Below are 115,343 nucleotides of genomic sequence, written 5' to 3' on the forward strand. Positions count from 1 at the left end.
GTGCTCATGGACCTCCAGCTCGGCCCGGGCATCGACGGCGTCGAGGCCACCCGCGAGATCGCCGGCACCGGCGTGCACGTCCTGGTGCTCACCACCTACGACACGGACGCCGACATCACCCGGGCAATCGAGGCCGGGGCGACCGGGTATCTGTTGAAGGCGGAGCGGCCGGAGGAGCTGTTCGCCGCGATCCACGCGGCCGCCGAGGGCCGCACCACGCTCTCGCCGCCGGTCGCCAGCCGCGTGATGGCGCGGATGCGCAGCCCCCGGCCGTCGCTCACCGACCGCGAGCTGGACATCCTCGCCCAGCTCGCCCAGGGCCTCGGCAACCGTGACATCGCCCGCGCCCTGTTCATCAGCGAGGCCACCGTGAAGACCCATCTCGGCCGTATCTACGACAAGCTCGGCGTCGACACCCGCGCCGGCGCGGTCGCCGTGGCGAAGGAACAGCGCCTGCTGTCCTGACGTCCGTCGTCCTGACGCCCGCCGTCCTGACCTACGTCCACCGTCCCGACGTACGTCCGCCGTCCTGACGTCCCACTGTCCTGATCGCCGCGCTCCCCGCACGAGTCGGGAGCCCGCGCCCACCGTGGGACCATCGCTGACGTGCTCGACATCGGCTACGCCCTCTCCAACCGCTTCCCCGACCCCCCGCAGACCGACTACCGGCAGGCGGACGTACGGGCGCTGCGGCACGACCTGTTCTGCGGGGACGTGTATCTGGCCGACACGAAGGCGGACCAGGAACTGTCCACAGCCTGGGGATGGGTTCCGGTGCTCGACTTCGCCTGGGCGCTGTGCGACATCGTCGAGCGGCTCGACCGTGATCCGCTCGGCAGCCGCGCCTCCCGTCCGCAGCACGCCGAACTCGACTTCACCGAGTCGGCGGACCGGATGCTGTTCACCCGGCGCTTCGGCTGGGTCGACATCGAGGCGGACTGGATGCCCGCCGACGAGGCGCCGCTCGCCTTCGCCCACTCCGAACTACGGCGCGAGGCCCGGGACTTCCTGCACGACCTGGTCGACGACCTGACCGACCTGCACGACGACCTCGGGGACAACCCCGCCCTGTGGACCCTCAAGGCCCGCTTCCCCCGCGCCTGACCCGCGGTCGGCGCCACCGGCTCACCCCGCCTCCACCCGCACCCCCAACTGCGCCGCGAACGCCGGTGCCAGGTCCATCAGTTGGGTGGGCGTCACCACCGCCCCGGCCAGCCTCTCCACCCCGCGCACGATGTCGATCCGCGCCGCGTACCGCAGATCGACGTCACTGAGCCGGACGCCGGAGAGATCGGCTCCGGCGATCGTGCAGTCCGGGAACTCGACGCGCTCCAGGCTCGCGCCGCCGAAATCCGGTTCGGAGAGCACACAGCCCTCGAAGACGACGTCCTTCAACTTGGCCGCGCGCAGGTTGAGATAGTCGATCTTCCCGCCGCGGATCACCACCCGTTCGAGCACCGCCCCGTGCAGCTGGACGCCGCCCAGGCGCGCGTCGATGACCTCCACGTCCCGCAGCGCGGCGCCCGACAGATCGGTGCCGACCCCGCGGACGCCGGACAGCCTGGAGTCGATCAGGCGCGCATGGCCCAGATCCGCCTCGTCGAGCGAACAGCCCTCCAGTACGCAGTCCAGGAAGCGGGCCCCGGGGCCGTGCGCTCCCGCGAGGTCCGTCCCGGCGAACTCCCGTCCGTCGTAGTCCCCGTCCGGCTCGAGCCCGCCCTCGTGTCGAGACAACGGCGGAAGCCTCAACTCCGGCCGCCGCGCCCGCCGCACCGTCCTGCCCGCAGCTCCTCCGGATCCCCCTGAACGTCCCCCGGACGCCGCGCCGCCACCTCGGCGCCGCCCCGTCTCCCCGCTTCCCGCCTGCCCTCGCGTCACCATGCACCCATCCTCGACGACACCACTGACAGTGCGGCCTGCCGTGCGGCTTGCGGACCTGCTGGGCGCGGGTCCGCCCCGGCCGCCGACCACCGCTTCGACCCACCGCCGACACCGCAGACCGCACACCGCACCGACACCGACACCGCCCCCCGACGATCCACGGCCCGCCGCCACAAGCCCACCACCGGGAGCCCGCACCCCACCCCGTGTCACATCCCCGCACCCCCGGCCCGTCACATCTCCGTACGCCATCGAGCGACCCGCGAGGAGCGCAGAATGCACCGCATCACCGTCATCGGCGGCGGTTTCGCCGGGCTCACGGCGGCCGTCACGGCAGCCGAAGCAGGCGCCCGGGTCACCCTCTACGAGAGCCACCACACCCTCGGCGGCCGCGGCCGCACCACACAGTCGGGCCCGTACCGCACCAACGAGGGTCCGCACGCCCTGTACAACGGCGGTCCGCACTGGGCCTGGCTGAGGAAGCGCGACCTGATCGGCCCGCTGGCGCCGATCCCGCCGCTCGAGGGCGCCCGGCTGCGCCTGCACCACGGCGGCAGACTGCGGCGCACACCTCCGTTCGCGATGCTGCGGCTGCTGCGGCACAGATCCCACCCCGCGCCCGTCGACCAGGATTTCCACAGCTGGGCGTCCGCACTGGTCGGAGAGGACGGGGCCAGGGCGGCGGCGCACTACGTGGCGGTCGCCGTGTTCCACCACGATCCGGGGTCGTTGTCCGCGGCCTTCGTACAGGAGCGGCTGCGCCGGACCACCAAGCTGCCGCCGGAGGCGCACTACCCGCGCGGGGGCTGGAGTTCGTTCCTTGAGCGCATCGCGGACCGTGCCTGGACGCTCGGTGTGCAGGTGGAGACGTCGGCGCGGGTCGACCGGCTCCCGCAGGACGGACCGGTCGTCGTGGCCACCCACCTGGAGTCCGCCCGCCGCCTCCTGGACGACGACACGCTGCGCTGGACCAGCGGCCGCACCGCGCTCCTGGATCTGGCGCTGCAGACGCGCGGCGGAGACGCCTTCGCCGTCTCCGACCTGGACGCACCGGGCTGGATCGAACGCTTCAGCGCCGGCGACCGCACCCTCGCACCGGCCGGCGAGCAGCTGCTCCAGGGCCAGATCCCGGTCGCACCCGACGCGACCAAGGCGGACGGGATCCGTCGCGCCGAGACCCTCCTCGACCTGGGCTTCCCCGGCTGGCGCGAGCGCACCACCTGGCGCCGTGACGCACTCGCCGCCGGCCGCACCGGCGCGGTCGACCCGCCGGGAACGACCTGGCGCGACCGCCCGGCCATCGACCGCGGAGACGGCGTCTACCTCGCCGGAGACCAGGTCGCGGCCCCGGGCGTGCTGTCCGAGGTCTCCTTCACCAGCGCCCTGCAGGCGGCCGAACTGGCCCTGGCCGCGGCGACACGCGAGGTGAGGACGAGCCGGCCCGCACCGCGGCAGCCGCTTCCGTACCTCGACCCGAGAACCCCTTGACCTCAAGTCCACTTGAGGTATGAGGCTCGGTGGTGACGGCAGGCCGCCCGGGCCCGCCCACCTCTCCGAGGAGCCATCGTGTACGCCATCCGTCTCCACTCGTACGGGCCGGCCGAGAACCTGCGCCACGAACAGGTCGGGGACCCGTCACCGGGCCCCGGGCAGGTACGCATCGCCGTCGAGGCCGCCGGCGTGCACCTGCTCGACGCCGCTCTGCGCGAAGGCATGCAGGGCCCCGCGCCGGAGCCGACGCCGCTGCCCACGATCCCCGGACGCGAGGTCGCGGGCACCGTCGAGTCGCTCGGCGAGGGCACCGATCCGGCCTGGCTCGGGCTCCGCGTCGTCGCCCACATCGGCTTCAACCCCGGCGGCTACGCCGAACTCGCCGTCACCGACGCGACCCGGCTGCACGAGATCCCCGGGTCGCTGGACGCGGCGGAGGCCGTCGCGCTGATCGGCACGGGGCGTACGGCGATGGGGATCGTGCAGTTCAGCGACCTCACCGCGCACTCGGTCGTCCTGGTACCCGCCGCGGCCGGCGGTATCGGCACGCTGCTCGTGCAGTACGCGAAGCACGCCGGCGCCACCGTCGTCGGGCTCGCGGGCGGTCCCGAGAAGGTGGCCGTGGTGAACGCCGGGGGCGCCGATCTGGCCGTCGACTACACGCGGCCCGACTGGCCGGACGAGGTACGCGCCTTCCTCGGCGAACGGCACGCCACCGTCCTCTTCGACGGAGTCGGCGGCGACGTCACGTACGCCGCCCTCGATCTGCTCGGACCGGGCGGCGAGCACGTGATCTTCGGTTGGTCGGGCCAGGGCCTGAGCAGCGGCGAAGCCCCGCTGCTCACGCAGGACGAGCGCGACCGCCGCAAGATCACACAGGTGGAGGTGCTCGGCCCGCCGATGATGGCGAAGGCGGGCGGCGACAACCCCATCCGTACCCTCGAAGTCGCCGCTCTGAACCGAGCAGCCGAAGGCGTCCTGCACCCCGCCGTCCAGCGCTACCCCCTCTCCGAGGCCGCCACCGCACACCGCGCCCTGGAGAACCGCGGCACGATCGGCAAGGTGGTCCTGGAGCCCTGAACCGTGACCGGGCGACCGAGGCGCCGCGCTCAGCGCCCGAACAGACGGACCGGCACTGCTACTTGGCGGTTGCCAGTGACACCAGTGCCTCGTCCGTCAGCCGGTACACCTGCCACTCGTCCTGCGGCCGGGCTCCGAGGGACTCGTAGAAGGCGATCGACGGGGCGAGCCACTTCAGTACGGACCACTCGAGGCGCTGATAGCCGCGCTCCGTACAGATCCCGGCGAGCTCGGCGAGCAGCGCCTTCCCGTGGCCTCCGCCGCGCCGCTCGGGCCGCACGTAGAGGTCCTCCAGGTAGATGCCGTGCACTCCGCGCCAGGTCGAGAAGGTGAGGAACCACAGGGCGAAGCCGACGGTCTCGCCGGTCCGGTCGTCCTCGGCGATGTGCGCGTACGCGGCCGGCCGCTCGCCGAAGAGCGCCTCGGTCAGCTGGGCGGGCGTGGCCCTGACCTCGTCCGACGCTTTCTCGTAGGCGGCCAGTTCACGAATCATGGCGAGAATCTCGGGGACGTCGGCGGGGCGCGCGGCACGGATCATGCGAGAAGGCTATGCAGGCGGCCACCGCGCCCCGCCACCCGCCCGCCCACTCCGCCGATACGTTCACGCGCCCGGGCGGCGCTCGTCGTCCGGTTCCCGTGCGTCGCAGGACGTGGTACCGCCGTACGCCGCCGCCGCGAGGCGGGCGCCGCGGCTCTCGGCCACGCGCAGGACCTCCCGCAGCGACTCGGTCAGCCTGGCCGAGAGGAAGCGCAGCTCGCCGCGTGCGGCCTCGGGGTCGTCGAGCAGGGCCTCCGCGTGCCCTACGAGATCGGCGCCCATGCCGAGTTGGACGGACTCGACGGTATCGGCGAGCCGGGAGAGAGCGCCGGGAACACGGCTGTCGGTGACGAGATACGCCGGCTTCCCTCCGAAGCCGGCCCAGGGCAACAGCCGAGGCGCCGAACCGTACGAGAAGCAGGGACCGTTCACGGATTCCGCGCTGGGGTGCGACACGTCTGCCTGCTTCCGTCGGTGGGTCAAGTGCACATGACCTTGCCTGGACCAGCAGCGCAAACCCATCCCAACTACCTATAGGACCGCCCTATATTGGAACCATGGGGGACTTTGCCACGGATGCGAACCTCTGGTCGCACCCACGACTCGTCACCGCCGTCACCGAACAGGCGTGGGGCGACGTGTTCCGGGCGTACCGCCGTCTGTCAGGCACGAGCCAGACGAAGCTCGGCGAGCTGGTCGGGCTCGCCCAGTCCGACGTGTCCGATATCGAGCGGGGCAGACGACGGGTCACCTCGGTCGAGGTACGGCAGCGGATCGTCGCCGGACTCGGCGTGCCCCCTGGCTTGTTGAGCGAGGCACCACCTCCGGACCCGTGCCCGGTGCCGGGACTCTCCACTCCGGTTGCGATCCCGGACGGAGACCTGCTGTCACGCGTCACGACGGCGACCCGAGGCGGGCGGCCGGTGGACGCGGCCACACTGGACTGGCTGGACCGTCTGCTGGCGGAGCACCGACGCGCGGAGGACTTCATCGGCTCCAGGCCACTGATGGACGTCATGGGCCGGCAACTTCAAACGGTCGTCGACCTGTACGGAGGCGCGCGCGGTCCGTTGACCGGCCGCGTGATCCGTCTCGCCGCCGAACACGCGCAGTTTCTGGCCTGGATGTCCCAGGACCAGGGGCGAACAGCCGGCGCACTCGGCTGGTACGACCGTTCCCACGAGTGGGCCATGGAGGCCGGGGACGTGAACATGGCGGCCACGACGCTGAGCATGAAGGCCCACCTGGCCTGGTCGGGCGGCAGCGGGGAGCGCTGCGTGCGCCTGGCCGAGGCTGCGCGATGGTCGGCCCCGGGGGCATCCCTGGGGGTGCGGGGCATGGCGGCCCAGATGGAGGCACGCGGCCATGCGCTCGCCGGGGACGGGGATCAGGCGAGGCGCCGATTCGACGAGGCGCAGGTGCTGATCGGCCGTGCTGCCGAGCACCCGGAGGACGAGCCTCCCTGGATGTACTTCTACGACGAGACGTGGTTCACGCTGCAGCGGGGCATGGCCGCGTTGCACTTCCGGGACTGGCAGGCGGCTGCGCACGACATCTCGCTCGGCCTCGCCTCGTTGCCGTCCAACTACCGCCGCGACAGGGCTTGGTACGGCGCGTGCCTCGCACACGCTCTGGCCGGTGCCGGCGATCCCGAACAGTCCCTCTCCGTAGCTCTGTCGGTCGCACCGGACGCCTCGGCCGTGGGCCGTCCGCACGCCTGGGACGAACTGCACACGACGGCCGCGGTCTTGATGCGGTCAGGCGCCGGCGAAGGTCGTCCACTGGGTGACGCACTGACCGAGTTGGATTGAGAGAGGCCGCCCCACCGCAAGGTGTGGGCGCCCCCTCACTGGCAGAGCCCTGTCGGTCCCGCCAACCTCAAATCCGCGGCTCCCACCGGAACTTCTTCATCGCGAGTCGGGCGAACAGGGCCGTCCACACCAGTGTGACGACCAGCTTCGCCAGTGCGTCGGCCGCTCCCACGTCGCCGGTCCAGCCCGACCTGACGAGGTCGATGACGCCGGTCAGCGGGAGGTACTCCAGGACCGTCTGCAGGCCGTCGGGCAGGAAATCGAGCGGGAAGTAGATGCCGGTGACCATCGGCAGGATGAACATGACCGGCATCGGAAGGATGCCCGCGCTCTCCACCGTGCGGCAGAGCGCCGCCGTCGCCGCGCCCATGGCGAGCATCAGCAGGATCCCGGCCAGCAGTCCGATCAGCGCCAGATGGGGTGCGACCGGCGCGGCGCCGGTCATCACGGAGACGATGGCGGTGACGACCACGATCTGCACCAGGGTGACCGTGACGTACACCGAGGCGCCGCCGGCCAGGATCGAGACGTCCGAGACCTCGCCGGTCCGCAGCCGCTTCATCACGAGTTCTTCGCGACGGGCGACGTAGAGGCCGACGATCGCGGTGTAGAGCGAGTAGATGAGGAACAGGCCGGTGACCGTGGCGATCATCATCGGGCCGAGGTCGAACCCCGCGGTCACCTCGTCCAGCTGCGACTTGATGAGGTCCTGTACGAACTTGAGGCCGACCACCATGACGATCGGCATGAAGAGGACGAAGAAGTAGTTCGTCTTGACGCGGTTGAACAGCTTCCACTCGATGCGGTACAGCGTCACCAGGTGCTTGGTGTTCATGCCGTCCTCCCCGTGTTCGCGCCGGCGGTGGCCATGGCGTCCTGGGCCTGGCCGGTCGTATCCACGGCGGCGTCGTCGTCCTCATCGGCGCTCGCGCCGCCCGCGATGGAGATGAAGGCCTCCTCGAGGGAGGCGGGGCGGGCGGTGAAGCGGGCCAGTCGCAGTCCGGCGCCCCCGGCCCAGGCGAGGACGGCCGCGGCGTCGGTCTGCAGGTCGTCGGTGGTGACCGTCGTCGTACCGCGTTCCGTCGACACCTGCCCGACGAGGGGTGGCAGGTCGGACGCCGTCCAGGGTTCGGGCAGTCCGAAGGCGAGCGTGGCGGGGTGGTCGGCGACGATCTGCTCGACCGTGCCGGACGCGGCGATCCGGCCGCGGTGCATGATCGCCAGGTGGTCGGCCAGCTCCTGAGCCTCTTCCAGGTAGTGCGTGGTCAGCAGGATCGTGGTGCCGGCCTCGCGCAGCCCGCCGATCAACTTCCAGGTGGCGTGGCGGCCTTCGGCGTCCATGCCGGCGGTGGGCTCGTCGAGGAAGAGGATCTCGGGAGTGGTCAGGGTGGCGGTGGCCAGGTCGAGGCGGCGCTTCTCGCCTCCCGAGAGGTTCTTGACCATGACGTCGGCGCGGTGCGCGAGGCCGGTCAACTCCAGCGCGTCGTCGACCGGACGGGGCCGGGTGCTGAGGTCGGCCCACATCTGGACGGACTCGGCGACCGTCAACTGGCTGATGAATCCGCCCTCTTGGAGCATCACCCCGGTCCGGCTGCGGATCCGCTCCCGGTCCTTGACGGGGTCCAGGTCGCCGAAGAGGCGGATGGTTCCCTCGCGCGGTGCCGCCAGTCCTTCGAGGAGCTCGACGGTCGAGGTCTTGCCCGCACCATTGGTGCCGAGCAGGGCGAACAGTTCGCCTGGCTGGACGGTGAAGCTGACACCGCGTACGGCGTCGAAGGCGTCCTTGCCCCTGCCGTAGCGGCGCCACACGCCCTCCACGTGCAGGTGGCTGCCTTGCGCGGCCTTGCCGGGCATGTCTCTCCTTTCCCCGGGAGCGGCACCCACTCCCCGGCGTACACCACTGGTCAGGTGGGGCCGCCGCCGTTTCGGCATGCGTAACGTCTCGCGCGGCGAAATCCCTGTGTGCGATACGGGCGTGCGATACCGAGGTCGACCGGCACCGGTGACCGCCGCACTCGCGAGTCGGCCCCGCCCTCTCGACGGTCAACTTTCGAGGGCGACGCAGAGTTCCGTACGCGTACCGGATAAATGGCCCCGGTACAGGTCGTCCGCCAGTACTCGACTTGCGACTCCACAGGGATAGTTGCACAGCCCGGGCCTGCATTACACCCCTGGAATGCAACCTCTTTTCCGTGAATCGGTACCCGGAGTACCGCCGCCCTCGGTACCCGGGAAGGTAAAGGCGGTACCCGGGTGCCGATTCGGCCGCGGATGCACCAGGACCATGAATCAGACCCACGCTCGTTGGGTCCTACACGTAAATTTTCCCCGGGGCGCACTCACACAATTCACACAGAAAACATGTCCGGCTATACGGCACATGAGAGCGAGAGCGCGAGAGAAGCGGACAGACTCCCCGATACACCGAAAACTCTCCACTCAGCCCCGAGTCGCCGGCCACCACTCGTCCGCGCCCCCGACGGGCAGGCACACACCCCTCACCTGCATATACGTTCCGCCGCCAGCGCGGGTGCCACCGCATCCCGGCACCACATCCAGTGGCATGACCACGCCATAAAAGTCCATCGCACGAATAATCCGTGTGCAGAATGCAGCACAAACGGAGGGCGACGCTCCGAACCGAACCCAGGGAAACCTCAGGGAAACCTCAAATAGTCGATGGATTCCTGAATGTGACCTACATCACACCCGCTTTACCTTGAAATTGCCAATCCTTGGTGACTACGTTCTCAATCCTGCAAGGCAGCACAGAAACACCAGTGCGACGACGGGGGTCGGTGTCTGTGGAATTGAGCAGCCGGCGGTACGACGGTTTTCCGCCGCCCAGGAAAGCTCACACACCCTTGTATTCCCGTTATCTCTTTCCTTGCATTCTTGCGTCCCATTGACGCGCGTTCACATCTGTCGAATTGAACGCGACAGGTGCGACCGCGTGTCAATCGGCACCCGGCAAAGCAGAAACGGAGAAGTTCATGCTTCTTGAGAAGGTCAACGAGAACGAGGCGCTCGCCGGCGAGCTCACCGCTGACGGCCCTGTGGCGTACAACGTCCCGGTCATGGCCACCCCGGCCCTGATCGCGACCCCGGTCATCGCCAAGGCCGCGGGCGCCGTTGTCGGCGCCGGCGCCGTCGGCGGTGCCGCGTACGGCGCCTACCGCGCGGTCGTCAACTAAACCTGACTCCCGCGCGCTCCGGCCCAGGCATCAGCACCGGGCCGGGCGACATTGCCGTACGGGCTGCGCGAGCAGAACTCCGGAGTGCGCCCCGGAACAGCCCGTGGGTGCTCCTGGAGCTACAAGACCCCCCTGGGTGGCGGGCGGATGAAGCGCCCGCCACCCAAGGCGGTCACGTCCGCTTTATCAGTACAGAAGGGAACATGCAATGTCGATCATGCTGGAGAGGATCAACGCCGGAGAGGGCGAGATGACCGAGCAGAGCATCGCGCCGGTCATGGCCACCCCCGCCGCCTTCGTCGCCGGTGCTGTCGCCGGCGCCAAGGTCTCGGGCGCGCTGGTCGCCGCCGCCGCCGGCGGTGCCGCTGTCGGCGCCGCGGTCAAGAAGTAACACCGGGCGTCACTCGCACAGTTAGGGCCAACAAAATCAATGTGGTCTCGCATCCGCAGATCCGTTGAGTTGGCATGTGCCCAGCCGCTCGGCACCGCCGAGCGGCTGAGCGCAGCCACTCATCTGCTCTCCAGCCTCGAATACATGGCGCGCAAGGTCGATCGGGAGCCGGGCGGCCTCAACGACTGGACGTACCTGCGCTCACAGGTCCCCAGCAAGTACAAGGTCATCACCAAGCTCAAGGACTGGGCCGCCAAGGAGTCCGTGACCCAGACCCTGCACGCCTCACGCGCCGTCGCCGCCGCCGTCGTCATCTCCCCCACGCGCAACAACAACGTGCGCATGGCGTGCGACGCGTACCTGGCGGCCACTCAGATCCTGCTCTACCCGCGCCACTTCTTCGGCACCGACGGGTCCGACCAGGTCTCCTTCCTCGTCCAGACTTCCGCCGCCCTCGGCCGCGCCGGCGGCACCGACGCCACACGCAAGGCCGCGGTCCAGTTCATCGGCGCGCAGATCGTCCTGTCGTACGGCGCCTCCGGCTGGGCCAAGCTGCCCGGCCAGCCCTGGCAGAACGGCGACGCGCTGGTGAAGATCATGCGCACCGAGACGTACGGCGACAAGTGGCTCTTCGAGCTGCTGTCCGAGTACCCGGCGGCCTCCCGCGCGCTGTGCCACCTGGTGCTCGCCATGGAATGCGGATTCCCCCTGCTGCTGCTCAAGAAGGGGAAGTACCTCGACCTCGGCCTGATCGCCATGGCCGGCTTCCACCTCGCGAACGCGCGGTTCATGGGACTGTCCCGGTTCGCCTGGGCCTTCATCGCGACCTATCCGTCGGTGCGCGCGCTGGCCAAGGGAGGGGACGCATGAGGGCGTTCACGTTCCCGAAGATCACCGGAGCCGCGCTGGCGGCGACGGCCGTCGCCGGGGTGACCCACCAGATCTATTCGTCACTCACGTCGCAGTTCTACCGCCCGCCGGGCTTCGAGCAGCACCGTCACACCTGCTCGTCCGGCAACATCATCACGTACTACCGGCGCGACGGCCTGCCCGGCGGCCCCACGGTGGTCTTCGAGTCCGGCCTGATGCACACCTCGGTGGCCTGGCTGCTGCTGTGCGAGCACCTGGATCCGGCGATCTCCGTGGTGGTCTACGACCGCGCCGGATACCGGAAGTCGCTGCGGCGCTGCAACGTCGAGTACAACCTCGCCGAGTCCGTCGGCGACCTCCTCGACATCATCGCCCGCGGCACGGACGGCGGGCCGACCTACGTCGTCGGGCACTCCCTGGGCGGTTATCTCGCCCACCGGGCCGCGGAACGGGCAGCGACCGAGGAGAAGGACGGCGGGCGCCGGGCGATCGACGGCATCGTCCTCATCGACCCGACGCATCCCCAGGAACTGGTGGTCTCCCAGAGTCAGCGCGAGGGCGCACGGGGCACCAACGCCGCCATGAAGCTCGGACCGGTCACCGCCCTGTTCGGCGGCGGACTCCTGGTGGAGAAGGGGCCGCTCTTCGAGTACTGCGAAGGCAGCCCGTACTACCGGCAGTTGCGCCGCGAGGCGTCGAGTCACGCCGGCTGGGTCGCGTCCAAGCGCGAGTGGGGCTACTCGTACCGGCTGATGCTCGACGGCGGCCGGCCGCTGGCCCGCCTGTCCGTCCCGGTCTCGGTGATCGCCGCCGAGAAGACCGTGCTCGACCTGCCCGAGCAGCAGAAGCTGTACGACGAGTACGTCGCCTCCGGCGCCGGCGGCGGCAGCTGCCGCACGATTCCCGGATCGGCGCACCTGTCGATCACCGGCGGGGTCGAGCATGCCCCGCTCACCGCCGCCGCCGTGCAGGAACAGGTCACCGTGTGGGCCGAGTCCGCCGTCGGCACCGGCACCGGCACCGACAGAACTCCGGAGGTGCAGGCCCGATGAGTCTCGCCAAGACCGGCCGCAACGTCCTCGGCGTCGCCGTACCCGCGCTGTTCGCGGGCTGGTTCGTCACCACGGTGCTCTCCCAGCACCCGGACCGCGGCTACGACAAGCTGCGGTCGCTCGACAAGACCGGCACCGGCATCCTGATCCCCAACTGGCGCTTCTTCGCGCCCGTTCCGGCGATGGACGACCAGCACTTCCTCTACCGCCTGGCCAACGAGGACCGCACGGAGCACACGCCGTGGCGGGCGGTCAACGAGATCCCGCCGCGCAAGACCATCCACGCGTTCTGGTTCCCCGGCCGGCGGGAGGACAAGGCGATCTTCGACGTCGCCTCGACCCTGATGTCGAACGCGGCGTCCATGAACCCGCTGACGATCGAGGCCAAGCAGGCCGCGTACGACCTGATCTCGCACTTCGTGCGCTCGCGCATCACTCCCGACCCCGACTACCCGCTGTTCCAGGTCATGCTGGTCCGCTACCCGGGCTACGACCACAGCGAAGACCCCAAATACGACATGGTGTTCGAGTACCAACAGGTGGAAGAGCCCGCATGAGTACCCAAGGTGTGCAGTACGGACCAGAGGTCGCCTCGGTCTACGACACGATGATCGGCGCCGCGATGCCCACCGAGAGCACGGTGGAGATCCTGCGGCCGGTCGTCACCGGCAAGGACGTGCTCGAGGTCGGTGTGGGGACCGGGCGGATCGCCGGTCCGGTCGCCCCGTTGACCCGCTCGTTCACCGGCATCGACAACTCGCCCGACATGCTCGCCGTGCTGCGGAGCAAGAACCTCGGCGCCGACCATGTCACCTTCCTCCAGGCCGACTTCCGCTCCCCCTTCGCCACCGACCGCAGCTTCGACGTCGCGTACTCGACGATGGGTTCGCTGGCCTGCGTCGGCAGCCGGGCGGAGCTGGTGACCGCCCTCGAGCACATCGCGGAGCGACTGCGGCCGGGATCCCCGCTCTGGCTCGAGTACTACGCCCGCGACATCTACCTGAACCTCGCGGCGGCCGGGCAGTTCTCCGCGGCCGATCCGGAGGGCCGCGAGGTCGAGTTCACGGTGCGCCTCGACGAGGCCACCGAGGTGCTCACCATGGGCACGAGGCTCGCCTCCGAACCCGGCCGGCAGGTCGAGTTCGACGAGAGCGTGCTGCTGCTGCCCGTCGAGGACGTCGAGAAGTGCCTGGCCGAGGCCGGGTTCACCGAGGTCCGCTTCCTGAGCGGTCAGGGCATGCCCTACGACTGGTTCACCGCACAGAGGCCGTGACGATGATGACCGACAGCCGAATCGCCTGGTTCCTCGGCGTCTTCCTGCTCTCGCTGCCCCTGCTGCTCGCGGCGTTCAAGGGGGAGGGCCGGATCACCCGGCACGTACTGGCCCGCAGCCTGGGCACGGCGGCAGCCATCGGAGTGGCCAACGCGCTGCTGTGGGGGCACGCCTAGCGAGGTCGTTGCCCGCTGATCCGACGCAGACCCGCCGACCCCGTCGGCCCGACCAGGTCAAATCGAGGACGGAATGAACATTCGCGCCATCGTGTCCCGGCACCGAGTGCTGCTCGGCGTAGGCATCGCCCTGGGCCTGGTCGGGACCGCCACCACACTCGCCCAGCCCCTGCTGATCGGCGAACTCATCGAGGCCGTCGCGCTCGACGAGTCGCTGGTGTGGCCGATCGCGCTCATCGCCGGGCTGTTCGTCGCCGACGCGTTCCTGGGCGCGACGCACTTCTATCTGATCGGCCGCGCGGGCGAGAACATCGTCCTGGACATGCGCACCACGCTCACCGGCCGGCTGCTGCACTCGAAGGTCCAGGAGTTCCACCGGCTCGAGCACGGTGACGTGTTCACCCGCACCGTGGCGGACACCTCGCTCGCCCGGATCGCGCTGTCCTCGTCGGTGGCGCAGCTGGTGACGTCGAGCTTCATGGTGGTCGGCTGCGTCGTGGCGATGGCGTGGATCGACTGGCGGCTGCTGCTCATCACGTTCGTCTGCCTCGGTGTCGCGTCGACCGGCGCGCTGATGCTGGCCCGCGCGGTGCGCGCGGCCGCCGTGACGAACCGGGAGGACACCTCCAACTTCGGTTCGGCACTGGCCCGCATCCTGAGCTCGCTGACCACGGTCAAGGCGTCGCGCGCCGAGGACCGCGAGGCGGAGCTGGTGCACGTCGTCGCCAAGGACGCCTGCGCGAGCGGCATCAAGGTCACCAAGATCTCCGCGATGCTGATGCCCTCGATGAACGTGGGTACCCAGGTCTCCCTCGCCGTGGTGATCGCCTGGGGCATGGCCCGTACGGCCACGGGTGACCTTCCGGTCGAGGATCTGACGGCGTTCATCATGTACCTCTTCTATCTGGTGTCGCCGCTGGTGATGCTCTTCATGTCGCTCGGCGAACTGCAGCAGGGCAGGGCGGCGATCGACCGGGTGAAGGAGCTGGCCGAGATCGGTCAGGAGAACGACCCCGCGGACACGGCGGCGGCGCGGGCGATGTACGTGGGTGACGGATACCCGGGCGCGGCCGTGGAGTTCAACCAGGTGACGTTCGGCTACTCGCCGGAGGCCGGACCGGCGCTCAACGAGGTGTCGTTCGGTCTGCCGGCCACCGGCGTGACCGCGATCGTCGGGCCGTCCGGTGCGGGCAAGACCACGCTCTTCCAGCTGATCGAGCGCTTCTACACGCCGGACCAGGGCGTCGTACGCGTCGCCGGCCGGCCGACCACGCACTGGCCGCTCGAACAACTCCGGGCCAGGATCGGCCTGGTGGAGCAGGACAGCCCGCTGCTGCGCGGCACGCTCCGGGAGAACCTGACGTACGCCAGTCCCGACGCGTCCTACGAACGCATCGCGACGGCGCTGCAGATGGCACACCTCAGCGATGTCGTCGCCGGCCTCCCGCACGGTCTGGACACCGAGCTGGGCGAGGGCGGCGTCGGACTCTCCGGCGGGCAGCGGCAGCGGCTCGCGATCGCCCGCGCCCTGCTCACCCAGCCCGAGGTGCTGCTGCTCGACGAGGCGACCTCGCACCTCGACTCGGACTCCGAGGCGGCGCTGCGCCAGGCGATCACCACCATCGGCAGGAGCTGCCAGGTCCTGACGATCGCGCACCGCATCTCCACCGTCAGGGACGCGGACATGATCATCGTTCTGGAGAACGGCAGCATCCGGGCCTGGGGCGACCACGACTATCTGATGGCGTCGGACGAGACCTACCACCGTCTCGCCACGCACCAGCTGTCCGCCTCGATGGTCTCCGCACCCGCCGAGGTGCCGGGATGAGCCGGCCGGACGCCGCGGTCGTCGGCACCGGGCCGAACGGACTCGCCGCCGCCGTCACGCTGGCCAGGGCGGGGCTGCGGGTGGAGCTCCACGAGCAGGCCGACACCATCGGCGGAGGTCTGCGGACCCGGGCGCTCTTCGACTCCGACGTCGTGCACGACATCTGCGCCGCCGTGCATCCGATGGCCGCGGCCTCCGCGTTCTTCCGGGAGTTCGACCTGTCCGCGCGCGGCGTGCGGCTGCTGCAGCCGCCCGTCGCGTACGCCCACCCGCTGCCCGGGGGCCGCGCCGCCGCCGCGTACACCGATCTCGCGCGCACCGCGGCGGGACTCGGCCGCGACGAGCAGCGCTGGCTGCGCCTGATAGCTCCGCTGGTCGAGCACAGTTCGGGAGTCGTCGACCTGATCCTGTCCGGGCAGCGGGCGCTGCCGCCCGACCCGGTGGCCGCCCTGCGGCTCGCGCCCCGCGTCCTCGCGTACGCGGGCGGCAGGTCCCCGCTGGTCACCGAGGAGGCCGCGGCGCTGCTCACGGGCGTGGCCGCGCACGGGGTCGGCAAGCTGCCCTCGCTCGCGTCCGCCGCGGTGGGCCTGCTGCTCGGGCATCTGGCGCACTCCACCGGCTGGCCGCTGCCGCAAGGCGGCAGTGCCCGGATCGCCGAGGCGATGGCCGACGACATCCGGGCGCACGGCGGCGTCCTGCACACCGGCAGCCGGATCGACTCGCTGGCGGAACTGGACGGCGTGCCGCTGGTGTTCTGCGACACCAGCGCCAAGGGGCTGCTCGCCCTGGGCGGCGACCGGCTGCCCGCCGGCTACCGGCGTGCCCTCGGACGCTTCCGGTACGGGCCGGGCGCGGCCAAGGCCGACTTCCTGGTGAACGCCCCGATCCCGTGGACCAACCCGGTGGTCGGTGAGGCCGGAACCGTCCATCTCGGCGGCACCCAGGACGAGATGCGCCGCACCGAGACCGCGAACGCCCGCGGCGTCGCCTCCGACCGCCCGTTCGTGCTTCTCGTGGACCCGGCCGTGACCGACCCGGCTCGCGCCACGGCCGACGGCAAACGGCCGGTGTGGGCGTACGCGCACGTGCCGGCCGGCGACACCCGCGATCCGCTGGACATGATCCGGCGGCAGATCGAGCGGTACGCACCCGGCTTCACGGACACCATCGTCGCCCAACGGGCCATCCCGGCAGCCGAGTTGGAGACGTACAACCCCAACTACGTGGGCGGTGACATCGGCGCGGGGGCCATGACGGTGCGGCAGTCGCTGCTGCGGCCCGTGCCGCGCTGGAACCCGTACCGCACGCCGCTGCCCGGGGTCTATCTCTGTTCGGCGTCCACACCGCCGGGCCCCAGCGTGCACGGCATGTCCGGCTATCTGGCGGCCTGTTCGGCGCTGCGTGCGCGGCACGGGCTCACCCCGCCCTTACTCGCGCCCGAAAGATCCACCAGCAAGGCATGAGCCCGTTACGGGCGACCAAGACTCTGGTCGGCGGAATGTCCGCCGACCAGCAGCCGCCCGGAATTCCACCGGGCGGTGCACTGCAGCACAGCGGAAGGAGCACATCGTGGCCAGCATCGACAGCAACGAACTCGACGAGGTTCTCGCGACCACGTTCAAGGAACTCAAGACGGCCGTCAACAACTACAACAAGGACTCCATCGCGCTCTACAGCCAAGCGCTGAGCGCGCTGGTCGGTCTCAGGCAGCAGGTCGACGCGCAGGACCGCGCGAAGGCCTGACGGGCCTGAGCGCGTCGGCGGCCCTCCCGTCCCCCGGCGCGCGGTGAGGTGACCGGAGCCGTGCGGCAGCGGTCGGCAACGACCGTGGATCTCCCCCTCCGTACGGCTCCGGCATCCCCTCCCAGCACTCCACCCGACGACGGCACGTGGTGCCTCGGCGACGACGACTACCGGCACAGGGCGCTCTGTCGCGCCGGTGAGAAGGCAGGGACGAGTGACCGATCAAGCCGCCGGGCCGCGCTCCGCACCGGCCGACTCCCCCGTTCCCGGCCGCCGCACCGCGCTCGGGATCCGCAGCACGGCCTGGTACCTGCCGGAGCGTGTGCTCCCGGTCGACCGGGTGCGTACGCGTGACGAGAGCGAACGGACCACCCGGGACGGGCTCGGCATCGACACGGTGCGCGCCGACGACGCCGCGAGCGCGGTGGACCTGGCGGAGCGGGCCGCCCGCCGGGCTCTCGACCGGGCGGGCCTGGCGGCCCGTGACCTGGACGCGCTGATCATGATCGAGTCGCGTGCCACCGAGACGCTCCTCAGCTCGGAGACGACCCTGCTCCAGGAACGGCTCGGCGCCGACGACGCCACCGTGTTCTCGGTCGGCGGCCTCGGCTGCGTCTCCGTGACGCCGGCCCTGCTCGCCGCGCGTGGACTCCTGGCCTCCGACCCGGACATGAACCGGATCCTGATCGTGCACGGCAGCAAGCCGGCCGCAGCGGTCCGCTACCGCCATCCCGTCACGGTGAACGGCGACGGCGGACAGGCCCTCCTCGTCACCCGCGAGGCACCGGTACGGGTCACCGACATCGTCCAGCGGACCAACGGCCGGTACTGGGACCTCTTCCACGTCGACTACCGCGACCGGCCCACCTCCCAGTGGCGCGAGACCTGCACGGACCCCGGCGTCTACTCCTTCCGCCTGGCGATGGAGACCCGCAGCCGTCTGACGAAGCTGCTCGACGAGCTCCTCGACCGCAACGGCCTCGCCCGGACGGACATCGACGGATACGTCAGCCAGAACCTGTCCACCGGCAGCTTCACCTTCACCCAGGACGTCCTGGACGTCGACCTGCTGCCGGTCTGCCGGGACAACCTCCGGCGGTACGGGCACCTCGGCCCCAACGACGTCTTCCTGAACCTCTACTCCGCCCTCGCACAGGGACAACTCCCGCCGGGCGGCCGCGCCGTACTGATCAATGTGAGCCCCGTCGCCGCCTGGAGTCTGCTGCTGGTCGAGACGGACCCGGACGGGGACCGGCAGACCGCAGCACTGGAGGACGTGTCGTGAACGGAACCACCCCAGACCTCGGCAGCACCGGAACCGGCACCGCCGGCGCCCTGCCGGACCCCGAGCTGATCACCGAACGGATCACCGGATTCCTGACCGCGTCGCTGCGCGTCAGCGTCGGGCCCGACGACGACTACTTCGCCCAAGGCCTCGCGAACTCGCTGTTCTCGCTGGAGCTGGTGACCTTCGTCGAGGACACCTTCGGCCTGACGGTCGAGGTCGAGGACCTGAACCTGGACAGCTTCCGCACCGCACGCCGCGTCACGGACTTCGTGCTCAGCAAGGCCGGACCCGGCACGGGAGAAGCTCATGCCGACGCGGTCTGACGAGGCGACCGACGGCGCCGCGGGCACCGAACTGGTCTCAGCAGCACAGGAGTTGGCGCACGAGTCGCGCACCGCGGCCGCCGGCTGGGACCGGGACGGCGCCTTACCCGGGCACGTACGCAAGCAGCTGGCCGCGGCCGGTCTCCTCGCGCCCGACCTGCCGCCCGCCTACGGCGGCACCGGTATCGGCCCGCCGGCGGTCGGTGAGATCGCCGCGGCACTCGGCGGCGTGTGCAGTGCGCTGCGCGGGCTGTTCACCGTGCAGGGCATGGTGGCGGCCGCCCTGGCCCGCTGGGGCACCCCCGAACAACGGGCGACCTGGCTACCGCAGTTGGCCGCCGGCGAACTGACCGCCGCCTTCGCCGCGACCGAGGCGGACGCGGGCAGCGCGCTCGGCTCGGTGGAGACCCGGATCGAACCGGCGGACGACGGACTGGTCACGGTCGACGGACGCAAACGCTGGGTCACCTTCGGCGCGGACGCCGGCCTGCTCCTGGTCCTCGGCACCACCGGCGGCAGACCGTCCGCGGTACTGGTGGAGAGCGACCGGCCCGGCATCACCCGCGAAGAGGTGCACGGCCAGCTCGGCATGCGGGCCGCACACATCGCCCATCTGACACTGGACGGCGTACGGGTGCCGCGCAGCCACCTGGTGGCGCCCGCCGGAGCCGGACTCTCGCACGTCGCGGGCACCGCGCTCGACCACGGGCGGTTCACCGTCGCCTGGGGCTGCGTCGGGATGGCCGAGGCCTGCGTCGAGGACGCCGCCACACATGCCGCACGCCGGCGCCAGGGCGAAGTCGTCCTGGGCGACCACCAGTTGGTGCGGTCGCTCCTCGCGACCTCTGCGGTCGCCGCCGCCGGTGCGCGCGAACTCGCCCGCAGCGCCGCCGCGGCCAGGGCCCCCGGGCCCGGACGCGGGGTGTCGCAGACCCTCGTCGCCAAGTACGCCGCCGCCGCAGCGGCCGCGTCGGCGAGCCGGGACGCCGTACAGGTCCTCGGGTCGGCCGGGATCGACCCCGACAGCAGGGCAGGGCGCCACTTCCGGGACGCCAAGGTCATGGAGATCATCGAAGGAGCTCAGCAAGTGTCCGAACTGCACATAGCCGAGCGGCTGTTGCGCCGCTTCACCGCACCGGCCGCGGACACGGCACGAGTCACGGGGCAGTCGTCGTGACGGGCGCCGCGAACGCTCCGACCGTCAAGTGCCTGGTGTGGGACCTGGACGACACCCTGTGGGACGGAGTGGTCCTCGAGGGCGACTCCCCCGAGCCGTTCCCCGGCGCCGTGGCCACCCTGCGGACCCTGGACCGGCGAGGCATCCTGCACGCCGCCGCCAGCCGCGGCGAGCACTCCGTCACCGGCCGGCACCTCGACGAACACGGCCTCGCCGACTGGTTCTGCGCCGTGCGGATCGGCTGGGGCGCCAAGTCGGAGTCGGTACGACGGATCGCCGAGACCCTCAACATCGGCCTCGACACCATCGCGTTCATCGACAACGACCCGGTGGAACGCGCCCAGGTCGCCGGCGAACTGCCGATGGTGCGCTGCTACCCGGCTAAAGAGGCCCACCGGCTGCCCGAGCTCACCGAGTTCACGCCCGAGCACATCACCCCCGAGGCCAGGGGGCGCCGCGACCTGTACCGGGCGGAATGGCGGCGGCAGCAGGCCGAGGAGGAGTTCCCGGCGAGCCGGCAGGCCTTCCTCGACTCCCTCGAACTGGTCATGACCCTGCTCCCTGCGACCGAGGACGACCTGGCCAGAGCCAGTGAACTGACCGTCCGCACCCATCAGTTGAACAGCACGGGCCTCACCTACGACATCGACGAGCTCCGCCGGCTCAGCCGCTCGCCCGACCACCGGGTGCAGGTCGCCCGCCTGCGCGACCGGTTCGGCGACTACGGCATCATCGGCCTCGCACTGTCCGAACTGGACGGCAAGGACTCGGTACTGCGCCTGATGCTGATGTCCTGCCGGGTGGTGTCCCGCGGAACCGGCGGCGTACTGCTGCATCAGCTCGTCCAGGAGGCGCTGGCCGACGGCCGCCGCCCGGTCGCGCACTTCGTGCCGACCGAGGTCAACCGGAGCATGCTGGTCACGCTGCGGTTCGCGGGCTTCCGGCCGGTCACGGACGCCTCCGGCACCGGCGGCGCGGAGCAGGAGCCCCTGGTGCTCGCCCTGGACCCGGACGCGCAGCTCCCGGACCCGCCCGGCCACACCCGCGTCGTCACCACCACGGAGCGTCCGACGTGACCACCCCATCGCCCGAGCAGGCACCCCTGAGCACCGTGACCGTCGGCGCCGCACCCCACGTCCTGGCCGCGTTCCTGGAGCAGGTCGAGCGCGTCCCCGACACCACCGCCCTGATCGTCGGCGGTCAGCGGCTGACGTACCGCGAACTGGCCGACGCCTCCGCCGGGTTGGCCGGAATCCTTCAGACCCGCGGCGCCGGCCCCGGCAAGGTCGTCTGCGTACGCCTCGACCCGTGCGCCCTGGCCGTGGTCACCATGCTGGCGACCCTGCGCACCGGCGCCGCCTGGTGCGTCCTGGAACCGCAGCTGCCGCGCACCCGCCTCGAAGCCCTGTGCCGGGACACCCACTGCGTCGCCGTACTCACCGACGACGAACTGCCCGACCTCGCCTCGGACGCCGCACCGCCCCACCAACTGCGCACCGCAGACCTCGAGTTGCCGAAGCTCATCGCCCTCGGCGCCGGCGCCGGCGGACCCACCGGCGCATCGGTTCCGGGCCCCACCACGGCATACGTGATCTACACCTCCGGCTCCACCGGGACCCCCAAGGGCGTGATGGTCAGCCGCGACTCGATCGCGGTGTCCGTCGCCGACCGCTGCGCGGCCTTCGACGACGAGCCCTCGGTGTTCCTGATGGCGATGCGGCTGTCCTTCGACGGTGTCCTCATCGGCATCTTCGGAGCGCTCACCCGCGGCCACACGCTGCTTCTGCCGGACGTCCAGGAGCTGCTGCGGGTACCGGACTTCGGGCGGCTCGCACGGGAGAACGGGGCGACCCACCTCGTCGCCGTGCCGTCCTACTACCGGGCGCTCCTCGAGGAGCGCGGCCTGCTGCCGTCCAGCCTGCGGTGCGTGATCGTCGCGGGCGAGGTGTGCACACCCGAGCTGGTCGCCACCCACCTCGACCGTCTGCCGGGCGCCCAGCTGGTCAACGAGTACGGCCCCACCGAAGCCACCATCACCGCCACCGCACAGCCCGATCCGGACCCCACCCTCGATCACGTCCCGATCGGGCGCCCCTGGCCGAACATCCGGATCCGGGTGCTGGACGAGCGGCTGCAGCCGGCGCCGCCCGGGGCACGGGGCGATCTGTACATCGGCGGCCCGTTCGTGGCGCTCGGGTACGCGAGCCAACCGGCCCTGACCGCCGAGCGCTTCGTCGCCGACCCGTACGGGGTGGCCGGATCCCGCCTGTACCGGACCGGTGACATCGCGTCCGTCGACGAGGAGGGTGTCGTCCACTTCCACGGGCGGTCGGACGACCAGGTCAAGATCCGTGGCTCGCGCATCGAGATCGGCGAGGTCGAGACCGTGCTCGAGAGCCATCCCGGTCTCGGGCAGGCCGTCGTGGTCCACCACCTGACGGAGGGGACCGGTCAGCCGCGGCTGACCGCGTTCGTCCTGCCTGCCGCACCGGACCTGCCGGTGCCCGACGCGGCGGAGCTGCGCCGGCACTGCCGCGGCCGGCTGGTGGAGCCGGCGGTGCCGTCGGCCTTCGTGCCGGTGGACCGGATCCCGCTCAACACCAGCAGCAAGGCGGACCGTCCCGCGCTCCTGCGGCTCGCCGTGGACCGGCAGGCCGCCGCGGGCGACGCCGCACGGCCGCGGGAGACGGCGGCCGGAGTGCTGCTCGCGGTGGCCGGGATCTGGGCCCGGGTGCTGCAGCACCCGGACTCCGGTCCCGACGACAACTTCTTCGCGGTGGGCGGTAGTTCGCTGCGCATCATCACCCTGCACCAGCACCTCGAAGAGCGCTGGCCCGGAGTGCTGCGGGTCGGTGAACTGTTCGACCTGATCACCATCTCCGACCAGGCGTCGACGATCGCGGAGCGGCTGGCCGCGCCGGACGTTCGGTCGCGCACGGAGGCCGGGTCCCAGGCGGACGCCGGGCCCGGGCCCGGCGTAGGGGGGCGGTCCGCCACCCGCGCCGAGAGTGAGCGCACCACCGCCGGAGCCGTCCCGGCGGACCGCGCCGCCGCGCCCCGCGTCAGCGAGGCGATGGCCGCAGGCCCGCAGGACGTCTACGAGCTCTGACCGCGCGGCTCCCGCGTCCGGGGGCCACGGCGCCGGGCACGACCGCCCCGGCGGACACATCACCGAGCACCCACACCACCCGAGCACACCGAGAACGGGGTACCTCATGCACGGAGACGGAGCGGCCACATGAGCGCAACGGGAAACACCCGGGCCTCAGCGGCCATCGCGGTGATCGGCGTAGCCACCCGGTTCCCGCAGGCGGACTCTCCGGAGGCGTTCCGCAGGAACCTGCGCGCGGGCACCGATTCCGTACGCCCGATCCCCCGCGAGCGGATCGAGTCGACCGCGCTCGACCCCGGCCAGAACTATCCCGAACTGGGGTACCTGGACCGGATCGACCTGTTCGACCACGCCTTCTTCGGACTCTCCCGGCGCGAGGCCGAACTGATCGACCCGCAGCACCGGCTCGCGCTCCAACTGACCCAGGAAGTCCTGGAGAACGCGGGATACCCGCCGGTCCGACTGCGGGACAGCAATACGGCGGTGGTGTTCAGCTCGCCGAGCAACGGCTATCTGCCCCTGGTCCGTGAGCCCGGCACCCTCAGCATGCTCGGCAACATCCCGTGCGCGTTGCCGACCCGTATCTCGCATCTCTTCGGCTTCACCGGTCCGTCCTACGGCGTGGACACCGGCTGCAACGGTTCGCTCGTCGCCGTCCACCAGGCCTGCCGCGAACTGGCCGACGGCGAGGCCGATCACGCGGTGGTCGGCGGGGTGAGCCTGCGGCACATCGTGGCGCCCGCCGCGGCGCTCGCCGGCTTCCCCGGCATCCAGTCGCCGACCGCCAGGTCCCGGGCCTTCGACTCCCGTGCCGACGGCGCCGGGAACGGCGAGGGCGGCGGGGCGCTGCTGCTGACCACGCTGGAACGGGCCGAGGCCGAGGGCGCGTTCGTGCACGCGGTGATCCGCGGCACCGCGATGGCGCACAACGGCCGCCACGCGGCGACCATCAGCACCCCGAGCGCCCGATCGCAGGCGCAGGTGATCGCCAAGGCGTGGCAGCGCGCCGGCCTGGACATCGGTACGGCCGGCTACGTCGAGACGCACGGTTCGGGCACCCGGCTCGGCGACGCCGTCGAGGCGGAGGGCCTTGCGCTGGCCCGTCCCGGGGAGCGCCGCGGGCTGCGGGTCGGCTCGGTCAAGACCAACCTCGGGCATCTGGACCACGCGGCTGGTATCGCCGGCCTGATCAAGACGATCCTCAGCGTCCGCCACGGCGAGCTGTACCCGTCCCTGCACTTCGAGCGGGCTGCCGACGAGGTGGACCTGGAGGGCGCGCGGCTCGAGGTGGTGACCGGGCTGCGGCCGTGGCCGGCGGGGATCCGGCGGGCAGGCGTCAGCTCGTTCAGCCTCGGCGGGGTGAACGCCCACTGTGTGGTCGAGCAGGCGCCGGCCGAGCCGCCCACACCCGCCGCCCGGCCCCAGGGACCGACGGACCGGGCCGTCGCGGTGTCCGCGCGCAGCGCCGCCGACCTGCTCACCCTCTGCGAGCGCCTGTCCGTCGAACTCCGCTCCAGCAGAGCCGCGTTGAAGGACGTGGCCCGCACGCTCAACGAGGGCCGCACCCACCATCCGCACCGTACGGCCGTGGTGGCCCGCGACACCGAGGACCTGGCGGTACGCCTCGCCGCCGCGGCCGTCTGGCGCCGCGGCGAGGACGGCCCGCGACCGGTCGGCACCGGTGGTGACCAGCTTCCGCGCCTCATCCTGCTGCTGTCCGCCGACGCCGAGTCCCCGCCGGCGCGACGGGCGACCGACCCGGCCCTGCCGTCCCGGCTCCCGATGCCGGCGGACGCCGCGGCGACCGCGCTCGCCCAGCTCACCGCGCACCATCGCCTCACGGCCGCCGGAATTCGCGCCGACGGGATGATGACCTCGGGGATCGCCCGGTACACCGTGCGCGAGCTGCGCGGGACGCTGCAGGAGGCCGACACCGAGGCCTTGCGCGCCGCCGGCAGCGGCCACGATCCGGAGGTGTCCGGCAAACCGCTGGACACCCAGGCGCTGCACGCCGCGGCCGACGCACAACTGCGGTCGGGCCCGGTGGTGTTCCTCGAGTTGGCCCGCCGCGGCGAGTTGAGCGACCGGCTGCGGGAGTACGCCGAGGGGCGCGACGGCGTCCGGGTCCTCACCCTGGGCTCGGGGCCCGACGGCGAACTCGGCGTGCTCGCCGAGCTGTACGAGCTGGGATTCCAGCCGGACTGGAGTGCGCTGCGGGGTGCGGACGGGGCGCGGCTCGTGCCGTTGCCGGGCCATCCGTTCACCGGAGTTCCGTGCTGGGCACACCCGTTGGACGAGCCGCTGTCGTTCGACGGGCTGCTCGGCCTGGTGGCCGGTACGGACTCCGCGAAGAGTGACCGGTCCGGGCCCGGGCGGTCGGATGCTCCCGAACCTCCGCCGCCGCCCACGGCTCCGGTCGCTGCCGCGCCACCGGTCGCGGCCCCACCCGCTCCGGTCACCGTTCCGGCCCCGGAGCCCGTCGCCGCACCGGAGCCCGTCGCCGCACCGGACCAGCCCCGTGAGGCCGTACAGCCCTGGCTCGGCCGCACCCTCGCCGATCTGCTGCACGCGGACGAAGTGACTCCCGAAGCGGACTACTTCTCCATCGGCGGGAACTCCGTGATCGCGATGCAGCTGATCGAGCGCGTCCACGAGCAGTACGGCGTCCGCCTGAAGATGATCGACATCTACGACCATCCGCGCGTCGGCTCACTGGCCGACTCCATCGGCGACCGGCTGCCCGAGCCCACGGCCCCCGCAATCGCGCCCTCGCCCGTACCCGCGCCCGTACGCGAGGAGCCGGCCCCCGAGGACGCCGAGAGCACCCTGCCGCCCATCACCACCGGCGGCGAGTTGATGCTGTCGTACGGGCAGGAACGGATGTGGTTCCACCACCAGCTCGACCCGACCACCACGCTCTACAACCTGCCCGCCGCCTCCCGGCACCGGGGCCCCCTCGACGTCGGCACGCTCCGCCTCGCCTGGGAGGACCTCGCCCAGCGGCACTCGACGCTGCGCTCCAACTTCGTCGAGGTGGACGGCAGGCCGGAGCTGGTGCTCCGGCCGCAGCTCGGCGACTTCCTCACCTACGAGGACGTCTCCGCCGAGCCGGACCCGGAGGCCGCCGCTCGGGCCCTGGTGAAGTCCGCCACCTCCTACGTCTTCGACGTCGCCGAGGACTCGCTGGTACGGGCCACCGTGGTGCGGGTGGCCGAGGAGGAGTACATCTTCGGCTGGTGCATGCACCACGCGGTCAACGACGGCTGGGCCCCGCAGATCCAGATGAAGGAACTGCTCGAGTACTACCTGGCCAGAACCGAGGGCCGCAGCCCCGACCTCCCGCCGCTCCCGGTGCAGTACTCCGACTACGCCCGCTGGCAGCGGGAGTTGATGGCCGGAAACGGACTGGACCACGAACTCGCCTACTGGCGCCGCACGTTGGCCGAACCTCCGGTCCTCACGCTGCCCACCGACCGCCCCCGTCCCGCCCGGATGGACTTCGCCGGCGCGGCCCACGGCTTCGTGATCCCCGCCGATCTCACTCGCCGGCTGCGGGAGTTGGGCAGCGAGGAGACCTCGACCCTCTTCATGGTGCTGCTGACCGGCCTGAGCACGGTGCTCGCACGCTGGTCCGGCCAGCAGGACATCGTCGTCGGCACGCCCACGATCGGGCGCAGCAGGCCCGAACTCTGGGGACTGCTGGGCTTCTTCAACAACACGGTCGCGCTCCGCTCCGACCTCACCGGCCGGCCGTCGTTCCGGGAACTGCTGCGCCAGGTGCGGGCGACGGTGCTCGGCGCCCTCGACCACCAGGAGATCCCGTTCGACACCGTCGTGCGCGAGGTGGCTCCGGACCGCGATCCCGGCCGCAACCCGGTCTTCGACGTGATGTACGTCCACCAGACGCTGCCGCCGGACTTCGCCTTCGGCGAGAACCTGTTCGGACCGCAGAGCGACGAGGAGACCGGGCCGTACTTCCCCGGACTCCCGCCCGGCACCGCCAAGTTCGACCTCTCCATCGTGGTCGGCGAGCGCGCGAACGACGACGAGCTCGACGTGGTCCTCGAGTACGCCACCCAGCTCTTCGACTCCAGCACGGTCGCCGCGCTCTGCGACGACCTGGTCGGACTCCTGCGCGCGGTCGTCGCGGACCGTGCGGGACCGGACCGCCCCTGCCTGGAGCTGTCCGCCGGACCTCCCGCGCAGGCACGGCCGGGACGTCCGGACGGGACGGTCGGCGGGCTCGCCCTGCCGGCGCGCTCCGGCGGCTCACCGTCCGATCTCGCCTACTGGCGTACGGCGTTGGCCGGCCTGGACGCCTTCGTACTGCCGGCCGACCGGGCACGCCCGGTCGGCGGGGACGGCGCCACCGGCCGCCACACGTTCCGGCTCCCGGCCCCGCTCGCCCACAGCCTGGCCCGTCCTGGCGGCCACGGCGTACGCCACGGGGTCACGGCCGCGATCGCCGCGCTCCTGGCCCGCCGCGCCGAGTCCGACGAGGTGGTTATCGGGTGGACGGGGGCCGGTGGCGCCGGCCTGCCGCTGCGCCTCGGCCTGCGCGAGGAGCGGGACTTCGCCGGTCTGGTCGCACGGGTGGCACGGACCGTCGAGGAGGCGGAACGCCACGGCACGCCGACCGCGGACGAGCTCGCGGACGCGGCCGGCCTGCGCGCGGAACCGGGCCGCCACCCGCTGTTCGACATCGTCTGCACGCACCTGCGCGTCCCGGCGGGCACCCGCGCCGACGACCTGCCCGTCCCGTCGGGACCGACCGACGCAAGCACCCCCGACCTGCGGTGGACGGTCCTGGAGGGCCCGGCCCCGGACGAGGTGCTGCTGCTCGTCGACCACCGCGAGGACCTGTTCGAGACCGCGACCGTACGACTGCTCGCGGAGGAACTGATCAGCGTCCTGCGCGCCGGACTCGGCACCCCCACCGCACCCCTGCCCACCCTGCGGCACGCCGCCGCGCTCGCCGGCTGACCGCCGGACGACGGAACCGAAGGAGCTGCAACCGTGGGCAACCACAAGGACATCGACCGGGCTTCGACGGCCGCCGTGCCGGTGGGCGTGGTCGGCGCCGGAGTCATGGGCGTCGGCGTGGCCCAGTGCTTCGCCGACGCCGGACACCCGGTGGTGGTCGTGGATCCCCGTCCGCAGGCGCTGGAGGCCGGACCGGCCCGGCTGCGGGACGGCATCCGCACCGCTCGGCTGCTGCGCCCGAAGAACGCGCCCGCCGGCCCCGGAACCGGCATCGACGCACTGCCCGGAACACCGGAACGGGTGCGCTGGTCAGCCGAGTTGAGTGCGCTCGGCGACGCTCTCCTCGTCGTGGAGTGCGCCCGCGAGGACGAGCCGCTGAAGAAGGAGATCCTCGGCGAGCTCGACCGGGTGTGCCCGGCCGAGGCCGTGTTCGCCTCCAACACCTCGTGCATCCCGATCGCCGTGCTCGGCTCGTACACCGGCCGCCCGGACCGCGTGATCGGGACGCACTTCATGAACCCGGCGCCGCTGAAGCACTCGGTGGAGGTCGTCCGCGCCCCCACCACGAGCGAACGGACCCTCCGGCTCACCGAGGGCTTCCTGGCCGAGATCGGCAAGCAGGCCATCGTCGTCGGCGACGCTCCCGGCTTCGTCACCAACCGCGTCCTGATGCTGACCCTCAACGAGGCGGCCGCGGTGTACGGCGAGGGAACCGCGGACGCGGAGACCGTCGACCGCATCTTCCAGGACTGCTTCGGGCACCCCATGGGCCCGCTGCGCACCGCCGACCTGATCGGACTCGACACGATCGCGGACTCCCTCGAGGTGCTCCGGCAGCACACCGGCGAGGAGCGCTTCCGGCCCTGCCCCGAACTCGCCCGCCTGGTCGCCGAAGGCCGGCTCGGCCGCAAGTCGGGCAGCGGCTTCCACCAGTACGCGCAGCTCACGCAGCACACCCAGCAGAACCAGACCGCACGGGGAGGAGTCAGCCGTGGCTGACGTACGAAACGCAGAGGCCGTCGGGCCGGTCGGGCCCGCGCCCGACTCCGGCCACACCGCCGAGGTCGTGGAACTGACCGGCCCACTCGACACCGGCGCGCTGCGGCGCGCGGTGGCCCAGGTGGCGCGGGAGACGGACGTCCTGCGCCCGCTCGCGGACGCCGAGGAGCCGCTGCCCGTCGTGGACCTCGGCGCGGAGCCCGACCCGGCCGCCGCCGCGCACGCCTGGGTGCGCGCACACACGGAGGCCGGCCGTGCGCCGGAACCGGTCTGGGCACTGCTGCGTCTCGCACCGGACCTCCACCACTGGTTCCACCGGCACGACCGCGCGTCGGTGGACGCCTACGGCTGCTCGCTGATCAGCCGGCGCGTGGCCGAGGTGTACGGCGCGCTCACCGAGGGCCCGTCCGATCGGGCGACCGACGGCCGGCTGACCGACCACGCTCCCCGCGTGGACCCCGCCGTGCGCGCCGCGGACCGCGCCCACTGGAGCCTGCGCCTGAAGGACCGCCCCGAGCCGGTGACCCTCGCCCGCGCGGACGGTGCCGGTCCCGGCGGGGGCGCTCCGGTACGTTCCGGTGCGGTACCGCTGGGCGCGGCCGGCACCCACGCCGTGCGGGCAGCGGCCCGGTACGCGGGTGTGCCCGTGCGCACGGTCCTGTCCGCGGCCGTCGCCGCCTACGTCCACCGGGTCACCGGTGCCACCGATCTGGTCCTCGGCCTGCCTGTCGACGGCCGTACGGAACGCGCACAGCTGCGCTCCCCCGCGGCGGCCGGGCACACGGTGCCGCTGCGGCTGACCGTACGTCCGGGGACGCGCTTCGCGGACCTGGTGGAGCAGGTGGCCGAGGAGTCCCGGGCCGCGCGGGCCCATCAGCGGTCCGGGCACGCCGAGTTGTGTGCGGCGCTCGGACTGCCGCACGACCACCCGCCGCTGTACGGGCCGGTGGTCGACGTCCGGGTACCGGGTGCCGAGCTGCGTTTCGGCGCGCTCGCGGCGACCGTCCGCCGGGTCGGCCCCGAGCCGGTCGAGGACCTGCGCATCGTGCTCGACGAGGATCCCGCGGACCGCGGTCTCCTGGTCGTCCTGCACGGCGCGTCCGACCGTTACTCCACGGCCGAACTCGACGGGCACGCCGCCCGCTTCGGCCGGCTCCTCGTCGCGGCCGGCGCCGCACCGGGCCACCCCCTCGCCTCCTACGAACTGCTCGACGCGGCACAGACGTCGGCGCTGTCGTACGGGGCCGTCCCGCGGCAGGACACCACCGCGCACACCCTGACCGATCTGCTGCAGGACGCCGCGGACGCGCATGCCGACGCGGTCGCCGTCCGCGACCGTGACACCCGGCTCACCTACCGCGAACTCCACGAGCGCGCCGACAGGTTGGCGCATTTCCTGATCGCACGCGGAGTGGGGCCCGAGCAGGTCGTGGGGCTGCTCCTCGGCCGGTCGGCGCAGACCGTGGTGGCGATGCTCGCGGTCCTGAAGACCGGCGCCGCCTATCTGCCGCTCGACCCCGCCTACCCGGCCGAGCGGCTGCGCTTCATGATCGGTGACGCGCGGCCCAGCTGGGTGATCGCCGAGGGGACGGAGGCCGCGGACACCGTACGGGAGCACGCCCGGCAGGTCCTCGTACTCGACGACGCCGACACGCGCGCGGCGCTCGCCGCGAGCCCGTCCGGAGCGCCCGTCGACTCCGACCGCACCGCACCGCTGCGGCCGTCGCACCCGGCGTACGTCATCTACACCTCGGGCTCAAGCGGCACCCCCAAGGGTGTGGTGGTGCCGCACCGGGCCGTGGCGCCCCTGGTGCGCTGGGTGGCCGACGAGTTCGGTGCCGAGGCGATGGCACACACCCTGGCCGCCACCTCGTTCAGCTTCGACGTCTCGGTGGCCGAGCTGTACCCGCCGCTCACCCGCGGCGGCACCGTCGAGATCGTCGGCAATCTGCTGTCGCTGCTCGACGACGATCCGCCGGGCTGGTCCGGCGGACTGCTGTGCGCGATTCCCTCGGTGTTCAACAGCCTCCTGGAGAGCGAGGCCCTCGAAGTCTCGGCCACGACGGTGGCCATGGCGGGCGAGGCGCTGCCCGCGGCGCTGGCCGACCGGGTCCGGACCCTGCTGCCCGGCACCACCCTGCGCAACATCTACGGCCCCACCGAGGCCACCGTCTACGCGACCTCGTGGACCGACGGCGAGCAGCCGGGCGCCCCGGAGGCCGGCGCCCCACCGATCGGCAGGCCGCTGCCGCACGTGCGCGCCTACGTCCTGGACGGCGCCCTGCGCCCGGTGGAGCCGGGCCGGCCCGGCGAGCTGTACCTCGCGGGCGAGTCCCTCGCACTCGGCTATCTGCGCCGGCCCGCACTCAGCGCCGAGCGCTTCGTCGCCGATCCCTACGGGCCGCCCGGAGCCCGGATGTACCGCACGGGCGACCTGGCGAGCCGGCGCGAGGACGGCCGACTCGACTTCCTGGGACGGGTCGACGCCCAGGTCAAGGTCAACGGCTTCCGGATCGAGCCGGGCGAGGTCGAGGCGGTGCTCGCCGGGCACCCGGACGTCGCCGAGGCGATGGCCGTCGTGCACCGGGACCCGGGCGGGGCGGGCCGGCTGAGTGCGTACGTGGTGCGGGCGCCTGGGCCCGGCGGGGCTGAGGTGGAGGAATTGCGCGACTGGGTGGCGTCGCGGCTTCCCCGGCATCTGGTGCCGGCGGACTTCTCTGTGGTGGGTTCGCTGCCGCGTACCGGGAGCGGCAAGTTGGACAGGGGGGCTCCGGTGCCCGTGCCCGAACCCGGGGCGCCCGGGGGTGCCCTGCCGAGCGGGCCCCCTCAATCGCCGGAGGGGCTCGGTCTGCCGGACGGGCTCGAGAAGCCGGACGGAGGCGAGGGGCACGACGGGCCCGGGAAGCCGGACGAAAGGGGCGGTGACGAGCCCACCTCCCGTGAAGCGCTCGTCGTCCAGGTCTTCGGTGAGGTGCTGCGGAAGACGGACGTGCGGCCCGAGGACGGGTTCTTCGAGCTCGGTGGCGACAGCATCATGTCGATCCAGCTGGTCAGCCGGCTGCGCCGGGCCGGGCTCGTCCTCACCCCGCAGGACGTCTTCGAGCACAAGACCGTCCGCGCGCTGGCCCGGATCGCCCGGGAGACCCGCAAGCCCGTCCAGCGCGACGCCGCCACCGGTGTGGGCGACGTACCCCTCACCCCGATCGTGCACTGGCTGCGTGAACTGGACGGACCCATCGACGGGTTCCACCAGCTGGTGGTCCTGCAGACGCCCGCGGGCGTACGACAGGACCTGCTGCGCGGCGCGGTGCAGAAACTGATCGACCACCACGACGCGCTACGGCTCCGCCTCGATCACCGCACCCGCGACTGGCGCCTCGAGGTCCGCGCACCCGGTTCGGTGTCCGCCGATTCCTGCGTCCGCCGCGTGGACGCGCGGGGAGGCGAGAGCGTGGAGGCACTCCTCGCGGAGGCGGTCCCGCGGGCGAAGTCCGAACTCGACGTGCAGGAAGGGTCGATGGCGCGCGTCGTCTGGCTGGACGCCGGCGACGAGGCCACGGGCCGCCTGGTGTTCATGCTGCACCACCTGGCCTGCGACGGCGTCTCCTGGCGCATCCTGGTCCCGGACCTGATCAGCGCCTACCAGCAGCTCGAGGAGGGCTCCGCCCCGAGCCTGCGCCCGGTGGAGACCACACTGCGGGAGTGGAGTGCGGCACTGACCGAGCAGGCCGAGCAGCCGGCCCGCGTCGCCGAACTGCCCTTGTGGCAGAAGATCTTGGCCACCGGGGGCCCGCAGCTGGCCAAGCGCCCGCTGGACCCCGCGCGGGACGTCACCAGCCGTGCGCGGAACCAGGTGATGACCTACCCGGCCGACCGCGCCCGGCACCTGTACAGCACCATCCCGGCGGCGTTCCACTGCGAGATCAACGACGTACTGCTCACCACCTTCGCGGTGGCCGTCCAGCAGGTGCTCGGCACCGAGGAGGACGTGGTCCTCGACGTGGAGGCGCACGGACGTGAGCCCGTCGTCCCCGGCGCCGACCTCTCCCGTACGGCCGGCTGGTTCACCAGCATGTACCCGCTGCGGATCGCGCCGGGGTCCGTCGGCGAGGCCGGACGGCACGACTTCGGACGGCGGCTCGGCCGGGCGGTGCACCGGGTCAAGGAGGACCTGCGCGCCGTGCCGGACAAGGGCATCGGCTTCGGCATGCTCCGCCACCTCAACCCGGGGACCGCGGACGCCTTCGCGGACGCCGCCGCCCGGCACATCGGCTTCAACTACTTCGGCCGGTTCCTGCTGCCCGCGGCCGCCGGCGCCCAGGAATGGGGACCGGCTCCGGAGGCCGGCATGTCGGCGGGTGCGGACGCGGACATGCCGCTCTCGCACCCCCTGTCCGTCAACGCCCTGACCCGGGACACCGACCAGGGCCCGGCGCTCGACGTCAGCTTCATGTCGCCCGAGGACATCCTGATCGACGACGACGTGGTCGAACTGATCGGCCACACCTGGTTCGAGACCCTGGACGCGCTCGCGGCGCACGCCGAGGAGCCGGACGCGGGCGGCCGTACCCCCTCCGACTTCCCGCTGACCGCACTCACCCAGGAGGACGTCGAACGGCTCGAGGAGGCCTACCCGGGCTTCGACGACGTGCTGCCGCTCTCCCCGCTCCAGCAGGGCCTGCTGTACCACGTACTGCTCGGCGGTCTGAACGAGGACGCGGTGGACGGCACCGAGCACGGCGTCTACACCACCCAGGTATGGCTGGAGCTGGAAGGGCCGCTCGACCTCGACCGGCTGCGCCGGGCCGGCCAGGACCTGCTCGGCCGGCACGCCAACCTCAGCGCGGCCTTCGTCCACGACGGCCTGCCCGAACCGGTACAGGTCTTCGGCGCCGACGCCACGCTGCCCTGGCGGGTGGAGGAGCTCACCACCGTCCTCGGCGACCGGCTCGAGGAGGAGCTGGAGCGGCTGCTGCTGCACGAGCGCAGCAAGCCGTTCACCCCGGACGCTCCGCCGATGATGCGGATGATGCTGGTGAAGCTCGGCGATGACCGGCACCGCGTGGTGATGACGAGTCATCACATCCTGCTCGACGGTTGGTCGTTGCCGGTCATGCTGCATGACTTCTTCACCTTCTACCGGCAGGCAGGCGGCGTGGACACGGACGTCGCGCTGCCGGCGAACACACCGTTCCGCGAGTACCTGTCCTGGCTGTCCTCGGTGGACGACGCCGACGTCGAAGCCGCGTGGCGGAACGCCCTCGACGGACTCACCGGCTCCACCCACATCGCGCTCGAGGAGGGCTCCGCGGACCCGGTGCCGCCGGGAAACGTCCTGGTCGAGCTCGACGAGGCCACCACCCTGGCCCTCGTCGACACGGCCCGCCGGCACGGCGCCACCCTCAACACGGTGCTGCAGACCGGCTGGGGCATCGTGATGGGCCAGGAGACCGGCAACAGCGACGTCGTCTTCGGTTCCGTGGTCTCCGGCCGTCCGGCCGAACTGACCGGTGTGGAGACGATGGTGGGGATGTTCATCAACACCGTCCCCACCCGGGTGCGCCTCGACCCGGCGGAGACGTTCGGCGCGTTGATGTCCAGGCTCCAGCGGGAGCAGGCGGCGCTGATGCCGTACCAGCACGTCAGCCTCGGTGAGATCCGCCGGATCACCGACATCGGCAACCCGTTCGACACCGTGATGGCGTTCGAGAACTACCCGTTGGACGGCGAGGCGCTGGCCGAGCCCGCCCCCGGCCTGAAGGTCGTGGCGGCGCACGGCAACGACGCTCCGCACTTCCCGCTCAGCCTGATCGTCTCGCCCCGCGGCGAACGTCTGCAGGTGGGCTTCGACTTCCGGCCGCATCTGCTGCCGGAGGAGAAGGTCCGCGCACTCGCCGACCGGTTCGCCGCACTGCTCACCACCATCGCCGAAGAGCCCGCCCGCCCGGTCGGTTCCGCGGTCGAACTGGCCGAGTCCGCTCCGGCGGCCGACGTCGCCGATGCCGTCGAGGCGGCGGTGGACAGCGGTATCGGTGTGCTGCTTCCGCTGCGCACCACCGGGGAGCAGCCGCCGGTGTTCTGCGTGCATCCGGCGGCCGGGATCTCCTGGTCGTACGCGGGGCTCAGCCGCCCGCTGGGTACCGACCGGCCGCTGTACGGGCTGCAGGCGCGCGGCCTGGACGGGACCGACGTACTGCCCGCCTCGCTGTCCGAGATGGCGGCGGACTATCTGGAGCATGTGCGCTCGGTGCGGCCGACCGGCCCGTACCACCTGCTCGGCTGGTCGTTCGGCGGTCTCGTCGCCCACGAGATGGCCGTACAACTCCAGGCGGACGGTGAGCAGGTGGCCACACTCTCGGTACTCGACGCGTTCCCGTCGCCTCCCTCCGCGCTGCCGGACGGGGAGCCGTCGGACGGCGGTCCGGTGGCCGGACAGGACGTGCTCGCCATGGTCCTGGAGTTCTTCGGCTACGACCGGTCGGCGTGGGCGGGCGAGACCCTCACGTACCCGCGTTTCGTGCAGATCGCGCACGGTCAGGAGGGGCTGCTCGCATCCTTCGACGAGGAGCAGGTGGCCGCGGTGGCACGGATCTTCTCCAACAACGCCACCCTCTCCCGGGATCACCGGCCCGGCCGCTTCGAGGGCGACCTGCTGATGTTCCTGGCCCGTGAGTCGGCGCCGGAAGTGGCCGAGGAGCAGTGGCGGCCACTGGTGGACGGCGAGGTCGAGCTGCACGAAGTCGACTGCTCGCACGGAGAGATGGGGCGCCCGCAGCCGCTGGGCGAGATCGGCAGGACGCTGCGCACGCGTCTGTGACCCACCGCAGTACCGGACAAGCAGGAGAACCCGCATGGTCATGAGCTCGGAGCCGCAGCACATGCCGGAACCGTCCGCGGCGCCCGCCGGCGCCCCGGTCGGCCTTCCGCTCACCACCGCGCAGTACGGGATCTGGCTGGGGCAACAGCTCGCCCCGCCGGCCCGGTACCACGTGGCGGGCGGCTTCGAGATCGCCGGGGACCTGGAACCCGCCCTGTTCGAGGCGGCGTTCGCGGCCGTCGTGGCCGAGTCCGAGCCCCTGCGGGCCCGGTTCTCGGCCACGGCCTCCGGCTCGCCGCGGCAGCGGTCCGGCCCGCTGCCCGCATGGCACGTGCCGTACGTCGACCTGAGCGGCGAGAGCGCGCCGATGGTCTCGGCCACGGAGTGGATGCGCGCCGATGTGATCCTGCCCTTCGACCTCGCCTCGGGACCGCTGTTCAGGACGGCGCTGCTGCGGCTCGGTCCGCGGCGTTTCTGCTGGTACCTGGCCGTGCACCATCTCGTACTCGACGGGCTCGGCGGCGCACTGTTCGCCCGCCGGGTCGGCGAGGTGTACGCCGCGCTCGAACGCGGTGCGCAACCGGCTCCGGTGCCGGTCCGGCTCGGCTCGCTGCTCGACGAGGAACGGCGGTACCGCGACTCTCCCGAGGCCTGTGCCGACCGCGCCCACTGGCTCGGACGGATGGCCGACCGGCCCGGACCGCTCGACCCACCGCCCGCCACGGCGGCCGCGTCGGCGAACGGGCTGCCGTCGAGCGGGATCGCCCGGCTACCGGGCCCCGGCCACACGGCGCTGCGCGACCTCGCCCGGGGGCTCGGTGTGCGGTGGCCGGTGCTCGCGGTCGCGGCGACCGCTGCGCTCGCGGCCGTCCGCTCGGGCGCGCCGGAGGTCGTCATCGGCATGCCGGTGGTGGGCCGCACCCGCTCCACCGCCCGCGACGTGGGCGGCACCGCGTCGAACGTGCTGCCGCTGCGGATCGAGGTACCGGCGTCGCGTAGCGGTGCCGCCCTCGTGCGCGCGGTCGGGGCGGAGATCGACGAGGCGCTGGCGCATCAGCGGTACCGCTATGAGGACTTGAGCCGGGACCTGGGCCTCACCGGCAGCGGGCAGCGGCTGTACGCAGTGACGGCCAACGTGATGCCGTTCAGCTTCGGACACCGCTTCGCCGGACGGCCCATGACGAGCCGTCATATCGCGGTGGGCCCGGTGGAGGACCTGTCGGTGTCCGTGCGGCCCGACGGCCGCTCGGGACTCGACGTGGAGCTCTACGCCGACCCCGGCCGGTACGGGTCACGGGAGGCGGCGGCGGAGGCGCGGCGCTTCGTCCGCCTGCTCGGCCGGATCGTCGCCGACCCGGAACTACCCCTGGGACGACACGAGTTGCTCTCCTCGGGCGAACGTCGCCGCCTGCTGCCGCGCCCGGCCGACCCGCAGGCGGTCTCCCCCGGCCCGCCGCAGGAACCCGACACCCGCACCCTCCCGGACCTCTTCGAGCGGCAGGCGGCCCGCGACTCCTCGGCTCCCGCGGTGACCTGCGGATCGACCACCCTCTCGTACGGCGACCTCAACGCGCGGGCCAATCGGCTCGCCCGCGCCCTGGTCCGGCGGGGAGCCGGACCGGAACGCACCGTGGCCGTCGTGCTGCCCCGCTCGCCCGAACTCGTGGTGGCGCTCCTCGCGGTGTCCAAGACCGGGGCCGCGTATCTGCCGGTGGACCCGGACTGGCCCGCCGAGCGGCGCCGGACGGTCCTCGACGACGCCCGCCCGGTGTACGTCCTGGACTCGGCCGAATCGGGCGACCCAAGCGACGCCGGCGACTTCGGCGACTTCGGCGGCTCCGGCGACCCGACCGCTGACCTCCACGACAGCGAGCGGACCGCCCCGCTCACCGCCGGGCACGCCGCGTACGTCATCTACACCTCGGGCTCGACCGGCCGGCCCAAGGGCGTGGTCGTGCCGCACCGCAGCCCCGTGGCCCTGCTGTCCGGTGAGGGAGAGAGGTTCGGGCTCGGCGCCACCGACGTGTGGACGATGTTCCACTCCGCCGCCTTCGACTTCTCCGTATGGGAGATGTGGGGCGCGCTCGCGCACGGCGGACGCCTCGTCGTCGTCCCGCACGACGTGAGCCGTTCCCCGCGAGCGTTCCTCGACCTGCTCGCGAGGGAGCGGGTCACGGTCCTCAACCAGACACCCTCGGCGTTCCACTCCCTGGACCGGGCCGACGCCGAGGACGGGAACGCGCCACGCGAACTGGCCCTGCGGCTCGTGGTGTTCGGCGGCGAGCGGCTGCGTCCCGCCGCGCTGCACCCGTGGTTCGAGCGGCGCGGCGACTGCGCGCCGCTCCTGGTCAACATGTACGGCATCACCGAGACCACCGTGCACGCCACCCGGCTCGACCTCGGCGCCCGGCACACACGGGAGCCCGGCAGTCCCGTGGGCGGCCCGATATCCGGCGCCCGGCTCCTCGTCCTGGACGACCGGCTGCGACCGGTGCCGCCCGGCGTTCCCGGCGAGCTGTACGTCGCGGGGGACGGCGTGGCCCGTGGGTACCTCGGCCGGCCGGAGCTCACCGCCACCCGCTTCGTGGCCGACCCGTACGGCCCGCCGGGATCGCGGATGTACCGGTCGGGCGACCGGGTGAGCGCCCGCACGGACGGCAGCCTGGAGTATCTGGGGCGGGCCGACGACCAGGTGAAGATCCGCGGGTTCCGGATCGAACCCGCCGAGACCGAGTCGGCACTGCTCGCCCTGCCCGAGGTCGCGGAGGCCGCGGTGGTGGCCGCCCCGGACGAGGAGCACGGCACCCGGCTCGTCGGCTACGTGGTACCCGCCCGGCCGGACGCCGACGAGGAGGAATTGCTCGCCGGGGTCCGCGAGCGGTTGCGCGACCGGCTGCCCGCGCCGTTCGTCCCCGCGTTCCTCCGTGCGCTGCCCGCCCTGCCGCTCACCGCGAACGGCAAGGTGGACCGTGCCGCCCTGCCCGAGGCCGTCCCGCTCGCCTCCAGCGCCTCGCGCCCGCCACGCACCGCGTCCGAACGCCGCCTCGCCGGGCTGTACGCCGCACTGCTCGACGTGCCGCCCCCGGGCGCCGACGACAGCTTCTTCGACCTGGGCGGGGACAGTCTGCGGGCGACGCGTCTGGTGGCACTGATCCGCGCCGCGTTCGCCACGGACATCGACGTGCGCGACGTCTTCGACCGTCCTACCGTCGCCGATCTGGCCGCCGAACTGGACCACCGAGGGGGTGGGCGGCCGGCCCCCGCCGACCTGCCCGTCCCGGCCGGTCCCGCCCCGGTGCCCGCCGCGGGCGCTGGGCCCGCACCGCTCTCGCACGCCCAGCGCCGCCTGTGGTTCCTCGGACAACTCACCGGCCCGGACAGCGCCTACCACGTACCGCTGGTCCTGCGGCTGAGCGCGGAGCCGGACCGCGACGCGCTGCGTGCCGCCCTCGCCGACCTCGTGGACCGGCACCGGGCGCTGCGCACGGTGGTGGCCGACGGCCCCGACGGCCCCGTCCAGCACGTCATCGCCACGGACGCGTGCCCGCAGCCCGCCGAAATCACCGTCCCAGCCGACGAGTTGACCGATGCGCTGGCCGACGCGGCCCGCCGCCCGTTCCGGCTCGACGTGGAACCGCCGCTGCGGAGCGCGCTGTTCACCGTGCCGGGCCGTCCGCCGGTGCTGCTGCTGCTCCTGCACCACATCGCCTGCGACCACGCGTCCGTCGGCCCGCTCCTGGCCGACCTCGGCGCGGCCTACACCGCCCGACTCCGCGGACAGGCCCCGCACCTGCCCGAACTCCCCTTGCAGTACACGGACTTCGCGCACTGGCAGGACACGTCGGCACCTCGCGGAGGCGAACCGCCCGAGTGGATCCGCAGGCGGCTCGACCACTGGACCCGAGCGCTCGACGGGCTGCCCGAGCGGATCGAACTGCCCGACGACCGCCCGGAGTCGCCCGCGGACGGCGGCGACACGGTCACCTTCACCGTCCCCGCCGAGGTGCACCAGCGGCTCACGGCGCTCACCGCCGCCGAGGGCGCGACCGTCTTCATGGCCGCGCACACCGCACTCGCCGCGCTCCTCACCCGGCTCGGCGCGGGCGACGACATCCCGATCGGAACCGCAGTATCGGACCGCCCCGACACGCGTCTCGACGCCGTCGTCGGCTTCTTCGTCAACACCCTGGCCCTGCGCACCGACACCTCCGGCACCCCCACGTTCCGCCAACTCCTCGCCCGCGTACGGGAGTCCGACCTGGCAGCCTTCGCCCATCAGGACGTGCCCTTCGACCTGGTCGTCGACTCGGTGCGGCCGCAGCTCGGGGCCGACGAACTGCCCTTGTTCCAGGTGATGTTGATGGTCACCCCTGCCGTCCCTGACCAGGTCGGCCTCGGAGGGGCCCTGACCGCCGCCGTCGGCACCGCGCCCGTCGGGTCGGCGAAGTTCCCGCTCTCCTTCAGTCTGAGCGAACGCCGCGCCGGCGACGGCACCCCGCTCGGCCTGGACGGCGTACTCGAGTACCGCACCGGCCGCTTCGAACCGGACACCGCGGCGGAGATCGCCGCCGGACTGGTCCGGCTGCTCACCGCAGCGGCCCACGACCCGGACACCCCGCTGCACCGGGTGGACGTCATCGGCGACCGGACACGCGAGCGGCTCCTCGACTGGGGCACCGGCGCACCCCTGCCACCCGAGGCGGCGTCCACCCTCACCGGCCGCTTCGCCGAGATGGTCCGGCGCACCCCGCACGCCCCGGCCGTCCGGACCCCGCACGAGGTCTGGTCGTACGCGGACCTCGACGCGCACTCGGACCGGCTCGCCGCGCGCCTGTCCGGATACGGCGTCACCACCGGCACACCCGTCGCAGTGCTGGTCGAGCGGGGCGAGCACCTGGCCCGGACGGCGCTCGCCGTCCTCAAGTGCGGTGGTTTCTATGTGCCGTTGGACGCCCGCGCACCCCGCGCCCGCCGTCGCTCCGTCCTCCGCTCGGCCGCCGTCGCCGTCCTGGTGACCGACACCGACGAGGGCACCGCGAGCACGCCGCCGGACGGCCCGGCGGTCATCGACCTGCGTGGGGACGAATCGGTCCCGCCGCCTCTCCCCGATGCCCCCGCACCCCGCCCGGCGACCCACCCCGGCGCCCTCGCCTACACCGTCCACACCTCCGGCTCCACCGGCGTACCCAAGGCCGTGGCGATCACCCAGGGCGACGTGCTCGCCTACGCACTCGACCGGCACTGGCACCGCGAGGCCGGACCGCACCGCTGCCTGCTGCACTCGCCGTACTCCTTCGACGCCTCCTCGCAGGAGCTGTGGGTGCCGCTGCTGACCGGCGGCGAGGTGGTGGTCGCCCCGCCGCAGGAACTCGACCTCGCGACGCTCGAGCGCCTGGTGACCGGCACCGGCGTCACCTTCCTGTGGCTGACCGCCGGCCTCTTCCAGCTGGTGGCCGACGAGAACCCGCGCTGCTTGCGCGAGTTGGAGCAGGTGTGGACCGGCGGAGACGTCGTGTCACCCCGCGCGGTGGCGGCGGTGCGCGCCGCCTGCCCCGGCATCGTCGTCGTGAACGGCTACGGCCCCAGCGAGACGACCACCGGATCCACCCTGCACCGGGTCACCGACCCGCCGCCCGGATCCCCGGAGGAGACCTACGCCCGCAGCGGCGTCCCCATCGGCCTGCCGGTGGACGGCGGCCGGGCCTACGTACTCGACACACATCTCGAGCCGGTGCCGCCGGGAGTCACCGGGGAGCTCTATCTGGGCGGCACCGGGGTCTCCCGCGGATATCTGGGAGACCCCGCGCAGACCGCCGGGCGTTTCGTCGCCGACCCGCACGGGGTGCCCGGCGCCCGCATGTACCGCACGGGCGACCTGGCCCGATGGCTGCCGGGCGGCGTCCTGGCCTTCCGCGGCCGGGCCGACGGGCAGGTGAAGCTGCGCGGCTTCCGGATCGAGACCGGCGAGATCGCCGCCGCACTGACCGACGTCGACGCGGTGGGGCAGGCCGCCGTCGTCCTGCGGGAGGACCTGCCCGGCCGGCCGCGTCTGGTCGGCTATCTGGTGCCCGAGCCCGGCCGGACGGTCGACGAGAGCGCGGTACTCGACGACGTCGCCGGCCGACTGCCCGCGTACATGGTCCCCGCCGCCCTGGTCACCCTCGACCGGCTGCCGCTCACCGGCAACCAGAAGATCGACCGGGGCGCCCTGCCGGCCCCGGCCGGACCCGTCGCCGGGCCGGCCGAACCGGCCACCGACACCGAGCGCGCACTGTGCGCCATCGTCGCCGATCTGGTCGGCCGGGCCACGGTCGGCGCCGACGACGGCTTCTTCGCACTCGGCGGGGACAGCATCACCGCCATCCAGCTGGTCAATCGGGCCCGTACGGCCGGACTCGAGTTCTCGGTACGGGACGTGTTCCGCCACCAGACGGTGGCCCGGCTCGCGGCCGTCGCACGGCTCGCCGGTCCCGGGAACGCTCCCGCGCCGGACCCGGACGAGGGCACGGGAGCGCTGCCGGCCACACCGGTGATGCGCTGGTGGCGCGGCCTGCCCGACAGCGACCCGGACGGCTTCAGCCAGTGCGTCACCGTGCAGACTCCGCCGGGCCTGCGGGAGGACACGCTGGTGTCCGCCCTCCAGTGGCTCGTCGACCAGCATCCGGCGCTGCGGCTGCGGCTCGCCCCGGAAGCGCCCGCGCAGGACTCGCCGACGGCGCCCGGCTCCTGGGGGCTGGTCGCCCATCCGCCCGGCTCCGTCCGCGCCGCCGACTGCCTGCGGGTACGCCGAGCCCCCGCCCGTACCGGCGAACTGGCCGCCGCCGTCGCCGAGGCAGCACGGAGCGCACGCACCCGGCTCGATCCCGCGAACGGGCGGATGCCGGCCGTGGAGTTCCTCGACGCGGGACCGGCGCGGCCGGGCCGCCTGGTGCTCGTCGTGCACCACCTGGCGGTGGACGGCGTCTCCTGGCGCATCCTGCTGACCGACCTGGCGGACGCCTACCGCTCCTTCGCGGACGGCCGCACCCCGCAGCCACGACACCCCGGCACGTCGTTCCGCGACTGGGCCCGCCACCTCGCCCGGCAGGGCGAACAGGGCGCCCGCCAGGCCGAGTTGCCGTTCTGGGAGCGCATCCTCGACGGCGGGCCCGGCGCCGCTCTCGGGCGCCGCACGACCCAGGCGGCCACGACCGAGCGCACCGACCGCCGCGGCCCCGCAGACGTCGACAGCCGTCCCGGCCGGCCCTCGCCCACTCCCCGCGCCCCCGCCGTCCACCTCTCCCTCTCCCTGCCCGCACGCCGCACCGAACCGCTGCTCGCCGAGGTCTGCCGCGCCTTCCAGTGCGGCCTCGAGCCCGTCCTGCTCACCGCACTCACGCTCGCCCTCGAGGAGTGGCACCGCCGCCACGGCCCGTCCGAGCCACCGGGCCGGCCCGGCGGACTGCTCCTCGACCTCGAGTCCCACGGCCGCCCCGACCTGCCGGGCGACGGGCTCGAACTCTCCCGTACGGTCGGCTGGTTCACCTCCCTGCACCCCGTACGCCTGGACCCCACCAGCTGCACCTGGCAGGACGTGTGGACCGCGGGCCCCGCCCTCGGCCGCGCACTCAAGCAGGTCAAGGAACGCCTGCGGGAGATCCCGGACCGCGGTGTGGGCTACGGCGTACTGCGCCACCTCGACCCCGCGGCGGCGCCCACCCTCGCCCGCCTGGGCAGCCCCACCGTCGGCTTCAACTACCTGGGACGGCTCGCCGCCCGGTCCGGCGCCGACTGGAGCCCGACCCCGGAATTCACCGAACTCCCCGCCGGCGGACCCGTGTTGCCGGACGGGCACCGCCTCGACCTGGGCGCGATCGTGGTCGACGGGCCGGACGGGCCGCGGCTGACGACCACCTGGACCTGGGCCGAAGACCTGGGCGACGAGAGCCGGTTGAAAGAACTCGCCCAGCTCCTGCTCACCGCGCTCGACGCCCTCGTGATCCACACCCGAGCCGCCGGCGCCGGCGGCCTCACCCCCTCCGACCTGCCGCTGGTGGCCCTGGACCAGCAGGAGATCGAACGGCTGGAGGCCGGGCACCCGGGCCTCACCGACGTACTGCCGCTGACTCCGCTGCAGCACGGCCTGCTGTTCCACGCGCTGTACGCCCCGCACGTCCCCGACGTCTACCAGGCCCAGTTGAACCTCCACCTCGACGGCGAGCTCGACCCCGGCACCCTGCGCGCGGCCGCCGGGGCGCTCCTGGAGCGGCACCCGAACCTCGGCGCCGCCTTCGTCCACGACGATCTGCCCCGGCCCGTACAGCTCCTGTCGGCCCGCGCCGAACCCGGCTGGCGGACCGTGGACCTCACCGGCGTACGGGCGGACCGGCGCGAACGCGTCCTCGCCCGGATCACCGACGCCGACCTGCGCCGCCGGTTCCCGCTCGACCGTCCGCCGCTCGTCCGGTTCTCGCTCTTCCGGTGCGGGGGAGCGGACTGGCGGCTCGTCGTCACCCATCACCATCTGGTGATGGACGGCTGGTCGATGCCGCTGCTCGTCGGGGAGCTGTTCGCGCTGTACCGCGCGGGCGGACGCGCGGGCGCGCTGCCGCCGGTCACACCGTTCCGCGACCACCTCGCGGAGTTGGCCGGCCTCGACCGGGACACGGCACGCAAGGCCTGGCAAGCGGCCCTCGAGGACGGCCCGGTCGGCGCCGCTCACCTGACCGCGCCCGGTCGAGGCGCCACCGCACCCGCCGAATCACTCCTCGTCTCCGTCCCGCCACCGGTCACCGAGGCCCTTCGGACCTGGAAGTCCCGGGGGCTCACGCTCAACACCGTGGTCCAGGCCGCCTGGGCCCTGCTCCTTGCCCGCCGTACCGGGGCACGGGACGTGGTGTTCGGTACGACCGTCTCCGGGCGGCGGCCCGAACTGCCGTCCGTGGACTCCATGATCGGCCTCTTCATCAACACCGTCCCCGTACGCCTGCGGCTCACCGGGAGCGAAGGACTCGGCGAGCTCCTGCACCGCTTCCAGGACGAGCAGGCGACGCTGCAGCCGCACCAGTACCTCGGCCTGGGCGAGATCCAGCAGGCCGCCGGCCGACGCGACCTCTTCGAGACCCACGTCGTGTTCGAGAACTACCCGCTCGACCGGATCCGGCTCGCCGACGTCGCGCCCGGACTGCGCATGGTGAACAGCGAGGGCCGCGACGCGTCGCACTACGCCCTCTCCCTCACCGCCTACGCCGAGGACGACCGGCTCCACCTACGGATCGCCCACCGCCCCGACGCCGTGGACCGCCCCACGGCCCACGCCGTCGCCACGGACCTGGCACACCTCCTGACGTCGATGGCCACCCGCCCCGACCGCCCCGTATCCGATCTGCTCCCCCGGCCCACGAGGCCACTACCGTCCCGACAGAAAGGCTGAACCCGATGAGCAGCAACCCCTTCGACGACACCGAAGGCGTCTTCCACGTCCTGGTCAACGACGAGGGCCAGCACTCCCTGTGGCCCTCGTTCAGCCCGGTCCCAGCGGGCTGGACCCCGACCCTCAGCGACGTCGACCGCGAGACGGCCCTCGCCCACATCGAGCGCACCTGGCCCGACATCCGGCCCCTCAGCGTGCGTGCGACGGGCGCGGCCTGACGCTGCGCCGCACCCCGACGAGGCCGGACCGGCACCTCACCGGCCCGGCCTCATCGGCACTACGCCGCCCCGGGGGCACCACGCACACCTCATCGTCCGGTCCAGTCCAGTCCAGTCCAGTCCGGTCAGACGCCGAACACGTCGCGATGGTCACGCACCCACGCATCGAAGCCACCGGGCGGCCGGCCCAGGACGTCCTCCACTTCCCCGGTCAGGACGGCCCCGCCACCCCCTCGTACGAACTCGCTGCCGTCCATGACGCCATCGGCGAAGGCCGCGTCCATTCCGGAATCAACCAGCTGCTGACGTGCCACGTCGAGCGGCACATCGACGGTCTCGACGGCGCGTCCGAGCACGTCGCCGAGCCGGACCGCCTGGTCCGGGACGCTCAGCAGTTCGGGGCCGGTCAAGGTGTAGGCGCGGTCCGCGTGACCGGCCGAGGTCAGCGCCTCCACCGCGACCGCGGCCACATCACGGGGATCGACGACGCCCTGCTTGCCGGCTCCGGTCAGGTTCGGGATCGGGGCTCCGGCGCGCAGTGCACCGGCCCACGTCACGGCGTTCGAAGCGAAGCTCGACGGACGCAGCAGCGTCCACGCCATGCCGCTCCCCTGCACGGCCGCCTCGCCCGGAGCATGCCACGCTCCGACCCTGGCGCCGCCGGGCTCGTCGGTCCCGATGGCCGAAAGCTTCACCACCCGGCGGGTCCCCGCCGCTCGCGCCGGAGCGAGCATGGCCCGGTCGTGCAGCGAGACCGAGGGTCCGGGCGCGCTCAGCAGGAAGAGCGCGGTGGCGCCGGCCGCCGCCCGTTCGAGCGAGACGGGATCGTCGAAGTCGCCGCGCACCACATCGACGCCGGCGGGCAGCTTCGCCCGAGCCGGGTCCCGTGTCAGGGCGCGGACCTGTTCTCCTCTCGCCGCCAGGAGTCGGACCACTTCGCTGCCGATGGTGCCGGTGGCACCCGTAACCAGGATCATGCCGACCAGGCTCCCGGCGCGAAGCCGCCGTCTCTAGGAAGTTTCGGCAGTGTGCACCGCTCCGCCCGCACACCGGGTCCGACTACCGTTGATTCCGTGCACGCCAGGAACGAGAGCCCGCGGACTCCGTCGGCACCGCTGCGGCCCTGGATCGCCGGGATGAGCATCCTGAGCTTCCCTGGTGATGATCAGCAGCCGTTCGCTCACGCCCCCGATTCCGCCACCGCGCTGGTCTTCCGCACCGGAGCCGACCGACGCAGCGATCTGCTGGTCATGGGACCGCGCACCCGCGCCTCGTACCACGTGGGCAAACACCTGCCGGTCTGCGTGAAGATCCGCATCCGGCCCGGCCGCGCCCGGGCGCTCCTGGGCGTGTCCATCAGCGCGCTCACCGACCGGGTCGTCCCGCTCGACGAACTGTGGGGCGCGTACGGCGAGCGGCTGGCAGGAGATCTGGCGCGCCTCGGCCCCGACCCCGAACTGGTCCTCGCCCGCCTCCAGGCCGAACTGCGGGTCCACCTGGCCGCCCGGACGCCCGAGGACCTGGCCCGAAGCGACCTCCTGCGTACGGCCGCCCGGGCCCTGACCACAGGCACCGGTCACCGGCCGGAGCAGGTCCGTGCCCTCGCCGAGAGACTGGCCATCAGCGAACGCCAGTTGCGCAATCTGTTCACCGACGGCGTCGGCCTCTCCCCGAAGCACCTCGCCCGCATCGAGCGCGTGCGCAGTGCACTCGCACGACTCGGCCAGGAGCCCCGGGCACAACTGGCCGCCGACACCGGGTACTACGACCAGTCGCATATGACGGCCGAGTTCCGCGCCTTGATGGGAACTCCTCCGCAGGCGTTCCAGTCGGGCCGTCTTCCGCCGATCCAGCCGTGCAAGGAGCCCCTCGGCAAAGCCGCGGCACAGCACGCCGACAAGGGCCGTCCTAAAGCCTGGACGGCCCTTGCCCGCGGAATTCCGCTAACGGATGGTAATCACCTGGAATTTGCGCGTGATCGCATGTACCGGCGACCGAAGTAGAGCATTCCCACTACTCCCGCAACTGCGCCTGCGCCGCACAGTACGGTCGCCCAGCGAGCCATTTCCTGTGTCATCCACAGCAGGCTCACCGCGAGCAGTGCGACAGCGAACAGAAATCGCTCTCCGTCCCCCGGGCCACGACGTGCCATGAGTGAATCAGTCCCTCGTGGCCGTGCACTTGTAGTCGACGCCCTTCATGGTGATGGTGCGCCAGCCGGCCAGCGTGCCGATCGGTGCCGCGTTCGTGCCGGCCGGGGCGACGTCCGTGCCGCCACCGCCGCCACCGCCCTCCTTGCGGCAGTAGTAGCCGAGTGCGTCGAGCTTCTTGATGGCACTCATGGCCTGGTACTTCTTGTACGACTTCAGCATGGCCGCACGCTTTTGCGCGGGCGTCGCTTCCTTCGCCTTCGTGTACGCGTAGCACCCGATGCTGGCGCCGATCCCTACCCACGAGGCGCCCTTGGCCAGTGCCTTGGTCAGACCGGCCGCACCGCTGCCGATACCCAGCACGGCACAGATCTCGTCCGCGCCCTGCACCTGCTGATCCGCCGCCGTCCGCGCGGGTATCGCATTCCCCTCGTCGTTCACCGAAGCCGCTTGTGCCGTACCACCAGCAAGCCCGGTCAAGGCGCAGGCGATCACGACGGAGATTCCCTTGTTGCGCATGCTCACGAAGTTGTTCCCCCAACTTGCTGCATTTGCTTGGTCATTGCGCCAGGGACGCTACCAGCGAACACTCCGGGCACGCCAGGGATCTTCTGCCCCGGCCTCAACGCCCCAGGAACAGCCGAGCGATGGCCAATTGCTCCTCGTCCAGCGGATCTTCGTCCGCGACATTCCACAGGAGGTTCTGCAGCGCGCGGCCGAGCGTCCAGGCCGCGGCCCGCTCCCGGTCGAGTCCGAGGGTTCCTGTCATCAGGTCGAAGCGCCACCGCACCCCGGAAAGCGCGAAGTCATTGGCGAGCGCGGGCATCAGATCGAAACCGGGGTCCCCTGCCAGTGGTTTGGGGTCGATGGCGAGCCACGGCTCGCGGTCGCCGGCGAGCACGTTGTCGTAGTGCAGGTCCCAGTGCAGCAGCCGGTCACCGGGCTCGTCCGCGACCTCCCGTACGGCCGCGGCGCAGTCGGCGATCACGGCGCGGGCGTCCGGGTCGGCGACCCGCGCGAGCGCGGACGGCAGGCGCTCCTGCATGCCGCGGACCTCGTCGCCGAGGGTGCGCAGTCCGGGCGGCGCGGGTACGGCGGTGAGCCGGGCGAGCAGCTCGGCGAGGAGGCGGACGGCCTCCCGGGAGTCGTCGAGCCCGGAGAGGTGGCGCGTCTCGTCGAGGCGTTCCAGGAGCAGGGTGTTGGTGGGTTCGTCGTGCGCGAGCAGGCGCACCGCGCCGTCCCCGTCCCAGCGGCGCAGAGCCACCGGCTCGCCCTCGCTCTCCGCGTCGAGCACCTGCATCTTCAGGGCGGCGCGGCTCCCGTCCGCCCGCACGACGGGCAGGACGAGAGCGGCCACGCCGTGCATCGCGGGCCCGGTCACCCGCAGCTCCCAGCGTTCGGTGAACTCCTGCGCCTGCACGGGCAGTTGCTCGATGAACGCGCGCCCGGCGTCCCCGTTGTGCTTGACCTGCGCCGCCGCGAACTCCTCCGGAACATCGATCACGGAGTCGATGCTAGGCGTTGCCCCAGGTCGTCAGTGGGCGACCTTGAGCCCGATCACACTGCCGACGATCAGCGTCAGGAAGAGGATCTTCAACGCGGACACCGACTCCGTCCCGGTCACCATCGCGTAGACGATGGTCAGCACCGCTCCGATGCCCACCCACACCGCGTACGCCGTACCGACCGGCAGATCACGCATCGCGTAGGCGAGCCCGGCCATGCTGGCACCGAGACCGACGACGAACACCAGGGACGGACCGAGCCGGGAGAACCCCTCGGACTTACCGAGCGCGGTGGCCCACACCGCTTCCATGAGACCGGACAGAGTCAGAATCAGCCATGCCATGACAGCCCTCCACGGGCCGTCTTGTCGCACACCGGGTACGGCACCCCTCGTCCGGGAGCCCCTGACCAGGAGCTCCGTTCCAAGGTCTCACACCTCCCGACCACGGACCAACCAACGGCCCCACGCCTTCGGGGCGACCGCGAGTCGGGCCGCTGCCCGCTGTTCCACCTCGCGGCGTGCGAGCAGATGATCCAGCCCCAGGGGCTCGGCGCGCTCGAGGCCGGGCGGGCAAGCGTCGTGCACAGGGAGCGAGATTCCGGCGCCGGAGGCACTGAACTCGGGGACCTCGGCCCAGTCCTGCCCCGGCCCGATCGGTTGCCGACACCGGGCGCAGATCACGGGGTCACCCCCGCGCCCGCCTCCGTCGCAGCGCAGCTCGGGCAGGCCCGTGGAAACCACCACACCGTACTGGCCAGGACCCGGGCACGACGTCGGCCGAGGTCGATCGCCGTCGCATTGTCGAGGGTCACGGCGCACCTGACACACGCGACGCCTCGTACTTGCGATCCGGACAACGTCCCGATGTCCGGCAGGAATGCCCCCAGTTGGGCAGGACGGACGTCAGAGTGCGACACGTCGACTCCTCGATGATCGGTCACATCCCCAAAGCCGTTGACAGCAGCCGCAGGGTCGGTCCGATCCAGGTAACCGGAGCGTCACACACGGTGACAGGGACGCTACGTACCACTCTCACGACGCTATGCGTTCACGCCCAGGAACTCCGCCAGCGCCCCAAGGCCCGGTGGATGGTTGGGCAGCGTCCAGAGGTCACGCACGATGGCCACGGCCAGCGTGTGGTGCTGCATCCACGTCGGCGCCACACGGCGAAGGGATTCCAGGGTTTTCACGGCCCCTGCGGCGTCGCCCAGGTCGGTGTGCGCGCGGGCCACGTCGAGCATCAGCCATGTCCGCCACGAAGGCGGGGTGTCCTTGCTCAGCCGCATGCCCTTCGCGAGTTCCAGGGCATCCTCGGGGTGCCCGTACTGGACGGCCAACCGCACACGTTCGATGCGTACCGACGACGGGCTGAAGACGCTGACCATGCGGCTGTCACTGCCGGCCGGCAGCTTGGCCACCCGGGTGGCTTGCTGTTCCGCCTCTGCCATCAGGCCCGCCGCGCGTTCGTAGTCTCTGCCGCGCGCGGCGGAAGTGGCGGCGGACATGGTCAGCGCGCCCCAGACCTTCAGTCCGTCTGCAGTGCCCGTACGTCCACCGCTCTCGGTGTTCTCGGCTGCGTCCAGAGCGACCTGCAGGGCGTCGTCCAGGCGCCCCTGCCGCTGATACGTCCACGCGACGGAATTGGCGATCATCGCGGGGAGCAACGAGTCGTGCGAGCTTTCGGCGGCATCCGTCGCACGTTCCAGGGAAATCAGAGCCAGGTCCGTTTTACCCATGCGGACCGCGACGTGCCCGGCGAGTTGAAGCGCCTTCGCCAAGGCTGCGAATCCGGCTCCTCGGTCGTCCTCGTGCTGACGAACGGAGGCGGAACGCGCGTCGGCGATCAGACCGGGAAGCGCCTTGAGGACTGCCTCGAACTCGGCGGCGTGGTACTGCGACCAGCCGTCCGCGATCTGCTCACGCAGTTCGTCGAGCGAGAACTCCGGTCCGGGCAGCGGCGGTTGGGGCCCGTGCAGGAGTGGCATCACAGCGCGCCGCACGGCCACGAAACGTGGACCGTCGGTCTCGCCTCCGGAGGACACCGCGGGCGGGTCCCCGAGGAGCGTGGTCAGCTCCACGCCGAGTCCGCCCGCGAGCGCATGCAGCGTGGGCAGGCGCGCCGAGTGCTTCCGGCGCTGTTCGAGCTGACGGATCACGTCGACGGACACATCCGAGCGCTCGGAGAGTTCTTCCTGCGTCAGCGACGCCAGACGGCGCAGCCGTCGCAGAGTCCGCCCCAGTTCTTCGTTGGCCACGCACCTCAGCGTAGGACGTCATGGCCGTGCGATTGCACGGAACCTTGAGGGGGTGGTGCCCCGCTTCCTCACCCCTTGGGCGCCTTCGACGCCGCTGTCGCGAGTGCTGTGCCGAGGACGAGGAGGGCGATGCTGATGAAGATTTCGTAGCCGTCGACGTAGAGGTAGCGCAGGAAGCCCATCAGCGGGATCCAGGTGTCGAATGCCTCGTGGATGATGCCCTGGAGGCCGCCGACGAGGAGCAGGAAGCTGAGGAAACTCAGGATGCCCTTCATGGCTTCAGGCTATAAAGACCAGGTCGAGGGCGTTGTCGTCCATCGGTCTACGGAGTCGGCACGGTTGTCGTCCGAAAGTATCGGGACGCGGGGTGCGCGGCCCTCGGCGCCTGCGGCGGACGTAGATTCGTTTCATGCGCACCCGCCCGCTGCGAGAGCGGACGACCAGCCCGCGGACCCGCCGCGACTGGTACGCCGATATCGCCTTCTTCCTCTTCGCCGCCGTCTTCTCCGTGCTCTCCGCGGACTCGGTGCATCTCGACGAGGACATGTCGCGCCAGGCTCTGGTCATCGACCAGGTGGTCGGGGCGCTGGCGTGCGGGGCGGTGTTCCTGCGGCGGCGATGGCCCGTGCACCTGGCGCTCGCGCTGCTCGTGCTCGGCAACCCCTTCCACTTCCTGGCCGGGGCGACGATCGTGGCGATGTTCACCGTGGCCGTGCACCGGCCGCTGAGGGTGACGGCGTGGGTGACGGCGGCCGTCGGGGTGCCGTTCGTGCTGTTCCTCGCGCGGTCGCCGGAGGCGGACGACCCGCGGACCGGCTCCGCCCTCACCTACTTCGCGCTCATCGCCGGCTCGATCGGCTGGGGGCTGTACGTACGCCAGCGCCGGCAGATGATCGCCGCCCTCGAGGAGCGGGCCGCCGCCGAGGCAGGCCGGCGGGCCCGCGAGGAGATCGCCCGGGAGATGCACGATGTGCTGGCCCACCGGCTGTCGCTCCTGAGCGTGCACGCGGGGGCACTCGAGTTCAATCAGGACGCGTCCAAGGCGGATGTACGGCATGCGGCCGGCGTCATTCGCGACAGCGCGCACCAGGCGCTGCAGGACCTGCGCGAGGTGATCGGCGTACTGCGCGCGCCCGCGGGTGACGGCGCGTCGGGGCGCCCGCAGCCGACGTTGAGGGACGTGGACCGGTTGGTGGCGGAGTCCCGGGAGGCCGGGGCGAACGTCGTGCACCGCGGCCGGGCGGACGCGGAAGCCGCGCTCCCGCCCGTGGCCGGCCGCACCGCGTACCGCATCGTCCAGGAGGGCCTGACCAACGCCCGCAAGCACGCACCAGGCGCGCCGGTCACGGTCACCGTGTCCGGCCGGCCCGGCGAGGGCCTGACGGTCGAGGTGGTCAACCCGCTCGCCGACGGCTCCGGCACCGCGATCCCGGGCGCGAGTCAGGGCCTGATCGGTCTCGGCGAGCGCGTGGCGCTGGCCGGCGGCACCCTGGAACACGGCCCGGACGACGGCACGTTCGCGCTGCGCGCCCGACTTCCCTGGGACGCCCCGCAAGAGAGCCCGGGCCCCGGGAAGGACCGACCGCTGACGTGAAAGCCATGGTGCGCGTACTCCTCGTCGACGACGACCCGCTCGTCCGCTCCGGACTGCGGCTGATGCTCGCCGGGGCCCCGGACCTGGAGGTCGTCGCGGAGGCGGCCGACGGCGCCGGCGTCGGACCGCTGGTGGCGCGGCACTCCCCCGACGTCGTGCTGATGGACATCCGGATGCCGGGCGTGGACGGCCTCGACGCCACCGAGGCGCTACGGGCCCGCCCCGACCCGCCCGAGGTCCTGGTCCTGACCACGTTCGACACCGACGCCCACCTGCTGCGGGCGCTGCGCGCGGGCGCCGCGGGATTCGTCGTGAAGGACACCCCGCCGCAGGAGATCGTGGCGGCGGTACGGAAGGTGGCCGCCGGCGATCCGGTGCTCTCGCCCACGGTGACGCAGCGGCTCATCGACCAGGTGTCGGGTTCGGACGGCAACCGGCGCACGCGCACGGAACGGGCCCGCGAACAGCTCTCCCGGCTCGGCGACCGCGAGCGCGAGGTCGCCGTGGCGGTCGGCGCGGGCCGGTCCAACGCGGAGATCGCCGCACAGCTCCACCTCTCGGTCCCGACCGTCAAGACCCATGTCTCCCGCACCCTGGCCAAGCTGGAGCTCGACAACCGCGTCCAGATCGCCCTGCTGGTGCACGAGGCGGGGGAGGGCCCGGGGCACTGAACCCCGCTCCCTCCCCCGCCTCGAACCCGGCCCTGGCAGGGCCCCGCGAGTGAGGCCTACCGCCCCCGAGCCAGCGCGATCGCGCCCTTCAGCCGCTCGCCCGCCTCGTAGACCATGTACGGCACACCGTCCTCCGTGCCGAAGCTCGGGGCCGCCGAACGGCCGTAGTCCGGCCCCTCGTCCATCGACTCGTGCAGGACGCCGAGGTGGTCGCGGCGCGAGAAGTCCGCGCCGACCTCGGTGATCAGGATGTTGCCGCCGCTGCCCTTGTCGCAGTGGTAGACGACGTACGCGGTGCCGCCCCGGGTGAGCAGATGGGGTGCGCCGATGTCCTTCGCGCCGACGTCCGCGTGGCTGACCAGCGGCTTCTGGTCGAAGGTCCAGGAGACACCGTCGGGCGACCAACCCCAGCCGATGTCACGGTGGTTGGAGGCGTTGTTCGTCATGAAGAGCATCACGTAGCGGGCCCCGCGGTCCGGCAGGTCGTGCCGGAAGACCCGGGCGTACGAGGTCTCCGTGGTGCCCTCGGGCTGCATCGCCGTGGTCAGGACGGTGCGGTCGTAGGTGAAGTTGATGCCGTCCTTGGAGCGGGCGAGACGGGTCGTGGTGTTCTCGCCGTGGAAGTACAGCCACATCTCCTGGGCGTCCTCGTTCCACAGCACGTGCGGGGACGAGACGTGGCTGACCTTGTAGTGCGGCTGCCAGTCGTTGGACACGATCGGATTGTGCGGGTGCTCGGTGAACGGCCCCTCGAGGGAGTCCCCGTAGGCGAGGCAGATGCCGCCGGGGGCGTCGTGCGGCGCGTAGTAGAGGTAGTAGCGGCCGAGCGCACCGGGCACCCGTCCCTCGGCGCCGCGGATGCACGGGAAGATGATCTCGCCGGTGGGGTTGTACTTCAGGTCCGCCGGCTTGAGCAGGGTCTTCAGGTAGGTGTAGTCGGGGAATCCGCCGGGGGCGGCCGCCGCGGACGGTGCCAGGGTGGCACCGACCGCGAGGACCGTTCCGGTGGCGGCGGCGCCGCGCAGCAGGGTGCGGCGGCCGAAGGGGTGGGCGAGGTTGCTCTGGTTCTGCGGCTCGTGGTGCTCGTTCATGGTCCGTTCTCCGTCCCGGGAGTTGGGGTCATGCATCGGGTCTACGAGTGGTGCGTGCGTGTTACGGCGTGCGTCCTACGGCGCACGGCTCACAGATGGGCGGTCACAGGCGCACGGCTCACAGATGTGCGGCCGCGGTGACGCAGAAGCCTCCGAGGGCGACGACCCAGACGTACGGCAGGGTGCGGATCATCACCTGTTGCGGGCTGACACCCGCGTACTGGGCGCTCCACACGGTCTGCGTACTGGTCGGGTCGGCGACGCCGAAGACCTGGTTGTACGAGGCGGCGATGCCGAGCACCGCCACGGCCGGGTAGATGCCGGCCGCGATCAGGACGCCGGCGATGCCCGCGCCGAGGCCGTACACGTTGAGCGGGCCGCGGTAGAGGCACAGCGGCACGAGCAGCGTGAAGACCAGGACGAAGAGCACCGGGTTCTGCGGGCTGACGGCCTTGACCAGCGGTTCGAGCGCGTCGATGGCGCCCGGCAGCTGCACCGCGGCGAGCAGGATGCCGATCGCGATGAACAGGGCGATCGGCGGCGCGGCCACCTCGAACCCGCCGTACAGGGTGCGCAGGAGGCGCTTGTTCATCTCGCGCGGCCGGGTGGTGGTGACCAGCGCGTACAGCACGCCGGCGAGCAGCGACGGGATGATGGCCAGCTCGAAGCCGAGCGCCAGGACGAGCGGGATCACCGGAGTGATCAGCGCGTACCAGGGGGCGTCCCCGAGCCGCTGACGGCGCGAGACCGGGGCCGCGGAGGCCGACTTGAGCGACCAGGTGTGCTCGACCCCGCGCCGCCGGGACTCGATCAGTACGTAGGCGACGGCGGCGACCAGGGCGAACGGGAACAGCTTCACCATGAAGTCGCGCACCGTCGGCACCGGCAGATCGAGCGCGGTGGAGAAGAACTGCCAGATCGGCAGCTCGAAGGGCACGCCGACGGCGATGCCCATCAGGATGGTGCCGGCCGCGGTGACCTTGGGGATGCCCACGGCGATCATCGCCGGGATGCCGATGATGCCGGCGAGCATCGCGGCGGGCGCGGAGCCGGTGACCGTGCCGATCAGCGCCGATACGGCGAGCACTCCGAGCGCGACGATGGTCGGCCGGTCGCCGCCGAACTCGACGATCTTGCGGACGATGGTCCCGGCGATGCCCGTCTCGTCGAGCAGTTTGCCGAGCCAGGAACCGAGCAGCACCGCGATCATCGTCGAGGCGAGCATCGGTGAGCCCTCCTGGAGCACCGTGTCCAGGACGCTCTCCTTGCCCGTGAACGAGGCTCCGGAGACCGCCGCGATGACGACACCGAGCAGCACCAGGGCGAAGGCGGTGGGGAGTTTGCGGGTGAGCATGGCGGCGACTCCGGCCGCCATGATGATGAGGATGACAACGCCCATGACGTCACTTCTCTCTTACGGCTACGTCGACGGCGTCGGCGAGCGCGGCCGTCAGGTGCAGGGGGCTGCGGCCCAGGCCGCAGACGGTGCGCGCGTACGCGTGGGCGGCGATCTCCTCGGCGCCCGCCACATGGCCGTACCGGGTGAACCGGCCGGCCCTGAAGACCACGTGACCGAGCGCGCGCTTGAGGGCGTCGCGGTCCGGACCGTGGTGCAGCCGCTCGTGGACGGCCTCGTGGGCGAGCGCGGCGGCCCGCGGCGAGCCCGGCGGATACCAGTGCCGCCAGCCCCGTTCGTCGATGAGCGCCTCGGCGGCGTCCAGGGTGTCGGTGAACAGCTCGACGGTGGGCCTCGGCCGCGACCGGTAGCGGGCGAGCAGGCCGAGTTCCAGGCCGTCGGCCCGCTCCACGACCTCGGAGTGGAACTCCGTGGCCGGCAGCGCGGCCCCGAACTCGTCGGCGGCGTGCGCCCATTGACGCAGCAGCTCGGGATCACGGCCCTCGTGCGTGGGCGTACCGGCGAGCAGCTGCACGGCGAGCTGGATGTCGTCGGCGGCCTCGGCCGCCCGCGCGGCGGCGGTCACGACCGCACCTCGACGACCGCGATCACCGGCTCCGCTCCGCCGCGCGAGCGCAGCTCCCCGCGTGCGAGGGCGAGCAGCGGTTCCGGTTCCAGTACGCCCGAGAGGTCGGCGATACGGGAGCCGAGCAGCAGCCGCACCGCGGGTGCCCGTACGCCGCCGTCGCCGTAGGAGGTCTTCTCCTTGACCAGGCGGGCCAGGACGCTCGGCGCCTCGGCGACCGTCGTGGATTCCACATGCGCGTCGGCGACATGCAGCCTGACCACTCCGTCGGCGTCCACGATCCGTACCGGGTGGCGGGTGGCCCGCAGGCGGCGGCGCAGCTCGGTGCCGTAGACGGTGTGGGCCGCGGTGCCGGCGAGCACCTCGACGGCGGACGGGTCCGTCTTGAGGCTGGCGGCCGCGGTACGCAGCCGCTCGTCGTCGTCGGCACGGTGGGCGCGGTCCTGGGTGCGCAGTTCGGTGGCGCCGGTGGCGACCGCCCGCACCGTGTTGGTCTGCGGGTCGACGGTCACCTCGACCTCGACGCCCTCGGCCGCCGCGCCCTGTGCGACGACCGCGGCCTCCGCCTCGGCCCGTACGCCGAGGATCTGCTCCTGACCGGCGCCGGGGATGATCCGCTCGATCTGCTCGCGGACCAGGGCGAGGGCCACACCGATCGGGCTGATCACCTCGCTGTGCTTGGCGATCCGGCCCTCGACTCCGCTGACCGCGGCCAGGTGCGGGGTGACCGACGCCGCGCCACCGCCGCCGCCGACCAGTACGGCCGTGTCCTTGTCGAGCCGGTAGTCACGGACCATCGTGTCGACGACGGTGCGCACCTGCTCGGTGCCCGCGTCGAGGATCTTGGCCGCGGCGTCGTCGATGTCCGTGCCGAACCGGGCCGCGAGCGGCGCGATCGCGGCCCGCGCCACGTCCTGGTCGCAGCGGGCGAAGTCGCCCTCGGGGACCCGGCCGAGCGCGTTGGCGGCGCACGTCATGGTGATCGCGAAGCGGCCGCCCGCGGCGTCGAGCACCGCGTAGTCCGCCGGGTCGTCCGACATCGGCTTGATGGTGGCGACGGTGGCGTCCCGCAGATCGTCGGCCGTCGCGAAACAGGCGTACGGCAGTCCGGCGATGTGCGCACTGCGCGGCCCGACGCCGGTGACCTTCCCGCCGCCGATCCGCACCATCGACCCACCGCCGACACCCACGGTCCGTACGTCCAGGGCGTTGAGGTACGACTTCTTGCCGAGGATCGTGGCGTGCTGGACGGCGACCTTGCCGCGCCGCACCACGCTGATGTCGGTGGACGTGCCGCCGGTCTCCAGGAAGACGCCCTCGCTGATCCGCTCCTGCATCAGCGCGCCCGCGACCCCGGCGGCGGGCCCGGAGAGCACGGTGAGCAGCGGCCTGCGCCGCATCTCGTCCAGGGACATCACGCCGCCGTCGCAGCGCATCACCATCAGCGGTGCGGTCACGCCGGCCTTCGTGATGGAGGCGTCCACCAGGTCGGCGGTGGCGAGCATCCGCGGCAGGATCGCCGCGTTGACCACGGCGGTACGGGTGCGCTTGTGCAGCCCGTACAGCGAGGTGATCTCGTGCGCGGCGGTCATCGGCAGTCCGCGTCCGCGGGCCGCCTCGCGTACCGCCTCCTCGCCCTCCGGGCGGTCGACGCTGAAGGGCTCGCTGGCCACGAGGACCTCGGCGCCCTCCTGCTTGAGTGCGTCCGCGGCCCGCTCGACGGCGGCCCGGTCGTCGGGGTCGGCGACGTGCGCGTAGGCGAGCGGGAGCCGCTTGCCGGGGGTGAGTTCGAGCTTGCCGAAGGCGGCCAGGCGGCGGGTGAGGACCGCGCTGGGTCCGGTGCCGATGCCGATGAGCCCGACGGTGGCGACGTCGCCCTCGAGCAGGGCGTTGGTAGCCTGAGTCGTTCCGTGCGCCAGGAAGGCGACGTCCTCAGGGGCGCGGCCGGTCTCTTCGAGAAGCCGGCCGAGAGCTTCCACGATGCCGTGCGCGACGCCGTCCTCGTGGTGGTGGCTGGTGGGGACCTTCACCTGGCCGAGCAGCTCCAGGGACGTGGCGTCCACAGCCACGGCGTCGGTGAAGGTTCCGCCCACGTCGATGCCGACGCGGATGCGGTGGGTGGTCATGTCAGGGCACCTCCTTGTGCGGGTGTGGCACGTGCGCGGGCGGGCCGGGTGGGACAGGTGGAGCTGTCCCACCCGGCAACTCACGGCGGTACGGGTGGAGCCGTACCGCCCTGCCGCTACCGCGCACCTGCGGGCACGACCGGGTCAGTAGCCCCGGACGTCGGGCCAGTGGCGCTGTACTCCCTCGCGGTCGAGGAGTTGCGCGAACTCCTCGAAACGCTTGTCCTCGGCCTGTACCTGATGCGGCTCGACCGCTTCGGACAGGCAGTGCGCGGCGAGGGCTCCTGCGACCTCGCCGATGTTCCACTCCACCGGGTGCAGCCGGTAGCAGCCGTTGGTGATGTGCGTGGTGCCGATGTTCTTGCCGGCGGGGAGCAGGTTGCGCACCCGGCGCGGCACCAGGGCACCGAGCGGGATCTCGAACGGCACCGAACCGACATCGATGTAGTTGTCGCCGCCGGTGGACGGGTGCAGGTCGATGCGGTAGCTGCCGACACCCACCGAGTCCCGGTAGCGAGTGCGTCCGTGCGTGCCGACCACGTCGACGGCCACGTCCTGCTCGGTGACCGTGGTGACGGCCTTGATGCGGCGCGCCTCGCGGACGTACGGCGCCTTCGCCAGGCCGTCCGCGGTGCCGGTGATGTCGGGGCGGATGCGCAGGCCGGGGAAGCCCTTGCCGCCGTCCTCGCGGGGCGCCTCGGTCTGCAGCCAGTACAGGACCGAGAGCGACAACTGCCGTGCCTCGGCGAGTGCCTGGGCCGAGACCTCCTCGCCGGCGCCGATCAGGGGCTTCAGCCAGTAGTCGTTCAGCGGCCAGTTGACCAGCGTGATGTCGGAGTCGAAGGCGTCCGGGCGGTGCAGCTTCCTGGCCAGGATGCGGCGGAAGCCCCACAGTTCCTTGTCGCCCGCGTCGGCGCTCTGGTCGGCGTTGACGGCGAGCGGATCGATCTCCGGGTTCGGCACGAACGTACGGGGCACGGACTCGAGCGAACGCGGGTCGGGCGCGAGGAAGCCGAGCAGCGGTCCCGGCCAGAAGTCCGGCTGGTACGAACGCCAGAAGTCGTAGTCCGCGGGCCGCTCGATGACGTGGTTCTCGCCCTCGTGGTGGGAGAGCGCGAAGCACACGGTGATGCCCTGCTGGTTCAGCGGCTGCGCCTCCTCGGGCGCGTGCGGCTCGCCGAACTCGGCGCGCGACTCGGCACCCAACGCGTGCTCCACACCGCCCAGTTCGAGCAGTTCACCGGTCTCGGTGGCGTCGATGACATAGCGGGCCGGGATGGTGATCCGCTCGCCGTCGCGCAGGTTCTTCAGGGTGACGGAGCGGATGACATCGTTATCGGCTTCCGCGGCGACCGGCGCGTGCTCGGTCAGCAGGGTCAGCCGGCCCGACGCGCGGTGCGGCGCGAGCATGCCCTCCAGGACGGCGAGCGCGACGCGCGGCTCGTGGCAGAGCTTGCTGACGCGGCCGGCACCCGGGTTGAGGTTGTCGAGGGCGAGGGCCTCGGAGCGCATCGGGTACCACTGCCGGTAGTAGTCCCGGATCGACTCACGCATGCTGCGGTACGACGCGGTCGTACCGAACTGCTCGACCCACGGGTGCTCGTCGGGCGGCACGGCCTGCGAGGTCAGCTGGCCGCCGACCCAGTCGGTCTCCTCGGTGAGGACCACGGTCCGCCCGGCCCGGCAGGCGGCGAGAGCTGCGGCGACGCCGCCGAGGCCGGCGCCGACGATGAGGATGTCAGGTGCGGGTGTCACGGGTTTCGAACTCCTTGCGATGTGCGGGGGGGTTGAGATCGGTTGCTTTACGTTCCGGGGGCGGGGGGCGGTCCGGAGGTGGCGCCCGGGCGATAGGTGCAGGCCACCAGGGGCTCGTCCCCCTCCTCGCCGGCGACGAGGGTGGCGAGCAGCCGTACGGCCGCGGCACCGAGCTGGGCCCGGGGGATGTCGAAGCCGGTGGGTACGGGCTGCTCCTCCAGGTCGGGCGGCGGGCTGCCGAGCAGCGCGAGCGACACGTCTCCGGGGCAGTCGAGACCGGCCTTGCGGGCGGCCGCGATCAGCGCACGCCAGGCGCCGGAGGTGTCGGTCTCCTCGGCCACGAACGCGGTGACGCCGTCCGCGAGCCATGCGCGCAGCCGCTCGGGCGACAGGTCCTGCTCCGGGTCGGCGCAGCGCACCACCGCCTCGGGTCCCGACGGCAGGCCGGCGCTCTCGAGGCCTTCCCTGAAGCCCTGTTCACGGTCGGTGGACGCGGGGGCCTCGTCGTCCTCCCGGACCAGGACGATGCGCCGGTGGCCCTGGGCGGCGAGCGCCTCGACGACCTCGCGGCTCGCACTCACGTAGTCGGCACCGACCCAGGGCAGGCCCTCCAGCTCGCCGCGGCGGCCCACGTGCACGACGGGGAAGCCGTCGGCCACGAGGCGGCGCAGCTCGGCGGCCGGTGCGTGGCGGCCGAGGAACAGGCAGCCGTCCGCGAGCCTGGCCCGGCGCAGCGCCTGGGTGCCGGCGCCGGCGCCGCCGGTGCTCGAGCCGGTGAAGAGCACCAGGTCGTAGCCGCGAGCGGCCGCCTCCTGCTCCACTCCGACCAGGAACGGGTAGTACGAGTGCTGCACGTCGGTGGGGAAGGTGGCGGTGAAGCTGAAGACGCCGAGCAGGTCGTTGCGCGCGGCCGCGAGGCTGCGGGCCGCCGGGTCCGGTACGTAACCGAGCCGTCCGGCCGCGTCGAGCACCTTCTGCCGGGTCTCCGCGGAGATGGACGGGCCCTGCGTCTTGCCGCCGAGCACCAGCGAGACCGTGGTCTGCGATACGCCCGCAAGACGCGCGACCTCCGCCTGCCGCGGCCGCCCGGGCCGCCCTGCCGGCGCAGGCGCCCGGCCGGGACGGGCCCGCTTCCTCGGTTCCTTCACGTGCGCCCCCTCTGGACTAATGCGCATTACTGATGCGCATTAGTTAGGTACTCTGCGCCTCCGGAAACCGTGCGTCAATAGTCCGAGGCAGACGAAAATCGAGGCGGGGGCGGAGGCCGCGCAGCGGACGCGTCCAGCGATCGAGGCGGGGGCGGGAGCCACCGCGGACGTCGGACGAGGTCCGGCGGCGAGCACTCCGGCCCGATGCCCCGCCGGCGGAACGGGACCCGCGCTACCCCTCGGCCCGCGGCGGCCGGCTCCCCGCCCGGCGGCCGGACGGCCCGTGCAGGTCGAACAGGACGAGGAGCTCCACCGCCCCTCCGTCGGCGCTCCCCAGCCAGTGCGGCACGGACGTGTCGAACTCGGCCACGTCGTCCGCCCGCACGGTCAGTTCACGCTCCCCGACCACCAACCGCAACGTGCCGCCGAGTACGTACAGCCACTGAAATCCCTCATGCGTCTGCAAGGTCGGCTCGAGCACCGCCGGCCCTGCCGGGACGACCATCTTGAACGCCTGCGTCCCACCTGGCCGCCGGGACAGCGGCACGAACGCCATACCGAACCGCCGTACCGGCTTCAGGTGGATCCGCGGATCACCGGCACGCGGTGCACCGACGAGATCGTCGAGGGGTACGTCGTAGGCCCGGGACAGCTGCAGCAGGAGCTCGAGAGTCGCCCGCCGCCGCCCGCTCTCCAGCCGGGACAGGGTGCTCTCCGACACTCCGGTGGCTCCGGACAGTCCGGCCAGAGTGACGCCGCGCGCCTGCCTGAGCGCGCGCAGCCGCGGACCGACCGCGTCGAGTACTTCCTCCATCGAAGGCCCCTCCGTCGAGACGTCCATGGGACCAGCTTGCCGAGCGGACAGCGGAGCCCGCTTGCCGAAACGGCATGAATCCGTGCTCCGTCCGCGGGCGTCACCCGAAACTGGACGGGTCGGGACGGCCGCACGGACCGGTTGCGGGAGCCGACCGCACCAGCGGGTCGCACGACCCGGGTCACACGGGCCGGTCGCACACGGCCAGTCGCACGAGCCGATCGCACGGGAACGACGCAGGGACACCACTCCGGAACACCGAGCTGGGACACCACTCCGGAACACCGAGCCGGAACACCACTCCGGAACGCGACGAGGGAGTACGCCATGACCACCGACCACCCCCGCACGGACACCTCCAGGGACCCCGCCCCCAAGGACGCCCCTCCGCCCCGTACCGCGAACAGCGAGGCCGCCGTACTGCGCGGGTTCCTCGACTACCTGCGCGCCTCGGTCGCCGCGAAGGTCGAGGGCGTCGACTCCGTCCGGGCACGTACGCCGTCGGTGCCCTCCGGCACGAATCTGCTCGGCCTGCTCAGCCATCTGACCGCCGTCGAGGGCGCCACGTTCCTTGGCGAGCAAGTCACCGACTGGCAGGCGACGTTCGAGGCGGACTCCGACGACGAGGTCGCCGATGTCGTCGCCCGCTACCGGGCGACCGTCGACCGCGCGAACCAGCTGCTCGACACCTGCACCGACCTCGGCGCACCGCTCCCCCGCCCGGGAAGCGGACGGCGCCCCGCACCCAGCGCACGGTGGGCGCTCACCCACCTGATCGAGGAGACCGGCCGGCACGCGGGCCACGCGGACATCCTGCGCGAACTCATCGACGGGACGACAGGTCGCTGAGCCCGCCGTTCCACTCCCCCGCATCGGCCGTCAACTCCGCTCGGCCGACGCGTAGTTCGACGGCCACGGGCCCGAGCCGCTGCTTTCCAGGGGCCCGCACACAACCGCGCGCACGCCGCGCGCACGCCGCTCGAGCCGTCGGGTGCGTCACGGCCACGAACCCGCCACCCGCGAGCGGCCGGTGTGCGGCCGGTGTGCGGCCGCGTGCCACTGCCGGGATCATGCGCAGTGTCCGGCCTCGCGCCCATGCCAACCGCCCGCCGATGGAGCCCTCCATGCCCGACCCCGCCTCCCTCTCCCCCGTCGCCACCGTCCTCGCCGGGCTCGAGACCGTCCGCGCCGACGCCGAGGACTTCTACCGCGACCTGCACGCCCACCCCGAGCTCGGCCTCCAGGAGCACCGCACCGCCGCCCGCGTCGCCGAACGCCTCCGGTCCTGGGGCTACGACGTCGTCGACGGCATCGGCGGTACGGGCGTGACCGGCACCCTGGCCAACGGCGACGGCCCCGGCGTCCTCCTGCGCGCCGACATGGACGCCCTGCCCGTCGAGGAGGCGACCGGCCTCCCGTACGCCTCACAGGACACCGCCCCCGGCCCGGACGGCCGCCCGCACCCCGTCATGCACGCCTGCGGCCACGACCTGCACGTCACCTGCCTGCTCGCCTTCGCCCGCCTGATGGCCGAGGCGAAGGAGGCCTGGCACGGCACCCTCACCGTGCTGTTCCAGCCTTCCGAGGAGAACGGCGACGGCGCCGACGCGATGGTCGCCGACGGTCTGACCTCGCGGATCCCCCACCCGGACGTCGCCCTCGCACAGCACGTCCTGCCGCTGCCCGCAGGCCAGGTCGGCACCCGCCCCGGCCCGTTCCTCTCGGCCGCCGACAGTCTGCGGATCACGGTCCACGGGCGCGGTTCGCACGGCTCACGGCCGCAGAACGGCATCGATCCCGTCGTACTCGCCGCCATGATCGTGATCCGACTCAATCTGCTGGTCTCCCGCGAGATCGCCGCCACCACCCCGGCCGTCCTCACCGTCGGCAGCATCACCAGCGGCACCGGCCCCAACGTCATCCCGGCGTCCGCCACCCTCCTGATCAACCTGCGCACGTACGACGAACAGATCCGCACCCAGCTGCTGCAGGCGGTCCGCCGAGTGGTCCGCGCCGAGTGCGAGGCCTCCGGATCCCCGAAGGAGCCGGAGTTCGAGCGACTCACCGAATTCGCCCCGACGGTCAACGACGCCGACACGACCGCCCGTGTCGCGAGCGCGTTCCGCGACCACTTCGGCGACGCCGCGGTTCAACTCCCGCTCCAGACGGCCAGCGAGGACTTCGAGGTGATCCCGAACGCCTTCGGCGTCCCGTACACCTACTGGGGCATCGGCGGCACCGACCCCGCCGCCTACGCCGAGGCGGAGCGCGCCGGCACGGTCGACCAGGACATCCCGGTCAACCACAGCCCGTACTTCGCACCCGTCGCCCAACCCACCCTGGACACCGGCATCGCGGCCCTGACCGCGGCGGCACTGGACTGGCTGGGCTGAGCGGGCCGGTCGCGGGCGCGTATTCGGGACCTTGGCCCCGACGAATCGGGACCTTCTCCGGCACGACCCCGCTCACCGGGCGGGAAGCATAGGCAGACCGCTCCCGAACCTCCGGAGAACCATGCCTGCGCCCGCACCCGACGCCGTCGACCTTCCCGCCCACGGCGCACGGTGCGTCGCTCGCGCGCTCGTACCGCTGCTCAGCCTCGGCCTCCTGGCCTGGGCCCCGTTCACCTGGACGGCACTACGCGCACGGTCCGCCGCCGATGCGAAGCTGGCCGCCGGCGCCTTCGCCGGCGCCCTGCTCGGCGGATGCCTCATGCCGCGCGGGCTGGGCACCGCACTCCTCCTCACCCTGGCCGTCGGCGGCGCCGCACTGGCGGCCATACGTACGCCACGCACCCGCCCGTACGCGGTAACTCCCGTACGGGGAGGGATCGTTGCCACGGTCGGGGCCGCACAGGCGGTCGCCCTCCTGGCCATCATCGGCATCATCACGAGCCCCAGTCCCCAGGAAACCGCACACCCCCTGCCACCGGCCTCACTCACCACCAGACCGGCACCCGCCTCACAAACCCCTGAGGCCCCCGAGACACCGCCGACCGAATCCCCGGCCTCCACCCCTCCGGCCCCCACACCCTCAACTCCGCCAACTTCCTCGGCTCCCTCGACTCCCTCGGCTCACTCGACTCCCTCGACGCACAAGCCGAGCAACACCCCGCCGCCGCCGACATCGCACCCCGTCACCGCACCCCCTGCGACGCCGCACAACGCAGCCCCACCGGCCGCCGCGAAGTCCACCTGCGAGATCGTCTCGAACTCCGGCAACTGCTACCGCGCCGGCCAGTTCTGCCGCTCCCGCGACCGTTTCAGAACCACCCACGACGCCACGGGCCACCGCCTGAAGTGCACCCCGAACACCAGAGGCCAACGCTGGACCCGCGACTGAGCCGACTCCCGTCAGCCGCGCGCCGACGGCCTAGCTCACAATCTGCGGTCCCCGCCTACAGCGACATGCCGCAGTACAGACGCCGTCGCCGACCGGCGTCGCGGGCGAGTCCGCCGAGTCGTTCCAGGAAGTCGGCCAGGAGGCCCGGGTCCTGTCCGCCGCCGTCCTCCGTGCGGGTCCATGCGGTGGCGGTCTCCAGTACGCGCTCCGGGGTGGCCGCTGCGAGGGCGTCACGGAGGGTGTCCGTGAGCGAGATGAGCCAGGGGCCTTCATGGCTGGGGTCGTTGAGCATGCGGCAGAAGCGGGGGTCGGCTTCCACTTGCGCCTCGGGAACGCCTGTCAGCTCGGCTTCGACGGTTCCGAGGAGCAGGAACGGGTCCGCCCCTTTGAGGCCGAGCGTGCCGAACGGGTCGTCCATGCCGCCGTCTTCGAACAGCGCGAGGGCTTGCCCGTCGTCGGTGGCCGCGTAGTAGTCGTAGATGTTGCCCACGGCCGAATCGTGTCAGCCCGAGCGGCGTCGCTCACGGAATCCGTCGGATCGGACCAGGCGTCGTCGACAGCCGGCGTAGTCACACCTGCACGGCAGAAACGACACCCGCCGCGCCCGCTGCCCGTTCCCGTTCCCGACCTCGGCTTCGGCTTCGGCTTCGGCTTCGGTCCCACTGAGATCCGCGACTGAGACGGCGACTGAGACCAGAACTGAGCCTGCCGACATCCATGCGGCCGCTCTCACCGTCGGCGCCGCGCAGTCCCGACAGCGCCGCTCGTCGGAGTCAAGCCCAGCCCTGCGACGCGGTCATGCCTCGAAGTTCGCCGGTACATGCGCATCGCCCAGCGCGCGGATGATGCGGTTCAGGTCGGTCAGGGCGGCGGCGAGGCGGACCGGTGTGCCCGCATCGTCGAGGTCGGCACCATGCCAACCGCCGGGCACGATGTCGCCGTCGTCGCCTCGCGGACGCCGCACATCACGTGCCGTACGGGCTGTTCGTGCCGGTACAGCGACACCTGGACGCCGCTCTGCGGTAGCCCAACTAGGCCGTTTCGTTCGGATCACCGAACCCTTGGCATGTAAGCGACGCTCATCGAGTGCGGCGCCTCCGGCCTCTGTAGCCTGGCGTCGCTGTACATCGGGGGGAGCTGACCGTGGAGAACATACTTTCCGTGGCCATCGGGGCCGCTATCGGCCTCATCGGGGTGGTGTTCGGGTCGTGGTTCACCGCACGCCGACAGGACCGCATGTGGCTCCGAGAACAGAAGCTCAAAGCCGGGACTGGCTTCAACACAGCCATAGTTCAGCTACTGGACTACCTGAAGGAAACACAGCTGAGTGACGACGGTCCGGGAGCCAACGAGTTGGCGAACCGGCTGCAGGAAGCACGCTCAGCCCTCTACCTGCTCTGCTCCAACGACACCGTCGATCTCGCCGATGCCCTCGCGCGTCGGGTCTGGAGCACCCGGCCCACCGACGGCAGGGACGACCGCCGGGCCGAGTTCCGAGCAACGTTGGACCTCCTGCGCCGCTTCACCCACCAGCTCCGGCAAGAGATCGCCAGATCGTAGGCCCCATGGGATCACCGGGCGGACCAGAGGCAGATGCCTGCGATGTGGAGTCCGGCCAGTTAGATGGTGGCGGTCTTCTCGTACTGAGTGGCAAGACCCCGCCACTGCTCAACCGGTTGATGCACCGCTCGACGGTATTGCGCTGTTTATGGGCATCACGTCGAAGGCTGGTGGCCCGCCGCCTCGGCTGTCCCTTCGCTGCCGCTGGCCCTGCTGATCCGCCGGGACGGGGATCACCTCGCGGATGATCTAAACGAAACGGCCTAGCTGTACCTCCGGTGGAGCCGCCGACATCGACATCGACATCGACATCGACATCGACATCAAGATCGTGTCGGACACGCTCGGGCACAGTGACACCCGCATCACGCGGGACATCTACCAGAGCGTCCGGCCCCAGGTCAGCAGGAGCGCTGCCGAAGCGACCGCGAGGCTGGTCCCGCTTCAGCGCAAGGCCGAGGCGGAGGAGCCGGCACGCAAGGCCGCGAAGAAGGTGAAGACCAAGAAGGCTGCGGCCAAGAACGCCGGCCAGGTAAAGGACGGAAAGCCGAAGGAGAAGCCGAAAACCCATGCCAAGGCGAGCAAGAAGGCCAGGCGCCGGAAGCCCAAGAAGTAGGTCCCCGAACCGCTCCGCTCACGCACCGCTCACTCAAGCACCTCCACGGCATCCCCGTCGTGCGAGTCGACATGCCCTTAAGGAGAAAAAAACCCCAGGTCAGAAGCAATCTGACCTGGGGTTCACCGGAGCCCCCTGTCGGAATCGAACCGACGACCTACGCATTACAAGTGCGTCGCTCTGGCCAACTGAGCTAAGGAGGCGTGCCGTGCCGCGGGCGGGTGCGCGCGAGTGGCTCGTCCACCTTACACAGCGGGTCGGCGGCGGTTCCACGGAGAACTGGGCGAGCGCCCCACAGGCCGGGGCGACACCTGCGGCTGGTAGAAATCGGACTGCGGGTGTTCGATTTTCCAGGGACTGAGGGGCCAGACATGGAGGCTACGGCGGAGCACATCGCAGGCGAAGCCGCGCGGATCATCGCCGAAGTGCTGGAGGTGCGCGAGGCACCGCTGGACGAGAACTTTTACGACAGGGGCGGCACTTCGCTGCAGGCGATACGTATCTGCGCCCGTGTCCGCAGGGATCTCGGGGTCAAGGCGGCCGCGGAGACCGTGTTCGACAGCGACACCCTCGGGGACTTCTGCGCCGGCCTGGCCGCCGCCGGGGTAGCCGCCGCGGAACGACCGGACGCCGGCAGGCACGCAGCGGGCGGAAACGTTGTCTGAACCCGCGATACCGCCCTCCTCCGTCGGACCGATCGCGGACGTACCGGCCGTTTACGGACCGGACGGGCCCGCCCCCGGTCTGATCCACGAGGCCGTCGCCGCGCACGCGACGCGCGCGCCGGACGCCCTGGCTCTGGTGCAGGGAGGCGTACGGCTGACGTACGGCGAACTCGACCGGGCAGCCGAGGAGTACGCCGGTGAGCTGCGCCGTCGCGGGGTCGGTCCGGGCGCGCTCGTTCCGGTCGGCCTCGAGCGGTCTCCGCGGCTGGTGGCCGTACTGCTCGGCGTACTCAAGTGCGGTGCGGGATACGCCGCCCTGGACTCGTCCTGGCCGGCCGAACGGTTGCGGACGGTCGTCGCCGCGCTCGCTCCGCCCGTGTCGGTCGGCACGGCGCTGGGGGCGGCCTGCGGTGGCGATGCCGGGGTCCCGGTCTGGGAGCCGGGGCCGCTACGGGCGCCCGCCCAGGACGACGTCCACGATCCCTACGCGCGCGTAGAGCCCGACGTGGAGTCAGTGGAGTCAGCGGAGTCAGCGGAGTCAGCGGAGTCAGCGGAGTCCGAGAACGACCTCCACGCGCGCGAGGACACTGAAAACGTCAGCCACGCGCGCGTGGCCCCCGCCCCGACCAGCCCTCCGGCGGAATGCGACCCCGCAGCCGCCACCGCCGCCGTCTTCTTCACCTCCGGTACCTCGGGGGCTCCGAAGGGCGTGCTGTCTCCGCACCGCGCCACGACACGGCTCTTCGCGGGCCCGGACCGCATCGCGGGGCTCGGACCGGGGCGGGTGATGGCGCAGGCCGCGCCGGTCGCCTGGGACGCGTTCACGCTGGAGGTGTGGGGGCCGCTGACCAGTGGCGCCACCTGCGCCATGAGCGAGGCGGGCAGTCTGCTGCCGGACGATCTGCGGGAACTGGTCGCCGGTGCCGGTGTCGACACGCTGTGGATCACCTCGTCGCTGTTCAACCTGTTCATGGACGAGGCCCCGGAGGCGTTCACCGGTCTCACCCATGTGCTCACCGGCGGCGAGGTGCTGTCGCCCGCCCACGTGCGCGCCTTCCTGCACCTCCACCCGGCGACCGTGCTCGTCAACGGCTACGGGCCCGTGGAAAGCTGCGTCTTCGCCACCACCCACCGCATCACCGCGGCGGACTGCGAACGACCGGACGGCATCCCGGTGGGAACTCCCGTACCGCACACCGGAGTCCACCTCGTCGACGGCGAGATCTGGGTGTCGGGCGACGGTCTTGCGGCCGGCTATCTGGGCCTGCCCGAAGCGACCGCGCAGCGGTTCGCGACGCTCCTGGTCGACGGCCGCCCCACGCGCGCGTACCGCACCGGCGACCAGGGGTTCCTGGACGCGGACGGGCTCCTGCGCTTCACGGGCCGCACCGACCGGCAGGTGAAGATCGCCGGCCATCGCGTGGAGCCCGCCGAGACCGAGGCCGCCGCCCGGCAGGTCCCCGGCCTCAGGGACTGCGCCGTCGTGCCCGTGGACGGCCGTCTCGAGCTCTACTACACGACGCGGCAGCCCGTACCCGCAGCCACGGTCCGCCGGGCGCTGCGCGCCGCCCTGCCGCGCCACCTCGTACCGCACACCGTCCGCGAACTCCCCGCCCTCCCCGTCACCGCGAACGGCAAGGCCGACCGCGACGCCCTCACCCGCCGGAGCCGGCCATGACCCCCGAACCGTGCATGCCGACGACCGCACCCGACGCCCCCGACACGGTCCACCCGATGACTCCGGAGCAGGAGTCCATCTGGCTCAACGACCGCCTCCACGAGGGCCCTTCGCGCTACGTGGAGAACTGGGTGCACCGACTGCGCGGCCCCGTCGACCCGGCCGCCGTCGAGCACGCGCTGACCGCCGTGGTGGCCCGCCACGAGGCGCTGCGCAGCCGGCTGACGGAGGTGGCCGGTGTGCCGTCGCAGGTGGTCGTGCCGGCCGGTCCCGTACGCCTCGACCAGCGGACCGTGCTGCCAGGCGAGCTGGACGCCGCGGTCCGCGCCGCGGTGGCGCGGCCCGTGCCGCTCGACGAACCACCCCTGCTGCGGGCGACCCTGCTCGAGGTGGGTCCGCAGGACCGGGTGCTCGCCGTCGTGGCACATCACGCGGTGCTCGACGGCTGGTGCTTCCGTCTGCTCGACCTCGAGTTCAGCGAGCTGTACTCGGCGGCGGTGGCGGGCCGGGAGCCGGAACTCCCGCCTGTCCCACTCCAGTTCGGCCCGTACGCCCGTTCCCGGGCCGCGACCGTGCTCCACGCGCGCGTGGAGCACGGGAACGACAAGAACAGCCAGAACAACCAGAACAGCGAGAACAGCGAGAACAGCGAGAACAGCGACCAGAGCCAGAACAGCCAGAGCAACCAGAACACAGACAGCGAGACCGGGAAGCAGCCCGATGATCCCGAGATCGCCCACTGGCGTTCCGTGCTCGACGGGGCTCCGGCCGAATCCACCTTCCCCTCCACCCGCACCCGGCCCCCGTCCCCCAGCGGCCGAGGCGGCCAGGTGCGCTTCCGTATCGACGCCGACCTGCACGCGCGCGTACGGGCCCTTTCCCGGTCGCTGCGCATCACGCCGTTCGCGATCCTCGCCGCCGCACTGTCCACGGTGGTGGGCCGGCCGGAGGGTCGGCGCGACGTCGTCATCGGCACCCCGGTTTCTCGCCGTGACGACCCCGAACTCGAGCCGATGATCGCCTGCCTGACCGATCTGCTGCCGCTGCGCACGCGCGTGGAGGGCACGTTCGCCGAGCTGGCGCGAGCCACGAAGTCGGCGGTCTGGGACGCCGTCGCGCACCGGGAGGTGTCGTACGGCAGGCTGGTGCGGGAGGTGGCCGTCGACCGTTCACCGGCACGGTTCCCGCTGTTCCAGGTGGTCCTGACCGTCGACGACGCACAGGCGCCGGGACTGGATCTGCCGGATGTCACCGCCGAGCGCCTGCACGCGCACAACGGGACCGCGAAGTTCGACGCGTTCGTGCACCTGGTGCCGCTCGACGCCTCCTCCGGCGGCGGCTTCCTCGGCCTCCTCGAGTACGCCGACGACCTGTGGAACGCCGACGAGGCCCAGCGCCTGGCGGACCGTTTCCTCACCCTCCTCGACGACGCGGTGCGCCACCCGGACCGCCCCGTCGACGAACTGCGTCTCCTGCCCGACACCGAACTCGCCCTGCTCGAGACCTGGTCGGACGGTGCCCCCGCGCCGTACCCCGAACCCCCGCTCGCGCACGAGGCGTTCCGCTCCAGCGCCGCCCGCAGCCCCGACACCCCGGCCGTCGTACACGGCAGCCGGACGCTCTCGTACGGCGAACTGGACGCGGCCTCCGACGCGTTGGCCCGTCAGCTGGTCGAGCGCGGCCACGCGGGCCGCCGCATCGCCGTCTGCCTGCCCCGCTCCACAGCGCTGCCCACGGCCGTACTGGCCGCTCTGAAGGCCGGCGGCAGCTGTGTGCCGATCGACCCCGCCTATCCGTCCGCCCGACGCCGGCTGATGCTCACGGACAGCGGCGCGACGGCCCTGATCACCACCTCCGCCGACGACTGCGTGCCCCATCTGTCGCACCCCGGGATCGACGTGCTGCCCGTGGACGACACCACCACGCAGGGACACCGGCCGACCGTCCCCGAGCAGACCGTCGCCCTCACCGACCTCGCCTACGTCGTCTACACCTCCGGCTCCACCGGGCGGCCCAAGGGGGTGGCGATGCCGCACCGTTCGCTCGCCGCCCTCGTCGACTGGCAGCGGGAGCGCTCGTCCTGCGGCGCCGGTTCACGGACGCTGCAGTTCGCACCGTTGAGCTTCGACGTGGCGTTCCAGGAGCTGTTCGCCACCTGGGCGACCGGGGGCACGCTCGTGCTCGCGGACGACGAACTGCGCCGCGACCCGGAGCAGTTGCTCGACCTGATCGAGTCCCAGGGCGTGGACCGGCTCTTCCTGCCGTTCGTCGCGCTCCAGCAGCTGGCCGAGTACGCGACGGCCACGGGACGGCGCTGCGCTGCGCGGGAGATCGTCACGGCCGGTGAGCAGCTCCACATCACTCCCGCCCTGCGCACGTTCTTCGGGAAGCTGACGAAGGCCACCCTGGACAATCAGTACGGCCCCTCGGAGACCCACGTGGTCACCGCCCACCGCCTCGGCCCCGTGGTGGCCGACTGGCCCGAGCGGCCTCCCATAGGGCGCCCGTTGCCCGGGTCCCGCGTGCACGTCCTGGACGAGCACCGGCACCCCGTGCCTGCCGGAGCGACCGGTGAGCTGTACGTGGCCGGTGTGAGCCTGGCCGACGGCTACCTGAACCTCCCCACCGAGACGGCCACCCGTTTCGTGTCCGCACCGGAGACGGACGCCCGCCCGGCCACTGACCGCCTGTACCGCACCGGCGACCTGGCTCGCCATCTCCCGGACGGCAGCGTGGAGTTCCTCGGCCGCCGCGACACCCAGGTCAAGATCCGCGGCTTCCGCGTGGAACCGGCCGAGATCGAGACCGCGGTACGAGAACTCCCCGGCATCGCGGACGCCGTGGTCGTCGCCACCGGCACCCCGAAACGCCTCGTCGCCCACTGCACGCCCGAATCGCCCTCGATGGCCGACCACCCGCTCCGCCAGGCGCCCTGCGCGGCCGCGACAGACGGCCCCGCGGCCTCCACTGCCCCGGCGGGCGCGCCGGACGCCACGGCCGCGCTCCTCGCCGAACTCCGCACCCGCCTCCCCGCGCACCTCGTCCCCGCCGCCCTGGTCCTCACCGACGCCTTCCCGCTCACGCCCAGCGGCAAGGTCGACCGCGCGGCCCTTGCCGACGCGGTACCCGCCGCCCTCCCCACCGACCCGTCCCCGGACGCCACCCGGCACCGCACGCGACCGCGCACCCCCGTCGAGGCCCGCATCGCCGGTCTCTGGCAGCAGACCCTCGGCGGCCCGCACCCGCCCGACGTGCACGAGGACTTCTTCGAGGCGGGCGGCGACTCCCTGACCGCCGCCCGCCTCGCGCTCGCCCTGCGGCCGGTCCTCGGCACCCGGCTGCCGCTCAACTCCCTGTTCACCGCGCCCACGGTCGCAGCCCTCGCCTCCCTGGACGGCACCCGGGGGGCCACCCGTACCGCCACCGAGATCGCCCCACAGCTGCCGCCCGACATCACGGTCACCGGAGCTCCGGAAGAGGCCACCGACTCCCCCGGGACCGTGCTCCTGACGGGCGCCACCGGGTTCCTCGGCGCCTTTCTGCTGCGGGCACTCCTGGACCGTACGGACGCCACCGTGCACTGCCTGATCCGGGCCGGCACCCCGGAGCACGCCGAGCGGCGCCTCGCCGCGACGCTCGACCGCTACCGCCTCACCGTCGACCACGCGCGCGTGAAGGCCGTTCCCGGAGACCTCGCCGCCCCACGGCTCGGCCTGTCCCCGCAGACGTACGACCGCCTGGCGAGGACCGTCGACGTCGTGCACCACTGCGGCGCGGCGGTCAACCTGGTCGAGCCGTACGAGCGGCTGCGCGCGGCCAATGTGGACGGCACGGCCGAGATCCTCCGCCTGGCCGCCGCCCACCGCACCGTCCCCGTGCACCACGTCTCCACGGTCGGCGTGCTGTCCGGCGAACCGCCGTCGGGCGCCTGGCACGGGACGGATCCGCTGCCGCCGGTGACCGGACTGCGGCACGGTTACGCACAGAGCAAGTGGGCGGCCGAGTCGCTCGTCGGGCAGGCACGCGCGCGTGGACTGCCGGTGACCGTGCACCGCCCGACCCGGGTGACCGGGGACACCGCGACCGGTGTCTGCCCGGACACCGACTTCCTGTGGCTGCTCCTGCGCACCTGTGCCGAGACCGGCCTCGCGCCCGAGCCCACCCCGGACGGCGCCGACCTCGCCTTCGACCTGGTGGCGGTGGACCGGGCGGCCGAGGCCCTGGTGACCCTCGCCGGGGACCCGAGAGCAACCGGCTCGACCTTCCACCTGGCGGCCGGCCGCCGCCTCACGCTGTCCACAGCTGTGGACCGGCTGCACCGACACGGCTACCGCATCGCGCGCGTGCCGCACGACGCCTGGACCGAGGCACTGCGGCACTCCCCGGCGGGCGCGGCCCTGCTCGGCATCCTGCAGGGCGAGAGCGGCGAGATCGGCTCCGAGGGCACCCACCGCATCGCCCCGGACACCGCCCGCGCACTGCTCGCCCCGGCCGGCATCGACCTCACCGGCGACGGCCCCGACCTCTTCCACGCCTGCGTACGCCACCTGCGGCGCACCGGCTTCCTTCCCCCACCGCACACCCCCACCGGCAGCACCGCGCGCGCCACCGCCGCCCCCACCAGCGCCGCCGCCCCCGAACCTGCGGCACCTCAGCCGTCCCCCTGAACACAGCCCCCGACGAATCCCAGTGATCCGGCCCCTACCGCAAACCAACCCCAGCGGGTAGCGTCACAGCCAGTCCACATCTGTGGACTACACCACTTCCTTTACTCGGATCGTCCGGCACGTTCCTGCCGGTGAAGGGGGCAACAGCCCATGGCAACAGTCACGTTCGACAAGGCGACCCGCATCTACCCGGGCTCCGAGAAGCCCGCCGTGGACGGCCTCGACATCGAGATCGAGGACGGCGAGTTCCTGGTTCTGGTCGGCCCCTCGGGCTGCGGAAAGTCCACCTCGCTGCGCATGCTCGCAGGCCTCGAAGACGTCAACGGCGGGTCGATCCACATCGGCGACCGCGACGTCACGCACCTGCCGCCGAAGGACCGGGACATCGCGATGGTGTTCCAGAACTACGCGCTGTACCCGCACATGTCGGTCGCCGACAACATGGGCTTCGCCCTCAAGATCGCGGGCGTACCGAAGGCCGAGATCCGCCAGAAGGTCGAGGACGCCGCCAAGATCCTCGACCTCACCGAGTACCTCAGCCGCAAGCCGAAGGCCCTCTCCGGCGGTCAGCGCCAGCGTGTGGCGATGGGCCGCGCGATCGTCCGTGAGCCGCGGGTCTTCCTCATGGACGAGCCGCTGTCGAACCTGGACGCCAAGCTCCGCGTCTCCACCCGTACGCAGATCGCCTCGCTCCAGCGCCGCCTGGGCATCACCACGGTCTACGTCACCCACGACCAGGTCGAGGCCATGACCATGGGCGACCGGGTCGCGGTCCTCAAGGACGGCCTGCTCCAGCAGGTGGACTCGCCGCGCAACATGTACGACCGCCCGAACAACCTCTTCGTCGCCGGTTTCATCGGCTCCCCCGCCATGAACCTGGTCGAGGTCCCGATCACCGACGGCGGCGTGAAGTTCGGCAACTCGGTGGTACCGGTGGGCCGCGACGCCCTCTCCACCGCCTCCGACAAGGGCGACAGCACGGTCACCGTCGGCGTCCGCCCCGAGCACTTCGACATCGTCGAGCAGAACGGCGAGGCCGCCAAGTCGCTCTCGAAGGAGTCCACGGACTCCCCGGCGGGCCTCGCGGTCACGGTCAACGTGGTCGAGGAACTCGGCGCCGACGCCTACATCTACGGCACCGCCGAGGTGGCAGGCGGCGAGCAGAAGGACCTCGTGGTCCGCGTCAGCGGCCGCTCCGTCCCGGACAAGGGCGCGCAGCTGCACGTCGTGCCCCGCCCGGGCGAGACGCACGTCTTCTCCACCTCCACCGGCGAGCGCCTCAGCGACTGACCCGCCGCGGCGGCCACAGCGGCCCCGGCACAGCAACTGACCCGAGCGGCCCCGTACTTCGGTACGGGGCCGCTCGGCCGTTCGGCCTCCCGTCACCGACGCGTACGGCCACACCCGGACGCACACTCGCCGCGTCACCCTTCCGCCGTCAGGTCACCAAATACCCCCACAGACAGGTCAATTCGACACCCGCGCGTCAACCCCGGATTCGAAAGGGACCGTCGAAACATCCCTCAACAGGGTGACGAAATGTCGCCAAATCATCACCGAGCGCTACGCTCGCTCGCGTGACGCACTCCAACAAGCCTCTGCCGCGCCGCGGTCCCGCCCGCCGCATCGGCCGCACCATCGCACTCGTCCTGCCGGTCTTCCTGGTCCTCACCGGGACCATGGCGGTCGCCACGGTCAACTGGTCGGGGAACCCGGGGAACTCATCGTCGGTGCTCACCGCCTCCGCCGAGCGCGCCTCGGAACCGGCCAAGGCCCGCGCACCGCACACCCTGCTGCGCGACCGCCTGCTGACCGAGCTCCAGGAGAAGGACCCGGGCATCGCCCTCACCCACCTCCAGCAGGAGGTGAACGCCCGTCCGTCGCTCGCCAAGCACTGCGTGTCCCTGGCCCGCGCCCTCGGCCGCGCCGCGGTGAAGCAGTACGGGCCGACCCGCGCCCAGTCGTTCTCCCGACCGGTCTGCGACACCGCGTTCGCCGCGGGCGTCGCCCAGCAGACCTGAGCAACCGCCGGGGCACCGCGCGTGCCCCGGCCACCGACAGCCCGCGGCACCGACGCCCCGGCTCCGCCCCGCAGCCGTAGCCCGCCGGCCTTCACAGGCCCGCGTACGGCCCCCCGGGCGGCCCGGGGCGTCCGCACGCCACCGCACCGCCTCACGGCCCGCCTCGCCCCACCGCACCGCCGCCCCGTCCGTCCCGCCGCTCCCCGCATACAGTTCGGGCATGACGAGCACCCCCGAGTCCCGCCCGACGCAGGCGGTCGTCCTGGCCGGCGGCCAGGGTTCACGGCTGCGCCCCTACACCGACGACCGGCCGAAGCCGATGGTCGAGATCCCCGGCACCGGAACGCCGATCATCGGCCACCAACTGGCCTGGCTGGCCGCCGAGGGCGTCACCGACGCGGTCGTCTCCTGCGGGCACCTCGCGGAGGTCCTCGAGGACTGGCTCGCCTCCGCCGAACTGCCCCTGAGAGTCAGCACGGTGGTGGAGACCGAACCGCTCGGCCGCGGTGGCGGCCTCAAGTACGCGGCCGCCCGCCTCCCGCATCCCGACCGCTCCTGGTACGCCACCAACGGCGACATCTGGACCCGCTTCTCGCTCCGCGAGATGGCCGACTTCCACACCGAGCGGGATGCCACCGCCACCCTGGCCCTCGCCCGCCCCCGCATCCCCTGGGGCGCCGTGGAGACCGACGACTTCGGCCACATCACGGACTTCATCGAGTCCCCGACGGTCTCGTACCAGATCAACGCCGGCGTCTACGTCTTCGCTCCGTCCTTCGCAGGGCTGCTGCCGGAGCGCGGCGACCACGAGCGCACCACGTTCCCGCGGCTCGCCCGGGAACGGCGCCTGGCCGGATTCCCGCTCCCGCAGGGCGCGTACTGGCGGGCCATCGACACCGCCAAGGACCTCACCGAGGCCGCCAAGGAGCTCTCCCGGCAAAGCCGTTGACCGAACCGGCACCGAGCGGAACCGCCACCCCACGACGGCTTCGGGCCCGGCACCCCACACGGGATACCGGGCCCGAAGCCGACAACACGAGCTGTTCCACGCCGATCCGGACGACAAGCCCTAGCCGAGCAGCCCTCCGACCAGCCGCCCCTGGTTCTCGTTCGACCCGCCGTTGCCCGAGTCGGGCGGCGGGTTCTCGGCCGGAGCCTCGCCCCCGCTCGTGCCACCGCCCGTGGACGGCGCGCCCCCGGGGTCCGGCGGCGGCGCGGCGGGCTGCTGCTCCTGCGGCGGCGCCTGCCCCGTGGTGCCCTGCGGCTGGTTCGGCTGCTGCCCGGTGCCACCGGCCGGCGACGACTCGGGTGCCGTACCCGGCTGCGTCGCCCGCGCGGACGGCTCCGCGGGGCCAACCTGACCCGGCGTGCCGGACGACGACGGAGTGCGGCGCTCGTCGCGCCGCTCCCCGGGCTTCTTCGGCAGCGGCGAACCCGGCAGTTCGTTGCGCGGGGACTCCCCGGGCCCGGGAACCCGCACCCGGTCGGCGTCGCGCACCGCACCGCCGAGCAACGCGCCGACGAGCAGTGTCAGACCGACCAGGACCGCGGCGATCAACGCGCCCCTGCGCAGCACCCGGCGGCGCAGATCCCAGATGTCCGCGCGCGGCCCGAGCGTGCGCCAGGCCTCACCCGCGAGCCGCGCGTCGACCGAGTACACGGGCGCACCGGCGATGATCAACGGGCTCCAGGCGGCCAGGTAGAGCATGTCCGGCGCGTCGTAGACCGGCACGCTCCGCCAGCTGACCGTCACCAGGAGGGCGGCCGAGAGCAGCGCCCCGATACCCGCGGCGAACCGCTGCCAGAGCCCGAGCACCGTCAGGACCCCGACGCCGACCTGCAGGAACGCGATGAACAGACCGGCACCGACCGGGTGCTGGAGCGCGAAGTCGCGCAGCGGCTCGGCGAGCGCCCACGGGTGGAGCGAGGTCAGCCACTTGACCATCGAACCGCGGTCGCCGCCGTCGAAGTACACCGGGTCGCAGAGCTTGCTCATGCCGGCGTAGATCGAGATGAAGCCGAGGAAGATCCGCAGCGGGAGCAGCACCACGCCGAGGTTCATCCGGCGCCCGGGGTAGTACGCGTGCCGCACCGGGTCGCTGCCGGAGCGTCGCCGCCCGGTCGACCGGTCCGCCTGGTCACGGTCGAGGTCGTACGTGTCGTCGTCGCCGTACCCCGCGAACATGCCGGCGTCGCGCCCGCCTTCACCCGCGCCACCGCCCCCGCCGGCGGACGGGAGCAGCATCGTCTCGTCCGTGCGGGGGTGTCGGGGAGCGACGACGTGCGGCGTCTCGACGGTGCTCTCGGTGTCGCCGTACGCGGGATCCGCGACGCCGACCCGGGGGATGACCTGCGTCGCCGCACCGCCCTCGAAGGTCTCCAGCGGGGCACGGGCGTCGTCACCGTGCCGGACGCCGCTGCCGCGCACCGCCTGCAGGAGCCCGGTGGCACCCGGGTCGCCGGGCTCGCTGCGGCCGCTCCAGACGACCGGCGCCCGCCGCCTGCGGACGGCGCCGGCGGCTCCCGCCACCGGGATCACCGTGGTCGCCGCAGCGGCCCCGGTGGACGCGAAGTGCCGTGTGATGCGCGGGGACTGGGCCCGCTGAGCTGCGGGAAGCTGCACGCGGAAGCTCGCGTGGTTGACGACGACCTGCGCCGGATCGCACGGCACCTTCGCCATGCTCAGCGCGGGACCCTCGTCGAAACCCGAGGTGCTTCCGCCCGTGGGTGTGCGGGGTGTTCTGGTGTCCACACTCATCTAACCGAGTGATGTGTGGTTAGGACACTGCCTCGGACGCCCCGATCTGTCCGGACCGCGTCAAGCCCCGCCGTACGTCCGGGCCTTGGGCCCGACACCCGTCAACGGCCCGGCCGCCGCACCCACTCGGCAACGGCGGCCGGCACGCGCGCGTGCCACCGGTCAGGCGCGTCGGCGCGCCGCCTCGTACAGCACAACTCCCGTGGCCACACCGGCGTTCAAGGACTCCGCGCCACCCGGCATCGGGATCCGGGCGAGGATGTCGCAGGTCTCGCCGACGAGCCGGGACAGGCCCTTGCCCTCGCTGCCGACGACGATCACCACGGGGCCGTCCAGGGCCGCGATGTCCCCGACCTCCGTCTCGCCGTCCGCCGCCAGACCGACCACGGTGAGCCCGGCCTTCTGGTACCCCTCGAGCGCCCTGGTCAGGTTGGTCGCCCGCGCCACCGGCGTACGTGCCGCGGTACCGGCCGACGTCTTCCAGGCTCCCGCCGTCATCCCGGCGGCACGCCGCTCGGGCACCACGACGCCGTGCCCGCCGAAGGCGGTCACGGAACGCACCACCGCGCCGAGGTTGCGCGGGTCGGTGACCCCGTCCAGCGCGACGATCAGCGGCTCCTCGCCGTTGTCGTAGGCCACTGCGGCCAGGTCCTCGGGGTGGGCGTACTCGTACGGCGGTACCTGCAGGACGACGCCCTGGTGGTTCAGACCGTTCGTCATCCGGTCCAGCTCGGCGCGCGGCGCCTCCATCAGGTTGATGCCGCCGCGGTCGGCCGCCAGCTGCAGCAACTCGCGCACGCGCTCGTCGTTGTCGATGAACTGCTGCACGTAGAGCGTCTTCGCGGGCACGCCCTCGCGCAGCGCCTCGACGACCGGGTTACGGCCGACGACCATCTCCGAGGTGCCCTTGCCGCCGCGCCGCTGCGGCGGCTTGCGGGTCGCGGCCCTGGCCTGCGCCCCGGCGATCCGGTTCTTCTTGTGTCCCTTGCGCGCCTCGGCGGGCGGCGTCGGGCCCTTTCCCTCGAGCCCGCGGCGCCGCTTGCCACCGCTGCCGACCTGCGCGCCCTTCTTGTTGGACGTGCGGCGGTTCCTGCGCTGGCTGTTCCCGGCCATGACCTACCTGTTTCTGACTGCGTATGTGCGTACGTATAGGAAGTGTGCAGCCCGGCCCACCCGGCAGCACGTTCACGACGGGTTCAGTGGGCGGTCACCGGGGTCCGAGGGTCCAGCGTGGACCCTCCGGGCTGTCCTCGATGACCAGGCCCGACTGGCCGAGCTCGTCGCGGATGGCGTCGGCGGTCGCCCAGTCCTTGCGGGCGCGGGCCGCCTCCCGCTGCTGCAGCACGAGCCGCACCAAGGTGTCCACCGCACCGTGCAGTTCGTCGCCACCGCCCTGGTCGCCGGCCCAGTGCTCGGCGAGCGGGTCGAGACCGAGTACGCCGAGCATGGCACGGACCTCGGCGAGCCGGGCGACGGCCGTCTCCTTGTCGTCCGCGGCGAGCGCCGAGTTCCCCTGCCGGACCGCGGTGTGCACGATCGCCAGGGCCTGCGGCACACCGAGGTCGTCGTCCATCGCCTCGGCGAAGGCGGGCGGCACCTCGGCCGCGGCAGGGACGGCCTTCCCCGCCTTTTCGCTGACCCGCTGCACGAAGCCCTCGATCCGCGCGAACGCGGACTCCGCCTCACGCAGGGCTTCCACGCTGTACTCGATGGTCGAGCGGTAGTGCGGGGTGCCCAGGTAGTAGCGAAGGACGATCGGACGCCACTGCTTGACCATCTCGCTGACCAGCACCGAGTTGCCGAGCGACTTGGACATCTTCTCGCCGGACATGGTCACCCAGGCGTTGTGCACCCAGTACGAGGCGAAATCGTCGCCGTAACCCTTGGCCTGCGCGATCTCGTTCTCGTGGTGGGGGAAAACCAGGTCGAGCCCGCCGCCGTGGATGTCGAAAGCGGTGCCCAGGTACTTGTGCGCCATCGCCGAGCATTCCAGGTGCCAGCCCGGCCGGCCGCGGCCCCAGGGCGTCTCCCAGCTGGGCTCACCCGGCTTCACGGCCTTCCACATGGCGAAGTCCCGCGGGTCGCGCTTGCCGGTCTCGCCCTCGCCGGACGGCTGCCGCAGATCGTCCAGGTCCTGGTTGGACAGCTGCAGGTAGCCGGGGAAGGAGCGGACGTCGAAGTAGACGTTCCCGTCCGCCTCGTAGGCGTGCCCGCGCTCGATCAAGCCGCACATCATCTCGATCATCTCGGTGATGTGCCCGGTCGCGCGGGGCTCGTAGGTGGGCGGCAGGCAGCCGAGCGCGGTGTAGCCGTCGTTGAACGCGCGCTCGTTCTCGTAGCCGATCGCCCACCAGGGGCGGCCCTGCTCGGCGGACTTCTTGATGATCTTGTCGTCGATGTCCGTGACGTTCCGTACGAACGTCACGTCGTAGCCGCGGTAGTCGAACCAGCGGCGCAGGATGTCGAAGTTGAGCCCCGACCTGATGTGCCCGATGTGCGGTGCGGCCTGCACGGTGGCGCCACACAGGTAGATCGAGACACAGCCCGGCGTGAGCGGGGAGAAGTCACGGATCTGCCGGGCGCTGGTGTCGTACAGGCGAATGGTCACGCATCAAGGGTAGTGCGCCCACAGCAGTGCCCCGCGCCCTGTCCGTGGCCGCGGGACACGTTTGCGACTTTCCGGCGCGGTCCGCCGCGGGGGGCGTTCCGGCCGGACGTCTACAGCCTGCCGACGACCTTGCGGGCCTTGACCCGGACGACCACGCGCTCGCCGTCGCTGGCCGACGCCGGGTTGAACTCGCCGTACGACTTGCCCGTGTACTTGAGTGCCAGCTCGTCGATCAGTTCCTGGCCGCCCTCGGTGGTGATCTCGGCGGTGCCGCGGATCTCGGCGTACGTGTACGGGGCGTCGAAGGGCTGCACGACGACCGTGACGCGGGGATCGCGCCGCAGGTTCGCCTCCTTGCGCCGCCCGATCGTGGTGGAGAACAGCAGGTCCTCTCCGTCCCGCTTCACCCACACCGGTGACACCTGCGGACTGCCGTCCGGCTGGATGGTGGCGACGTTGATGAAGACGGGGGTGTCGAGAACTTCCTTGAGCTGGTCGGAGAGTTGAGCCGACATCGGGGTGCCTTCCTGGCGACGGGGTGCGGGTGTTCCGGGCCCGGTCGGGGCCCGGAACAGGAGCGTAGCCCTCCACCCGCTTCCGGACCCGTTCCCGGATGCGTGCTCGGCCTGGGCGCGGCCCTCGGCTCAGACGCGAACGACGAGCGCCGTCGCCAGCGCCGCCAGGCCTTCCGCCCGCCCGGTCAGACCGAGGCCGTCGGTCGTCGTGCCGGACACCGACACCGGTGCTCCGACCGCGGCGGACAGTACACGCTGCGCCTCGCCCCGCCGCTTGCCGATCTTCGGCCGTACGCCGATGACCTGGACGGAGACGTTGCCGATGGCGAAGCCGTGGGACCGCACGATGCGGGCGGCCTCGGCGAGCAGCGAGACTCCCGAGGCGCCGGACCACTCGGGCCGCGAGGTCCCGAAGTGCGCGCCGAGGTCGCCGACACCGGCCGCGGAGAACAGCGCGTCGCAGGCGGCGTGCGCCGCGACGTCCCCGTCGGAGTGCCCGGCCAGGCCGTACTCGTCACCGTCCCGGCTCTCCCACTTCAGGCCCGCGCACCACAGCTCACGACCGCGCTCGAAGGCGTGCACATCGGTGCCGATGCCGACCAGCGGCAGGCCGGCGGGGGCCGACGGTTCGGCGGGGCTCCCCGCGGGTGTCTCAGAAGCCATCGTCGGTCCTCCTGCGTGCGAGTACGGCCTCGGCCAGTACGAGATCGAGCGGCCGGGTGACCTTGAACGCCTCTTCGTGGCCCGGCACCACGACGACCGGGTGCCCGAGCTGCTCCACCATGCCGGCGTCGTCCGTGGCGCCCTCACCGTTCAGAGCCACGGCCCCGTGCGCGCGCTGCAGCACGGCACGGTCGAAGCCCTGCGGTGTCTGCACGGCGCGCAGCCGGGACCGTACGGGAGTGGCGACCACCGGTTCCGCCGCACCTGGCGCACCGGGCTCGACCTCCTTGACCGTGTCGGCCAGCGGCAGTGCGGGGACGACGGCGGGCGCACCGGCGCGCTGCGCCTCGACGACGGCGTCGACGGTGTCCACGGGGACGAGCGGACGGGCGGCGTCGTGCACCAGGACGGAGCCGATGCCGGGCGGCAGTGCCTCGAGTCCGGCGCGGACCGACTCCTGACGGGTGTCGCCGCCGGGGACCACGAGCAGTTCGGCACGGGACGCGGGCAGGTGGTCGTCGAGCAGGGTCTTCACCTCGTCGACGCCGTCCGCGGGCGCCACCACGACGACGAGGGAGACGGCGCGGGAGGCGGCCATCGCACGGACCGCGTGGATCAGCATCGGGGTGCCGTCGAGCGTCCGCAGCGCCTTGGGGGCGCCGGGGCCGAGCCGTACGCCGCGGCCGGCCGCGGGGATGACCGCGGCAGTGGCCGGCGCGGTGGACCGAGCCTCGTCCGCGGGCCGCGCGAGCGGCGTCCGGGTCGGCTCGGAGCGGGGGCTGGCTTCGTCTGACATCTGGTCCGCGTTCAGGTTTGTTTCCTCGGGCGGGTTGGGTATGGCCACAACAGTGCGGGGCTCGACGTCCCGGCCGGGACCCTTCCGTGACATCCGGCCGGAGACGGGGACGCCCGTGGTCTGAGCCCGGCACTCTCCCCCAGCGCCTTCGGGCGCTCGGGAAAGCGCAGACATGCCGCGGTGCCCGGCGACCAGAGGTCAGCGGGCACCGCGGCATGGTGTTGCACGCATGGTGGTGCGTTACAGCAGGTGGTGCTTTGCGTCAGGACGCGAGGACCTCGTCGAGCAGGGCCTCGGCCTTGTCCTCGTTGGTGTTCTCCGCGAGAGCGAGTTCACTCACCAGAATCTGCCGTGCCTTGGCGAGCATGCGCTTCTCACCTGCAGACAGACCGCGCTCACGCTCCCGGCGCCACAGATCACGGACAACTTCCGCGACCTTGATGACATCACCCGAGGCGAGCTTCTCGAGATTTGCCTTGTAGCGGCGTGACCAGTTCGTGGGTTCTTCGGCATACGGTGCGCGAAGCACCTCGAAGACCCGGTCCAGACCGTCCTGACCGACAACGTCGCGAACGCCGACGAACTCCGCATTGTCTGCCGGTACGCGAACCGTCAGGTCGCCCTGGGCGACCTTCAGCACCAAGTAGGTCTTGTCCACGCCTTTGATCTGGCGAGTTTCGATGGCCTCGATCAGCGCGGCCCCGTGATGGGGATAGACCACGGTGTCGCCAACCTTGAACGTCATGTGACAGGTACCCCTTCCGTGGCTATCCAGAGTAACACGAGAATCGCGGGTTCTGAATGGCGTTTTCGCAGGTCAGGGCATATCTCAGGGCTTGACAACAGTGACAGGAACGTGCTGCGAAGGCTTTGCGGAAGCGGGTATTCGCAGGTCGGAGCCGATGTCCGTGGAAGCCGAAACGCGCGCGTTACATCCTTCGGGGACCCCTCCGCGGGGAGCAAACGTCCCGGTTTGCCCCTCGAAGGATGCACGCATCTCGCTACTCCGTTCGACGTCCACAGAGAGATCCGGGACACGAACCGCGTGAATCCGGAATTGATCACCGGGCCGATCGGCGGAGAGGTCGAGAGAGGCGCCGGAGAGGGACGGCAGAGTCATCCGTAGATCACTCCGGATGACGATCGCGGGCATCACGGAGAGAGGCCGCAAGATCCGCCGATGATCAATTCTCCGTACCGCCACGCATTCCTTACGGGAAATCCGCAGCCGGATCGTGGCGACGACTATGTGAAAGCCGAACGAACTTCGAACGGCCGACGCGAAACAGAATCGGCCGACGCGGTACGGCCCTCCCCTCCGACGCCGCCGATCCGGTGGCAGGTGCGAAGGGGCGGGTCGGGTGCGAGGGCGGGAGGACGGCTCGGTAATCTAAGGCCGCTGACAGACCAACAGGCGGCTGTGACACCCGGTCCGCCCGCCCGAGTTCAAGGAGTTGCCGCGCCGTGAGCCTCCCCCAAACTGCTGCCGGGGGTGTCCGCACCCTCCGCCGCGGCGCCATCGCCGCCTCCGTTCTCGCCCTGTCGATCGGCGCCCTCACCGCGTGCAGCGCCGGCAACAACGCGCAGACGCTCGGGGTGCAGCCGGACGACGCGGCCGCCACCGTCGACGACATCCAGGTGCAGGGCGCGATGGTCGTCACGCAGCCCGACCTGAAGTCGACCGGGCCTGCCGCGGTCGCCGCGACGATCTACAACAACGGCGACAAGGCCCAGACCCTGGACTCGATCACCGTCGACGGGACGCCCAAGGCGGCGACCCTGAAGCCCGCGAAGGGCGGCGGCAAGATCACCGTCCCGGCGGACGGCTACGTCGTCATCGGCGGTGCCGAGAACGCCTCCGCGGTACTGCCCAGCAGCCGCGGCTCCGTGGTCGACGGCAACGCCCAGCGCGTCACCTTCACCTTCAGCAAGACCGGCAAGGTCCAGCTGCGGACCTTCGTGGTCCCGGCCAAGAGCTACTTCGGCCAGGTCGGCCCGACCGAGATCCCCAAGGCTCCGGACGCCAAGCCCAGCAAGCCCGCCAGGCCCACCGACGGCACGACACCCGCCGACGGCGAGCAGCCGTCCGGCGATGCCACGCCGACGGACGGCGCCACGGGCGCGGGAGCAGGCGACGGAGAGGGCACGGGAGCCGGCACCGGCGCCGGGGCAGCCGACGGCGCCGCCTCGAACGACGCCGGGCACTGAGCCTCGGAGCTCCCGGCCACGCACCGTCCGGCCGGGAGGTCCGAGTACGCCGAGGGCCCCACCGCCACAAGCGGTGGGGCCCTCGGCATGGGCAGGGCCGGCGGCCGGTGAGGCCTACGGCTCGAACTTGTAGCCCAGGCCGCGCACGGTCACCAGGTAGCGCGGGGCGCCCGGGTCCGGCTCGAGCTTGGCGCGCAGGCGCTTGACGTGGACGTCGAGGGTCTTGGTGTCGCCCACGTAGTCGGCGCCCCAGACGCGGTCGATGAGCTGCATCCGCGTCAGCACACGGCCGGCGTTGCGCAGCAGCATCTCCAGGAGGTCGAACTCCTTCAGCGGCAGGTCGACCTTGGAGCCGGAGACGGTGACCACGTGGCGGTCGACGTCCATCCGGACGGGTCCGGCCTCGAGGGCGGCAGGCGTGACCTCCTCGGGCTCACCGCGGCGGCGCAGTACGGCGCGGATGCGGGCGACCAGTTCGCGCGAGGAGAAGGGCTTCGTCACGTAGTCGTCGGCCCCTATCTCCAGGCCGACCACCTTGTCGATCTCGCTGTCCTTGGCGGTCACCATGATCACCGGGACGTTGGAACGGCCACGCAGCTGACGGCAGACCTCGGTGCCGGGCAGGCCGGGGAGCATCAGGTCGAGCAGGACCAGGTCGGCGCCGTTGCGCTCGAACTCGTCGAGCCCGTCGGGCCCGGTGGCGGCTATGGCCACCTCGAACCCTTCCTTGCGGAGCATGTAGGACAGAGCGTCGCTGAAGGATTCCTCGTCCTCGACGACGAGCACTCGGGTCACGGAAGGACCTCCGGGGCAGGAAGCGGCTCACGGGTCTCGCGAGTCACGCGGTGGGTCGAGCGGTCTGCGGGACGGTCCTCTTCGTCGAGGTCCGCGTCCTCGTGGTGGAGCGGCTTGCGGTCGCGTGCGGAACCCGCCTCGGGCAGCCGCAGGGTGAAGGTGGAGCCCTGTCCCTCCGAACTCCACACGGTGACCTCCCCGCCGTGCGAGGCGGCCACGTGCTTGACGATGGCGAGGCCGAGGCCGGTGCCGCCGGTGGCCCGCGAACGAGCGGGGTCGACCCGGTAGAAGCGCTCGAAGATGCGCTCCTTGTCCCGGTCGGAGATGCCGATGCCCTGGTCGGTCACGGCCAGCTCGATCAGCTCGCCGCCGGAGGCGCTGACGCGGCGGGCGGCTATGCCCACGCGGGTGCGGGCCGGGCTGTAGTTGACGGCGTTCTCGACGAGGTTGCCGAGGGCGCCGACGAGTTGGCCGCGGTGGCCCCATACGTAGAGGCCGTTGGTCCGGGGGGATCCCTCGGCGCCGTTGCCGATGTTGGAGGCCATGGTGATCTGCTTGGCGGAGGCCTGGTGGCGGCAGCGGTCGATGGCCTCGGCGACCAGTTCGTCGACGCGTACGGGTTCGGCGTCCTCCAGGGGGTCGTCGTTCTGCACGCGCGAGAGGTCGATCAGTTCCTGGACCAGATTGGTCAGCCGGGTCGCCTCGACCTGCATCCTGCCGGCGAAGCGCTCAACGGCCTCGGGGTCGTCGGCGGCGTCCATGACGGCCTCGGAGAGCAGCGAGAGGGCGCCCACGGGGGTCTTGAGCTCGTGGCTGACGTTCGCCACGAAGTCGCGGCGTACGGCCTCGATACGGCGGGCCTCCGTGAGGTCCTCGACCAGGAGCAGCACGAGGCGGGAGCCGAGCGGGGCCACGCGCGCGGAGACGGCGAGTGCCTCCCCCCGGCCGGTGCCACGGCGCGGCAGGTCCAGCTCGACCTGTCGTATCTCGCCGTCCCTGCGGGTGTCGTGGGCCATCTTGAGCATCGGGTCGACGGCGAGCTTGCCGCCGCGCACCAGGCCGAGGGCGTACGCGGCCGAGCTGGCCTTGACGACGGCGTCGGCCTCGTCGAGCACCACTGCGGAGGAGCGGAGCACGGAGAGGACCGTGTCCACGCCCGGAGGCAGGACAGGGTCGATGTGCAGAGAGGTTCTGGTGGGGCGCTTCTGCTCGCGTTCGCTCCAGCGGAACGCCAGCGTGGCGACCACCCCGGTACACACGCCGGCGATCGCAGCCGCTGCGGCGACCGCCGCGTTCACGTCCATGCCCCCAGGTTAGGCATGGGTCAGGGGCGGGCCACAGCCGTCCGCCTGTCATCTCGGACACTCGTCGCCGAGAGTTCACCGACGGTACGGGGTTGGTTCATTTGGGTGGCTCTGCAGCTGGACGAACCGGGCACCCACGCGCGGGAGGGGCGGTAGAGGACGTTCCGCGTCGCCCAGAGTTCACCTCGACGACCAGGTTGATTCATACCGGGTGCCGGTAACGGTCGCGTTCGGACCCCACCGTGGGAGCGTGGGGAGTCAGAGCCCCGGACGTACGAGAGAGGGACATCCATGCGGGACGCGTACCACGAGGAACTGGACTCGATCGGCGAAGGCCTCGTCGAGATGGCCCGGCTCGTCGGCTCGGCGATCGGGCGCGCCACCACGGCCATGCTCGACGCCGACCTGAAGCTGGCCGAGAGTGTGATCGCCGCCGACCAGAAGGTCGACGATCTGCAGCACGACCTGGAGGCACGGGCGATAGCCCTGCTCGCCCGGCAGCAGCCGGTGGCCACCGATCTGCGCATCGTCGTCACCTCGCTGCGGATGAGCGCCGACCTGGAGCGTTCCGGCGACCTCGCGCAGCATGTCGCGAAGCTGGCCAGGCTCCGCTTCCCCGAGTCGCCCGTGCCGCACGACCTGCACGCCACGCTCCTCGAGATGGGGCAGCTCGCGCAGCGGCTCATGGCCAAGGCGGCCGAGGTCATCATCACCAAGGACATCGATCTGGCGCTGCAGCTCGAGCAGGACGACGACGAGATGGACCTGCTGCACCGCACGCTCTTCCAGCACCTGATGGACGACCGCTGGAAGCACGGCATCGAGACGGCGGTCGACGTGACGCTGCTCGGCCGCTACTACGAGCGGTTCGCGGACCACGCGGTGTCGGTCGCGAAGCGTGTGGTCTACCTGGTCACCGGTGAGCACGCGGACGAGCTCCAGGCGGGCGGGGCGCAGCCGGTGGAAGGGGCCTGAGGCCGGGCCGGGCGGTTCCCGCGAGGGGCGCGCAAGGCGCGGTCGGCCCGGACGAGAGCCTCCGTGCGCCGTTGATGCGCCTCGGGAGCTGGGCATGAACTGGGCGTAGGCAACTGCGCCTTCGTGGCGCACGACGAGGAGGGTCCCATGGCCGACACCCCCACGCCCGACGCCCCACAGGAACCCGCGTCCACGGCCGAACCGGCCGGGGCTCTGCACCTCCCCCTGCTCGCCGCGTGCGGATGCGGTTCGGGCTGCGGCTGCGGCTGCCAGCAGGGGGCGCCCTGTCAGTGCGGCGGCTGACGCAGCTGCCGATCGGCTGATGCGCGCGGGCCGGGCTGGCCCAGGCGGGCCGGCGCGGGCTTCTCCGTACGGGCCGGAGCCAGCTTCTCCGTACGGGCGGGAGCCGCTCGCGAGGTCAGAGCCGTTCCGTGTGGTCAGCGCTGTTCCGTGCGGTCAGCGCCGTTCCCGTGCGGTCAGCGCTGTTTCCGCGCCGTCAGAGCTGCTCCGCGCGGAGTGCTTGGCGGAGGTCACGGGTCAGGTCGTCGGCGGCCTCGGGATCCTCGTCGAAGGCGGCCGGTGTGTTCTGGAACAGCGCGACGTGCCACCGGCCCGCCGCCCCGTCCCGTACGGCGACCAGGGACTGGACGGCGTGCGCGGCCGGATTGAGGTCCGTGCCTCCGGGCGGGACCATGCCCGCGTCGGCCCGCAACAGCGCGCTGTCCGCCCCCAGCGGGCGGACCTCCCGCACCAGGGCCACGTAGGCGGCGGGATCGTGGGCGTCGAAGAGGCCGGTCAGGTGGTCCTCGATCGCCTCGCGCCCGAGGACTGTGCTGCCGTCGAACCCGATGCTGGCGCCGTCCTCGGTGAAGTGGCCGGCGAATCCGGCGGCGTCGCGGGCGTTCCAGCTCGCGAGCAGCGAGCGGTGCAATGCCTCCGGGTCCGGCATCCCGACCACGGAATGGGTACTTCCGGTCATGGTGCCTCCCTCTGCCACCACCGTAGCCCCGGCTCCTCGCCCCAGCCCGGCGCTCGCCGGTGCGAAGATGTGCCCGCGGACGGTCGCAGGGATCGGCCGGCCGCCGGGATCCGATGAATCGGGGGCACCCATGGCGGAGCTGAGCCGAGGTCAGAACACACCCGTGGGCGCGGGCCGTGTCACGGCCGAACTGGGCCCGCCGGGTGCGCCGTTGGACCTCAGCGCCCTTCTCCTTGACGCGGCCGGCAAGGTCAGGTCCGACGCCGACATGGTCTTCCACAACCAACCCGCGGCCGAGGTGGGAGCGGTACGGCACCTTTCCGCGGACACCGCCGGGCCCGAGCGGATCGAGCTCGAACCGGCCCTGCTGCCCGCCGATGTGGACCGGGTGGTGCTGGTCGCCAGTTGCGATCCCGGGGACACGTCCCGCACCTTCGGCGACATCCCGGCCGTCTCGGTCCGGGTCACGGCACCGGGCGCGGAGCCTGTGCTGTTCGACCCGCCGCCGTTCACCGCGAGCGAGCGCGCCGTGCTGCTCCTGGAGTTCTACCGTCGGGCCGGCGCCTGGAAGCTGCGCGCCATCGGCCAGGGTTACGCGGAGGGCCTCGCCGGACTCGCCACCGACTTCGGAGTCCATGTCGACGAGCCCGCGGTGCCCGCGCAGGCTCCCGCACCTGCTCCTGGGGCACCCGCGCCTACGCCCACGCAGGTTCCGGCCCCCGCCTGCGCTCCTGCCCCCCACGCCACGGCCGAACCTCACCAAGCCACCGCTCGGCGCCGTGAGTCTGGACAAGGGCAGCCGGATCGCGACCAGCCTGGACAAAAAAGATCCGGAGCTGGTCGTCACCGCGACGCTCGAATGGGACGGCGGCAACGACCGCCGCCGCAAGCAGGGCGCCGACCTCGACCTGTACGCGCTGTTCGTCCCGGCCGCCGAGGCCCTGCGCGGTCCGACCGCCCCCGGCTCCCTGGTCAAGCGCCACGTGCCGCACGGCGACCCTGCGGTCCCCGGCATCGCGCCGCGGCGGGACGTGCGCCGACCGGCCAAGGGCGAGGGCTCGAACGCGGTCTACTACCGGAACCTCGGTTCCCTGCAGGACGCCCCGTTCCTGCGCCTCGACGGCGACTCCCTGGAGCCGGGCGTCGAGACAGTCCGGATCTCCCGGCCCGAGGAGCAGGGCTACGTGCTGTTCTGCGCCTACTCGGCGGTGAGCAACGGCTTCGGCTCGTTCCGCAGCTTCGGCGCCAAGGTCGTCGTCACGGACAGCCGCGGTTCGACGGTGACCGTGCCGCTCTTCGAGAACGCGAAGACCAGGTACTGGGTCGCCATCGCCCTCGTCGACTTCACCGTCCCCGAGGGCGCATCGATCCAGCACATCGAGGCCTACGGTGGCCGCATGGCGGAAAGCCGCCCGGTCCTGCACGCGGACGGCACCATCGAACTGAACGCGGGCCCGGCGGAGTTCAAGCGCCCCGGCTGACCCCCGCCGTCACCGCCCGGGCCCCACAGACGTACGCCCTCGACGCACACCGCGCGTGCACGTCGAGGGCGCGGATCCGGCGTCTGCGGCTACTTCTTCTTGCCCTGATTCTTGACCGCCTCGATGGCTGCCGCGGCGGCGTCCGGGTCGAGGTAGGTGCCACCGGGGTTGACCGGCTTGAAGTCGGCGTCGAGCTCGTAGGCGAGCGGGATGCCGGTGGGGATGTTCAGGCCTGCGATGTCCGCGTCGGAGACGCCGTCGAGGTGCTTGACGAGTGCGCGCAGCGAGTTGCCGTGCGCCGCCACCAGGACGGTGCGGCCGGCCAGGAGGTCCGGGACGATGCCGTCGTACCAGTACGGCAGCATGCGCGTGACGACGTCCTTGAGGCACTCGGTGCGGGGGCGCAGCTCCGGCGGGATGTCCGCGTAGCGCGGGTCGTCGCTCTGCGAGTACTCCGCACCGTCCTCGAGCGGCGGCGGCGGGGTGTCGTACGAGCGGCGCCACAGCATGAACTGCTCCTCGCCGAACTCCGCGAGGGTCTGCGCCTTGTCCTTGCCCTGCAGAGCGCCGTAGTGACGCTCGTTCAGACGCCAGGAGCGGTGGACCGGGATCCAGTGGCGGTCGGCGGACTCGAGGGACAGCTGCGCGGTACGGATCGCGCGCTTCTGCAGCGAGGTGTGCACGACGTCGGGCAGCAGGCCCGCGCCCGCGAGGAGTTCACCGCCGCGGACCGCCTCCTTCTCGCCCTTCTCGTTGAGATTGACGTCCACCCAGCCGGTGAACAGGTTCTTCGCGTTCCACTCGCTCTCGCCGTGGCGGAGGAGGATCAGCTTGTACGGTGCGTCGGCCATGCGTCCGAGCCTAATCGAAATCCGTTGGTGCGCCGCGCCGGGGAATCGTAAGCTGCGCGCGTCAGATTCGCCTGTTACGTGTGCTCGTCGCGGCCGTGTGAGCAGGCACCTTCCGCCTGTCATGCCTCCGGGAGCACACACGTGTCCGTCGCGTCTCTCCGAAGAGCCACGAGAGAGAGCGTCTCGGGTCTGCCCCGGGAGTTCTGGTGGCTTTGGACGAGCACCCTCGTCAACCGTCTCGGCGCCTTCGTCGCCACCTTCATGGCGCTGTACCTGACTGTCGACCGTGGCTACTCGGCCTCGTACGCCGGTCTGGTGGCAGCGCTGCACGGCCTCGGCGGTGTCGTCTCCTCGATCGGCGCCGGTGTGCTGACCGACCGGCTGGGGCGGCGCCCGACCATGCTGGTCGCCCAGATCTCGACGGCCTTGTCCGTGGCCCTGCTCGGCTTCATGACGGAGCCGCTGTCGATCGCCGCGGTGGCCTTCCTGGTGGGCATGGCCTCGAACGCCTCGCGTCCCGCGGTGCAGGCGATGATGGCGGACATCGTCGAACCCGAGGACCGGGTACGGGCGTTCGCGCTCAACTACTGGGCCATCAACCTCGGGTTCGCGCTGTCCTCGGTCGGCGCGGGGTTCGTCGCCGAGTACAGCTATCTCGCGGGCTTCCTCGGAGAGGCCGTCCTCACCCTGACCTGCGCGGTGCTGGTCTTTCTGAAGCTTCCCGAGTCCCGGCCCGAGCGGGCGGACGGGGCGGACGCCGCCGCGGACGAACCCGCGGTCAGCCTCGGCACGGTGCTGCGGGACGGCCGTTTCATGGGGGTCGTCAGCCTGTCGTTCCTGATCTCCCTGATCTTCATGCAGGCGCACGTCGGTCTGCCGGTGGCGATGGGCCAGGTGGGCTTCTCCTCATCGGACTTCGGCATCGCGATGGCCGTCAACGGCGTGCTGATCGTGGCCCTGCAGATCCCGGTGACCCGGTTCATCGAGCACCGCGATCCGCAGAAGCTGCTGATCATCTCCGCGCTGCTCGCGGGCTACGGCTTCGGGCTCACCGCCTTCGCGGGCTCGGTCGCGGTCTACTCCCTCACGGTGATCGTCTGGAGCCTCGCCGAGATCGTCAACGCACCGACCCAGATGGGCCTCGTGGTCCGTCTTTCGCCGCTCCACGGCCGTGGGCGCTACCAGGGCGTGTACTCACTGTCCTGGGCGGTGGCGGCCCTCGCGGCGCCCCTCCTCGCGGGCACCGTCATCGACCGCTTCGGCGCCGACTGGCTCTGGGCCGGCTGCGCGGCGCTCGGGACGGTGGCGGCGCTGGGCTACTGGCTGCTGATGCGGGGGCTGCCGGAGCCGGTGGTGCCGGTGCGGGTGCCGAAGCCGCAGGAGGCTGCGAGCGTGGAGCAGCCCACGGAGCCGGAAGCGGTGGAGCGGGCCGTCTGACCGCCGGGCATGAACGGCTACGGCTGCCGGGGCTCCGTGAGGTGGCTGAAGGCATCGAGGTTGCGGGTGGATTCGCCGCGGGAGACGCGCCAGGCGTACTCGCGGCGGATCGCGGAGGCGAAGCCGAGCTCGAGGAGGGTGTTGAAGGCGCCGTCCGCGGCCTCCAGGACCGAGCCGAGGAGGCGGTCGACCTCGTCGGCCGTGACGGCGGCGAGCGGGAGCTTGCCGGCCAGGTAGATGTCGCCGAGCGGGTCGATCGCGTAACTGACGCCGTAGAGCTTGAGGTTGCGCTCCAGGAGCCACCGGTGCACGCCCTCGGCGTTCTCGTCGGGGTGCCTGATGACGAAGGCGTTCACCGACAGGGAGTGGCGGCCCACGAGCAGTGAGACCGTGGTGGACAGCTTGCGGGTGCCGGGGAGCTTCGCGACGTAGGAGCCGGGTTCCGGGTTCTCCCACTCGATGCCGGCCTCCGTGAGCGCCGCCTCGAGGGTGCCGCGGGCCGCGTCCTCGGCGGCCGCCGAGGAGGCCTTGGCGTCCGTCGTGCCTACCGCTGATTCAGCCATGTTGCGAGCGTACGCGACTGCCTCGGGCTGTCCTGGTGGCGGCGTACTCGTGCATCGCCGCCGTGTAGACGTCGGCGGTGGCCGAGGCCGCGGTGCCCCAGCCGAAGGACTCGGCATGGCGGGCCGCGGCCTCGCCCATCCGGTCGGTCAGGTGCTCGTCGTCGGCGAAACGGGCCAGCACGCGCGCGTAGGCGGCCGGTTCGTGGCCCTCGACGAGGTATCCGCTGACCCCGTCCCGTACGGCCACCGGCAGACCACCGACGGAGGCGGCGATCACGGGTGTGCCGGCGGCCTGGGCCTCTATGGCGACGAGGCCGAACGATTCGTTGTACGACGGCATGACGAGGACGGAGGCGGCGCGGAACCAGTCCGCGAGCTCCGCCTGCCCGACCGGCGGCCGGAAGTGCACCACGTCGGCCACGCCGAGCCGGGACGCGAGCTTCTGCAGCCCCTCCGGTTTGGCGAGCCCGCTGCCGCTCGGCCCGCCCACGACGGGTACGACGAGCCGCCTGCGCAGCTCGGGCCGGTGGCTGAGCAGGTCTGCCACGGCCCGCAGCAGGACGTCCGGCGCCTTGAGCGGCTGGATGCGGCCGGCGAAGAGCGGGATCAGGACGTCCTGCGGCAGTCCGAGCCGCTGTCGGGCGGCTCGGCGGCCGTCGGCGGGGCGGAAGAGTTCGAGGTTGACCCCGGGGTGCACGACGGCGACCTTCGAGGGGTCGGCCGCGTAGTGGCGTACGAGCTCGTCGGCCTCCTCGTCGGTGTTCGCGACCAGGCGGTCGGCGGCGTCGACGATCTGGGACTCGCCGATGACGCGGGCGGCCGGTTCGGGGGTGTCGCCCTCGGCGAGAGCGGCGTTCTTGACCTTGGCCATGGTGTGCATGGCGTGCACCAGGGGGACGCCCCAGCGGTCGGCGGCGAGCCAGCCCACGTGACCGCTCAGCCAGTAGTGCGAGTGGACCAGGTCGTAGTAGCCGGGCCGGTGTCCTGCCCAGGCCTGCATCACGCCGTGCGTGAAGGCACACAGCTGGGCGGGCAGCTCTTCCTTGGCGAGGCCCTCGTAGGGACCGGCGTCGATGTGCCGGACCAGCACTCCCGGAGCGAGCTCCACGCGCGCGGGGAGGCCGCCGGTCGTCGCGCGCGTGAAGATCTCCACCTCGATGTCGATGGCGGCGAGGCGTTTTGCCAGCTCCACGATGTAGACGTTCATCCCGCCCGCGTCCCCGGTGCCCGGCTGGTGCAGCGGTGAGGTGTGCACGCTGAGCATGGCGACCCGGCGGGGCTTTCGGTGCCCGCCGGAGATGCGGAGCCGTGAGGGTGTGCTGACGCTGTGACGTTCGCCGAGCCCGGTCCCGTACTGGCCCACTTGGCGGTCCTCCTTGCGGACGTGAGGCACTCTTCAGCTCGAAAACACCGGAGCACGCCGCTCCATTTCCACTTTGCCAAATCATTGCCCGCCACGCTCAACCGTTTCTGCCCCACACCTGATGGGAGGGCGTCCCCCGCCCGTACGAATCCTTCCGGCGTCCCCGGATACTGGGGCTCATGGCCCGCACCCGTCCGGTAGGGACCGTCACGCGCGGGACCACCAACCCCAATCGACTGCGCCGCATGGACCGCTGGATCGCGGCCGTCCACGGCTCGGCCCTGCAGCGGGCCACCGCCCCGCTCGCGGTCGATCTCGGCTACGGCGCGGCCCCGTGGACGGCGGTCGAACTCCTGCACCGGCTGCGGCGGGCCGCCCCCGCCGCCGAGGTCGTCGGCCTGGAGATCGACCCCGCCCGGGTCGCGGCGGCCCACCCGTACGAGGTCGACGGGCTGACCTTCCGGCACGGCGGCTTCGAGGTCCCCACCGAACGCCCGCCCCTGCTGATCCGTGCGGCTAACGTGCTGCGCCAGTACGACGAGGAGCAGGTCGCCGGCGTCTGGCAGCAACTCAGGTCCCGGCTCGCGCCGGGCGGTCTCCTGGTCGAGGGCACTTGTGACGAGATCGGCCGGCGGCACGTCTGGGTGGCGCTCGGGCCGGAAGGTCCGCGCACGGTGACGTTCGCGACCCGCCTCGGCTCGCTCGAGCGCCCGTCGGATCTCGCGGAACGGCTGCCGAAGGCGCTGATCCACCGCAATGTGCCGGGCGAGCCCGTGCACGCGTTCCTGCGCGACTTCGACCGGGCCTGGGCCGTCGCAGCGCCCTATGCGGCGTACGGGGCGCGGCAGCGCTGGGTGCGCGCGGTGACGGATCTGGGCTCCGACTGGCCTGTGACGGACCGCAGTTCGCGGTGGCGGCAGGGCGAAGTCACGGTGGCGTGGGAGGCGTTGGCACCGCGAGGGGGAACGCGAGGGGGAATGCGCCCGTAGCGCGTGGTTGACGCCGATTCGACTGCTGTTGACGGCGTTTCATCCCGTAGCCGGGGCCTTGCGGTGCTCTGCCGACCGTATCCGCCCCGCGCTTCACGTAACCCACACGAGTGGCGAGCGGAGGCCGGGGAACGTCTGTCCGGGGCCGTACGTCAGAAGTGGCGGATGGGGGTTCGGGGCCGTGTGCCGGTCTGTTGGATTGGACGCGGGCGTGGCACCATCCCGGGAAACCACGGATGTTACTGACGCGACATCAGTTTTAGGGGGACAGCGTGATCGGCAGGCGTTCATCGACCATGACGGCCGCCGCGCTCCTGTGCGCGGCGACGGTACTGGCCGCGTCCGGCCCGGCGTCGGCAGACCCCCGGACCAGGCCCGTCGCCGAACCGGAGCCCCGAACTCCGGCCACCCCCAAGACACTTGCCGACATACACAAAGAGGTCGAGCGGCTCTACCACCAGGCAGCCGTGGCCACCGACGCGTACAACCTCGCGGAGGAGAAGGCCGACAAGCAGTCGACCGAGATCGTCCGCCTGGCCAAGGACCTGGAGAAGGGCCGCAAGAAGCTCAGCGGCCTGAAGCAGCGCGCCGGAGCCGCGGCCCGCGCGCAGTACCGCGGCGGCGGGATGCCGCCTCAGGCGCAGTTGATGCTCAGCGACGATCCGCAGAAGTACATCGAGAGCGCGGACCGACTGCACCAGGGCCAGAAGGCGACCAAGGGTCTCCTCGGCGAACTGACCAGGACCCAGCAGGACCTGGAGTCCTACGCCAAGAGCGCGACCGAGCAGTGGAAGAAGCTCGAGGCGAACCGCAAGAAGCGCGCCAAGGCCAAGAAGCGCATCAAGGAGCGGATCGCGGCGGCCGAGAAGCTCGAGTCGAAGCTGGCCGCGGACGAGCGCAAGCGACTGCGCAAGCTCGAGGAGAACGCCCAGCTCGAGGCACAGACCGCCTGGCTCGATTCGGGCATCCTCAAGGAGATCGACGGCCGGGCGACCGCCGCGGGCAAGAAGGCCATCGAGTACGCCACGGGCCAGATCGGCAAGCCGTACGTCTGGGGCGCCGAGGGGCCGGACTCGTTCGACTGCTCCGGGCTCACCTCGCAGGCCTGGGTGGCCGGCGGCCGCGTGATCCCGCGGACCTCCCAGGAGCAGTGGAAGCAGCTGCCCCGTATCGACATCAAGGACATGCGCCCGGGCGACCTGATCATCTATCAGAAGGACGCCAGTCACGTCGGGTTGTACATAGGAGAGGGCGCGATGGTGCACGCACCGCGGCCCGGGCGCGATGTGACGATGGCAGGCGCGGGTTCGATGCCGATCCTGGGCGTGGTCCGGCCGGACAAGTAGCACGGCGGGTCGGCACGCCGGACGGGCAGCGGCCCGGACACGTGGGGCCCCGGGCGCCGACGGCACGGAGTAGCCGGCGCTTGCGGCACCGCGCCGCCGGAAGCCGGACATGTCGGGGCGTACGGAATCCGTCCGGCGCCTCGCAGCGCGCTTCCCGTGGCCCGTCTCACGTGACCTGCCCCACCCTGACAACCCGCGCGGCGTGATGTTCGTCATTCCTGGTAGGGGCCCGCAGTGGCCAATTGCGGTACGGGATGCGGCATATGACACCGGCTCTTCACGAAGCGCCATTCCCTACCGGCCGCGGCTACCGCTATGGTCCCCGTCGGGTGGAGCGTCGAATGTCGTTCCACCGTGCCCTCGGGGGGAGGGAAGGACCAGCCGATGCCCGTACCCATACCGCGGCAGAGAGCGATCCCGGCCGCGGAAGGCGGTCAGGCTCATTCCATGCCCGCACCGCCGCCCGGTGTCGAGACCAGCACCGCAGGCGACGGGGACGCAGGAATCACCGCAAGCACGGAGAACCAGGGGAACACCGAGAACGACGAAAGCACCACAAGCACCACGAGCAACGGACTGACCCTGCTGGTCATCGAGGACGACCCGGCCGAGGCACTGCGCGTGCCGGAGCTGCTCGACACCGCCGGCAAGCCGATCCGTATCCGCACCGCACGCAACCTCACCGAGGCCGAGCGGCTGCTCACGGACGATGTGCACTGCATCGTGCTCGATCTGGCCCTGCCCGCCCCGGGCGGCAGCGGCCGCGCCGCAGGGGGCAAGGCCTCGGGCGGCGAGAGCGACGGCGACCGCGACGAGCTGGACTCGCTCCGGCACGTACTGCGCCTGGCCCCGCGGCACGCTGTCCTGGCGCTCACCGCGTCCGGTGACGTGGAGCGGGCCGCGGAGGCGGTGCGCGTGGGCGCACAGGACTACCTGTTCCGCGAGGAGCTGGACGCCCGGCTCCTGAGCCGCGCCATCCGCTACGCCGTGGAGCGCAAGCGGGCGGACGTCGCCCAGCGCCAGCTCACCGAGTCAAGGCTGCACGCCCAGGAGAACGCCCGGCTCGAGCGCGGCCTGCTGCCCACACCGCTGCTGGAGGGTTCGCCGCTCAGGTTCGCCGCGCGCTACCGGCCCGGGCGCTCCCGCGCCCTGCTCGGCGGCGACTTCTACGACACCGTGCGCACCCCGGACGGCACGGTGCACGCCATGATCGGCGACGTCTGCGGGCACGGCCCGGACGAGGCGGCGCTCGGCGTGGAACTCCGGATCGCCTGGCGTGCCCTGACCTTCGCGGGTCTGTGCGGGGACGAACTCCTTTCCACCCTGCAGCAGGTGCTCGAGCACGAGCGGCCGGACGAGGAGATCTTCGCGACGCTGTGCACGGTCGACATCTCGCCCGACGGGCGCCGCGCCGGGCTCTGCCTGGCCGGCCACCCGTCACCGCTGATCGCCCGCGCCGGCCGCCAGGCCGAGCTCCTGCCGTACGAGAACGGCGGTCCGGCACTCGGAATCCTGCCGAACGCCCGCTGGCCGCGCCAGCAGGTCGACCTCGGCGGCGCCTGGAACCTGATGCTGTACACCGACGGCCTGATCGAGGGCCGCATCGGCCGGGGGAACCAGCGCCTCGGCCAGGACGGCATGGTCTCCATGGTCCGCCGCCAGCTGTCCGACGGGCTGCGCGGCGACGACCTGCTCGAAGCGGCGGTCAACGAGGTCCGCGACCTCAACGGCGGCGAACTCACCGACGACGTCGCCGTGCTCCTGCTCGACCGCAACGGCCGCTGACCCGGCCGTACGGCCGGGGGCTCGCCACCCGCGGGGCATCCAGGGGCCCCATCCGCGACATCCCGCGGAAACGCCGAGCGGCCCGGCAAGAACCGGGCCGCGGGCGAGTGGGGCTACTCGGTGGGGCAAAGGTGCGCAGCTGCGGGAGGGGTCACCGACCGCCGTTGTACGGGCCGTAGGGGCCGTCGCTGCTGCTGCCGCCACCGCGGCGCGGGCGGCCGCCGGAGACCTCCTTGAGCGCCGGGCGCACGTCCACCATGAAGACGATGGTGGCGATGAGTCCGATGATCTGGAGGAAGACCATCTGCACGACCAGATTCACGAGCACCGTGATGCCGAGGATGATCAGCCAGAAGTTCTTGTTCTGCTTGTTCGCCGCCAGGTAAGCGTCCGGGCGGGCCATCGCCGCCATCACCAGAGCCACCACTGCCAGCACCAGAATGGCGAGGAAGATCAGCGACATAAGGCTGCTGAAGCCGGTCATCAACACTGTGCCCACCACCTGAAATCTCTACGTCTCTACGCCGTCACCGTACCCGTAGAACGCCCCGCGCACGCCGATGGTGCCCAAGCGGGACACGGGGCCGGGGGCCTCGGCCCCCGGCCCGGCGGGACGCTCCACGTCGCTGCAGCACCCCCTTCGCGGGGGTCTACTTCCCGGCCGGCGGCGTGCTCTTCTTCGCCGTGGTCCTCTTGGCGGCCGGCTTCTTCGCCGGGGCCTTCTTCGCGGGCGCGGCGGGGGCCTCGGCCTTCTTCGCCGGGGCCTCGCTCTTCGTCACGGCTGCGGCCGGCGCCTTCTTCGCGGGGGCCGTCTCGGTCCTCGGCTCCACCACCGGCACCTGCTTCGGCTCGGGCTCGACCACGACGGCCGCCTCGACGATGTCGTCGGCCGCCTCGCCACGCCAGGTCCGCACGGTCTGCTCGCCGTGCTCGGCGACCTTCTCGTACGTCTCACGGGCCTTGATCACGTACTCGGCGGCCACGCCGACCCCGCGCAGGGCCAGGTCCTGGGCCGTCTCACCGAGCTTGCGCAGGTCGGTGTCGAAGCTTCCGAACACCTCGCCCACCCGGTTCTGCAGCTGCTCCTGCGCCTCCTTGGCGCGGGCCGCGGCCTTCTCCTGGACGTCCTTCGGGTCGGTCTGACGCACCGCGTCGATCCGCCCGGGCGCCTCGGCCTGGATCTTCTCGATCAGCTCGGGCACCTTGCGGGCCTGCTGCACCGCCAGGTCGGCGGTGCCGGCCGCGAAGTACAGCGGGGTCGGGTCGCTGAGGGTCTTGCGGATGTCTTCCTTGATGGCCATGGCAGTGTTCCTCCGGGTCAGTTCGAGGGTTCGGCATCGCTGCCGTCGGCCGTGCGGGGCCCGCGACCGGAGCGGCCGGCATCATCGCCGGCCGTCGGCCCGGTGGTGTCGACGGTGTCCTTCGAGCCGGGCGCCCGACCGCTCTTCGGGCCGTGGCCCCGAGCGTCGTCCGGGTCCTGGCCCCGATCGTGCTGCGGGGCCTTGTTCCCGGCGCTCCCCTGGTCGGTCCCTTGGTCGGTCCCTTGGGCGGAACCGAAGCCGTTCTCCTTGCGGAACGACTCGTAGACCTGCAGGAGCACCTGCTTCTGCTGCTCGTTGATCGTCGGATCCGCGACGATCGCGGCGCGGGTCTCCACCTCGTCACGGTCGCGCTCGTCGAGGATCCCGGCCTGCACGTACAGCGTCTCCGCGGAGATCCGCAGCGCCTTCGCCAACTGCTGCAGAATCTCGGCACTCGGCTTGCGCAGACCGCGCTCGATCTGGCTCAGATACGGGTTGGACACCCCGGCCGCATCGGCGAGTTGCCTGAGCGAGAGCTGCGCATTGCGCCGCTGCTCTCGCAGGTACTCACCGAGGTTGCCGACGTTGAGCGATGCCATGCCCCCGATGGTGCCGCACACTCGCTAACTATTGCAAGCAGACGCTTGCAATAGTGCTACATGCCACTCCGGCCGTCCCGTCACCGCAACTTTCCCGGCTGGTACCGGGTGACCTGTCTCGCTGAAGGTGGGCCAGTCTCGGTCTATCTGAGCCATCTACCCGTGTGTCTCAGTCAACCTTGGCCATCTGCCGTTCTGTCTCGCTCTTTCTGAGCCGCTGCCGCGCTTGGCTGCCTACGGTTGTACGACTGGTGACAAGGCGACGGGGGCAACGATGCGCATCGCGGTGACTGGGGCGGCGGGCAGGCTGGGCGGGCGGGTCGTGCAGTTGCTCGCGGACCGGGCCGACGTGGACGTCGTAGCAATGACCAGGAGGAGGCTGCCTGCCGAGGCGTTTCCCCCGCAGGTGGAGATCGCCGTCGCCGACTACGCCGATCCGCCCGCTCTGCGTGCGGCGCTGAAGGGTGTGGACACTCTCGTCCTCGTCTCCAGTGACGGACCCGATGCACGGGTGCTGCTGCACCACCGCAACGTTGTCGCCGCCGTGGCGGCTGAGCGTGTCGGCCATGTCGCGGCGCTGAGCAGCGTTGACGCCGACATAGCGTCCCCGTTCTGCTACGCCGTGGCCAACCGGCTCACCGAGGATCTGCTTCTGGCTTCCGGCGTCCCATGCTCGTTCGCCAGGGCTTCGCTGTACATCGAGTTCTTCCAAGGCTGGCTCACCGAGGCGCGCGCGACCGGGCTGCTGAGGCTTCCGGCAGCGGATGGCCGGGTCTCCCTGGTGGCGCGCGACGACGTGGCGCGCGCCCTCGCCGCACTCGCGGTGGGTAAGCCGACCGGCCGTCACCATGACATCACGGGGCCCGAGTCGGTGGACCTGGCAGGCATCGCTTCGATCACGGCGGAGGCATGGGAGACGCCTGTCACCTACGTGGACATCCCGGCTGACACCTACCATGCCGAGACTGCGGCGACCGGCCTGGATCCCTGGTGGCTCTACGCCTTTTCATCCATGTTCGCCTCGGTGCGTGAACAGCGCTGGGATCGAGTCCGAAACGACTACACCCAGCTGACCGGCCGCTCCCCTCTCGCTCTCCGCGACGTCCTGTCGGCACACGGGTGAGAGTCGGACACCACCGAGCGGGCAACGACGACGATCGGCGCGGGGTGGAGGTGGCCGGTGGAGGCTGAGGACTTCTGGCTGGAGTACGTCGACGCTGGCGGTGACCTGCATGAAGGGCCTCTTGAGGTGATGTGGCCGACGCGTTTCGAGGCGGCCGGGCAGGTGCGGACGTTCCCGTCGTACCCCGGTCAGCGCAATTTTCCCGGCTGGTACTGGGCTGCCACGTGCGCCGAGTTGGTGGGTTACGAGTCGTGGGTGGAACTCGGTCAGCTGCTGCGGCTGGACTGTGATCCCGGTGTGGTGGCGATGGCGTCGCAGCCGTTCCGGCTCTCGTGGCGGTCTGACGGCCGGGCTCGGCGGATCAGCCATACCCCGGACTACTTCGTGCGCCGCCGGGACGGCACCGGTGTGGTGCTGGATGTGCGTCCCGATGACCGGATCGAGCCCGAGGACGCGGTGAAGTTCGAGGTCACGGCGGCGGCCTGCGCGCGGGTGGGCTGGGGTTTCGAGCGGGTGGGCGTGCTCGATCCGGTGCTGGCGGCGAATCTGCGCTGGTTGTCGGGCTACCGGCATCCGCGGGTGCGGCGAGAGCCGGTGGCGGCGGAGCTGCGGGCGGGATTCGCCCGGCCCCGGGGTCTGTTGGCGGGGGCCCGTGCGGTGGGTGATCCGATCGTCGTGCTCCCGGTGCTCTTCCATCTGCTCTGGCGCCGGGAGCTGGCGGTGGATCTGGAGGCCGGTCTGCTGTCGGCGGCCACGCAGGTGAGCCCGGTGTCTGTGGTCTCGGAGGAGGTGGGAGGGGATGCCGGCACGTCCGCGGCTGCTGTCGCTGGGTGACAGGGTCCGCTACGACGGGCGGGAGCACACGGTTGCCGCCCTGCACGGCACGTCGGTGCGGCTGGTCGATGACGCCCAGGCCGCCGGCGTCGTGCTGCTGGGACACCTGCTGGCGTCGGAGGGTTTCACCGTGCTCAGCACCGCGCTGAGCCGGCCGCCGCTGCCGGAGGCCGGGGTGCTGGAGGGGCTGCCGGAGGAAGCGGAGCAGCGGGCTGAGTGGTGGAGGCGGCATCTGACCGAGCTGCTCACCGGCCGCCCGGACGGCGATGCCAACGTCCCGGTGCGGGCCGAGTACGACCCGACGGTGCACTCTCTGCGGCAGCGGGAGCTGGCCAAGGTGGCCGAACTGCGGGACTGCGGTGAGGAGGTGGGGCTGAGCACGCTGCGCCGGATGCGGTCCCGCTTCGAGAACGAAGGGATAGCGGGTCTGGTCGACGGCAGGCTACGCAAGCCCGCCACCGGCACGAGCCGGGCCGATCCCCGGGTGGTCGAAGCGATCGCGAAGGTCGCGGGCAGCCGGACCGACGAGCCGACCGTCTCCGCACAGGTGCTGCGGCGCCGCGTCGAACGGCTCCTGGCCGCCGAGCACGGTGCCGGAGTGGTCCGGATGCCGTCCCGGGCGACGTTCTACCGTCTGCTGGAGGCGGTCTCGACCGGGCAGCATCTGTTCGGTTCGGCCCGCACCCGCCGCTCGCTGGGCAAGCAGCCGAAGCGGATGTTCGGGCAGCTGACGGCGGCCCGTCCCGGCGAGGTGATGGAAATCGACTCCACACCGCTGGACGTCATGGTCATCCATGATGACGGGACGGTGGACCGCTGCGAGCTGACCGGGCTGATCGATCTGGCCACCCGGACGCTGGCTGCGGTGGTGCTGCGGCCGTCGACGAAGGCGGTCGATGCCGCGTTGCTGCTGGCACGCGCGATGACGCCGGAACCGGTGCGGCCCGGCTGGTCCGACGCTCTGCGCATGTCGCGCTCCGTGCTTCCCTACGCTTCCTTGCTGCCGCTGGACGAGCGGCTGGACAAGGCCGCCGCGGTCCCGGTGATCGTTCCGGAGACGGTGGTCAGTGACCACGGCAAGGCGTTCATCTCGGACAACTTCCGTAATGCCTGCCGCCATCTGGGGATCTCGTTCCAGCCCGCGCACCCGGACACCCCGACCGACAGGCCGCACATCGAGCGGACGCTGGGCTCGGTATCGACGATGTTCGCCCAGTACGTGGCCGGCTACACAGGACGCAGTGCCGAGATGCGGGGCAAAGATCCTTCCGCACAGGCAGCCTGGTCCATCCACGAGCTCCAGGAGCTCCTCCAGGAGTGGATCGTCGTCTGGCAGGCCAGGCCGCACGACGGGCTGCGCGATCCGCTGATGCCGGACCGGCCGTTGAGCCCGAACGAGAAGTACGCCGCGCTGGTGTCAGCAGCCGGATACGTCCCCGTCGCGCTCAGCCCGGAGGAGTACGTCCAGCTGATGCCTCGTGAGTGGCGGGTTATCGGCCGCAGCGGGGTGCGGATCAACAACCGTACTTACGACGCCCCCGGACTCGCCCCTTTCCGGCGTCAGCCCTCGGGGGCAGGTCCGGACGGCAAGCTCTGGGAGGTCCACTACGACCCCTACGACATCTCCTGTGTCTGGGTACGCAACCACCACGGCACGGGTTGGATCACCGCGACCTGGCGCCATCTGCGCACGTCTCCCGTCCCGATGGGCGAGCTGGTCTTCGACCGGGCCCACCAGATCCTGACCGAACGCGGGCAGCGCAAGCCGGACGAGGATGCCGTCGCGCAGGTGGCGGCAGCGCTTTTGGACCGGGCCTCGGACGGACCCGATCACGAGCCTGACCGCCGGGCGGCGGGCAGGGGCCGGCCGGCCCGGCGACGCGACCGAAAGGTCGCTGCCCGCACCCGGGCCACCAGCGAACCCGCCTGGCCGCGGCCGGCGCCCACGCCGGAGCCGGACCCGGCGGATGACGAGGAGGTCGGCGAACTCGCCGATGTCGTCCCGCTGGAGATCTTCGATGCGCGCAAGGAGGCGGAGAAATGGTGGTGAACTCTGCGGAGCCGGGCGGGGATGAGACTGGTCTGCCCGATGACCGGACCGATCCCTCCACCCGGCTGGAGGGCTGGCGGCGGTTCGTGGGGGCCGATACGGCCATCTTCGAGTTGCTGCCCGATCAGCAGTGGCAGGCCCTGTCCCCGCAGCTGCGGGAGACCTACGACGAGGCCCGGATTTCCTATCACTCCGAGCTGCAGGTCGTGCGCACGTCCACGGTCAAGGAGATCACGCATCAGGGGCGGCTGCTGACCCTGCTCAACCAGCGTGAGCACGGCGCCCGTCGCGGGATGATCGTCTCCGGCCAGTGGACGACCGGGAAGACCACGGCACTGAAACAGCTCGGCCGCACCCACGAACTGCGTGTCCAGCAGCGGTATCCGGGCAGCGACCGCATTCCCGTTGTCTACATCACCGCCCCACCCAAAGGCTCCCCGCGCAAACTCGCCCTGGAGTTCGCCCGGTTCCTGGGCCTGCCCGTGATCAACCCGCGGCACAACACCATCGATGTCACCAGCGCCGTCTGCCAGGTGCTGATCGAGGCCCGCACGGACCTGGTGCTGGTCGACGAAATACACCTGCTCAACCACGCGACCACCGCCGGCGAAGACCTCTCCGATCACCTGAAGTACTTCACCGAGCACCTGCCGGCGACCTTCGTCTATGCGGGCATCAACGTCGAGAAGTCCGGGCTGTTCACCGGGATCCGCGGCAAGCAACTCGGGGGCCGTTGCATCCTGGTCCGCACCGGCGCCTTCCCCCGCAACACCGAGTGGCAGTCCCTGATCGCCTCGCTGGAGAGCACGCTTCGCCTGCATCGTCACACGCCCGGCACCCTGGCCGGTCTGTCGAAATACCTGCACCAGCGAACCGGCGGCATGATCGGGAGCCTCTCCCACCTGATCCGGGCCGCAGCGATCTCCGCCGTCCTCGACGGCAGCGAACGCATCACCAAAGCCTCCCTGCGCAGCATCCGGATCGACCACAACAGCGAGTCGGATTCCCCGCCTGACGCAGGCAGGGAAGCGGGGTGAACAGGCCGTTCGAGGCCGTTGTCTTCCGTCCGCTGCCGCGTCCGCTCAAGCCCTTCCCCCAGGAGACCGAAGCCTCGTTCCTGGACCGCCTCGCCACGGCCAACGCGATGCCCGTCCAGCGCCTTCGGCGGCCTTCCCACTGGCTGGAATCCCGCCTGGATCCGGTCGGCCGGCTCAGTGTCCTCAGCGGACAGCCTCAGACCTCGATCCAGTACGCGATCCCCCGCTGGGAGCGACAGGCGTGGAACATCCCGCAAGGTCCCTTCGCCGCAACTCCCCGATGGGCATGCCGACGCTGTGTCGCCCGCAGGACCGGCGCCCCCGGCCAAGGCGTCATGGTCTGGATGTCGAAACACCACGACCAGGTCTGCATCCCCCATCGCCTCTGGATCGGCCGGGCCGTCGAAGCCCCCGCCAACCAGCTCGACCTCGCTGATCTGCCGGAGATCGTCGCCGCCCAGAAGCGTCACTACCGGCTCCTTCGCCGCTACGGCCCCGACGTGATCAACGTCTGCTACGAACAGACCTCCCGCTTCTGGACCACCCTCCTGCAGCACGGCTACCGGATCAGCGACCTCACACAGCGGCTCGCCCGGCTCCAGCCCCGCCCTGCCCGCACCGTCCGGCCATGGGACCCCAAGCGCTATGCAGCGATCTATCCCGAGATCGTCAAAGCCATGGTGTTCTACGCAGCTCCACGCTGGCGCGGCCTGGCACTCTCCGGCACTGACGAGGACTTCCGGGCCTTCCACGCGGAGTTCGTCCGGCGGCTCCCCAACGAAAGCTCCCTCCGCACCACCGCCAAGCCGTGGTTCATCCACCAACTCCGCATGATCGCGCACACCATCGAGACATCCGCAGCCCTCGGCAACGGCAGGCCGCAGGACAACTCGGCTCCTGAAGGCCCAGGTTGAGCGAGACGACCCCGGCCTCTACGTCTCGCTCAACCTGAGCCACCGCTGGTCAGAGAGCCGAAGTGGCTCAGGTCCATCGAGACAGGTCACCGGGCTGCCACGTGTGCCCAGTTGGCGGGTCACGAGTCGTGTGCGGTCCCTCCGCACCACCGTCAAATCGTGGTTCTGCCGTCAATTCCGCATGATCGCCGCGCACCATCGAGGCGGCGGTGACGGGACCCTGGCGTTGAAAACTCCCGTGAGGTCGCTCAGTCTTGGGCGAAACCGTTTCGAGCATGCGGTTCAGAAGGGGGCACCGGATGCACCAGCCGGAGGACGAGCTCTTGGCGGAAGCCCTCGGCCGCATCAACTACGGCGGGAAGATTGCCTCCCGGTTCCTCAAGAACGACATCAGCGAGTTCGACAGCGAACTCCAGCTGGGTTTTGGTCCTGCTCTTGAACGCGTCCGCACGGTGCTTGTCGAGCTGGCCCCTGGCGCGCGCCCAGAGCTGGAGGCGGCAGGAACGGACCGAGTGACTCTCCGCGTGCTCACCGGAGGCGGAGCCCTCAACCTGAACCCGGTGGTTGTCACGGTCGAGGTGACTCGCAGCGGCGAGCAGACCACTGCCGTACACGTGCGGGCGATCGCCAAGGAGGGGCTGATCAAACAGCGCGCAGGTCAGAAGACGGCCGAGCGCGTCGCTGCGCTGCTGAACGGAGCCGGCCCGAGCCGATGAGCATCGCAGAGCCCCTGGCCCGGTGGGACTCCCGAAAATCGTGATCGCCGACAACGGTGACGACCCGAAATGCGGCTCAGCTCCTGACGCCCGGGGCTGAGCGAGACGGCCGTGGCCGCCGGGTCCCGCTCCATCTGAACCACAGCCGGTCGGAGAGCTGCACACCGACTCACACCGACTCAGACCCACAAGCGTTGTCGGTGGGGCCTGCCAGAGTGAGCATCGTGGACGAACTGGTGGAGCGTGTCGACGATCAGGACCGTGTGCTGGGGGTGGTCACCCGTCGGCAGGCCGTCCGGGAGGGATGGCTGCACCGGGTCGCCGTGACGGTGTGTCGTGATGAGCGAGGGCGGATCCTCGTGCACCGGCGGTCGGATCAACTGTCGCGTTATCCCGGGCTCTACGAGGTCGAGGCCGGAGGCGCCGTGCATGCCGGGGAGTCTTACGAACAGGCCGCCGCAAGGGAGTTGGCCGAGGAGCTGGGCCTTCACGTGCTGCCGCGCCTGCTGTTCACGTTCCTCAACCGCAGCGGCCAGAGCCCTCACTGGCTCGCCGTGCACGAAGCCGTGACACCCGACACCGTTACCGCCGACCCCGATGAGGTCGCCTGGCACGGCTGGCTGACCGAGCCGGAACTGCGGTCTGCCCTGCCGGGATGGCGCTTCACCCCGGACAGCCACGAGGTCTTCGGCCGGTATCTGGCGTTCCGGGCCGTACGGCTCTGACCTTGCCCGCCCCGCGGTACGGGACATTTCCAGGAGGCCAACCCGCTTTGTACGAAAGGTCGTTCATGACGGGGTGCGAACGCTTGGCCGGCCCCCGCGCGTCGCGTAGTTCACTGAGGCCGAGGTCGGCGCCGTCCAGCTGGCGTCAGGCGTGGGTCACTCGAGCAGGTGGCGGTTCGAGCGGCTCCAGGCGAGTCGGCGGCCGAGTTCCTCCAGCAGGCCTTCGCGGACCCACGTGGCCTGCGGCTCGTGACCCTGGGAAGCCAGCCTGCGCACGAGATCGATGTTCTTCCGCTGCCTGTCGATCACCGCGTCGACGACACCGCTGGTCGTGGTGAGGCCGTAGGCCGTGCAGAACCGCTCCAGACGCCGGCCCCGGTTCGGCGGCACTGGATACCGCAACCAGCGCAGACACTCGGCGTCGTCGCGGAACGGCGCGACGTAGTGCAGGGCGTAGGCCACGTCGTGCATCCGCGGCGCCGGGCGGGCGAAGTCCCAATCGATGATCCCCACGGGGCGGTTGCCCTGCCAGACCACGTTCCACGGGCCGAAGTCGCCGTGGCAGACCGACTCTTCGTCGCTCGGCACATCGACGCCGCCGGCCCACACCGCGTCGCCCGGCGGCGAGAAGTCCGCCGTCGCGTCGTGGTACTCGCGCAGCAGTCGGGCGAAGGCCGACAGACCGTCGTCGTCCACCACTTTCGCCCAACTCAAGGGCCCGGAAGCGCCTTTGATGAAGGTGAGCACCTCCCGGCCCTGCTGGTCGAAACCCAAGGGGCGAGGTGCGTAAGGGAAGCCCACCGCGTCCAGATGTCCGAGCAGGGCGTGGACCGTCGGCGTCCAGGGGTGGGCGGGGCGGCGGACGGTGTCGCCGATCCGTACCACCTGCCGGTGGGGCCGATCCTGCAACGTGTACTCACTCGCCATCCGCGGGACGCTACCGGCTCTTCACGGGCTGCCGCCTCTCCATTGCGCGTAGGACGACATCAGTTACGCGGAGGACGACACTGCGCGGAGGACGACTCTTGCGAGCCTGCCGCGAGCGCCGACGGACGAGCCTCAGGTAGTCATGTGCCGGGCGAGCTCGCGCGACTTCTGCCGCAGCGCAGCTGTCCACTCCCCGGCATGGGGATCGGACGTCGTCTCGAGAGTGCCACTCTCGGCGCGCTCCGCCCCCGGCCAGTTCACTTCGACACCCGCTGTCTCGGCCAAGGTCAGCATCGTGGCAACGAACCCTTCGGGCAGGGTGGCCATGACTGCGTGCCTGCTTTCGCCGTGCCGGGCGAGCAAAGCGTCGACGAACACTGCGAGCGCGATGGGGTCGATCTGGCACTCGTCGGCCCCCATGGGACCGATACCGGACGACAGGACCAATTCGGCTTGATAGAAGGTGACTTGGCTGGCAAACAGCCGGTGCGCACCTCGCCCGCGCCGTGCGATCGGTCGGCACCCGCCATGATCGCGCCGGCCAACGTCAGCGCGTTCACCGCCTGTTCCCGGTCGTCCGAGCCGGCTACGTCGACCAGCCGGGGCAAGGCCGCGAAGGCGGCCGAGTACACGTCGCCCTGATGGCACAGCGCCGACCAGAGGTCACTCCAGCGCTCGGAGGCCCGATCCGACGCGACCTGATCGAGCAGGGCGGGTATGTCCTCCGCAGAGCCGTACGCGTGGCTGAGCCGCGACCAGTCCGTCACACGGAAATCCAATCAGGCCCGCGGGGACGGACGGCACAGGGGCGTCGCGGTCAACCGTCCAGGAGCTCCGCGAAGAGGGGCCGGAGGCGGGCGGCGAGTGCAGGATCGGTTCGGCCCAGTTCGTCCGTCGCCACCGTGATGGATGCGTTCAGCGCGCGGTGGAGTTCCGGTTCGGTGAGCGCACGGACGAGCGTCGAATCGAGTGGTGCTGTCAGCTCGTCGGGCAGCAGGTGGGCTCCCTTGGCGTGCGCGGTGGGGTGTCCGAGGCGCAGGCAGGCGAGCGTGATCACGTGGTCGCGGATGGCACCGATCCAATGCTCGGCCTGCCACCGGTGGCCACGTCGGATGCAGATGCCCGCGTGGAGGGCGTGGTGCCAGACGAGTCCGGCCAGAGTGTTGTGGTCAGGGGGCGTGAAGGGTTGCAGGGGCTGCGTCGAGCCGAAAACAGTCCGCCACTGCGGGCCGCGAGGTCCGAATGCGTGCTCCGGTGCGAAGGTCAGGTCGATCTCGATCCAGCCGGGCAGCAGGAACACGCGGACGGCGCTCGGACCGGCTCGCAGATCCCAGTGATGGTGTGCGCCCAGTTCGTCGTACAGCCAACGGGTCCATCGGTTCAGCGTGGTGGTGAGATCGCCGCGGACCGCGAGGACGATATCGGTGTCCGACCAGCGGTCGCCGGATCCGTCGGCGTACGAGCCGGTGAACGCGGTACCGACGACGCTCCGGTCGGCTGCGGCGTTCGCGAGCAGCCGGTCGCGGACGCGGTCCCTGTCTTCGACGGTGAACATGCGTGCGTCTCCTTTCTCTTTTCTCTGCTCCGACGGGCCGCATGCAACTCTCTGCTCCGACGGGCCGCATGCAACGCTCGGTTGACCTTCACCTTGGGGGAGCCCGGAGCATCGGTGGGGCCGGGCGGTGCGCTCGGTACGAGGAGGTACGGGTATGGCTATGGGTCTGCTGGGCATCGGGGCGTTCGCGAAGGCGTCACGGCTGTCGCCGAAGGCGCTGCGTCTGTACGACGAGCTCGGTCTGCTGACTCCCGCTCGCGTCGACCCGGTGACCGGGTATCGCCGCTACGCGCCGGAGCAGCTGGATCAGGCGCGGCTGGTCGCCTGGCTCCGGCGCCTCGGGATGCCGCTCGCCCGTATCCGGCAGGTCTGCGCGCTGGAAGCAGGATCGGCGGCCGAGGAGATCCGCGCGTTCTGGGCGCAGATCGAGGCCGAGACCGCTGCGCGGCGGGACCTGGCCGCCTTCCTCGTCAACCATCTTTCCTGGAAGGACCCTGCCATGTCACCGAAATCCGAGCCCCTGAGCATCCGTTACGCGGCCCTGTCCGACACCGGGCTCGTCCGCGAGAGCAATCAGGACACCGTCTACGCGGGGTCGCGGCTGCTCGCCGTCGCCGACGGGTTCGGCGGCAGGGGCGCCCCCGCGAGCGAGGCCGCCGTCGACGCGTTCAAGCGCCTCGAGACCGACGGCCTCCCGACCGGCAGCCTCCTGAACGTCCTCGACGACGCGATCGAGCAGGCCAAGTCGGCGGTGCACGGCGTCTCCACGGCGGACGCCTCCTCCGACGAGGCCGGGACCACGCTCTCCGCGATGCTCTGGACCGGATCGCAGCTGGCCCTCGTCCACATCGGCGACTCCCGCGTCTATCTGCTGCGCGACGGCGAGCTGCTGCAGATCACGCACGACCACACCATGGTGCAGTCGATGGTCGACGAGGGACGCCTCAGCCCGGAAGAGGCCGCCTCGCACCCCCAGCGGTCGCTGTTGGCACGCGCCTTGGGCCCAGGGGCCGACGCCGCCCCCGACATGCGTCTGCACGACGCCGAGGAAGGGGACCGCTACCTGCTCTGCTCCGACGGTCTGTCCACCGTGGTGCCGGCCGAGGAGATCCGTCGGGTACTCACCGGGACCGGCGATCCGGAGCGGGCCGTACGCGAACTCGTCGCCCTCGCCATCGACTTCGGCGGCCCGGACAACGTCAGCTGTGTGGTCGCCGATGTGACGGGTCCGGAGGCCGCGGGAAGCTGAGGCGCGTGCGGTGCCCCTTGCCCTCGCCGTGGGAAGCCCTATCCGGCGAGGGTCTGGGTTCCTACGACCGTGAGGAGGGCCAGGCGTTCGGCGTCCTCGGTGCCGGGTTCGGCGGTGTAGAGCATGATGCGCAGGTCGCTGCCTTCGACGCCGAGGACGTCGCAGTCCAGGGTGATCGCGCCGATGTGGGGGTGGTCGATGGTCTTGCGGGCGGCCTCGTGCCGGCCGGCGGCGCCCGACTCCCACAGGGTGTCGAACTCGGTGCTCTCGGCGCGTAGTCGGGAGATCAGGCGGTGCAGTCGCCGGTCGGACGGGTAGCGGCCGGCGGTTCTGCGCAGGTCGGAGACCTGGAGGGCGCGGAGCGTGTCCAGGGATTCGGGGGTGTGGCGTACGCGGTTGCCGCTGCCGAGGAAGTTGCGCCATACGGCGTTGAGGTCATGGCCGTGCCACTCCCCCATCAGCGCCGTGTAGAGGGGGTTGGCGAGCAACTGGTTCCATGCGGCGTCGAAAACCGCGACAGGGGTGCCGGTGAGCCGGTCCAGCATCCGCTGGACGCCGGGCGTGATGCGGGCCGGGACCGTCTCGGGGCCGGGAGGCGCCAGTCCGGCGAGGTGGAAGAGGTCGGTGCGTGCGCGGTCGGTGAGGCGCAGCGCGCGGGAGAGGGCTTCGACGACCTGGGCGGAGGGGTTGGTGGCCCGGCCCTGCTCGAGGCGGGTGACGTAGTCGACGGAGATCCCGGCCAGCTGGGCCAGCTCCTCGCGTCGCAGACCTGCCGCGCGCCGGTGGCCGCCGGTGGGGAGGCCCACGGTCTCGGGTGAGACCTGGTCGCGCCGACGGCGCAGGGCGGCGCCGAGTTCCGTCGTTGCCATACCGGACAGTGTGGCTTATCGGCGGGAAAGTGTGCCTGGTACCGGTAGTCCCAGGAAGGCGGGTCTCCTGGCTGTTCCTGCGTCGGGTGGTCACGGTGGAGGCAGACACAGCAGCGGTCGCATCCACCCGGGGGGGGAGAGCCGCACGCCGGCCGGCGCTCGCCCGGCGGGCCCACGAAAGGACAACCGTTCATGAGCAAGCTCGCTCTCGTCACCGGAGCGACCTCCGGCATCGGCAGGGCTTTCGCCGAGCGTTTCGCCGCCGACGGTTACGACCTGATCGTCGTCGGCCGCCGCCGGGACCGCCTCGAGGAGTTCGCCGCCGCCCACCCCGAGGCCGACGTACGCACCGTCACAGCCGACCTGTCCACCGAGGACGGCATCGACACCGTCGCCGCGTACTGCGCCGACGAGCCCCTGGACATGCTGGTCAACAACGCCGGCGTCTCCCACTACATGCCGCTGGCCGACCTGCCGGCCGCCAAGGCCCGGGAACTGGTCAACGTCAAGGTGCTCGCCCCGACCCTGCTCACGCGCGCCGCGGTCGGCGGCATGCAGCGCCGAGGCGGCGGCACCGTCGTCAATGTGGCCGGAATGATCGCCTTCAGCGGTCCCGCCGACCCGTCCGTCATGCCACGCCGCGCCGTGTACGCGGGCACTCTCGCACACCTCGTGGCCATGACCCAGACGCTCAGCGCCGAGTTGCAGGGGACCGGCGTGCGCGCCCAC

Annotated in this window: 95 protein-coding genes, 1 tRNA gene, 2 pseudogenes and 1 riboswitch (2 of these 99 cut by a window edge); of the genes and pseudogenes, 57 read left to right on the forward strand and 41 right to left on the reverse strand. The window is 71.7% G+C overall.

Annotation, left to right across the window (positions count from 1 at the left end; genetic code table 11):
- Positions 1–465, forward strand: the 3' portion of a protein-coding gene (locus DSC45_RS22750) for a response regulator (protein WP_119293940.1). 141 nt of this gene lie to the left of the window's left edge; the window shows 465 of its 606 coding nt (coding positions 142–606); its start codon lies beyond the left edge, outside the window; it ends in the stop codon at positions 463–465.
- A gap of 141 nt (positions 466–606) precedes the next feature.
- Positions 607–1,104 carry a hypothetical protein gene (locus tag DSC45_RS22755; protein WP_119293775.1) on the forward strand — a complete coding sequence of 166 codons (498 nt, stop codon included), beginning with the start codon at positions 607–609 and terminating at the stop codon, positions 1,102–1,104.
- A 21-nt stretch (positions 1,105–1,125) separates the two neighbouring features.
- Here the strand turns inward: DSC45_RS22755 and DSC45_RS22760 are convergent, their stop codons facing one another.
- On the reverse strand, positions 1,126–1,773 hold the full coding sequence (locus DSC45_RS22760) for a pentapeptide repeat-containing protein (protein WP_240434783.1): 648 nt from the start codon (positions 1,771–1,773) through the stop codon (positions 1,126–1,128).
- Positions 1,774–2,157: 384 nt separating this feature from the next.
- Between DSC45_RS22760 and DSC45_RS22765 the strand changes: the two genes are divergently transcribed.
- The gene (locus DSC45_RS22765) at positions 2,158–3,369 is read left to right on the forward strand and encodes an FAD-dependent oxidoreductase (protein WP_119293777.1); all 1,212 of its coding nucleotides are present in this window, start codon (positions 2,158–2,160) and stop codon (positions 3,367–3,369) included.
- Between the two features lie 78 nt (positions 3,370–3,447).
- Positions 3,448–4,452 (forward strand): zinc-binding dehydrogenase, encoded by a 1,005-nt coding sequence (locus DSC45_RS22770; protein WP_119293778.1) that lies wholly within the window; start codon positions 3,448–3,450, stop codon positions 4,450–4,452.
- A 58-nt stretch (positions 4,453–4,510) separates the two neighbouring features.
- Here the strand turns inward: DSC45_RS22770 and DSC45_RS22775 are convergent, their stop codons facing one another.
- Positions 4,511–4,990, reverse strand: coding sequence for a GNAT family N-acetyltransferase (locus DSC45_RS22775; RefSeq protein ID WP_119293779.1), 480 nt, complete (start codon positions 4,988–4,990; stop codon positions 4,511–4,513).
- Positions 4,991–5,053: 63 nt separating this feature from the next.
- Entirely contained in the window at positions 5,054–5,446 is a 393-nt protein-coding gene (locus DSC45_RS22780) for a hypothetical protein (RefSeq protein WP_346426672.1), read from the reverse strand.
- Positions 5,447–5,547: 101 nt separating this feature from the next.
- Between DSC45_RS22780 and DSC45_RS22785 the strand changes: the two genes are divergently transcribed.
- Entirely contained in the window at positions 5,548–6,801 is a 1,254-nt protein-coding gene (locus DSC45_RS22785) for a helix-turn-helix domain-containing protein (RefSeq protein WP_119293780.1), read from the forward strand.
- 67 nt (positions 6,802–6,868) lie between these two features.
- On the opposite strand, the gene DSC45_RS22790 is transcribed toward DSC45_RS22785, so the two are convergent.
- Together DSC45_RS22790 and DSC45_RS22795 are read right to left on the reverse strand one after the other, a co-directional pair.
- Positions 6,869–7,636 carry an ABC transporter permease gene (locus DSC45_RS22790; protein WP_119293781.1) on the reverse strand — a complete coding sequence of 256 codons (768 nt, stop codon included), beginning with the start codon at positions 7,634–7,636 and terminating at the stop codon, positions 6,869–6,871.
- The gene (locus DSC45_RS22795; RefSeq protein ID WP_119293782.1) at positions 7,633–8,655 is read right to left on the reverse strand and encodes an ABC transporter ATP-binding protein; all 1,023 of its coding nucleotides are present in this window, start codon (positions 8,653–8,655) and stop codon (positions 7,633–7,635) included. The genes DSC45_RS22790 and DSC45_RS22795 overlap by 4 nt, the downstream gene beginning before the upstream one ends.
- A gap of 1,139 nt (positions 8,656–9,794) precedes the next feature.
- On the opposite strand from DSC45_RS22795, the gene DSC45_RS22800 reads away from it, so the two are divergent.
- From DSC45_RS22800 to DSC45_RS22880, 20 genes are all read left to right on the forward strand, one after another.
- Positions 9,795–9,995, forward strand: a complete 201-nt coding sequence (locus DSC45_RS22800) for a hypothetical protein (RefSeq protein ID WP_119293783.1) — start codon at positions 9,795–9,797, stop codon at positions 9,993–9,995.
- 208 nt (positions 9,996–10,203) lie between these two features.
- Positions 10,204–10,386: a hypothetical protein gene (locus DSC45_RS22805; RefSeq protein ID WP_119293784.1), complete on the forward strand. Its 183-nt coding sequence runs from the start codon at positions 10,204–10,206 to the stop codon at positions 10,384–10,386.
- A gap of 69 nt (positions 10,387–10,455) precedes the next feature.
- A complete protein-coding gene (locus DSC45_RS35810; RefSeq protein WP_162929306.1) occupies positions 10,456–11,256 on the forward strand; it encodes a hypothetical protein in 801 nt (266 codons plus the stop codon).
- The gene (locus DSC45_RS35815) at positions 11,253–12,308 is read left to right on the forward strand and encodes an alpha/beta fold hydrolase (RefSeq protein WP_162929307.1); all 1,056 of its coding nucleotides are present in this window, start codon (positions 11,253–11,255) and stop codon (positions 12,306–12,308) included. Before DSC45_RS35810 ends, DSC45_RS35815 begins: the two co-directional genes overlap by 4 nt.
- Positions 12,305–12,865: a hypothetical protein gene (locus DSC45_RS35820; RefSeq protein WP_162929308.1), complete on the forward strand. Its 561-nt coding sequence runs from the start codon at positions 12,305–12,307 to the stop codon at positions 12,863–12,865. The genes DSC45_RS35815 and DSC45_RS35820 overlap by 4 nt, the downstream gene beginning before the upstream one ends.
- Entirely contained in the window at positions 12,862–13,581 is a 720-nt protein-coding gene (locus DSC45_RS35825; RefSeq protein WP_162929309.1) for a class I SAM-dependent methyltransferase, read from the forward strand. The genes DSC45_RS35820 and DSC45_RS35825 overlap by 4 nt, the downstream gene beginning before the upstream one ends.
- A 5-nt stretch (positions 13,582–13,586) precedes the next feature.
- The gene (locus tag DSC45_RS22820) at positions 13,587–13,757 is read left to right on the forward strand and encodes a hypothetical protein (RefSeq protein ID WP_162929310.1); all 171 of its coding nucleotides are present in this window, start codon (positions 13,587–13,589) and stop codon (positions 13,755–13,757) included.
- 73 nt (positions 13,758–13,830) lie between these two features.
- A complete protein-coding gene (locus DSC45_RS22825; protein ID WP_119293786.1) occupies positions 13,831–15,585 on the forward strand; it encodes an ABC transporter ATP-binding protein in 1,755 nt (584 codons plus the stop codon).
- A complete protein-coding gene (locus DSC45_RS22830) occupies positions 15,582–17,048 on the forward strand; it encodes a phytoene desaturase family protein (RefSeq protein WP_119293787.1) in 1,467 nt (488 codons plus the stop codon). The genes DSC45_RS22825 and DSC45_RS22830 overlap by 4 nt, the downstream gene beginning before the upstream one ends.
- A 106-nt stretch (positions 17,049–17,154) precedes the next feature.
- A complete protein-coding gene (locus DSC45_RS35830; protein WP_162929311.1) occupies positions 17,155–17,328 on the forward strand; it encodes a hypothetical protein in 174 nt (57 codons plus the stop codon).
- A 214-nt stretch (positions 17,329–17,542) separates the two neighbouring features.
- The gene (locus DSC45_RS22835; RefSeq protein ID WP_240434784.1) at positions 17,543–18,613 is read left to right on the forward strand and encodes a 3-oxoacyl-ACP synthase; all 1,071 of its coding nucleotides are present in this window, start codon (positions 17,543–17,545) and stop codon (positions 18,611–18,613) included.
- Complete coding sequence (locus tag DSC45_RS22840) at positions 18,610–18,939, forward strand: acyl carrier protein (protein WP_240434785.1); 330 nt, start codon at positions 18,610–18,612, stop codon at positions 18,937–18,939. The genes DSC45_RS22835 and DSC45_RS22840 overlap by 4 nt, the downstream gene beginning before the upstream one ends.
- Complete coding sequence (locus tag DSC45_RS22845) at positions 18,923–20,116, forward strand: acyl-CoA dehydrogenase family protein (RefSeq protein ID WP_119293788.1); 1,194 nt, start codon at positions 18,923–18,925, stop codon at positions 20,114–20,116. The genes DSC45_RS22840 and DSC45_RS22845 overlap by 17 nt, the downstream gene beginning before the upstream one ends.
- The gene (locus tag DSC45_RS22850) at positions 20,113–21,192 is read left to right on the forward strand and encodes an HAD-IIIC family phosphatase (protein WP_119293789.1); all 1,080 of its coding nucleotides are present in this window, start codon (positions 20,113–20,115) and stop codon (positions 21,190–21,192) included. The genes DSC45_RS22845 and DSC45_RS22850 overlap by 4 nt, the downstream gene beginning before the upstream one ends.
- Positions 21,189–23,225 (forward strand): non-ribosomal peptide synthetase, encoded by a 2,037-nt coding sequence (locus tag DSC45_RS22855; RefSeq protein ID WP_119293790.1) that lies wholly within the window; start codon positions 21,189–21,191, stop codon positions 23,223–23,225. Before DSC45_RS22850 ends, DSC45_RS22855 begins: the two co-directional genes overlap by 4 nt.
- A gap of 129 nt (positions 23,226–23,354) precedes the next feature.
- Positions 23,355–28,211: a condensation domain-containing protein gene (locus tag DSC45_RS22860; protein ID WP_119293791.1), complete on the forward strand. Its 4,857-nt coding sequence runs from the start codon at positions 23,355–23,357 to the stop codon at positions 28,209–28,211.
- Between the two features lie 33 nt (positions 28,212–28,244).
- Positions 28,245–29,210: a 3-hydroxyacyl-CoA dehydrogenase family protein gene (locus tag DSC45_RS22865; RefSeq protein ID WP_240434786.1), complete on the forward strand. Its 966-nt coding sequence runs from the start codon at positions 28,245–28,247 to the stop codon at positions 29,208–29,210.
- The gene (locus tag DSC45_RS22870; RefSeq protein ID WP_119293792.1) at positions 29,203–36,027 is read left to right on the forward strand and encodes a non-ribosomal peptide synthetase; all 6,825 of its coding nucleotides are present in this window, start codon (positions 29,203–29,205) and stop codon (positions 36,025–36,027) included. Before DSC45_RS22865 ends, DSC45_RS22870 begins: the two co-directional genes overlap by 8 nt.
- Positions 36,028–36,061: 34 nt before the next feature.
- Complete coding sequence (locus DSC45_RS22875; RefSeq protein WP_119293793.1) at positions 36,062–45,439, forward strand: non-ribosomal peptide synthetase; 9,378 nt, start codon at positions 36,062–36,064, stop codon at positions 45,437–45,439.
- A gap of 5 nt (positions 45,440–45,444) precedes the next feature.
- A complete protein-coding gene (locus DSC45_RS22880; RefSeq protein WP_119293794.1) occupies positions 45,445–45,657 on the forward strand; it encodes an MbtH family protein in 213 nt (70 codons plus the stop codon).
- A gap of 125 nt (positions 45,658–45,782) precedes the next feature.
- Here the strand turns inward: DSC45_RS22880 and DSC45_RS22885 are convergent, their stop codons facing one another.
- On the reverse strand, positions 45,783–46,634 hold the full coding sequence (locus DSC45_RS22885; protein ID WP_119293795.1) for an NAD(P)H-binding protein: 852 nt from the start codon (positions 46,632–46,634) through the stop codon (positions 45,783–45,785).
- Between the two features lie 96 nt (positions 46,635–46,730).
- Between DSC45_RS22885 and DSC45_RS22890 the strand changes: the two genes are divergently transcribed.
- Positions 46,731–47,660: an AraC family transcriptional regulator gene (locus DSC45_RS22890; protein ID WP_240434787.1), complete on the forward strand. Its 930-nt coding sequence runs from the start codon at positions 46,731–46,733 to the stop codon at positions 47,658–47,660.
- Between the two features lie 156 nt (positions 47,661–47,816).
- Here DSC45_RS22890 and DSC45_RS22900 read toward each other — a convergent pair whose 3' ends face one another.
- The 5 genes from DSC45_RS22900 to DSC45_RS22930 all read right to left on the reverse strand — a co-directional run bounded on the left by DSC45_RS22900 (position 47,817) and on the right by DSC45_RS22930 (position 51,844).
- The gene (locus tag DSC45_RS22900) at positions 47,817–48,326 is read right to left on the reverse strand and encodes a hypothetical protein (protein ID WP_119293798.1); all 510 of its coding nucleotides are present in this window, start codon (positions 48,324–48,326) and stop codon (positions 47,817–47,819) included.
- Positions 48,327–48,429: 103 nt separating this feature from the next.
- A complete protein-coding gene (locus DSC45_RS22905) occupies positions 48,430–49,311 on the reverse strand; it encodes an aminoglycoside phosphotransferase family protein (RefSeq protein WP_119293799.1) in 882 nt (293 codons plus the stop codon).
- 30 nt (positions 49,312–49,341) lie between these two features.
- On the reverse strand, positions 49,342–49,656 hold the full coding sequence (locus tag DSC45_RS22910; protein ID WP_119293800.1) for a DMT family transporter: 315 nt from the start codon (positions 49,654–49,656) through the stop codon (positions 49,342–49,344).
- Positions 49,657–49,666: 10 nt separating this feature from the next.
- Positions 49,667–49,734, reverse strand: a riboswitch (guanidine-III (ykkC-III) riboswitch).
- Between the two features lie 620 nt (positions 49,735–50,354).
- Positions 50,355–51,569 carry a helix-turn-helix domain-containing protein gene (locus DSC45_RS22925; RefSeq protein ID WP_119293802.1) on the reverse strand — a complete coding sequence of 405 codons (1,215 nt, stop codon included), beginning with the start codon at positions 51,567–51,569 and terminating at the stop codon, positions 50,355–50,357.
- A 68-nt stretch (positions 51,570–51,637) separates the two neighbouring features.
- Positions 51,638–51,844, reverse strand: a complete 207-nt coding sequence (locus DSC45_RS22930) for a hypothetical protein (protein ID WP_119293803.1) — start codon at positions 51,842–51,844, stop codon at positions 51,638–51,640.
- A 134-nt stretch (positions 51,845–51,978) separates the two neighbouring features.
- Between DSC45_RS22930 and DSC45_RS22935 the strand changes: the two genes are divergently transcribed.
- A complete protein-coding gene (locus tag DSC45_RS22935) occupies positions 51,979–53,163 on the forward strand; it encodes a sensor histidine kinase (protein WP_119293804.1) in 1,185 nt (394 codons plus the stop codon).
- A 5-nt stretch (positions 53,164–53,168) separates the two neighbouring features.
- A complete protein-coding gene (locus tag DSC45_RS22940; RefSeq protein ID WP_119293805.1) occupies positions 53,169–53,834 on the forward strand; it encodes a response regulator transcription factor in 666 nt (221 codons plus the stop codon).
- Positions 53,835–53,890: 56 nt separating this feature from the next.
- On the opposite strand, the gene DSC45_RS22945 is transcribed toward DSC45_RS22940, so the two are convergent.
- The 7 genes from DSC45_RS22945 to DSC45_RS22975 all read right to left on the reverse strand — a co-directional run bounded on the left by DSC45_RS22945 (position 53,891) and on the right by DSC45_RS22975 (position 62,777).
- On the reverse strand, positions 53,891–54,925 hold the full coding sequence (locus DSC45_RS22945) for a glycoside hydrolase family protein (protein ID WP_119293806.1): 1,035 nt from the start codon (positions 54,923–54,925) through the stop codon (positions 53,891–53,893).
- 118 nt (positions 54,926–55,043) lie between these two features.
- Positions 55,044–56,324 (reverse strand): TRAP transporter large permease subunit, encoded by a 1,281-nt coding sequence (locus DSC45_RS22950; protein ID WP_119293807.1) that lies wholly within the window; start codon positions 56,322–56,324, stop codon positions 55,044–55,046.
- 4 nt (positions 56,325–56,328) lie between these two features.
- A complete protein-coding gene (locus DSC45_RS22955; RefSeq protein WP_119293808.1) occupies positions 56,329–56,907 on the reverse strand; it encodes a hypothetical protein in 579 nt (192 codons plus the stop codon).
- Positions 56,904–59,033, reverse strand: coding sequence for a hydantoinase/oxoprolinase family protein (locus tag DSC45_RS22960; RefSeq protein WP_119293809.1), 2,130 nt, complete (start codon positions 59,031–59,033; stop codon positions 56,904–56,906). Before DSC45_RS22960 ends, DSC45_RS22955 begins: the two co-directional genes overlap by 4 nt.
- 144 nt (positions 59,034–59,177) lie before the next feature.
- On the reverse strand, positions 59,178–60,788 hold the full coding sequence (locus DSC45_RS22965) for an FAD-dependent oxidoreductase (RefSeq protein WP_119293810.1): 1,611 nt from the start codon (positions 60,786–60,788) through the stop codon (positions 59,178–59,180).
- 47 nt (positions 60,789–60,835) lie between these two features.
- Positions 60,836–61,936, reverse strand: a complete 1,101-nt coding sequence (locus tag DSC45_RS22970) for a LacI family DNA-binding transcriptional regulator (protein WP_240434788.1) — start codon at positions 61,934–61,936, stop codon at positions 60,836–60,838.
- Positions 61,937–62,168: 232 nt separating this feature from the next.
- Positions 62,169–62,777: a helix-turn-helix domain-containing protein gene (locus tag DSC45_RS22975; protein WP_119293812.1), complete on the reverse strand. Its 609-nt coding sequence runs from the start codon at positions 62,775–62,777 to the stop codon at positions 62,169–62,171.
- 300 nt (positions 62,778–63,077) lie between these two features.
- On the opposite strand from DSC45_RS22975, the gene DSC45_RS22980 reads away from it, so the two are divergent.
- The 3 genes from DSC45_RS22980 (at position 63,078) to DSC45_RS22990 (ending at position 66,092) form a co-directional block, all read left to right on the forward strand.
- Positions 63,078–63,599, forward strand: coding sequence for a DinB family protein (locus tag DSC45_RS22980; RefSeq protein WP_119293813.1), 522 nt, complete (start codon positions 63,078–63,080; stop codon positions 63,597–63,599).
- A gap of 275 nt (positions 63,600–63,874) precedes the next feature.
- Complete coding sequence (locus tag DSC45_RS22985; protein ID WP_119293814.1) at positions 63,875–65,143, forward strand: amidohydrolase; 1,269 nt, start codon at positions 63,875–63,877, stop codon at positions 65,141–65,143.
- Between the two features lie 121 nt (positions 65,144–65,264).
- Positions 65,265–66,092 carry a hypothetical protein gene (locus tag DSC45_RS22990; RefSeq protein WP_119293815.1) on the forward strand — a complete coding sequence of 276 codons (828 nt, stop codon included), beginning with the start codon at positions 65,265–65,267 and terminating at the stop codon, positions 66,090–66,092.
- A gap of 55 nt (positions 66,093–66,147) precedes the next feature.
- Here DSC45_RS22990 and DSC45_RS22995 read toward each other — a convergent pair whose 3' ends face one another.
- Together DSC45_RS22995 and DSC45_RS23000 are read right to left on the reverse strand one after the other, a co-directional pair.
- Positions 66,148–66,582: a hypothetical protein gene (locus DSC45_RS22995; protein ID WP_119293816.1), complete on the reverse strand. Its 435-nt coding sequence runs from the start codon at positions 66,580–66,582 to the stop codon at positions 66,148–66,150.
- Between the two features lie 306 nt (positions 66,583–66,888).
- A pseudogene (locus DSC45_RS23000) lies at positions 66,889–67,068 on the reverse strand (PH domain-containing protein); the annotation flags it as partial.
- A 167-nt stretch (positions 67,069–67,235) separates the two neighbouring features.
- On the opposite strand from DSC45_RS23000, the gene DSC45_RS23005 reads away from it, so the two are divergent.
- Positions 67,236–67,652, forward strand: coding sequence for a hypothetical protein (locus tag DSC45_RS23005; RefSeq protein WP_119293817.1), 417 nt, complete (start codon positions 67,236–67,238; stop codon positions 67,650–67,652).
- A gap of 331 nt (positions 67,653–67,983) precedes the next feature.
- Positions 67,984–68,268 carry a hypothetical protein gene (locus tag DSC45_RS23010; protein ID WP_240434789.1) on the forward strand — a complete coding sequence of 95 codons (285 nt, stop codon included), beginning with the start codon at positions 67,984–67,986 and terminating at the stop codon, positions 68,266–68,268.
- A gap of 129 nt (positions 68,269–68,397) precedes the next feature.
- Here DSC45_RS23010 and DSC45_RS23015 read toward each other — a convergent pair.
- Positions 68,398–68,471: transfer RNA gene (locus DSC45_RS23015), tRNA-Thr, on the reverse strand.
- Positions 68,472–68,639: 168 nt separating this feature from the next.
- On the opposite strand from DSC45_RS23015, the gene DSC45_RS23020 reads away from it, so the two are divergent.
- From DSC45_RS23020 to DSC45_RS23045, 6 genes are all read left to right on the forward strand, one after another.
- Entirely contained in the window at positions 68,640–68,933 is a 294-nt protein-coding gene (locus DSC45_RS23020) for a phosphopantetheine-binding protein (RefSeq protein WP_119293818.1), read from the forward strand.
- Complete coding sequence (locus DSC45_RS23025) at positions 68,926–70,611, forward strand: AMP-binding protein (protein ID WP_119293819.1); 1,686 nt, start codon at positions 68,926–68,928, stop codon at positions 70,609–70,611. The genes DSC45_RS23020 and DSC45_RS23025 overlap by 8 nt, the downstream gene beginning before the upstream one ends.
- Positions 70,608–75,278 carry a non-ribosomal peptide synthetase gene (locus tag DSC45_RS23030; protein ID WP_119293820.1) on the forward strand — a complete coding sequence of 1,557 codons (4,671 nt, stop codon included), beginning with the start codon at positions 70,608–70,610 and terminating at the stop codon, positions 75,276–75,278. The genes DSC45_RS23025 and DSC45_RS23030 overlap by 4 nt, the downstream gene beginning before the upstream one ends.
- A 150-nt stretch (positions 75,279–75,428) precedes the next feature.
- Positions 75,429–76,568, forward strand: a complete 1,140-nt coding sequence (ugpC, locus tag DSC45_RS23035) for an ABC transporter ATP-binding protein (protein ID WP_119293821.1) — start codon at positions 75,429–75,431, stop codon at positions 76,566–76,568.
- Positions 76,569–76,855: 287 nt separating this feature from the next.
- A complete protein-coding gene (locus DSC45_RS23040; RefSeq protein ID WP_119293822.1) occupies positions 76,856–77,299 on the forward strand; it encodes a hypothetical protein in 444 nt (147 codons plus the stop codon).
- A 220-nt stretch (positions 77,300–77,519) separates the two neighbouring features.
- The gene (locus tag DSC45_RS23045; protein WP_119293823.1) at positions 77,520–78,248 is read left to right on the forward strand and encodes a nucleotidyltransferase family protein; all 729 of its coding nucleotides are present in this window, start codon (positions 77,520–77,522) and stop codon (positions 78,246–78,248) included.
- A 120-nt stretch (positions 78,249–78,368) separates the two neighbouring features.
- Here the strand turns inward: DSC45_RS23045 and DSC45_RS23050 are convergent, their stop codons facing one another.
- The 7 genes from DSC45_RS23050 to DSC45_RS23080 form a co-directional block, all read right to left on the reverse strand.
- Positions 78,369–80,057, reverse strand: coding sequence for a DoxX family protein (locus DSC45_RS23050; protein WP_240434790.1), 1,689 nt, complete (start codon positions 80,055–80,057; stop codon positions 78,369–78,371).
- Positions 80,058–80,219: 162 nt separating this feature from the next.
- A complete protein-coding gene (rlmB, locus tag DSC45_RS23055) occupies positions 80,220–81,170 on the reverse strand; it encodes a 23S rRNA (guanosine(2251)-2'-O)-methyltransferase RlmB (protein ID WP_119293825.1) in 951 nt (316 codons plus the stop codon).
- Positions 81,171–81,264: 94 nt separating this feature from the next.
- Complete coding sequence (gene cysS, locus DSC45_RS23060) at positions 81,265–82,665, reverse strand: cysteine--tRNA ligase (protein WP_119293826.1); 1,401 nt, start codon at positions 82,663–82,665, stop codon at positions 81,265–81,267.
- 110 nt (positions 82,666–82,775) lie between these two features.
- On the reverse strand, positions 82,776–83,180 hold the full coding sequence (locus tag DSC45_RS23065; protein WP_119293827.1) for a PPOX class F420-dependent oxidoreductase: 405 nt from the start codon (positions 83,178–83,180) through the stop codon (positions 82,776–82,778).
- A gap of 129 nt (positions 83,181–83,309) precedes the next feature.
- On the reverse strand, positions 83,310–83,843 hold the full coding sequence (gene ispF, locus DSC45_RS23070; RefSeq protein ID WP_119293828.1) for a 2-C-methyl-D-erythritol 2,4-cyclodiphosphate synthase: 534 nt from the start codon (positions 83,841–83,843) through the stop codon (positions 83,310–83,312).
- Complete coding sequence (ispD, locus tag DSC45_RS23075; RefSeq protein WP_119293829.1) at positions 83,833–84,639, reverse strand: 2-C-methyl-D-erythritol 4-phosphate cytidylyltransferase; 807 nt, start codon at positions 84,637–84,639, stop codon at positions 83,833–83,835. Before ispD ends, ispF begins: the two co-directional genes overlap by 11 nt.
- Before the next feature lie 262 nt (positions 84,640–84,901).
- Positions 84,902–85,384 (reverse strand): CarD family transcriptional regulator, encoded by a 483-nt coding sequence (locus DSC45_RS23080; RefSeq protein ID WP_003953493.1) that lies wholly within the window; start codon positions 85,382–85,384, stop codon positions 84,902–84,904.
- Positions 85,385–86,103: 719 nt separating this feature from the next.
- Here DSC45_RS23080 and DSC45_RS23090 point away from each other — a divergent pair.
- Positions 86,104–86,847 (forward strand): DUF461 domain-containing protein, encoded by a 744-nt coding sequence (locus DSC45_RS23090; protein WP_119293830.1) that lies wholly within the window; start codon positions 86,104–86,106, stop codon positions 86,845–86,847.
- 114 nt (positions 86,848–86,961) lie between these two features.
- Here DSC45_RS23090 and DSC45_RS23095 read toward each other — a convergent pair whose 3' ends face one another.
- The gene (locus DSC45_RS23095; RefSeq protein WP_119293831.1) at positions 86,962–87,642 is read right to left on the reverse strand and encodes a two-component system response regulator PhoP; all 681 of its coding nucleotides are present in this window, start codon (positions 87,640–87,642) and stop codon (positions 86,962–86,964) included.
- Entirely contained in the window at positions 87,639–88,946 is a 1,308-nt protein-coding gene (locus DSC45_RS23100; protein ID WP_119293832.1) for a two-component system sensor histidine kinase PhoR, read from the reverse strand. Before DSC45_RS23100 ends, DSC45_RS23095 begins: the two co-directional genes overlap by 4 nt.
- 291 nt (positions 88,947–89,237) lie before the next feature.
- On the opposite strand from DSC45_RS23100, the gene phoU reads away from it, so the two are divergent.
- Both phoU and DSC45_RS35835 read left to right on the forward strand, forming a co-directional pair.
- Complete coding sequence (phoU, locus tag DSC45_RS23105) at positions 89,238–89,921, forward strand: phosphate signaling complex protein PhoU (protein ID WP_119293833.1); 684 nt, start codon at positions 89,238–89,240, stop codon at positions 89,919–89,921.
- Positions 89,922–90,068: 147 nt separating this feature from the next.
- Positions 90,069–90,224 carry a hypothetical protein gene (locus DSC45_RS35835; RefSeq protein ID WP_162929312.1) on the forward strand — a complete coding sequence of 52 codons (156 nt, stop codon included), beginning with the start codon at positions 90,069–90,071 and terminating at the stop codon, positions 90,222–90,224.
- Positions 90,225–90,417: 193 nt separating this feature from the next.
- On the opposite strand, the gene DSC45_RS23110 is transcribed toward DSC45_RS35835, so the two are convergent.
- Positions 90,418–90,900: an SgcJ/EcaC family oxidoreductase gene (locus DSC45_RS23110; RefSeq protein WP_205571398.1), complete on the reverse strand. Its 483-nt coding sequence runs from the start codon at positions 90,898–90,900 to the stop codon at positions 90,418–90,420.
- A 130-nt stretch (positions 90,901–91,030) separates the two neighbouring features.
- Between DSC45_RS23110 and DSC45_RS36490 the strand changes: the two are divergent.
- Both DSC45_RS36490 and DSC45_RS36495 read left to right on the forward strand, forming a co-directional pair.
- Positions 91,031–91,468 (forward strand): annotated as a pseudogene (locus DSC45_RS36490) (TerD family protein); the annotation flags it as partial.
- A gap of 211 nt (positions 91,469–91,679) precedes the next feature.
- The gene (locus DSC45_RS36495; protein WP_240434791.1) at positions 91,680–92,381 is read left to right on the forward strand and encodes a hypothetical protein; all 702 of its coding nucleotides are present in this window, start codon (positions 91,680–91,682) and stop codon (positions 92,379–92,381) included.
- 89 nt (positions 92,382–92,470) lie between these two features.
- On the opposite strand, the gene DSC45_RS23120 is transcribed toward DSC45_RS36495, so the two are convergent.
- Positions 92,471–93,232, reverse strand: coding sequence for a phosphoglyceromutase (locus tag DSC45_RS23120; protein ID WP_119293834.1), 762 nt, complete (start codon positions 93,230–93,232; stop codon positions 92,471–92,473).
- Between the two features lie 141 nt (positions 93,233–93,373).
- On the opposite strand from DSC45_RS23120, the gene DSC45_RS23125 reads away from it, so the two are divergent.
- A complete protein-coding gene (locus DSC45_RS23125) occupies positions 93,374–94,669 on the forward strand; it encodes an MDR family MFS transporter (RefSeq protein ID WP_119293835.1) in 1,296 nt (431 codons plus the stop codon).
- A 17-nt stretch (positions 94,670–94,686) separates the two neighbouring features.
- On the opposite strand, the gene DSC45_RS23130 is transcribed toward DSC45_RS23125, so the two are convergent.
- Together DSC45_RS23130 and mshA are read right to left on the reverse strand one after the other, a co-directional pair.
- Positions 94,687–95,232, reverse strand: a complete 546-nt coding sequence (locus DSC45_RS23130) for a type III secretion system chaperone family protein (RefSeq protein ID WP_119293836.1) — start codon at positions 95,230–95,232, stop codon at positions 94,687–94,689.
- Entirely contained in the window at positions 95,225–96,595 is a 1,371-nt protein-coding gene (gene mshA, locus DSC45_RS23135; protein ID WP_119293837.1) for a D-inositol-3-phosphate glycosyltransferase, read from the reverse strand. Before mshA ends, DSC45_RS23130 begins: the two co-directional genes overlap by 8 nt.
- Before the next feature lie 179 nt (positions 96,596–96,774).
- Here mshA and DSC45_RS23140 point away from each other — a divergent pair, with 179 nt between their 5' ends.
- The 3 genes from DSC45_RS23140 to DSC45_RS23150 all read left to right on the forward strand — a co-directional run bounded on the left by DSC45_RS23140 (position 96,775) and on the right by DSC45_RS23150 (position 100,715).
- Positions 96,775–97,584 (forward strand): class I SAM-dependent methyltransferase, encoded by an 810-nt coding sequence (locus DSC45_RS23140; protein ID WP_119293838.1) that lies wholly within the window; start codon positions 96,775–96,777, stop codon positions 97,582–97,584.
- A gap of 296 nt (positions 97,585–97,880) precedes the next feature.
- Complete coding sequence (locus DSC45_RS23145; RefSeq protein WP_119293839.1) at positions 97,881–98,930, forward strand: C40 family peptidase; 1,050 nt, start codon at positions 97,881–97,883, stop codon at positions 98,928–98,930.
- A gap of 384 nt (positions 98,931–99,314) precedes the next feature.
- On the forward strand, positions 99,315–100,715 hold the full coding sequence (locus DSC45_RS23150; RefSeq protein WP_119293840.1) for a PP2C family protein-serine/threonine phosphatase: 1,401 nt from the start codon (positions 99,315–99,317) through the stop codon (positions 100,713–100,715).
- A 151-nt stretch (positions 100,716–100,866) separates the two neighbouring features.
- Here the strand turns inward: DSC45_RS23150 and DSC45_RS23155 are convergent, their stop codons facing one another.
- The 3 genes from DSC45_RS23155 to DSC45_RS23165 all read right to left on the reverse strand — a co-directional run bounded on the left by DSC45_RS23155 (position 100,867) and on the right by DSC45_RS23165 (position 102,615).
- Entirely contained in the window at positions 100,867–101,205 is a 339-nt protein-coding gene (locus DSC45_RS23155; RefSeq protein ID WP_119293841.1) for a DUF2516 family protein, read from the reverse strand.
- A 160-nt stretch (positions 101,206–101,365) separates the two neighbouring features.
- The gene (locus DSC45_RS23160; protein ID WP_119293842.1) at positions 101,366–102,016 is read right to left on the reverse strand and encodes a hypothetical protein; all 651 of its coding nucleotides are present in this window, start codon (positions 102,014–102,016) and stop codon (positions 101,366–101,368) included.
- Between the two features lie 17 nt (positions 102,017–102,033).
- Positions 102,034–102,615 carry a helix-turn-helix domain-containing protein gene (locus tag DSC45_RS23165; RefSeq protein WP_119293843.1) on the reverse strand — a complete coding sequence of 194 codons (582 nt, stop codon included), beginning with the start codon at positions 102,613–102,615 and terminating at the stop codon, positions 102,034–102,036.
- A 274-nt stretch (positions 102,616–102,889) separates the two neighbouring features.
- Here DSC45_RS23165 and DSC45_RS23170 point away from each other — a divergent pair, with 274 nt between their 5' ends.
- From DSC45_RS23170 to DSC45_RS23200, 7 genes are all read left to right on the forward strand, one after another.
- A complete protein-coding gene (locus DSC45_RS23170; RefSeq protein WP_119293844.1) occupies positions 102,890–103,738 on the forward strand; it encodes an NAD(P)H-binding protein in 849 nt (282 codons plus the stop codon).
- A gap of 57 nt (positions 103,739–103,795) precedes the next feature.
- Complete coding sequence (locus DSC45_RS23175; RefSeq protein ID WP_119293845.1) at positions 103,796–104,572, forward strand: TnsA-like heteromeric transposase endonuclease subunit; 777 nt, start codon at positions 103,796–103,798, stop codon at positions 104,570–104,572.
- Complete coding sequence (locus DSC45_RS23180; protein WP_119293846.1) at positions 104,538–106,622, forward strand: Mu transposase C-terminal domain-containing protein; 2,085 nt, start codon at positions 104,538–104,540, stop codon at positions 106,620–106,622. The genes DSC45_RS23175 and DSC45_RS23180 overlap by 35 nt, the downstream gene beginning before the upstream one ends.
- The gene (locus DSC45_RS23185) at positions 106,613–107,659 is read left to right on the forward strand and encodes a TniB family NTP-binding protein (protein WP_119293847.1); all 1,047 of its coding nucleotides are present in this window, start codon (positions 106,613–106,615) and stop codon (positions 107,657–107,659) included. Before DSC45_RS23180 ends, DSC45_RS23185 begins: the two co-directional genes overlap by 10 nt.
- A complete protein-coding gene (locus tag DSC45_RS23190; RefSeq protein WP_119293848.1) occupies positions 107,656–108,573 on the forward strand; it encodes a hypothetical protein in 918 nt (305 codons plus the stop codon). The genes DSC45_RS23185 and DSC45_RS23190 overlap by 4 nt, the downstream gene beginning before the upstream one ends.
- A gap of 299 nt (positions 108,574–108,872) precedes the next feature.
- Positions 108,873–109,289 (forward strand): hypothetical protein, encoded by a 417-nt coding sequence (locus tag DSC45_RS23195; protein ID WP_119293849.1) that lies wholly within the window; start codon positions 108,873–108,875, stop codon positions 109,287–109,289.
- Between the two features lie 215 nt (positions 109,290–109,504).
- The gene (locus DSC45_RS23200; protein ID WP_205571399.1) at positions 109,505–110,014 is read left to right on the forward strand and encodes an NUDIX hydrolase; all 510 of its coding nucleotides are present in this window, start codon (positions 109,505–109,507) and stop codon (positions 110,012–110,014) included.
- 156 nt (positions 110,015–110,170) lie between these two features.
- On the opposite strand, the gene DSC45_RS23205 is transcribed toward DSC45_RS23200, so the two are convergent.
- The 3 genes from DSC45_RS23205 to DSC45_RS23215 form a co-directional block, all read right to left on the reverse strand.
- A complete protein-coding gene (locus DSC45_RS23205; protein WP_119293851.1) occupies positions 110,171–110,941 on the reverse strand; it encodes a phosphotransferase enzyme family protein in 771 nt (256 codons plus the stop codon).
- A gap of 132 nt (positions 110,942–111,073) precedes the next feature.
- The gene (locus DSC45_RS23210; protein ID WP_119293949.1) at positions 111,074–111,454 is read right to left on the reverse strand and encodes a DUF6086 family protein; all 381 of its coding nucleotides are present in this window, start codon (positions 111,452–111,454) and stop codon (positions 111,074–111,076) included.
- Positions 111,455–111,758: 304 nt separating this feature from the next.
- Positions 111,759–112,496 (reverse strand): hypothetical protein, encoded by a 738-nt coding sequence (locus DSC45_RS23215; RefSeq protein ID WP_119293852.1) that lies wholly within the window; start codon positions 112,494–112,496, stop codon positions 111,759–111,761.
- Positions 112,497–112,656: 160 nt separating this feature from the next.
- Here DSC45_RS23215 and DSC45_RS23220 point away from each other — a divergent pair, with 160 nt between their 5' ends.
- Positions 112,657–113,745, forward strand: a complete 1,089-nt coding sequence (locus DSC45_RS23220) for a MerR family transcriptional regulator (protein ID WP_205571404.1) — start codon at positions 112,657–112,659, stop codon at positions 113,743–113,745.
- 38 nt (positions 113,746–113,783) lie between these two features.
- Here DSC45_RS23220 and DSC45_RS23225 read toward each other — a convergent pair whose 3' ends face one another.
- Positions 113,784–114,614 (reverse strand): helix-turn-helix domain-containing protein, encoded by an 831-nt coding sequence (locus DSC45_RS23225; protein WP_119293854.1) that lies wholly within the window; start codon positions 114,612–114,614, stop codon positions 113,784–113,786.
- A 192-nt stretch (positions 114,615–114,806) separates the two neighbouring features.
- Between DSC45_RS23225 and DSC45_RS23230 the strand changes: the two genes are divergently transcribed.
- On the forward strand, positions 114,807–115,343 hold the 5' portion of the coding sequence (locus tag DSC45_RS23230) for an SDR family NAD(P)-dependent oxidoreductase (RefSeq protein ID WP_119293855.1). 243 nt of this gene lie beyond the right edge of the window; 537 of the gene's 780 nt are visible here — the first part of the coding sequence; it begins with the start codon at positions 114,807–114,809; its stop codon lies beyond the right edge, outside the window.

Source organism: Streptomyces sp. YIM 130001, from assembly GCF_003574445.1.
In the GTDB taxonomy this organism is placed as follows: domain Bacteria; phylum Actinomycetota; class Actinomycetes; order Streptomycetales; family Streptomycetaceae; genus Streptomyces.

Bases quoted from the DNA above. Each gene is read 5' to 3' on its own strand.
- DSC45_RS22765 (WP_119293777.1), top strand. From the start codon at position 2,158: ATGCACCGCATCACCGTCATCGGCGGCGGTTTCGCCGGGCTCACGGCG.
- DSC45_RS22775 (WP_119293779.1), bottom strand. From the start codon at position 4,990: ATGATCCGTGCCGCGCGCCCCGCCGACGTCCCCGAGATTCTCGCCATG.
- DSC45_RS22785 (WP_119293780.1), top strand. From the start codon at position 5,548: ATGGGGGACTTTGCCACGGATGCGAACCTCTGGTCGCACCCACGACTC.
- DSC45_RS22790 (WP_119293781.1), bottom strand. From the start codon at position 7,636: ATGAACACCAAGCACCTGGTGACGCTGTACCGCATCGAGTGGAAGCTG.
- DSC45_RS22795 (WP_119293782.1), bottom strand. From the start codon at position 8,655: ATGCCCGGCAAGGCCGCGCAAGGCAGCCACCTGCACGTGGAGGGCGTG.
- DSC45_RS22800 (WP_119293783.1), top strand. From the start codon at position 9,795: ATGCTTCTTGAGAAGGTCAACGAGAACGAGGCGCTCGCCGGCGAGCTC.
- DSC45_RS22805 (WP_119293784.1), top strand. From the start codon at position 10,204: ATGTCGATCATGCTGGAGAGGATCAACGCCGGAGAGGGCGAGATGACC.
- DSC45_RS35815 (WP_162929307.1), top strand. From the start codon at position 11,253: ATGAGGGCGTTCACGTTCCCGAAGATCACCGGAGCCGCGCTGGCGGCG.
- DSC45_RS35820 (WP_162929308.1), top strand. From the start codon at position 12,305: ATGAGTCTCGCCAAGACCGGCCGCAACGTCCTCGGCGTCGCCGTACCC.
- DSC45_RS35825 (WP_162929309.1), top strand. From the start codon at position 12,862: ATGAGTACCCAAGGTGTGCAGTACGGACCAGAGGTCGCCTCGGTCTAC.
- DSC45_RS22820 (WP_162929310.1), top strand. From the start codon at position 13,587: ATGACCGACAGCCGAATCGCCTGGTTCCTCGGCGTCTTCCTGCTCTCG.
- DSC45_RS22825 (WP_119293786.1), top strand. From the start codon at position 13,831: ATGAACATTCGCGCCATCGTGTCCCGGCACCGAGTGCTGCTCGGCGTA.
- DSC45_RS22830 (WP_119293787.1), top strand. From the start codon at position 15,582: ATGAGCCGGCCGGACGCCGCGGTCGTCGGCACCGGGCCGAACGGACTC.
- DSC45_RS22845 (WP_119293788.1), top strand. From the start codon at position 18,923: ATGCCGACGCGGTCTGACGAGGCGACCGACGGCGCCGCGGGCACCGAA.
- DSC45_RS22860 (WP_119293791.1), top strand. From the start codon at position 23,355: ATGAGCGCAACGGGAAACACCCGGGCCTCAGCGGCCATCGCGGTGATC.
- DSC45_RS22875 (WP_119293793.1), top strand. From the start codon at position 36,062: ATGGTCATGAGCTCGGAGCCGCAGCACATGCCGGAACCGTCCGCGGCG.
- DSC45_RS22880 (WP_119293794.1), top strand. From the start codon at position 45,445: ATGAGCAGCAACCCCTTCGACGACACCGAAGGCGTCTTCCACGTCCTG.
- DSC45_RS22885 (WP_119293795.1), bottom strand. From the start codon at position 46,634: ATGATCCTGGTTACGGGTGCCACCGGCACCATCGGCAGCGAAGTGGTC.
- DSC45_RS22900 (WP_119293798.1), bottom strand. From the start codon at position 48,326: ATGCGCAACAAGGGAATCTCCGTCGTGATCGCCTGCGCCTTGACCGGG.
- DSC45_RS22910 (WP_119293800.1), bottom strand. From the start codon at position 49,656: ATGGCATGGCTGATTCTGACTCTGTCCGGTCTCATGGAAGCGGTGTGG.
- DSC45_RS22930 (WP_119293803.1), bottom strand. From the start codon at position 51,844: ATGAAGGGCATCCTGAGTTTCCTCAGCTTCCTGCTCCTCGTCGGCGGC.
- DSC45_RS22935 (WP_119293804.1), top strand. From the start codon at position 51,979: ATGCGCACCCGCCCGCTGCGAGAGCGGACGACCAGCCCGCGGACCCGC.
- DSC45_RS22940 (WP_119293805.1), top strand. From the start codon at position 53,169: ATGGTGCGCGTACTCCTCGTCGACGACGACCCGCTCGTCCGCTCCGGA.
- DSC45_RS22945 (WP_119293806.1), bottom strand. From the start codon at position 54,925: ATGAACGAGCACCACGAGCCGCAGAACCAGAGCAACCTCGCCCACCCC.
- DSC45_RS22950 (WP_119293807.1), bottom strand. From the start codon at position 56,324: ATGGGCGTTGTCATCCTCATCATCATGGCGGCCGGAGTCGCCGCCATG.
- DSC45_RS22960 (WP_119293809.1), bottom strand. From the start codon at position 59,033: ATGACCACCCACCGCATCCGCGTCGGCATCGACGTGGGCGGAACCTTC.
- DSC45_RS22975 (WP_119293812.1), bottom strand. From the start codon at position 62,777: ATGGACGTCTCGACGGAGGGGCCTTCGATGGAGGAAGTACTCGACGCG.
- DSC45_RS22980 (WP_119293813.1), top strand. From the start codon at position 63,078: ATGACCACCGACCACCCCCGCACGGACACCTCCAGGGACCCCGCCCCC.
- DSC45_RS22985 (WP_119293814.1), top strand. From the start codon at position 63,875: ATGCCCGACCCCGCCTCCCTCTCCCCCGTCGCCACCGTCCTCGCCGGG.
- DSC45_RS22990 (WP_119293815.1), top strand. From the start codon at position 65,265: ATGCCTGCGCCCGCACCCGACGCCGTCGACCTTCCCGCCCACGGCGCA.
- DSC45_RS23020 (WP_119293818.1), top strand. From the start codon at position 68,640: ATGGAGGCTACGGCGGAGCACATCGCAGGCGAAGCCGCGCGGATCATC.
- DSC45_RS23030 (WP_119293820.1), top strand. From the start codon at position 70,608: ATGACCCCCGAACCGTGCATGCCGACGACCGCACCCGACGCCCCCGAC.
- ugpC (WP_119293821.1), top strand. From the start codon at position 75,429: ATGGCAACAGTCACGTTCGACAAGGCGACCCGCATCTACCCGGGCTCC.
- DSC45_RS23045 (WP_119293823.1), top strand. From the start codon at position 77,520: ATGACGAGCACCCCCGAGTCCCGCCCGACGCAGGCGGTCGTCCTGGCC.
- DSC45_RS23050 (WP_240434790.1), bottom strand. From the start codon at position 80,057: ATGAGTGTGGACACCAGAACACCCCGCACACCCACGGGCGGAAGCACC.
- rlmB (WP_119293825.1), bottom strand. From the start codon at position 81,170: ATGGCCGGGAACAGCCAGCGCAGGAACCGCCGCACGTCCAACAAGAAG.
- DSC45_RS23065 (WP_119293827.1), bottom strand. From the start codon at position 83,180: ATGTCGGCTCAACTCTCCGACCAGCTCAAGGAAGTTCTCGACACCCCC.
- ispF (WP_119293828.1), bottom strand. From the start codon at position 83,843: ATGGCTTCTGAGACACCCGCGGGGAGCCCCGCCGAACCGTCGGCCCCC.
- ispD (WP_119293829.1), bottom strand. From the start codon at position 84,639: ATGTCAGACGAAGCCAGCCCCCGCTCCGAGCCGACCCGGACGCCGCTC.
- DSC45_RS23080 (WP_003953493.1), bottom strand. From the start codon at position 85,384: ATGACGTTCAAGGTTGGCGACACCGTGGTCTATCCCCATCACGGGGCC.
- DSC45_RS23100 (WP_119293832.1), bottom strand. From the start codon at position 88,946: ATGGACGTGAACGCGGCGGTCGCCGCAGCGGCTGCGATCGCCGGCGTG.
- phoU (WP_119293833.1), top strand. From the start codon at position 89,238: ATGCGGGACGCGTACCACGAGGAACTGGACTCGATCGGCGAAGGCCTC.
- DSC45_RS35835 (WP_162929312.1), top strand. From the start codon at position 90,069: ATGGCCGACACCCCCACGCCCGACGCCCCACAGGAACCCGCGTCCACG.
- DSC45_RS23110 (WP_205571398.1), bottom strand. From the start codon at position 90,900: ATGACCGGAAGTACCCATTCCGTGGTCGGGATGCCGGACCCGGAGGCA.
- DSC45_RS23120 (WP_119293834.1), bottom strand. From the start codon at position 93,232: ATGGCCGACGCACCGTACAAGCTGATCCTCCTCCGCCACGGCGAGAGC.
- DSC45_RS23130 (WP_119293836.1), bottom strand. From the start codon at position 95,232: ATGGCTGAATCAGCGGTAGGCACGACGGACGCCAAGGCCTCCTCGGCG.
- DSC45_RS23140 (WP_119293838.1), top strand. From the start codon at position 96,775: ATGGCCCGCACCCGTCCGGTAGGGACCGTCACGCGCGGGACCACCAAC.
- DSC45_RS23145 (WP_119293839.1), top strand. From the start codon at position 97,881: ATGACGGCCGCCGCGCTCCTGTGCGCGGCGACGGTACTGGCCGCGTCC.
- DSC45_RS23150 (WP_119293840.1), top strand. From the start codon at position 99,315: ATGCCCGTACCCATACCGCGGCAGAGAGCGATCCCGGCCGCGGAAGGC.
- DSC45_RS23160 (WP_119293842.1), bottom strand. From the start codon at position 102,016: ATGGCCATCAAGGAAGACATCCGCAAGACCCTCAGCGACCCGACCCCG.
- DSC45_RS23165 (WP_119293843.1), bottom strand. From the start codon at position 102,615: ATGGCATCGCTCAACGTCGGCAACCTCGGTGAGTACCTGCGAGAGCAG.
- DSC45_RS23170 (WP_119293844.1), top strand. From the start codon at position 102,890: ATGCGCATCGCGGTGACTGGGGCGGCGGGCAGGCTGGGCGGGCGGGTC.
- DSC45_RS23180 (WP_119293846.1), top strand. From the start codon at position 104,538: ATGCCGGCACGTCCGCGGCTGCTGTCGCTGGGTGACAGGGTCCGCTAC.
- DSC45_RS23185 (WP_119293847.1), top strand. From the start codon at position 106,613: ATGGTGGTGAACTCTGCGGAGCCGGGCGGGGATGAGACTGGTCTGCCC.
- DSC45_RS23195 (WP_119293849.1), top strand. From the start codon at position 108,873: ATGCACCAGCCGGAGGACGAGCTCTTGGCGGAAGCCCTCGGCCGCATC.
- DSC45_RS23205 (WP_119293851.1), bottom strand. From the start codon at position 110,941: ATGGCGAGTGAGTACACGTTGCAGGATCGGCCCCACCGGCAGGTGGTA.
- DSC45_RS23215 (WP_119293852.1), bottom strand. From the start codon at position 112,496: ATGTTCACCGTCGAAGACAGGGACCGCGTCCGCGACCGGCTGCTCGCG.
- DSC45_RS23220 (WP_205571404.1), top strand. From the start codon at position 112,657: ATGGGTCTGCTGGGCATCGGGGCGTTCGCGAAGGCGTCACGGCTGTCG.
- DSC45_RS23225 (WP_119293854.1), bottom strand. From the start codon at position 114,614: ATGGCAACGACGGAACTCGGCGCCGCCCTGCGCCGTCGGCGCGACCAG.